The 115343-nt window shown below is 67.8% G+C and carries 104 protein-coding genes and 1 riboswitch (2 of these 105 only partly in view); of the genes, 67 read left to right on the top strand and 37 right to left on the bottom strand.

What is annotated here, in order from left to right; translation table 11 throughout:
- The 6 genes in view from DSM104443_RS18065 to DSM104443_RS18040 are tightly spaced (at most 23 nt apart) and all read right to left on the bottom strand, a layout consistent with a single transcriptional unit that may run on beyond the window.
- Positions 1-905, bottom strand: the 5' portion of a protein-coding gene (locus tag DSM104443_RS18065; protein WP_171094758.1) for a CobW family GTP-binding protein. Its footprint begins 118 nt before the window's first position; the window shows 905 of its 1023 coding nt (coding positions 1-905); the start codon lies at positions 903-905; its stop codon lies off the left edge, out of view.
- Positions 902-1804: a tyrosine recombinase XerC gene (xerC, locus tag DSM104443_RS18060; protein ID WP_171094756.1), complete on the bottom strand. Its 903-nt coding sequence runs from the start codon at positions 1802-1804 to the stop codon at positions 902-904. Before xerC ends, DSM104443_RS18065 begins: the two co-directional genes overlap by 4 nt.
- Entirely contained in the window at positions 1782-2465 is a 684-nt protein-coding gene (locus DSM104443_RS18055; protein ID WP_171094754.1) for a DUF484 family protein, read from the bottom strand. The genes xerC and DSM104443_RS18055 overlap by 23 nt, the downstream gene beginning before the upstream one ends.
- Before the next feature lie 23 nt (positions 2466-2488).
- The gene (dapF, locus tag DSM104443_RS18050) at positions 2489-3322 is read right to left on the bottom strand and encodes a diaminopimelate epimerase (protein ID WP_171094752.1); all 834 of its coding nucleotides are present in this window, start codon (positions 3320-3322) and stop codon (positions 2489-2491) included.
- On the bottom strand, positions 3319-4209 hold the full coding sequence (locus DSM104443_RS18045; protein ID WP_246232352.1) for an LpxL/LpxP family acyltransferase: 891 nt from the start codon (positions 4207-4209) through the stop codon (positions 3319-3321). The genes dapF and DSM104443_RS18045 overlap by 4 nt, the downstream gene beginning before the upstream one ends.
- Before the next feature lie 10 nt (positions 4210-4219).
- Positions 4220-5107 carry a lysophospholipid acyltransferase family protein gene (locus DSM104443_RS18040; protein WP_171094750.1) on the bottom strand — a complete coding sequence of 296 codons (888 nt, stop codon included), beginning with the start codon at positions 5105-5107 and terminating at the stop codon, positions 4220-4222.
- Positions 5108-5175: 68 nt separating this feature from the next.
- Between DSM104443_RS18040 and metK the strand changes: the two genes are divergently transcribed.
- Entirely contained in the window at positions 5176-6387 is a 1212-nt protein-coding gene (metK, locus tag DSM104443_RS18035; RefSeq protein ID WP_171094747.1) for a methionine adenosyltransferase, read from the top strand.
- Positions 6388-6390: 3 nt separating this feature from the next.
- On the opposite strand, the gene DSM104443_RS18030 is transcribed toward metK, so the two are convergent.
- Positions 6391-7020 (bottom strand): glutathione S-transferase family protein, encoded by a 630-nt coding sequence (locus DSM104443_RS18030; protein WP_171094745.1) that lies wholly within the window; start codon positions 7018-7020, stop codon positions 6391-6393.
- Between the two features lie 107 nt (positions 7021-7127).
- A riboswitch (S-adenosyl-L-homocysteine riboswitch) is annotated at positions 7128-7202 on the top strand.
- Positions 7203-7275: 73 nt separating this feature from the next.
- On the opposite strand from DSM104443_RS18030, the gene ahcY reads away from it, so the two are divergent.
- The 7 genes from ahcY (at position 7276) to DSM104443_RS17995 (ending at position 13649) form a co-directional block, all read left to right on the top strand.
- A complete protein-coding gene (gene ahcY / locus DSM104443_RS18025; protein ID WP_171094743.1) occupies positions 7276-8691 on the top strand; it encodes an adenosylhomocysteinase in 1416 nt (471 codons plus the stop codon).
- Entirely contained in the window at positions 8691-9557 is an 867-nt protein-coding gene (locus DSM104443_RS18020) for an alpha/beta hydrolase family protein (protein ID WP_171094741.1), read from the top strand. The genes ahcY and DSM104443_RS18020 overlap by 1 nt, the downstream gene beginning before the upstream one ends.
- The gene (gene metF, locus DSM104443_RS18015) at positions 9554-10405 is read left to right on the top strand and encodes a methylenetetrahydrofolate reductase [NAD(P)H] (protein ID WP_171094739.1); all 852 of its coding nucleotides are present in this window, start codon (positions 9554-9556) and stop codon (positions 10403-10405) included. Before DSM104443_RS18020 ends, metF begins: the two co-directional genes overlap by 4 nt.
- A 43-nt stretch (positions 10406-10448) precedes the next feature.
- A complete protein-coding gene (locus DSM104443_RS18010) occupies positions 10449-11678 on the top strand; it encodes a magnesium transporter (protein WP_171094737.1) in 1230 nt (409 codons plus the stop codon).
- A 26-nt stretch (positions 11679-11704) separates the two neighbouring features.
- Positions 11705-12268: an SH3 domain-containing protein gene (locus tag DSM104443_RS18005; RefSeq protein ID WP_171094735.1), complete on the top strand. Its 564-nt coding sequence runs from the start codon at positions 11705-11707 to the stop codon at positions 12266-12268.
- Positions 12265-13143 carry a M48 family metalloprotease gene (locus DSM104443_RS18000; protein ID WP_171094733.1) on the top strand — a complete coding sequence of 293 codons (879 nt, stop codon included), beginning with the start codon at positions 12265-12267 and terminating at the stop codon, positions 13141-13143. Before DSM104443_RS18005 ends, DSM104443_RS18000 begins: the two co-directional genes overlap by 4 nt.
- 137 nt (positions 13144-13280) lie before the next feature.
- Positions 13281-13649: a hypothetical protein gene (locus tag DSM104443_RS17995; protein WP_171094731.1), complete on the top strand. Its 369-nt coding sequence runs from the start codon at positions 13281-13283 to the stop codon at positions 13647-13649.
- A gap of 66 nt (positions 13650-13715) precedes the next feature.
- Here the strand turns inward: DSM104443_RS17995 and DSM104443_RS17990 are convergent, their stop codons facing one another.
- From DSM104443_RS17990 to DSM104443_RS17980, 3 genes are read right to left on the bottom strand one after another with little or no spacing between them, the layout of a single operon-like run.
- Positions 13716-14969 carry a pyridoxal-phosphate-dependent aminotransferase family protein gene (locus DSM104443_RS17990; RefSeq protein WP_171094729.1) on the bottom strand — a complete coding sequence of 418 codons (1254 nt, stop codon included), beginning with the start codon at positions 14967-14969 and terminating at the stop codon, positions 13716-13718.
- Complete coding sequence (gene ttcA, locus DSM104443_RS17985; RefSeq protein WP_171094727.1) at positions 14966-15826, bottom strand: tRNA 2-thiocytidine(32) synthetase TtcA; 861 nt, start codon at positions 15824-15826, stop codon at positions 14966-14968. The genes DSM104443_RS17990 and ttcA overlap by 4 nt, the downstream gene beginning before the upstream one ends.
- Positions 15827-15833: 7 nt before the next feature.
- Positions 15834-16595 (bottom strand): pteridine reductase, encoded by a 762-nt coding sequence (locus DSM104443_RS17980; RefSeq protein WP_171094726.1) that lies wholly within the window; start codon positions 16593-16595, stop codon positions 15834-15836.
- 54 nt (positions 16596-16649) lie between these two features.
- On the opposite strand from DSM104443_RS17980, the gene DSM104443_RS17975 reads away from it, so the two are divergent.
- Positions 16650-17822 (top strand): class I SAM-dependent methyltransferase, encoded by a 1173-nt coding sequence (locus DSM104443_RS17975; RefSeq protein ID WP_171094723.1) that lies wholly within the window; start codon positions 16650-16652, stop codon positions 17820-17822.
- A 24-nt stretch (positions 17823-17846) separates the two neighbouring features.
- Here the strand turns inward: DSM104443_RS17975 and pntB are convergent, their stop codons facing one another.
- Together pntB and DSM104443_RS17965 are read right to left on the bottom strand one after the other, a co-directional pair.
- Entirely contained in the window at positions 17847-19265 is a 1419-nt protein-coding gene (pntB, locus tag DSM104443_RS17970; RefSeq protein WP_171094721.1) for a Re/Si-specific NAD(P)(+) transhydrogenase subunit beta, read from the bottom strand.
- Between the two features lie 15 nt (positions 19266-19280).
- A complete protein-coding gene (locus DSM104443_RS17965; RefSeq protein ID WP_171094719.1) occupies positions 19281-20879 on the bottom strand; it encodes a Re/Si-specific NAD(P)(+) transhydrogenase subunit alpha in 1599 nt (532 codons plus the stop codon).
- Between the two features lie 259 nt (positions 20880-21138).
- On the opposite strand from DSM104443_RS17965, the gene DSM104443_RS17960 reads away from it, so the two are divergent.
- Positions 21139-22107, top strand: coding sequence for a TAXI family TRAP transporter solute-binding subunit (locus tag DSM104443_RS17960; RefSeq protein WP_171094717.1), 969 nt, complete (start codon positions 21139-21141; stop codon positions 22105-22107).
- A 507-nt stretch (positions 22108-22614) separates the two neighbouring features.
- Positions 22615-23166: a phasin family protein gene (locus DSM104443_RS17955; protein ID WP_171094715.1), complete on the top strand. Its 552-nt coding sequence runs from the start codon at positions 22615-22617 to the stop codon at positions 23164-23166.
- Positions 23167-23225: 59 nt separating this feature from the next.
- Here the strand turns inward: DSM104443_RS17955 and DSM104443_RS17950 are convergent, their stop codons facing one another.
- The 3 genes from DSM104443_RS17950 to DSM104443_RS17940 are packed head-to-tail and all read right to left on the bottom strand — an operon-like array spanning position 23226 to position 27264.
- Positions 23226-24332 carry a tRNA nucleotidyltransferase/poly(A) polymerase-related protein gene (locus DSM104443_RS17950; protein ID WP_171094713.1) on the bottom strand — a complete coding sequence of 369 codons (1107 nt, stop codon included), beginning with the start codon at positions 24330-24332 and terminating at the stop codon, positions 23226-23228.
- Between the two features lie 3 nt (positions 24333-24335).
- Complete coding sequence (locus DSM104443_RS17945; protein ID WP_212756780.1) at positions 24336-25286, bottom strand: complex I NDUFA9 subunit family protein; 951 nt, start codon at positions 25284-25286, stop codon at positions 24336-24338.
- A 10-nt stretch (positions 25287-25296) separates the two neighbouring features.
- Positions 25297-27264: a lytic transglycosylase domain-containing protein gene (locus DSM104443_RS17940; RefSeq protein ID WP_212756778.1), complete on the bottom strand. Its 1968-nt coding sequence runs from the start codon at positions 27262-27264 to the stop codon at positions 25297-25299.
- Positions 27265-27337: 73 nt separating this feature from the next.
- On the opposite strand from DSM104443_RS17940, the gene DSM104443_RS17935 reads away from it, so the two are divergent.
- From DSM104443_RS17935 to DSM104443_RS17915, 5 genes are all read left to right on the top strand, one after another.
- The gene (locus DSM104443_RS17935; protein WP_171094707.1) at positions 27338-28081 is read left to right on the top strand and encodes a TerC family protein; all 744 of its coding nucleotides are present in this window, start codon (positions 27338-27340) and stop codon (positions 28079-28081) included.
- A gap of 98 nt (positions 28082-28179) precedes the next feature.
- Positions 28180-29187 (top strand): Bug family tripartite tricarboxylate transporter substrate binding protein, encoded by a 1008-nt coding sequence (locus DSM104443_RS17930; RefSeq protein ID WP_171094705.1) that lies wholly within the window; start codon positions 28180-28182, stop codon positions 29185-29187.
- A 62-nt stretch (positions 29188-29249) separates the two neighbouring features.
- The gene (locus tag DSM104443_RS17925; RefSeq protein ID WP_171094703.1) at positions 29250-29774 is read left to right on the top strand and encodes a tripartite tricarboxylate transporter TctB family protein; all 525 of its coding nucleotides are present in this window, start codon (positions 29250-29252) and stop codon (positions 29772-29774) included.
- Between the two features lie 14 nt (positions 29775-29788).
- Positions 29789-31324 carry a tripartite tricarboxylate transporter permease gene (locus tag DSM104443_RS17920; RefSeq protein WP_171094701.1) on the top strand — a complete coding sequence of 512 codons (1536 nt, stop codon included), beginning with the start codon at positions 29789-29791 and terminating at the stop codon, positions 31322-31324.
- Between the two features lies 1 nt (position 31325).
- Positions 31326-32171 carry a cytidylate kinase family protein gene (locus DSM104443_RS17915; RefSeq protein ID WP_171094699.1) on the top strand — a complete coding sequence of 282 codons (846 nt, stop codon included), beginning with the start codon at positions 31326-31328 and terminating at the stop codon, positions 32169-32171.
- On the opposite strand, the gene DSM104443_RS17910 is transcribed toward DSM104443_RS17915, so the two are convergent.
- A complete protein-coding gene (locus DSM104443_RS17910; RefSeq protein ID WP_171094697.1) occupies positions 32172-32780 on the bottom strand; it encodes a Crp/Fnr family transcriptional regulator in 609 nt (202 codons plus the stop codon). It abuts the gene before it with no gap.
- A 147-nt stretch (positions 32781-32927) separates the two neighbouring features.
- On the opposite strand from DSM104443_RS17910, the gene oxc reads away from it, so the two are divergent.
- The 8 genes from oxc (at position 32928) to DSM104443_RS17870 (ending at position 42392) form a co-directional block, all read left to right on the top strand.
- Entirely contained in the window at positions 32928-34718 is a 1791-nt protein-coding gene (gene oxc / locus DSM104443_RS17905; RefSeq protein ID WP_171094695.1) for an oxalyl-CoA decarboxylase, read from the top strand.
- Positions 34719-34865: 147 nt separating this feature from the next.
- Positions 34866-36104: a formyl-CoA transferase gene (gene frc, locus DSM104443_RS17900; protein WP_212756776.1), complete on the top strand. Its 1239-nt coding sequence runs from the start codon at positions 34866-34868 to the stop codon at positions 36102-36104.
- Between the two features lie 78 nt (positions 36105-36182).
- Positions 36183-37259 (top strand): hypothetical protein, encoded by a 1077-nt coding sequence (locus DSM104443_RS17895; RefSeq protein ID WP_171094691.1) that lies wholly within the window; start codon positions 36183-36185, stop codon positions 37257-37259.
- The gene (locus DSM104443_RS17890) at positions 37256-39253 is read left to right on the top strand and encodes a hypothetical protein (RefSeq protein WP_171094689.1); all 1998 of its coding nucleotides are present in this window, start codon (positions 37256-37258) and stop codon (positions 39251-39253) included. The genes DSM104443_RS17895 and DSM104443_RS17890 overlap by 4 nt, the downstream gene beginning before the upstream one ends.
- Positions 39254-39328: 75 nt before the next feature.
- Positions 39329-40261, top strand: coding sequence for a methionyl-tRNA formyltransferase (locus tag DSM104443_RS17885; RefSeq protein WP_171094687.1), 933 nt, complete (start codon positions 39329-39331; stop codon positions 40259-40261).
- Between the two features lie 88 nt (positions 40262-40349).
- Positions 40350-41327: a quinone oxidoreductase family protein gene (locus DSM104443_RS17880; protein WP_171094685.1), complete on the top strand. Its 978-nt coding sequence runs from the start codon at positions 40350-40352 to the stop codon at positions 41325-41327.
- Positions 41324-41824 carry a DUF1499 domain-containing protein gene (locus DSM104443_RS17875; RefSeq protein ID WP_171094684.1) on the top strand — a complete coding sequence of 167 codons (501 nt, stop codon included), beginning with the start codon at positions 41324-41326 and terminating at the stop codon, positions 41822-41824. Before DSM104443_RS17880 ends, DSM104443_RS17875 begins: the two co-directional genes overlap by 4 nt.
- Before the next feature lie 55 nt (positions 41825-41879).
- Positions 41880-42392, top strand: a complete 513-nt coding sequence (locus DSM104443_RS17870) for a DUF1269 domain-containing protein (protein WP_171094682.1) — start codon at positions 41880-41882, stop codon at positions 42390-42392.
- 3 nt (positions 42393-42395) lie between these two features.
- Here the strand turns inward: DSM104443_RS17870 and DSM104443_RS17865 are convergent, their stop codons facing one another.
- Positions 42396-43790 carry a caspase family protein gene (locus DSM104443_RS17865; protein WP_171094680.1) on the bottom strand — a complete coding sequence of 465 codons (1395 nt, stop codon included), beginning with the start codon at positions 43788-43790 and terminating at the stop codon, positions 42396-42398.
- Positions 43791-43836: 46 nt separating this feature from the next.
- On the opposite strand from DSM104443_RS17865, the gene DSM104443_RS17860 reads away from it, so the two are divergent.
- The 3 genes from DSM104443_RS17860 (at position 43837) to DSM104443_RS17850 (ending at position 48030) form a co-directional block, all read left to right on the top strand.
- Positions 43837-44796, top strand: coding sequence for an ornithine cyclodeaminase family protein (locus DSM104443_RS17860; protein ID WP_171094678.1), 960 nt, complete (start codon positions 43837-43839; stop codon positions 44794-44796).
- An 81-nt stretch (positions 44797-44877) separates the two neighbouring features.
- Positions 44878-47493 (top strand): serine/threonine-protein kinase, encoded by a 2616-nt coding sequence (locus tag DSM104443_RS17855; protein WP_171094675.1) that lies wholly within the window; start codon positions 44878-44880, stop codon positions 47491-47493.
- Positions 47494-48030: a DUF2889 domain-containing protein gene (locus tag DSM104443_RS17850; protein WP_171094673.1), complete on the top strand. Its 537-nt coding sequence runs from the start codon at positions 47494-47496 to the stop codon at positions 48028-48030. It abuts the gene before it with no gap.
- Positions 48031-48033: 3 nt separating this feature from the next.
- Here the strand turns inward: DSM104443_RS17850 and DSM104443_RS17845 are convergent, their stop codons facing one another.
- On the bottom strand, positions 48034-49455 hold the full coding sequence (locus tag DSM104443_RS17845; protein WP_171094670.1) for an FAD-binding oxidoreductase: 1422 nt from the start codon (positions 49453-49455) through the stop codon (positions 48034-48036).
- A 74-nt stretch (positions 49456-49529) separates the two neighbouring features.
- Here DSM104443_RS17845 and DSM104443_RS17840 point away from each other — a divergent pair, with 74 nt between their 5' ends.
- The 12 genes from DSM104443_RS17840 to DSM104443_RS17785 all read left to right on the top strand — a co-directional run bounded on the left by DSM104443_RS17840 (position 49530) and on the right by DSM104443_RS17785 (position 63493).
- Positions 49530-50216 (top strand): winged helix-turn-helix transcriptional regulator, encoded by a 687-nt coding sequence (locus tag DSM104443_RS17840; protein WP_171094669.1) that lies wholly within the window; start codon positions 49530-49532, stop codon positions 50214-50216.
- A 114-nt stretch (positions 50217-50330) separates the two neighbouring features.
- Positions 50331-51497 (top strand): ADP-forming succinate--CoA ligase subunit beta, encoded by a 1167-nt coding sequence (gene sucC / locus DSM104443_RS17835; protein WP_171094667.1) that lies wholly within the window; start codon positions 50331-50333, stop codon positions 51495-51497.
- Between the two features lie 70 nt (positions 51498-51567).
- Positions 51568-52443, top strand: coding sequence for a succinate--CoA ligase subunit alpha (sucD, locus tag DSM104443_RS17830; protein ID WP_171094665.1), 876 nt, complete (start codon positions 51568-51570; stop codon positions 52441-52443).
- A 31-nt stretch (positions 52444-52474) separates the two neighbouring features.
- On the top strand, positions 52475-52816 hold the full coding sequence (locus tag DSM104443_RS17825; protein WP_171094663.1) for a hypothetical protein: 342 nt from the start codon (positions 52475-52477) through the stop codon (positions 52814-52816).
- Positions 52817-53971, top strand: a complete 1155-nt coding sequence (locus DSM104443_RS17820) for an FAD-dependent oxidoreductase (protein WP_171094662.1) — start codon at positions 52817-52819, stop codon at positions 53969-53971.
- A gap of 135 nt (positions 53972-54106) precedes the next feature.
- Positions 54107-55792: an NAD(P)H-dependent oxidoreductase subunit E gene (locus DSM104443_RS17815; RefSeq protein WP_171094659.1), complete on the top strand. Its 1686-nt coding sequence runs from the start codon at positions 54107-54109 to the stop codon at positions 55790-55792.
- A gap of 3 nt (positions 55793-55795) precedes the next feature.
- Entirely contained in the window at positions 55796-58606 is a 2811-nt protein-coding gene (gene fdhF, locus DSM104443_RS17810; protein ID WP_171094657.1) for a formate dehydrogenase subunit alpha, read from the top strand.
- 90 nt (positions 58607-58696) lie between these two features.
- On the top strand, positions 58697-59170 hold the full coding sequence (locus tag DSM104443_RS17805; protein WP_171094655.1) for a GNAT family N-acetyltransferase: 474 nt from the start codon (positions 58697-58699) through the stop codon (positions 59168-59170).
- A 21-nt stretch (positions 59171-59191) separates the two neighbouring features.
- The gene (locus DSM104443_RS17800; protein WP_171094653.1) at positions 59192-60160 is read left to right on the top strand and encodes a tripartite tricarboxylate transporter substrate binding protein; all 969 of its coding nucleotides are present in this window, start codon (positions 59192-59194) and stop codon (positions 60158-60160) included.
- Positions 60160-60639, top strand: coding sequence for a TIGR03067 domain-containing protein (locus DSM104443_RS17795; protein WP_171094651.1), 480 nt, complete (start codon positions 60160-60162; stop codon positions 60637-60639). Before DSM104443_RS17800 ends, DSM104443_RS17795 begins: the two co-directional genes overlap by 1 nt.
- Entirely contained in the window at positions 60636-61763 is a 1128-nt protein-coding gene (locus DSM104443_RS17790) for an alanine racemase (protein WP_246232349.1), read from the top strand. Before DSM104443_RS17795 ends, DSM104443_RS17790 begins: the two co-directional genes overlap by 4 nt.
- Positions 61757-63493, top strand: a complete 1737-nt coding sequence (locus DSM104443_RS17785; protein WP_171094649.1) for a M48 family metallopeptidase — start codon at positions 61757-61759, stop codon at positions 63491-63493. The genes DSM104443_RS17790 and DSM104443_RS17785 overlap by 7 nt, the downstream gene beginning before the upstream one ends.
- Here DSM104443_RS17785 and DSM104443_RS17780 read toward each other — a convergent pair.
- Entirely contained in the window at positions 63490-64290 is an 801-nt protein-coding gene (locus DSM104443_RS17780) for a hypothetical protein (protein ID WP_171094647.1), read from the bottom strand. The two genes, DSM104443_RS17785 and DSM104443_RS17780, sit on opposite strands and share 4 nt — an antisense overlap.
- Before the next feature lie 97 nt (positions 64291-64387).
- Here DSM104443_RS17780 and DSM104443_RS17775 point away from each other — a divergent pair, with 97 nt between their 5' ends.
- Genes DSM104443_RS17775 through DSM104443_RS17765 form a run of 3 tightly spaced genes read left to right on the top strand, consistent with a single transcriptional unit; the run spans position 64388 to position 65896 of the window.
- On the top strand, positions 64388-65269 hold the full coding sequence (locus DSM104443_RS17775; RefSeq protein ID WP_171094644.1) for an SPFH domain-containing protein: 882 nt from the start codon (positions 64388-64390) through the stop codon (positions 65267-65269).
- Positions 65270-65281: 12 nt separating this feature from the next.
- The gene (locus tag DSM104443_RS17770; RefSeq protein ID WP_171094642.1) at positions 65282-65461 is read left to right on the top strand and encodes a type II toxin-antitoxin system antitoxin; all 180 of its coding nucleotides are present in this window, start codon (positions 65282-65284) and stop codon (positions 65459-65461) included.
- Positions 65462-65479: 18 nt separating this feature from the next.
- Complete coding sequence (locus DSM104443_RS17765) at positions 65480-65896, top strand: DUF4019 domain-containing protein (RefSeq protein WP_171094640.1); 417 nt, start codon at positions 65480-65482, stop codon at positions 65894-65896.
- A 104-nt stretch (positions 65897-66000) separates the two neighbouring features.
- Here the strand turns inward: DSM104443_RS17765 and DSM104443_RS17760 are convergent, their stop codons facing one another.
- The 4 genes from DSM104443_RS17760 to DSM104443_RS17745 all read right to left on the bottom strand — a co-directional run bounded on the left by DSM104443_RS17760 (position 66001) and on the right by DSM104443_RS17745 (position 69247).
- On the bottom strand, positions 66001-67137 hold the full coding sequence (locus tag DSM104443_RS17760; RefSeq protein ID WP_171094638.1) for an MFS transporter: 1137 nt from the start codon (positions 67135-67137) through the stop codon (positions 66001-66003).
- Positions 67138-67211: 74 nt separating this feature from the next.
- Positions 67212-68228, bottom strand: a complete 1017-nt coding sequence (locus tag DSM104443_RS17755) for a S1C family serine protease (protein ID WP_171094636.1) — start codon at positions 68226-68228, stop codon at positions 67212-67214.
- Positions 68229-68261: 33 nt separating this feature from the next.
- Positions 68262-69035, bottom strand: a complete 774-nt coding sequence (locus tag DSM104443_RS17750) for a hydroxypyruvate isomerase family protein (protein ID WP_171094634.1) — start codon at positions 69033-69035, stop codon at positions 68262-68264.
- Between the two features lie 56 nt (positions 69036-69091).
- Positions 69092-69247 (bottom strand): hypothetical protein, encoded by a 156-nt coding sequence (locus DSM104443_RS17745; RefSeq protein ID WP_171094633.1) that lies wholly within the window; start codon positions 69245-69247, stop codon positions 69092-69094.
- A 152-nt stretch (positions 69248-69399) separates the two neighbouring features.
- On the opposite strand from DSM104443_RS17745, the gene DSM104443_RS17740 reads away from it, so the two are divergent.
- Positions 69400-69759, top strand: a complete 360-nt coding sequence (locus DSM104443_RS17740; RefSeq protein ID WP_171094631.1) for a cupin domain-containing protein — start codon at positions 69400-69402, stop codon at positions 69757-69759.
- Entirely contained in the window at positions 69756-71558 is a 1803-nt protein-coding gene (locus tag DSM104443_RS17735; RefSeq protein ID WP_171094629.1) for an ABCB family ABC transporter ATP-binding protein/permease, read from the top strand. Before DSM104443_RS17740 ends, DSM104443_RS17735 begins: the two co-directional genes overlap by 4 nt.
- Here DSM104443_RS17735 and DSM104443_RS17730 read toward each other — a convergent pair.
- The 3 genes from DSM104443_RS17730 to DSM104443_RS17720 are packed head-to-tail and all read right to left on the bottom strand — an operon-like array spanning position 71511 to position 74961.
- A complete protein-coding gene (locus tag DSM104443_RS17730) occupies positions 71511-72863 on the bottom strand; it encodes a tetratricopeptide repeat protein (RefSeq protein ID WP_171094628.1) in 1353 nt (450 codons plus the stop codon). The two genes, DSM104443_RS17735 and DSM104443_RS17730, sit on opposite strands and share 48 nt — an antisense overlap.
- Entirely contained in the window at positions 72860-73660 is an 801-nt protein-coding gene (locus tag DSM104443_RS17725) for an alpha/beta fold hydrolase (protein WP_171094627.1), read from the bottom strand. Before DSM104443_RS17725 ends, DSM104443_RS17730 begins: the two co-directional genes overlap by 4 nt.
- A gap of 2 nt (positions 73661-73662) precedes the next feature.
- The gene (locus DSM104443_RS17720) at positions 73663-74961 is read right to left on the bottom strand and encodes an O-acetylhomoserine aminocarboxypropyltransferase (protein WP_171094626.1); all 1299 of its coding nucleotides are present in this window, start codon (positions 74959-74961) and stop codon (positions 73663-73665) included.
- 103 nt (positions 74962-75064) lie between these two features.
- Between DSM104443_RS17720 and pbpG the strand changes: the two genes are divergently transcribed.
- Positions 75065-75967 carry a D-alanyl-D-alanine endopeptidase gene (gene pbpG / locus DSM104443_RS17715; protein WP_246232346.1) on the top strand — a complete coding sequence of 301 codons (903 nt, stop codon included), beginning with the start codon at positions 75065-75067 and terminating at the stop codon, positions 75965-75967.
- A gap of 632 nt (positions 75968-76599) precedes the next feature.
- Here the strand turns inward: pbpG and DSM104443_RS17710 are convergent.
- Together DSM104443_RS17710 and DSM104443_RS17705 are read right to left on the bottom strand one after the other, a co-directional pair.
- A complete protein-coding gene (locus tag DSM104443_RS17710; RefSeq protein ID WP_171094624.1) occupies positions 76600-78918 on the bottom strand; it encodes a cytochrome-c peroxidase in 2319 nt (772 codons plus the stop codon).
- Complete coding sequence (locus DSM104443_RS17705) at positions 78915-79943, bottom strand: methionine synthase (RefSeq protein ID WP_171094623.1); 1029 nt, start codon at positions 79941-79943, stop codon at positions 78915-78917. The genes DSM104443_RS17710 and DSM104443_RS17705 overlap by 4 nt, the downstream gene beginning before the upstream one ends.
- Before the next feature lie 61 nt (positions 79944-80004).
- Here DSM104443_RS17705 and DSM104443_RS17700 point away from each other — a divergent pair, with 61 nt between their 5' ends.
- The 10 genes from DSM104443_RS17700 (at position 80005) to DSM104443_RS17650 (ending at position 90921) form a co-directional block, all read left to right on the top strand.
- Positions 80005-80733 (top strand): (Fe-S)-binding protein, encoded by a 729-nt coding sequence (locus DSM104443_RS17700; RefSeq protein WP_171094620.1) that lies wholly within the window; start codon positions 80005-80007, stop codon positions 80731-80733.
- Positions 80733-82166, top strand: a complete 1434-nt coding sequence (locus DSM104443_RS17695) for a LutB/LldF family L-lactate oxidation iron-sulfur protein (protein WP_171094618.1) — start codon at positions 80733-80735, stop codon at positions 82164-82166. Before DSM104443_RS17700 ends, DSM104443_RS17695 begins: the two co-directional genes overlap by 1 nt.
- A gap of 90 nt (positions 82167-82256) precedes the next feature.
- Entirely contained in the window at positions 82257-82829 is a 573-nt protein-coding gene (locus DSM104443_RS17690; RefSeq protein ID WP_212756774.1) for a LutC/YkgG family protein, read from the top strand.
- On the top strand, positions 82826-84103 hold the full coding sequence (locus DSM104443_RS17685; RefSeq protein WP_171094614.1) for a citrate transporter: 1278 nt from the start codon (positions 82826-82828) through the stop codon (positions 84101-84103). The genes DSM104443_RS17690 and DSM104443_RS17685 overlap by 4 nt, the downstream gene beginning before the upstream one ends.
- A 302-nt stretch (positions 84104-84405) precedes the next feature.
- Positions 84406-85545, top strand: coding sequence for a TRAP transporter substrate-binding protein (locus DSM104443_RS17680; RefSeq protein WP_171094612.1), 1140 nt, complete (start codon positions 84406-84408; stop codon positions 85543-85545).
- A gap of 72 nt (positions 85546-85617) precedes the next feature.
- Complete coding sequence (locus tag DSM104443_RS17675; protein WP_171094610.1) at positions 85618-86352, top strand: TRAP transporter small permease subunit; 735 nt, start codon at positions 85618-85620, stop codon at positions 86350-86352.
- Positions 86349-88397, top strand: coding sequence for a TRAP transporter large permease (locus DSM104443_RS17670; protein WP_212756772.1), 2049 nt, complete (start codon positions 86349-86351; stop codon positions 88395-88397). The genes DSM104443_RS17675 and DSM104443_RS17670 overlap by 4 nt, the downstream gene beginning before the upstream one ends.
- A complete protein-coding gene (locus tag DSM104443_RS17660; protein ID WP_171094609.1) occupies positions 88394-89365 on the top strand; it encodes a 2-hydroxyacid dehydrogenase in 972 nt (323 codons plus the stop codon). Before DSM104443_RS17670 ends, DSM104443_RS17660 begins: the two co-directional genes overlap by 4 nt.
- 49 nt (positions 89366-89414) lie before the next feature.
- The gene (locus DSM104443_RS17655) at positions 89415-90278 is read left to right on the top strand and encodes an NAD(P)-dependent oxidoreductase (protein WP_171094607.1); all 864 of its coding nucleotides are present in this window, start codon (positions 89415-89417) and stop codon (positions 90276-90278) included.
- 10 nt (positions 90279-90288) lie between these two features.
- On the top strand, positions 90289-90921 hold the full coding sequence (locus tag DSM104443_RS17650) for a glutathione S-transferase family protein (protein WP_171094605.1): 633 nt from the start codon (positions 90289-90291) through the stop codon (positions 90919-90921).
- A 69-nt stretch (positions 90922-90990) separates the two neighbouring features.
- On the opposite strand, the gene DSM104443_RS17645 is transcribed toward DSM104443_RS17650, so the two are convergent.
- Positions 90991-91983, bottom strand: a complete 993-nt coding sequence (locus DSM104443_RS17645; protein ID WP_171094603.1) for a DUF3500 domain-containing protein — start codon at positions 91981-91983, stop codon at positions 90991-90993.
- 40 nt (positions 91984-92023) lie between these two features.
- Here DSM104443_RS17645 and DSM104443_RS17640 point away from each other — a divergent pair, with 40 nt between their 5' ends.
- The 9 genes from DSM104443_RS17640 (at position 92024) to DSM104443_RS17600 (ending at position 103804) form a co-directional block, all read left to right on the top strand.
- Entirely contained in the window at positions 92024-92659 is a 636-nt protein-coding gene (locus tag DSM104443_RS17640) for a VOC family protein (RefSeq protein ID WP_212756770.1), read from the top strand.
- Positions 92660-92692: 33 nt separating this feature from the next.
- Positions 92693-93055 carry a COG4315 family predicted lipoprotein gene (locus DSM104443_RS17635; RefSeq protein WP_171094599.1) on the top strand — a complete coding sequence of 121 codons (363 nt, stop codon included), beginning with the start codon at positions 92693-92695 and terminating at the stop codon, positions 93053-93055.
- Positions 93056-93068: 13 nt separating this feature from the next.
- Complete coding sequence (locus DSM104443_RS17630; RefSeq protein ID WP_171094597.1) at positions 93069-93695, top strand: LysE family transporter; 627 nt, start codon at positions 93069-93071, stop codon at positions 93693-93695.
- 53 nt (positions 93696-93748) lie between these two features.
- Positions 93749-94246: an RNA polymerase sigma factor gene (locus DSM104443_RS17625; RefSeq protein ID WP_171094594.1), complete on the top strand. Its 498-nt coding sequence runs from the start codon at positions 93749-93751 to the stop codon at positions 94244-94246.
- A complete protein-coding gene (locus tag DSM104443_RS17620; RefSeq protein WP_171094592.1) occupies positions 94243-94986 on the top strand; it encodes an anti-sigma factor family protein in 744 nt (247 codons plus the stop codon). Before DSM104443_RS17625 ends, DSM104443_RS17620 begins: the two co-directional genes overlap by 4 nt.
- Before the next feature lie 139 nt (positions 94987-95125).
- A complete protein-coding gene (locus DSM104443_RS17615; RefSeq protein ID WP_171094590.1) occupies positions 95126-96181 on the top strand; it encodes a PAS domain-containing protein in 1056 nt (351 codons plus the stop codon).
- 218 nt (positions 96182-96399) lie between these two features.
- Positions 96400-100275: an ATP-dependent RNA helicase HrpA gene (gene hrpA, locus DSM104443_RS17610; RefSeq protein ID WP_171094587.1), complete on the top strand. Its 3876-nt coding sequence runs from the start codon at positions 96400-96402 to the stop codon at positions 100273-100275.
- 36 nt (positions 100276-100311) lie between these two features.
- Positions 100312-100764: a DUF2214 family protein gene (locus tag DSM104443_RS17605; RefSeq protein WP_171094585.1), complete on the top strand. Its 453-nt coding sequence runs from the start codon at positions 100312-100314 to the stop codon at positions 100762-100764.
- 67 nt (positions 100765-100831) lie between these two features.
- On the top strand, positions 100832-103804 hold the full coding sequence (locus tag DSM104443_RS17600; protein WP_171094583.1) for a ligand-binding sensor domain-containing diguanylate cyclase: 2973 nt from the start codon (positions 100832-100834) through the stop codon (positions 103802-103804).
- On the opposite strand, the gene DSM104443_RS17595 is transcribed toward DSM104443_RS17600, so the two are convergent.
- Complete coding sequence (locus DSM104443_RS17595) at positions 103801-104361, bottom strand: M23 family metallopeptidase (protein ID WP_171094581.1); 561 nt, start codon at positions 104359-104361, stop codon at positions 103801-103803. The genes DSM104443_RS17600 and DSM104443_RS17595 overlap by 4 nt on opposite strands.
- Before the next feature lie 4 nt (positions 104362-104365).
- Positions 104366-105334, bottom strand: a complete 969-nt coding sequence (locus DSM104443_RS17590) for a L,D-transpeptidase family protein (protein ID WP_171094579.1) — start codon at positions 105332-105334, stop codon at positions 104366-104368.
- Between the two features lie 89 nt (positions 105335-105423).
- On the opposite strand from DSM104443_RS17590, the gene DSM104443_RS17585 reads away from it, so the two are divergent.
- The 3 genes from DSM104443_RS17585 to DSM104443_RS17575 all read left to right on the top strand — a co-directional run bounded on the left by DSM104443_RS17585 (position 105424) and on the right by DSM104443_RS17575 (position 110741).
- A complete protein-coding gene (locus tag DSM104443_RS17585; protein WP_171094577.1) occupies positions 105424-105936 on the top strand; it encodes a GNAT family N-acetyltransferase in 513 nt (170 codons plus the stop codon).
- A gap of 115 nt (positions 105937-106051) precedes the next feature.
- The gene (locus DSM104443_RS17580) at positions 106052-108301 is read left to right on the top strand and encodes a S8 family serine peptidase (protein ID WP_171094575.1); all 2250 of its coding nucleotides are present in this window, start codon (positions 106052-106054) and stop codon (positions 108299-108301) included.
- 4 nt (positions 108302-108305) lie between these two features.
- Positions 108306-110741 (top strand): putative bifunctional diguanylate cyclase/phosphodiesterase, encoded by a 2436-nt coding sequence (locus tag DSM104443_RS17575; protein ID WP_171094572.1) that lies wholly within the window; start codon positions 108306-108308, stop codon positions 110739-110741.
- Positions 110742-110803: 62 nt separating this feature from the next.
- Here DSM104443_RS17575 and DSM104443_RS17570 read toward each other — a convergent pair whose 3' ends face one another.
- The 6 genes in view from DSM104443_RS17570 to DSM104443_RS17545 are tightly spaced (at most 17 nt apart) and all read right to left on the bottom strand, a layout consistent with a single transcriptional unit that may run on beyond the window.
- Positions 110804-111829 (bottom strand): ABC transporter ATP-binding protein, encoded by a 1026-nt coding sequence (locus DSM104443_RS17570; protein ID WP_246232343.1) that lies wholly within the window; start codon positions 111827-111829, stop codon positions 110804-110806.
- Positions 111822-112811, bottom strand: a complete 990-nt coding sequence (locus DSM104443_RS17565; protein WP_171094568.1) for an ABC transporter ATP-binding protein — start codon at positions 112809-112811, stop codon at positions 111822-111824. Before DSM104443_RS17565 ends, DSM104443_RS17570 begins: the two co-directional genes overlap by 8 nt.
- Positions 112808-113221, bottom strand: coding sequence for a hypothetical protein (locus DSM104443_RS17560; protein ID WP_171094566.1), 414 nt, complete (start codon positions 113219-113221; stop codon positions 112808-112810). Before DSM104443_RS17560 ends, DSM104443_RS17565 begins: the two co-directional genes overlap by 4 nt.
- A complete protein-coding gene (locus tag DSM104443_RS17555) occupies positions 113218-113622 on the bottom strand; it encodes a hypothetical protein (protein ID WP_171094563.1) in 405 nt (134 codons plus the stop codon). The genes DSM104443_RS17560 and DSM104443_RS17555 overlap by 4 nt, the downstream gene beginning before the upstream one ends.
- Positions 113623-113639: 17 nt before the next feature.
- Complete coding sequence (locus DSM104443_RS17550; RefSeq protein WP_171094562.1) at positions 113640-114551, bottom strand: ABC transporter permease; 912 nt, start codon at positions 114549-114551, stop codon at positions 113640-113642.
- Between the two features lies 1 nt (position 114552).
- On the bottom strand, positions 114553-115343 hold the 3' portion of the coding sequence (locus DSM104443_RS17545) for an ABC transporter permease (RefSeq protein WP_171094560.1). 193 nt of this gene lie beyond the right edge of the window; 791 of the gene's 984 nt are visible here — the last part of the coding sequence; its start codon lies beyond the right edge, outside the window; its stop codon occupies positions 114553-114555.

The following is a 115343-nucleotide window of genomic DNA, read 5'->3' as shown; positions in this document are numbered from 1 at the left end:
AGTTTCGCCGGAGGGTAGAGCGTGTGTTGCACGGCATGCAGCACGAGGGGTCCTTTATCCCCCACGTTCACAAGGCCTTTCAGGCGCAGGATCCGGTCGCCCCGTAGTTCGAGCACGGTCTCCAGGGCGGCCTCCAGCGCGTCCCAGGAGACCGGTGCCTCCGCGGTCCAGGTGAACGAGCGGATGCGCTCGTCGTGCGGTCCGCGGCTCGAGGGCTGCGCGAACGAGCGCCATTCGTTCGCGCCCAGCCAGCCCGTCACGTCGGGGCGCGAGCCGTCGTGCCGATGCAGCCCGGTGTCGAAGAGCCACGACGCGTCCACGTCGCCCGAGCGGGCGCGGATGCGCGCGGCGGCCGGGTTCAGCGCGGCGAGCCTCGCTTCGAGCGCGTCGAGGGTCGCGTCGTCGGCGAGATCGGCCTTCGTGATGACGAGGCGATCGGCAACGGCGGCTTGTTTTACCGCCTCGGGATGCTGATCCAGCTCGCTCGCGCCGTGCATGCCATCCACCGTCGTCACCACGCCGGAGAGGGCGTAACGCGCGGCCACCACGGGCATCTCCACCAGCGTCGCGAGCAGCGGCGCCGGGTCGGCGAGGCCGGTCGTCTCGATCACCGCGCGCCGGAACGCGGGGATCTCATTGGCCGCGCGCTTGAAGTGCAGGTCGCGCAGGGCCTGCACGAGGTCGCCCGCCACGCGGCAACACACGCACCCGCCCGAGAGCACGACGACGTTCTCGCTCGCGCGGCGCACGAGGGCGTGGTCGATCGGGATGTCGCCGAACTCGTTCACGATCACGGCGGTGTCGGCGTAGCGCGTGTCGTGCAGCACGCGGTTCAGCAGCGTGCTCTTGCCACTGCCGAGGAAGCCGGTCAGCACCGTGACCGGCGTCAGCGTCGTGGCGCTCACTTCGCCTTCTTGCGCGCCCGCGGATGCGCGGCGTCGTAGACCTTGGCGAGGTGCTGGAAGTCGAGGTGGGTATAGACCTGCGTCGAAGCGATGCTCGCGTGCCCCAGCATCTCTTGCACCGCACGGAGGTCGCCGGAGGATTGCAGCACGTGCGAGGCGAACGAGTGGCGCAGCATGTGCGGGTGCACGTCCATGTCGAGGCCGGCCGCCGCGGCACGTGCCTTGATCAGCGTCTGCACCTGGCGCGGCGTGATGCGCTTGCCCTTCGCGTCGACGAACAACGCGGCCTCCCCGGGCGCGGCTCGCTTCGAGCGCTCCGGAAGCCAGCGCGCGAGGGCGTCGAGGGCGCCCTGGCCCACGGGCACGATGCGCGTCTTCGAGCCCTTGCCGAGCACCCGGACCTGCGCCTCGTCGAGGTCGATCGCATCGACGTCCGCGCCCGTGATCTCCGAGACCCGCAGGCCGCTCGAATAGATGAGCTCGAAGAGCGCGCGGTCGCGCACGGCGAACGGCGAATCCGGCTCGTCGTGCGTGACGAGGCGGATGGCATCCTCCGGGGAGAGCATTCCGGGCAGCGGCTTCGCCATCTTCGGCGATCGGACGCCGGCGCAGGGATTCGCTGCGACCGCCTTCTCGCGGATCCGCCACTCGTAGAAGCCGCGCCAGCTGGAAAGCGTCCTTCCGAGCGAGCGGGGCGCGAGGCCCTTCGAGTGCAGCGTCGCGATGAAGCGGCGGATGTCGGGCGGGGTGAGGCTGTCCAGGTCGCGTTCGCCGGCCAGCATCGCGAGCGATGCATTGTCGCGGGCGTACGCGGCGACGGTGTGCGCCGACAGCCGGCGCTCGTTCACGAGGTGCGCGAGGTAGCGCTCGAGGGCGCTAGCGGGTGGCTTCCGGCTCACGGACGGGTGTCACGAACCGCCACAGCGAATGGCTGAGGAGCTCGCCGATGCGCTGCAGGTAGAGCGTCCCCATCTCCGGGTAGAAGCGCTTCGGGTCCTCGGAGGCGAGCGCGATGGCGCCGAACGCCTGGTCGTCGCGCCTGAGCGCCACCATCGCGAAGGACTTGAGGTGCGGCGCAGCCTCGCCGAACCAGGCCTGGCTCTCGTACACCGCGTGGTGCCCGCAATAGGGCGCGGCCATCTGCGCCACGAACTGGCGCATCTCCGGCATCACCGGGCCGAACTCCTTGGTGTCCGGGTTCTCCTCGGCGACGTTCCAGAGGCGCACCGCGACGTGCGGCACGGCGAAGTGGTCGAGGAGATCCAGGTAGAGCGTATCCAGCGCCGCGTCGAGGCTCGCCGCCTCGATCAGGCGGCAGGCGAGCTTGTGCACCTTGCCGCCGACCGCGTCGTTCTCCTCGCCGAACTGGATCAGCTCGCGCAGCTTGTCTTCCAGCAGCCGCGACTTCTCGCGCACCGCGACGAGCTGGCGCTCGCCGATCGACACCGCGCGGCCGCCGTGCGGGTGCGGGACCTGCAGGTCCATCAGGATCTCGACGTGGTTCTCGAAGAATCCGGGGTTCTGCTTGAGGAATTCGGCGACTTCTTCGGCGGTGGGCAACGCGGTGTCCTTCACGTACGGGGTTACTGGATCTCGATCTCGCCGTCGAAAACGCGCACGGCATCGCCTGTCATCATAACGGGCGCGCCATCCCCGGGCCAGCGCACGATGAGCTCGCCCCCGCGCGTGGCCACGCGCACTTCGGCGTCGAGCAGCCCGCGGCGGATGCCGGAGACCACGGCCGCGCAGGCGCCCGTTCCGCAAGCCAGCGTCTCGCCGGCGCCGCGCTCCCACACGCGCAGGCGCACGCGGTTGCGCGAGACGACCTGCAGGTAGCCCGCATTCACGCGCTTCGGGAAGGCCGGGTGGTGTTCGATGAGGGGACCTTGCGTCGTCACCGGCGCGCGGTCGACATCGTCGACGATTTGAACGGCATGCGGGTTGCCCATCGAGACGACGCCGACGTCGATCCGTTCGCCCGCGACCTCGAGGGGATACGTGACGCGCTCCTCGCGGGCGTCGAACGGCACGTCGGCCGGCGCGAAGCGCGGCGCGCCCATGTCCACGGCGACCTGCCCCGAGGGCAGGATCTCCGGGACGATCACGCCCGAGGCGGTCTCGACGCGGATCGCGGACTTCGAGGTGAGGCCCTCGGCGCGCACGAAGATCGCGAAGCAGCGCGAGCCGTTGCCGCACTGCTCCACCTCGCCGCCATCCGCGTTCCAGATGCGGTAGCGGAAGTCGGTGTCCGGCGTGCGCGGCTTCTCCACCACGAGCAACTGGTCGCAGCCGACACCGAAGTGGCGGTCCGCGATATGGCGGACCTGCTCGGGCGTGAGGCGGATGTCCTGGCGCACGGCGTCCAGCACGACGAAGTCGTTGCCCTGGCCCTGCATCTTCGCGAAGCGGATCTTCATTTCTTCTTCTGGTAGGGGTTGGGCTCGCCGGGCGGGCGCGTCTTGAAGCGCTTGTGGGCCCAGAAGTATTGCTCGGGCATCTCCAGCACGCGCTCCTCGATGAAGGCGTTCATCCGCCGTACGTCGGCCTCGACGTCGTCGGTCGGATAGTTCTCCCACGGCGGGTAGACGATCACCTCGTATCCGTCCTCGAGCTGGCGCGTGATCACGGGCACGACGTGGGCGCGCGCAAGCTTCGCCAGCCGCGGAAGCGCCGTCACCGTCGCCGTGGGCACGCCGAAGAAGGGCGCGAAGATCGCGTCGCGCGGGCCGAAGTCCATGTCGGGCAGGAAATAGAACATGCGGCCCTCGCGGATCGTGCGCACGATCGCGAGCATGCCGTCCTGGCGCGAGAGCAGCCGCGGCGAGCCGAAGCGCACGCGGCCGCGATAGAGCAGGCGGTCGAGCACCGGGTTCTTCTGGCGGCTGTAGATCGAGGCCGACCCCGGCCACGTGTACGCGACCTTGGGCCCGCCGAGGTTCAGCCCGATGAAGTGCGGGGCGAAGACGATGACGGGCTGTCCGCGGAGGCGGTCGAAGTGCTCGCCGCCCGTCACCTTCACCATCGCCATGGCGCGCTCGATGGGCGCGAACCAGAAGATGCTCTGCTCGGCGAGCGCGCGCCCGAGCGAGCGGAAGTGCGCGCGCGCGAGCTTCTCGCGCTCCGCCTCGGGCATCTCGGGGAAGCACAGCGCGAGGTTGATGCGCGTGACGCGGCCGCGGCCGAACCGGTAGAGGACGGAGCCCAGCGCGCGGCCGACCGCGGCGATCGCGCGATTCGGCAGCAGGTGGAGGGACCAGAGGAAGGCGACACCGAGCCAGGAGCCCAGTCTTCGGAGCAGGTACACGGGGCCGATTCTAGCGGCTGCCCGCGGCGACGGGCGGCGGCGGGGCGCCCGAGGGCCGCTTGTAGCGGTTGTAGCCCCAGAGGTATTGCGTGGGGCATGCGCGCACCAGCTGCTCGACCATGGCGTTCACTCGCCGCGTCGCCGTGGGCTTGTCGCTGCCCAGCGGCTCCTCGAGCGCGGTGTAGTGGAGGATGTAGCCCTGGCCGCGCACGAGGCGCTCGGCATAGCAGAAGACGATCGCGGCTTCCGAAGCTTCCTGCAGGCGCCCCACGAGCGTCATCGTGAACGCGGGCCGGCCGAAGAACTCGCTCCATTCGCCTTCGCCCTCGCCGGGCACCTGGTCGGGCAGCACGACGGTGCAGCCGCCGCGGCGCAGGTGCTTCAGCAGCATGCGCACGCCCGCCAGCGTGGCCGGGGCGACGTTGGTGCCGTCGAAGGCGGCGCCGCGATTGCGCCCTTCGCGAACGAGATCGTCCAGCCACGCGATCTTGTGCGGGCGGTACATCGCGAGGATGGGCAGCCGCGACCAGAGATAGCGGCCCGCGATGTCGTAGCCGCCGAGATGGGGGGTCACGAAGATGATCGCCTTCCCGCCGGCGCGGAGCTTCTCGACCGCCTCCCAGCCATCCTCGTCCACGACGGTCGCCACGACGTCCTCCGGCGGCCGGAAGAGCGCCCAGGCGAGCTCGGTGACGCCCTTGCCCATTTCCGCGGCGTTTTCCCGCGCGAGGCGCTGCAGCTCGTCATCCGAGCGCGCGAGGCCGCTCGCGGCGAGGTTCTCGCGGGTGCGGCAGCGCCAACGGGGCGACAGGACAAACACCGCCCGGCCCAGGAAAGCGCCGAGCGCGTGGTTGGTGGCCAGGGAGAGCGAGGCGAGGAAGCGAAAAAGGAGTCTCAAGGCGGGGTGGTTACGAGGCCGACTTTGGTAGAATAACGGGCTCTTTGGCGTAACTCCCGGTGAGGTCCATGAAAAACGAGTTTCTCTTCACGTCGGAATCGGTCTCGGAAGGCCACCCCGACAAGGTCGCCGACCAGGTTTCGGATTCGATCCTCGACGCGATTCTAGGCCAGGACCCGCGCTCGCGCGTCGCCGCGGAGACGCTGTGCAACACCGGCCTCGTGGTGCTCGCCGGCGAGATCACGACCCGCGCCAACGTGGACTACATCGGCATCACGCGCGATGTGATCAAGCGCATCGGCTACGACAACACCGACTACGGCATCGACTACAAGGGCTGCGCGGTCATGGTCTGCTACGACAAGCAGAGCCCGGACATCGCGCAGGGCGTGGACAAGGCGCAGGACGACAACCTCGATCAAGGCGCCGGCGACCAGGGCCTCATGTTCGGCTACGCCTGCGACGAGACGCCCGTCCTCATGCCCGCGCCGATCTACTACGCCCACCGCCTCGTGGAGCGCCAGGCCATGCTGCGCAAGGACGGCCGAATGCCCTACCTGCGCCCGGACGCGAAGAGCCAGGTCACCTTCCGCTACGTCGACGGCAAGCCCGTCGAGATCGACACCGTGGTGGTCTCCTCGCAGCACGCGCCCGAGATGTCCGACGGCCCGAAGATGAAGAAGGAGTTCGTCGACGCGGTGATCGAGCAGATCATCAAGCCGGTGCTGCCGAAGGAATTCCTCAAGAACACGAAGTACCTCGTGAACCCCACCGGCCGCTTCGTCGTCGGCGGCCCGCAGGGCGACTGCGGCCTGACCGGCCGCAAGATCATCGTCGACACGTACGGCGGCGCCTGCGCCCACGGCGGCGGTGCCTTCTCCGGCAAGGATCCCTCGAAGGTCGACCGTTCGGCCGCGTACGCCGCGCGTTACGTCGCCAAGAACGTCGTGGCCGCGGGCCTCGCGAGCGAGTGCGAGATCCAGGTGAGCTACGCCATCGGTGTGGCGAAGCCGATCAACATCACGGTCTACACGCACGGCACCGGCAAGGTCTCCGACGACGTGATCGCGAAGCTGATCGCCGAGCATTTCGACCTGCGGCCGAAGGGCATCATCAAGATGCTGGATTTGCTACGGCCCATCTACGCCAAGACCGCGGCCTACGGCCACTTCGGCCGCGAGGAGCCGGAGTTCTCGTGGGAAGCCACGGACAAGGCCGCGCTGTTGCGCGACGCCGCCGGCCTCAAGGGCGAAGTGAAGAAGTTCGCGGCGGCTGATTAGTCGTTACTTGAAATCGCGGCGGAGGATCGCCGCGACCTCGGGTTTGGATTCGGCCGCTTCCGCGGCCGATTTCATTTTCGGCGCCTCCTCGGACCACCACTTCGCGCCAGGCCGCCAGTGGCTCATCGCCGCCAGGTAGAGATCGATCGCGCTGAAGCGCTTGCCGAGGAAGTGCGGAGCGCCGCAAGCGCCCTCGAGCTGCTTCAGCAGTTTCTTGCGATGCTCGTCGGTGCTCTCGCGCAGCGCCTTGCCCGCGGCCTCGTCGCCCTTCACCCACTTCTTGCCGTCGTCGCCATACGTCCAGGTCGGATACACGGCCGCGATCAGGAACACGGCCCAGCGGTAGAAGTCCGTGCGCGACGCATCTCCCGGCGGCGGGATCAGCGAGGCCGCGGGATTCTGGTCCTGGATCCAGTGCAGGATCGCGAGGGTCTCCGTCATCACCTTGCCGTCGGGCAGCACCAGCGAGGGCACTTGCCCGACGGGATTGACCTGCAGCAGGCGCGGGCGCGTCGGGCTGTCGTCGGAATAATCGACTTCCTCGTAGTCGTACGCGATGCCCGCGAGGTTGAAGCCGCACTCGACGATGATCGAGCCGCAACCGGCGCAGCCCAGCAGGAGGGGTTTCTTCATGACGCTTCCTTCGCGAAGTGAGGCGCCACGCTATCACGGCCGAAAGCCAGAAAATGCCCTCGTTTCCCCGGGCCCACGGCCCCGCCACTTCTTTGGTAAAATGGCGGTTCCTCGAGGAGCGTTGCAACGGACTCCCTGTCCGCCAGGCTCGAGGTTACCTACCGCAACCGCGCTCGTTAACCGTGACCGATCACGGCTGGCGAGTGGAAAACCCCCTCCCGCGTGACCGGCACCTTTGACGACAAAGGACCGACCATGAATGCTGTACTGAAGAACGCCGGCACCGACTACAAGGTCGCCGACATGAAGCTCGCCGACTGGGGCCGCAAGGAAATCCTCATCGCCGAGACCGAAATGCCCGGGCTGATGGCTATCCGCGACGAGTTCGCGAAGAAGCAGCCGCTGAAAGGCGCGCGCATCACGGGCTCGCTGCACATGACCATCCAGACCGCGGTGCTGATCGAGACGCTGAAGGCGCTCGGCGCCGACGTTCGCTGGGCGTCGTGCAACATCTTTTCGACGCAGGACCACGCCGCCGCCGCCATCGCCGCGGGCGGCACCGCCGTCTTCGCCGTGAAGGGCGAGAGCCTCGACGAATACTGGGACTACACGCACCGCATCTTCGAGTGGCCGGACAGCGGCTTCACGAACATGATCCTCGACGACGGCGGCGACGCCACGCTGCTGCTGCACCTGGGCGCGCGTGCCGAGAAGGACGCCTCGCTGATCTCGAAGCCCGGTTCCGAGGAAGAGACCTGCCTCTTCAACTCGATCAAGGCCAAGCTCGCGAAGGACCCGACGTGGTATTCGGTGCGCCTCGCGAAGGTGATGGGCGTGACCGAAGAGACCACCACGGGCGTCCATCGTCTCTACCAGATGGCGCAGGACGGCTCGCTCAAGTTCCCGGCGATCAACGTGAACGACTCGGTCACCAAGAGCAAGTTCGACAACCTCTACGGCTGCCGTGAATCGCTGGTGGACGGCATCAAGCGCGCGACGGACGTGATGGTCGCCGGCAAGGTGGCGCTCGTGGCCGGTTACGGCGACGTGGGCAAGGGCTCGGCCCAGGCCCTGCGCGCGCTGTCGGCGCAGGTGTGGGTGACGGAGATCGATCCGATCTGCGCCCTGCAAGCGGCGATGGAAGGCTACCGCGTGGTGACCATGGACTACGCCGCGGACAAGGCCGACATCTTCGTCACGGCCACCGGCAACTACCAGGTGATCACGCACGCCCACATGAAGGCGATGAAGAACAACGCCATCGTGTGCAACATCGGCCACTTCGACAACGAGATCGAGGTCGCGTCGCTGAAGCAGTACAAGTGGGAGAACATCAAGCCGCAGGTCGACCACGTGATCTTCCCGGACGGCAAGCGGATCATCCTGCTCGCCGAAGGCCGCCTGGTGAACCTGGGCTGCGGAACGGGACACCCGTCGTACGTGATGAGCAGCTCGTTCGCCAACCAGGTGATCGCGCAGATCGAGCTCTTCGCCAACATCAAGAAGTACCCGGTCGGCGTCTACGTGCTGCCCAAGCACCTGGACGAGAAGGTGGCGCGCCTTCAGCTCGCGAAGCTGAACGCGCAACTGACGGAGCTCTCGGACGAGCAGGCGAAGTACATCGGCGTGAAGAAGGACGGCCCGTACAAGGCCGATCACTACCGGTACTGATGCGCGCCCCCGAAGCCGCACGCGCCCTGGCGCTTGCGGCGTTTCTCCTCGCGGGTGTCGCCTTCGCGGCGCCCGCGCTGGCTCCCGACGAGACCGTCATCCGTGCGACGGTCCCGGCGGGGCCGGGTTTGTTCACGAGCGACAAACGCATCGATGTGACGATGTTCAAGCCGAAAGGCGAAGGGCCGTTCCCGATCGTGGTGATCTCGCACGGCAGCCCGCGCTCGGCCGCCGACCGCCGCCGCGGAGGGCGCATCCGCTTCGAACAGCAAAGCCGCGCCTTCATGGCGATGGGCTACGCGGTCGTGGTGCCCACGCGCCGCGGCTATGGCGATTCCGAGGGCGACTGGGCCGAGGGCTACGGCACGTGCAGCGCGCCGGACTATTACGCGGCAGGCCTGGAATCGGCCCGTGACATCCTCGCAGCCACCGATGCGGCGCGCGCCCTGCCGGGCCTCGACGGCAAGCGAATCGTGCTCGTCGGCCAATCGGCGGGCGCGTTCGGCTCGGTCGCGGCTGCGACGAAACCGGTGCCCGGTCTCGTGGCCGTCGTGAACTTCGCCGGCGGCCGCGGCTCGCAGGGTCCCCACGATGTGTGCGGCGAGGGTTACCTCGTCGACACCATGGCGCGCTACGGCAAGGGCTCGCAGGTGCCGCAGCTCTGGCTCTACAGCGAGAACGACCTGTTCTTCGGCCCCTCTCTCGCCCGGCGCATGCACGCGGCGTTCGTGGGCGCGGGCGGCAAGGCGCAGCTCGTCGAGACGCCCGCCTGGGGCACCGACGGCCACATGTACTTCCGCAACGTGTCCGATTGGACGCCGCGCGTGAAGGCCTTCCTCGATTCCCTGCCGAGCGCCCCCCGATGAGCGAGCCCGTGAACCGCCGCGACCAACGCCTGCTCAGCTTCGAGTATTTCCCCCCGAAGACGCCGGAAGGCATGGAGAAGCTGCGCGCGGCGACGCGCCAGCTGGCGCAGCTCAAGCCCGATTTCTTCTCCGTGACCTACGGGGCCGGCGGCTCCACGCGCGAAGGCACGCTGGCCGCCGTGCAGACGATCCGCGCGGAAGGCCACGAGGCGGCGCCGCACGTCTCGTGCATCGCTTCCACGCGCGAATCGATCCACGAAGTGATCGAGACCTATCGAGCCAACGGCATCCGCCGCGTCGTAGCGCTTCGCGGCGACCTTCCTTCGGGCATGGCGATGGCGGGCGACTTCCGCTACGCCTCCGAGTTGGTCGCGTTCATCCGCGAGAAGACGGGCGACGCGTTCCACATCGAGGTGGCGTGCTACCCCGAGTACCACCCGCAGGCGCGCAAGCCCCAGGCGGACCTCGCCGCGTTCAAGGCCAAGGTCGATGCGGGCGCGGACTCCGCGATCACCCAGTACTTCTTCAACCCGGACGCCTATTTCCATTTCGTCGAGCAGTGCCGCGCGATGGGCATCGGCATTCCGATCGTCCCGGGCATCATGCCGATCCAGAATTTCTCGCAGCTCGCGCGCTTCTCCGATGCGTGCGGCGCCGAGATCCCGCGCTGGATGCGCTTGAAGCTCGAGGGCTTCGGCGACGACAGCGCTTCGATCAAGGCCTTCGGCCTCGACGTGGTGACCGACCTCTGCGACCGCCTCCTCTCGCAGGGCGCGCCGGGCCTGCATTTCTACACGATGAACCAGGCCGGGCCGACTTCGACCATCTGGCAGCGATTGGGCCTCTAGGCGGACGGTAGAATCCGGGGCATCCACGACCCGGAGCTTCGCCTTGACCGCAACCGTTTCGACCCCCCACGACGCCAGCGCGCGCGCTGCGCTCATCGCGGAACTGAAGGCGAGCGCCCCGCACGAGGCCGCGCTTCGCCTCGGCGTCGAACCGCCGGCGCGCGCCGCCGAGGTGCTCGGCGAGATGAACCCGTCGATGGCGCAGGACATCCTCGATGCGCTGGACACCGAGGCCCGCTCGCGCATCGCGATGGCGGCTCCGCGCGATCTCGCGGAGCAGTGGGCGCGCAACACCACGTACCCCGAGGGCAGCATCGGGCGGCTGATGGATCCTCCGCACGCGACGTTCCGTCCCGAGACCACGGTGGGCCAGGCGATCGAGATGCTGCGCTCGCTCGTGCGGACCGCGCTCATCACCTACGGCTACGTCACCGATTCCGACGGCCGCCTGCTGGGGCTGGTCACGATGCGCGACCTCCTCTTCAACGACCGCGCGAACCGCCTCGGCGACGTGATGCTGAAAGACCCGTTCGCGCTCCATCCGACGCTCGACGTCTCCGACGCGATGCGCCTTACGCTGAACCGCCATTTCCCGGTCTATCCCGTGACGGACGAGGCGGGGCGGTTGGTCGGCTTGGTACGCGGCAGCGTGATCTTCGAGGAGGAAGCCTTCGAGATCGCCGCGCAGCCCGGCGCGATGGTCGGCGTGGAGAAAGAGGAACGCATCGCGACGCCCCTCTTCGGCAGCTTCAAGTTCCGCCATCCGTGGCTGCTCATCAACCTGGTGACGGCCTTCGCCGCGGGCGGTGTCGTGGCGATGTTCCAGGGCACGGTGGACAAGCTGGTGATCCTCGCCACGTTCCTGCCCGTGCTCGCGGGACAGTCCGGCAACACCGGCTGCCAGGCGCTGGCGGTCACCGTGCGCGGCATCACGCTCGGCGAGATCAAGCCCGGCGGGGCGATGAAGCTGGTCGCCAAGGAGTTCTTCCTCGGCATGGCCAACGGCGCCGTCACGGGGGTCCTCACGGGCATTGCCATGTACATCCTCGCCGAGTCCCAGGGGTCGCCCCATGCCGCCCTGCTGGGCGTGGTCGTGTGCTTCGCGATGATGGGAAGCTGCGCCATCAGCGGCATCTCCGGCGCCATCGTCCCCCTCACCCTGAAGCGCCTCGGGGCCGACCCGGCCACCGCCTCCAGCATCGTGGTGACCACGGCCACGGACGTCGCCAGCATGGGGCTGCTCCTGGGCCTGGCCAGCCTCGTCATCCGATGAAAGGCGCCCGGAGTATCATCCGCACCATGACGATCCGGCCCCTCCTTTACGCCTTCCTCCTTGCCGCCGCGTCGCTCCCGGGCCTCGCCCAGGCGCAGGCCCAGGAAACCGCCACCACCAACCGGTCCACCGACCTGAAGGACAAGCCGTCCTTTTTCGACGGCAAGGCCCTGGCCACGCTTCCCGAGAACACGCCGGTGAAGGTCCTGGCCCGCAACAGCGGCTGGACGCAGGTCGAGACGGCCGCGAACCAGAAGGGGTGGGTCCGCGTGTTCCACCTGCGCTTCGCCGCGACCGTGGAGCAGAGCTCGAGCGGGGGCTCCGGACTGGGCGGCCTCTCCTCGATGCTGGGCTTCGGCCGGCCGAAGCAGGAGAACGCGAAGATCGCCACGATCGGCATCCGCGGCCTGTCCGAGGAAGAGCTGAAGAATGCCAACCCGGACGTGGCCCAGCTCGCCAAGCTCATCAACTATCGCGTCGACAAGGGCACGGCGGAAGGCTTCGCCCGCGGCAACCCGGCGCTGAAGCCCCAGCAGGTCGCGTATGTCGACGAGGTGGCCGGAGCGCCCCCGCAGAAAGGCCGCCGATGAAACCCGCCGCCCTGATCGCCGTCCTCGCGCTCGCCGCGACCTCGGCCCATGCCCAGCTCGATTTCGGCCGCCTCCTCGATTCCGGCAAGAAGGTCCTGGACGCCACCCAGAAGGCGCAGGAAGCCTCCAAGTCCTTCACCGTCGAGCAGGAAGTGCAGCTCGGGGAAGGCATCGCTGCCGGACTCCTCGGCGCCATGCCCCTGGCGCAGGACGACAAGCTGCAGCGCTACGTGAACCGCGTCGGCCGCTGGGTCGCCCTGCAGAGCGAGCGCGCGGATCTCCCGTGGAGCTTCGGCGTCGTGCAGAACGAGAGCATCAACGCCTTCGCCATGCCCGGCGGCACCATCCTCATCACGAGCGGGCTCGTGAAGCGCCTCAACAGCGAAAGCGAGCTCGCGGGCGTGCTGGCCCACGAGATCGCGCACGTCGTGAAGAAGCACCAGCTGCAGGCCATCCAGTCCTCCGCCAACACCGAGCTGCTGGCCACGGTCGGCAAGGAAGTGGGCGGGGCCGCGATTGCCCGCCGCGGCGGCGACCAGTTCGGCCTCAAGTCGGCGGCCGCGAACATGGGCATCGACGTGATCAAGAACGGCGTCTTCCTGCGCCCGCTCGACCGGGGCATGGAGTACGAGGCGGACCGCGCCGGCATGGTCCTGGCGGCGCGTGCCGGCTACGACCCCTATGGGCTGGTCTCGGTGCTCCAGATGCTCCAGGCCAACCGCGGCGACGACGGCAGCTTCTCGATGTTCACGACCCATCCGGCCCCCGCGGACCGGATTTCCGAGCTGGAGAAGCTCTCGCCGGGCATGGAGAAGTTCGCCGGCCAGCCCCAGGCCGAAGGCCGCTTCCGGCAGAACGTCCCCGCCCCCAAGTAGCCCTCCGGGGGCCCGTCCAGGGACCCCTCCAAGTCATCCTGTAGGAGCCCGGCGCCCTCCGTGATAGAGTGCGCGCGCGGGAACGGCTCAAAGGGGAGAGCACGACCGCCTTTGTTCGACGTTCCCCGCATGAATCCATGGAGAAGACCAGTATGAAAGGCAACATCATGAAGAGCCTGCTCGCCACGACGATCGGCGCCGTTTTCGCGCTGTCGACGGGCGTTGCGATGGCCCAGGACAAGAAGGCCGACGAGAAGAAGGCCGAAGAGAAGAAAGCCGCCCCGGCGGCCGCCGCGGCCCCGAAGGCCGAAGCGAAGAAGGAAGAGCCGAAGAAGCCGGAAGCCAAGAAAGCCGACGACAAGAAGGCTGCCCCGGCTCCTGCCGCTGCGCCGGCCCCGGCGGCCCCGAAGGCCGACGCGAAGAAAGAAGAGCCGAAGAAGCCGGAGGCCAAGAAAGCCGCCGAGCCGAAAAAAGAAGAGCCGAAGAAGGAAGAGCCCAAGAAGTAAGGGCTCCGGCCTCGCGGCCGAAAAAAAGGGCGCCTCGCGGCGCCCTTTTTGTTTTCCGCGACGCTTCTAGGCGACCGCGACCTTCTTGCGGGCGTGCTGCGCGTCCGCCGCATGCAGCGTGGCATACGCCTGGTGCGCGGCCGCTTCGGCTTCGCCCACCTTGATCGCGAGCCCCAGGTCCATGAGCACGGAACCCAGCGCGGAGAGGCACAGCATCACGTTGTCCGGGCGGCACGAGTAGCCCATGAGGCCGAAGCGCCAGATCTTGCCCTTCAGCGGTCCCAGGCCGGCGCCGATCTCGATGCCGAATTCGTTCAGCAGGGATTTACGCACCAGCTCCTCGTCGACGCCGGTGGGACAGAGCACGGCGTTCATCTGCGGCAGCTGGTACTTCTCTTCCACGAAGAACTTGAGGCCCATCGCCTCGAGCCCGGCCTTCAACGCGAGGTGGTGGCGCTGGTGGCGCGCCCACGACTTGTCGAGGCCTTCCTCCTGGATCAGCAGCAAGGCCTCGTGCAGCGCGAAGAGCGAGTTGGTCGGCGCCGTGTGGTGGTACGTGCGGTTGGTGTTGCCCCAGTAGCTCGCGAGCAGCGTCATGTCCATGAACCAGCTGTGGACCTTCTCCGTGCGCGCCTTCACGAAATCGACGGCGCGCTGCGAGAACGACACGGGCGAGAGGCCCGGCGTGCAGGACAGGCATTTCTGGCTCGCGGAGTAGATGGCGTCGATGCCCCACTCGTCCACGCGCACCGGCGTGCCGCCGAGCGACGTGACGGCGTCGACGATGACCATCGCGCCGTGCTTGCGGGCGATGGCGGTGAGGGTCTTCGCATCCGACTGCGCGCCCGTGGAGGTTTCCGCGTGCACGAACGCGAGCAGCTTCGCATCCGGATTCGCCTTGAACGCGTCTTCCACTTTCTGCGGGTCGACGGGCTTGCCCCAGTCGTCGTCCACGATCACCGGCACGCCGCCGCAGCGCTCGACGTTCTCCAGCATGCGGCCGCCGAACACACCGTTGCGGCACACGATGACCTTCATGCCCGGCGTGACCAGGTTCACGAAGCAGTACTCCATGCCGACGGAGCCGGGGCCGGAGACGGGGAAGGTGAGCGCGTTGTCGGTCTGGTAGACGTAGCGGAGCAGCGCCTTCAGCTCCTCCATCATCTCCACGAAGACGGGGTCGAGGTAGCCGATGGCCGGCTGGCTCATCGTGGTGAGGACGCGCGGGTGGATCTCGGTCGGGCCCGGGCCCATCAACGTGCGCTGGGGCGGGTGGAACGAGGTGATCTTGCGGGTCGATGCGAGTTGCTTGAGGGTCATGGTGTCTTGGCCTGGAAGCGCACGATGCTGGCTTCCGGCATCTCCGGTTCGGTGGACAGGGCGTTGAAGTCGAACAGCGCGCGATCGAGCAGGTGGCTCGGCGTCACGCGCGTGAGGGCGTTGAAGATCGTGTCCACTCGGCCCGGGTGACGGCGCTCCCACTCTCGCAGCATCGCCTTCACCTGTTTTCGTTGCAGTTGCTCCTGCGATCCGCAAAGGTCGCAGGGAATGATCGGGAACTTGCGCAGCTCCGAGTACGCCTCGAGGTCGCTTTCCTCGACGTACGCGAGCGGGCGGATGACGACGTGCTTGCCGTCGTCGCTCCTCAGCTTCGGCGGCATGGACTTCAGCTGCCCGGCGAAGAAGAGGTTGAGGAAGAACGTCTCCAGCAGGTCGTCGCGGTGGTGGCCCAGCGCGATCTTCGTGGCGCCCAGCTCGCCCGCCACGCGGTAGAGCACGCCGCGGCGCAGCCGCGAGCACAGGCTGCACATCGTCTTGCCTTCGGGGATCACGCGCTTCACGGTGCTGTACGTGTCCTGCACTTCGATGCGGAACGGCACGCCGACCGACGCGAGGTATTCGGGGAGCACGTGCTCGGGGAAGCCGGGGTGGCGCTGGTCGAGGTTGACCGCGACCAGCTCGAACGGGATCGGCGCCTTCTCGCGCAGCCGCATCAGGAGATCCAGCATCGCGTAGCTGTCCTTGCCGCCCGAGAGGCACACCATCACCTTGTCGCCCGCCTCGATCATCGAGAAATCGGCGATCGCCTGCCCGGCCAGGCGCCGCAGGCGCTTGGCGAGCTTGTCGGATTCGAAATCGTCGCGGCGCGTGTCGCGCGCGGCGGTGCTGGCGTCCATGGGATCCCTAGAGGCTCAAGGAGCGCCCGCCGTCGACCGCCAGGATCTGGCCGGTCACGAAGGGCGCATCGAGCAGCAGGTATTTTACCGCGCCGGCCACGTCGGCCGGGTTCCCGATCCGTCCGAGCGGCGTTTGCGCCTCGATGCGCGCGCGCTCGGAACCGGAGAAGTGCTTGCCGTCTTCCGGCCAGAGGATGGCGCCGGGCGCGACACCGTTCACGCGCACCTCGGGCGCCAGCTCGACCGCGAGCGAGCGCGTGAGCGCCGCGAGCCCGCCCTTGGCCACCGTGTACACGGCGAAGTCGCGCAGCGGCCGTTCGGCGTGGATGTCGACGATGTTCACGATCGCGCCGCGTGCTTTCCGCAGATGCGGAGCCGCGGCCTGGGCGAGGAGCAGGGGTGCCCGCAGGTTGGTGCCCACGAGGTCGTCCCATTCGCGGGCGCCGATCGAGCCCATCGGCGTGGCGTGGAACGAGGAGGCGTTGTTCACGAGGCCGTCCAGGCGGCCGAACGTCGAGGCCGCGATCCCGATCATGTCCGGGAGCCCGGCGGCATCGAGGAGATCGGCGCTCACGACCGCGGCCGACGAGGCCCGCACCGCGTCGAGCTCGGCCGCGAGGGTCTCGGCTTCGTCGCACGAATGGTGGCAGTGGAGGATCACGCGCGCGCCCGCGGCGTGCAGGGTCATGGCGATCGCGCGCCCGATGCGCCGAGCGGCGCCGGTGACCAGGACGACCGGGGTTTCCCGGCGGAGCCCGCTGTCTTGCATGCTATAGTCCGCCGCTAGAAAAGCCGTTGAAAATCAGAGTGTAGCGGAACCTCCATGCCCCTCAGCGCCGACCCGATCCTCCCGCCTCCGCACCCGGACGCTGCCCAGCACTCGCACCGCCTGGCCGAGCACATTGCCGCGGCGATCGTGTCGGCGGGCGACTGGATCCCGTTCTCGAAATACATGGAGCTCGCGCTCTATGCGCCGGGCCTCGGCTACTACGCCGCGGGCGCGCGCAAGTTCGGCGCCGAGGGCGATTTCATCACCTCGCCCGAGATCTCGCCGCTCTTCGCGAAATGCCTCGCGATGCAGGCGCGCGGCGTGATCGCCCAGGTGGGTGGGGATGTCTTCGAGCTCGGCCCGGGGTCCGGCCTGCTGGCCGCAGACCTCTACGGCGAGATGAAGGCGATGGGCGCTCCACCTGATCGCTACGTGCTGCTGGAAGTGAGCCCGGATCTCAAGGAGCGCCAGCGCGCATTGATTGCTTCACGCCATCCCGAGGACCTCGACCGCTTCGTCTGGATCGACACGATGCCGGAGACGATCCGCGGGTTCGTCATCGCCAACGAAGTGCTGGACGTCGTGCCCTTCGCGCTCGTGTACCGCGACGCGGACGGCACGATCTTCGAGCGGGGCGTGGCGTTGAGCGAGGCGGGCTTCGCCTGGGAAGACCAGCCGCTGCCCGAGGGCGAGCTGCGCCGCCGCGCGCGCAACGTCATGCCGCCCGGCGACTACGAGTACCTCACGGAAGTGGGGATGCCCGCCGAAGGGCTCGTGCGCACGATCTCGGCCGCGCTCGAGGCCGGCGTCGCGCTCTTCATCGACTATGGATTCCCGCAGCGCGAGTACTACCATCCGCAGCGCTCGATGGGGACGCTACGCTGCCACTACCGGCACCGCTTCCACGGCGATCCGTTCTTCCTGCCGGGCTTGCAGGACATCACGGCGCACGTCGATTTCACCGCGATGGGAGCGGCCGCGGAGTCGGGCGGTTGCGAAGTGCTGGGGTTCACCACGCAGGCCTACTTCCTCATCTCGTGCGGCCTGGCGGTGCTGGTCTCCGGGGGCGATCCCAACATGACGCTCTCGCGGCTGAAGGCCACGAGCGCCGTTCACCGCTTGATCAGCCCTTCCGAGATGGGAGAGCTTTTCAAGGTCCTCGCGTTCGGCAGGGGAATCAACGGGCCGCTGCTGGGATTCCAGTCGGCCCGCCCGATGGCGCTGTAGCAGCGCCACCGAGCCGGGAAGGCGCTACGCCTTCAAGGCGGTCAGCACTTCGTCGAGCATCTTCTTCGCGTCGCCGAAGAGCATCCGGTTGTTCTCCTTGTAGAAGAGCGGGTTGTCCACGCCGGCGTAGCCCGAGGCCATGCTGCGCTTCATGACGATCGACGTGTGGGCCTTCCACACTTCCAGCACCGGCATGCCCGCGATCGGGCTCGTCGGGTCTTCCAGCGCGCTCGGGTTCACGATGTCGTTGGCGCCGATGACCATCGAGACATCCGTGTCCGGGAAGTCCGCGTTGATCTCGTCCATCTCCATCACGATGTCGTAGGGCACCTTCGCCTCGGCGAGCAGCACGTTCATGTGGCCCGGCATGCGGCCGGCCACCGGATGGATGGCGAAGCGCACGGTCTTGCCCAGCTCGCGCAGGCGCTTGGTGATCTCGTAGACGGTGTGCTGCGCCTGCGCGACCGCCATGCCGTAGCCCGGCACGATGACGACGGTCTTCGCTTCCTTCAGCAGGTCCGCGGTTTCCTGCGCGGAGACGGAGACGGTCTCGCCCACGGGTGCCGCCGCGTCCCCAGCCGCTTTCTTGGCCGGAGCGCCGCCGCCGAAGCCGCCGGCGATCACGCTGATGAAGTTGCGGTTCATCGCGCGGCACATGATGTACGAGAGGATCGCGCCGGAAGAGCCGACCAGCGCGCCCGTCACGATGAGCAGGTCGTTCGAGAGCATGAAGCCCGTGGCCGCCGCCGCCCATCCCGAGTAGCTGTTCAGCATCGACACCACGACCGGCATGTCGGCGCCTCCGATCGCCATCACCATGTGGATGCCGAAGAGCAGCGCGATCACCGTCATCACGATGAGCGGCGTCATTCCCACGTTGATGGAGGTCGCGCGCATGAAGGCGATGCCGAACCAGATCACGACCAGCAGGCCGATCAGGTTCAGCCAATGGCGTGCCGGGAGCAGGAGCGGCTTGCCGCCGATCCGCCCGGAGAGCTTGCCGAACGCGATCACCGAGCCGGAGAGCGTCACCGCGCCGATGAAGACGCCGACATACACCTCGGCGTGGTGGATCGCGATCTCGGCGCCGGTCATGCCTGCCGAAGCGGACGGGTCGATGTAGCTCGCGAAACCCACGAGCACCGCGACCAGGCCGACCAGGCTGTGCATGAAGGCCACGAGCTCGGGCATCTGCGTCATCTTCACGGTGCGGGCGAGATACATCCCGATGCCGCCGCCCACGACGAGGGCGATGGCGATCCAGCCGAGGCCGGCCGGCGTGACGCGGGGACCGAACACGGTGGCGAGCACCGCGATACCCATCCCGATCATTCCGTAGAGGTTGCCGCGACGCGAGGTCTCGGGATTGGAGAGGCCGCCCAGGCTCAGGATGAAGAGGATCGTGGCGGCGATATAGGAAACGGTAGCGAGGCTTGCGGACATGGTCTTCTCGCTCCCTTATTTCTGGAACATGGACAGCATGCGTTGCGTGACCGCAAAGCCGCCGAACATGTTGATGGCCGTGAGGGCAATGCCCGCGACCGCGAGCCACTTGATCAGCTCATCGGGCCTTGCCCCTTCGCCGGCAACCGCGGCGACGAGCGGCGGCGCGATCTGCACCAGCGCCCCGATGATGATGATGCTGCTGATGGCGTTGGTCACGCTCATCAGCGGCGTGTGCAGCGCAGGCGTCACGTTCCACACGACCTGGTAGCCGACGAAGCAGCCGAGCACGAACACGGTGAAGTGTCCGAGGAAGGCGGGCGGCGCGTAGGTGCCGATGAGCAGGAAGAGCACCGCCGCCACGGCGAACATCACCGTGAGCTTGCCCGCGGGCATCGGTGCCCCGCTGGCGCCATGGCCATGGCCTTTCTTCTCGGGAACGGCCACGGGCGCGGGCTTGGGCGCGGGTGCGGCCGAGACCTTCGGCGGCGGGGGCGGCCACGTGACCGCGCCTTCCTTGATCACGGTCAGGCCGCGGATGGCGTCGTCGTCCATGTTGACGTTGATGACGCCGTCCTTTGTCTTGCACAGTTCCTCGACGACGCGGAACAGGTTGGTGGAGTACAGCGTCGAGGACTGCTTGGCCAGGCGCGAGACGAGGTCGGTGTAGCCGATGATGGTGACGCCGTGCTTCACCACGGCCTGGCCCGGCTCGGTCAGCTCGCAGTTGCCGCCCTGCTCGCCCGCCATGTCGACGATCACGCTGCCCGGCTTCATCGAGCGCACCATTTCGGCGGTGATCAGCTTCGGCGCGGGCTTGCCCGGGATCAGCGCGGTGGTGATGATGATGTCCGCGTCCTTTGCCTGCTGCGCGTACATCTCGCGCTGCGCCTTCTGGAAGCCCTCGCTCATGACCTTGGCGTAGCCGCCGCCGCCCGAGCCTTCTTCCTGGTAGTCGACCTTGACGAACTCGCCGCCGAGCGACACGACTTGATCGGCCACCTCGGCGCGGGTGTCGTTGGCGCGCACGATGGCGCCCATGTTGGCGGCAGTGCCGACCGCGGCGAGGCCCGCCACGCCGGCGCCGGCGATGAACACCTTCGCCGGCGGCACCTTGCCCGCGGCGGTGATCTGGCCGTTGAAGAAGCGGCCGAACGCGTTGGCGGCCTCGATGACCGCGCGGTAGCCGCTCACGCCCGCCATCGAGGTGAGTGCGTCCATCTTCTGCGCGCGCGACAGGGTGCGCGGCAGCGAGTCGATGGCGAGCACCGTACCCTTGCGAGCGGCGAGGCTCTGCATCAGGTCCGGGTTCTGCGCCGGCCAGATGAAGGAGACCAGTGTCTGCCCTTCGCGGAGCAGGTTCGCCTCGTCCTTGCTCGGAGCGCGCACCTTCAAGATGATGTCGGCGCCCGACCAGACGCCCGCGGCGTCCGGGACCACCTTTGCGCCGGCCGCGACATACGCGTCGTCGGACACGTTCGCCGCATCGCCCGCACCCGACTGCACGATGACGCTGAAGCCGAGCTTGGCAAGCTTGGGAATGACGTCGGGGACGGTGGCGACGCGCTTCTCGCCCGGGAACGTCTCCTTGGGAACGCCAATGACTTGAGGCATGCGCATTTCCTTTCGGGGGATTTCGATTTTGTTGTAGGGCCGAAGCCGGCGTGCCGGGGCCGATTCTACTGGATCCGTTCTCCCCCTCCCTTGATTCCTTGACTCTGCCTCGGGGAGTCACCGATACTTTTTCATGTTAGACGATTCCGGACCCCACGTTTGGCGCAAGACCGGACGGGACGGATGCCGCGGCGAAGCGGATCGGGGAAAATCAAGGCGCTCGTATCGCGAAGCGCCTCCAACCTAGGAGCGAGAAGCAATGAAACGAATCGCCGTGGCCGCACTGGCCGCAATGGTTACTTTTGGCATCGCATCGTCCGTTCAGGCCCAGGACAAGCGCACGCGCATCTCCATCGGCACGGGCGGCACGGGTGGCGTCTACTACCCGCTGGGCGGCGGCATCGCCTCGGTGCTCTCGAAGCACGTGCCCGGCGTCGACGCCACGGCGGAAGTGACGGCCGGCTCGGTCGCGAACCTCCAGCTGCTGGGCAGCGGCAAGTCGGAGATGGGCTTCACCATGGCCGACTCGGCCTGGGACGCCTACAACGGCCTCGACAAGTTCAAGGACAAGGTGCCGCTTCGCACCCTCGTCGTCTTCTATCCGAACCGCATGCACGTGGTCACGGTGGAGGGCACGGGTGTCAACAAGATGACCGACCTCAAGGGCAAGCGTGTGTCCACGGGCGCGCCCGTGAGCGGCACCGAGGTGATGTCCAACCGTTTGCTGGAGGCCTTCGGCATCGACGCGGCCAAGGACATCACGCGCGAGCGCCTCTCGGTCGCCGAGAGCGTGAACGCCATCAAGGACGGCAAGATCGACGCCTTCACCTGGGTGGGCGGCGTGCCGACCCCGGCCATCACCGACCTCGCGGCCACGCCCGGCAAGAAGATCAAGCTGATCGACCACGGCGACGGCGCCGAAGGCATGCGCAAGAAGTACGGCCCGATCTACGTGAAGAACCGCGTGCTCGCCAACGCCTATCCGGGCGAAACGCGCGAGACCTCCAACGTCGACGTGTGGAACCTGCTGGTGGTGCCTGCCAACGCCGACGAGAAGCTGGTCTACGAGATCACCAAGACGCTCTTCGAGAAGAAGGACGAGCTGGTGAAGGTGCACAAGGACGCCATGTTCCTCGAGATGGGCAACCAGATGACGGGCGCCTCTCCGATCCCGTTCCATCCGGGCGCGCTCAAGTACTTCAAGGAGAAGGGCCTCACCGTCCAGTAGGCCTCCGCCCCTGTCACGAAAGCCCGCTTCGGCGGGCTTTTTTTGCGCCTTCGCATCTGCTTGTCGGCTGCGCCTCTACCCGCGGATGCCACCGTTGGAAAGCACAAAGCCCTCTGGCGAGGGCTTTCGCTACGACCCTGGAACCGCCGATCCCCGCCGATGAAACCCTTATGGGTCACACGTGGCGGCGAGACGATGAAGGATGAACCACCGCTCGCCAGTCGGGGATGACTCCAAGGTTTTATCGGCGGGGATCGGCGGTTCCATGCTTCACCCTGAAGGCGCCTCCGGGCGCCTTTCTTCAGGCCTCCAAGGGGTACATCCGCGGGTCGAGCGCAGCGAGAGGCAGGGAGGCGGCAGCCGTAAACCCCTGATTTTCCGGGCCATGCTGCGCTGCAACAAAATAGTCCCTAAACCCCTTGACTTAGGCGGGGAATGGCCTAAAATGGAGTTTGTGCAGTGCAGCAATTCACTGCAAACCCATTCACCGACCCGAGGAGCCACGCCATGTTCAAGATCGACCAAGTCACCGCCGCCAACGAAGCCGCGATCGACCAGTTCGCCTACTTCGCCAAGCTGTCCGTCGCCAACGCCGAGAAGCTCGCCGAGCTGGGCCTCACCAGCGCGCGCGAATCCGTCGAGTTCGCCACCAGCCACGCCCAGTCGCTCGCCGGTGCCCGCGACGTCCAGGAAATCTTCGCCATCAACTCGCAGGCCGTCGAGCCCGCGATGAAGCGCGCCTACGCCCTTTCGCGCAGCGCCTTCGAAGCCGCGTCCGAGACCGGCGACGAGTTCAAGCGCGCGTTCGAGAAGCAGGGCGCCGAGTACAACCAGGCCGCCGTCGCCGCGCTGGAAGAGGCGTTCAAGTACGCGCCCGCCGGCTCCGAGACCGTCATCGGCAACGTGAAGTCCGCCTTCGCCGCCGCGCAGAGCGCCTATGACAACGCCGTGTCGATGAACAAGACGTTCTACGACAACGTCGGCCGGGCCGTCGAGCAGAACGTCGCGACCGTCAAGAAAGCCACGACGAAGGCCACCGCCAAGTCGAAGCGCAAGTAATTCCTGAAGTTCCCCCGATGGAATGTTGCCCCTGGCCGTAGGCCGGGGGCTTTTTGTTTCTACTCGGCCGCGGCGATCGCGGCGAGGCGAGCGCGCCGGATGGCGCCGGGGATGTCGCCGGGATGCTCGCGGGAAACCGCGCCCGCATCCACCGTGCGCGCGGCCGCGAGCACGCGGTCCATCGCGATTCGCAATTGCTCGGCCATCTGGGGCTCGCGGGAATCCGCCGCGGCCACTTTCGCCAGCAGGCCCAGGCGTTCGGGCCGGCGGAAGGCATCCGCGCGCTCGAGCAACGCCAGCCACTGCTCGGCGACGACGTCGCCGGGATTCGAAAGGAAAGCGCGCTCGCGCGTGGCCAACACCGCGAGGTCGCGGCAATCGCCGGGGGCGTTCACGCGCGTCGAGACGGCGGCAGCGGATTCTGGCGTGAGGTCCAGGAGCAGCGCGGCATAGCGGGAAGCCAGCGGCGCCTCGTTCGCGGCGGCCCGGTCGAGCCGGGATGCGAGCTGCTCCAGGGCGCCGGGATTCGCCGACTCGGCACGCTCGAGCTCGGGCAGGACGCGTCCCAGGGCTCCGGATTCGAGCAGCACCGCGAGCATGCGCGATGGCGAGCGCTCCATCAGGCCGCGCGCGATCTCCTGCCACACCCGCTCGGGCACCAGCGCATCGGCTTCGCCCCGCGCGACCATCTCCCGCATCATCGCCATCGTCTCGGGCGCGACCGCGAAACCGAAGCGCGCCGCGAAGCGGGCGACGCGGAGGATCCGCACCGGATCCTCGCCGAAGGCAGGGCTCACATGACGAAGGACACCCGCGCGGAGATCGCGCTCGCCGCCATGCGGATCGACGAGCACGCCATCCTCGCCGCGCGCCATCGCGTTGATGGTGAGGTCGCGGCGCAGGAGGTCTTCCTCGAGCGTCACGTCGGGCGAAGCATGGAAGGTGAAGCCCTTGTAGCCCGGCGCGGTCTTGCGCTCGGTTCGCGCGAGCGCGTACTCCTCTTGTGTCTCGGGATGCAGGAAGACCGGGAAGTCGGCGCCGACCGGCCGGAAGCCGTTGCGCACCATTTCCTCGGGTGACGCGCCGACCACGACATGGTCGCGATCCTGCACCGGCATGCCGAGCAGCTCGTCGCGAACGGCGCCGCCCACCACGTAGGACTTCACGCGCTACCTCCCGGCCCGGAAGCGGTAGCGGTCGTAGCGGCCGCGCGGGCTCGCGTCGGCAAGGTACTGGGGCGCGACGGACTCGAGCGCGGAGGGCGCGAAGCCGAAGCGGTCGGGGAAAGGCCCGTCGCACACGTTCGGCACTTCCATCGAACGCAGGTTGTCGCGCGTGAGCAGCGGCCCCGGCAAGTGCTCGAGCACCGCGGCCTGCAGGCGCGCAGCCCAATCGGGCACGGCGATGACGCGCCGCGGGTGGCCGCTGTAGAGCGCCGCGAGCTCGACGATCTCGCGCAGCGCATAGGGCTTCGGTCCGCAGAGGTTGTACGACTTGCCCGCCGTGCCGCCGTCGTCCAGGGCGAGGGCGATCACGCGCGCGACGTCTTCCACCCAGATCGGCTGGAAGCGCGCCTCGGCCCCGGGCAGCGGAATCACCGGGAAGACCCTCGCCATCGCGGCGAAGCGGTTCACGAACGCGTCATGGCGGCCGAAGATCACGGAGGGGCGGACGATCGTGACGCCGATGCCGTCGCCGGCACCCTGGACGACCGCCTTCTCCCCGAGCGCCTTGCTGCGAAGGTATTCGCTCGGAGCGTTCTCCGCGGCGCCGAGCGCACTCATGTGCACCATGCGGCGCACGCCCGCGGCGCGGCATGCGTTGGCCAGGCGCCGCGGAAGATCCACGTGCACCGACTGGAAGGTCTGGCCGCCGCGCTCGTGGAGAATGCCCGCCAGGTTCACGACGGCGTCGACACCGTCGAAAGCGCGCGAAAGGAACTCGACATCGAGCGAGTTGCCCACGCGCACATCCATCATCGGGTAGATCAGCAGGCTCGAAGCATTGGTGAGCCGGCGCGTGAGCACGCGCAGCGCCTTGCCGCGCTCGGTGAGGCGCTCGCCCAGCGCTCGCCCGACGAAGCCGGTGCCGCCGACGAGTGCGATCGTGCGCGGTTGCACGGCGCGCTCCTCAGGGCACGGCCGCGGCCAGCGCCGCGTCCGCCGCATCGGTGGCGCCGCGCCCCGGCACCGTGCCCGCGAGGTTGACCATGCTCGTGGTCTTGCCGGTGAGCCGGCTCGTGTAGAACCAGGTATTGGCGAGCACCTTCTTCACGTAGTCGCGCGTCTCGGGAAAGGGGATCGTCTCCGCGTAGATCGCGCCTTCGAGCGGCTTCGCGTCGCGCCAGCGCTTCGCGCGCCCCGGCCCGGCGTTGTACGCGGCGGTCGCGAGCACCGGGTCGCCGCCCAGGTCGCCCATCACGCGCTTGAAGTAGTACGTACCCATCTGCACGTTGACCTCGGGCTTGCTCAGCATTGCGGGCGTGAACGACGGCATCGACATCTGCCGCGCGACCCAGCGCGCCGTCGAGGGCATGAGCTGCATGAGGCCGGTGGCGCCGACACGCGAGCGCGCTTCGGACACGAAGCGGCTTTCCTGGCGAATGATCCCGTACATCCACGCCTCGTCGACGCCGTTGACCTTCGAGGCGGCCGCGAGCGCGTCGCGATGCGGGACCGGATAGCGCTGGCCGAAATCGTGAACGGCCACGGTGCGGTCGGCCGCGTTGATCGCGCGGTCCGGCTCGCCCGCCTGGCGCGCCAGCTCCGCGGCCGCGAGGAGGTCGGGGTCGGAGAGCGACCGCACCGCGAAGAACCACTCCCGGAACGCCTCGGTGTCGAGGTCCAGCCGATAGAGCGTGAGCGCACGCTGGATGCCGGGCATGGCGCGAACGCGAGCGAGGTCGGCCTCCGTGGGCTTGTAGCCCTCCCAGGCCGGCGCGGCCGAAAGGCCCAGCTGGTCCGCCGCGAGCAATCCATAGAAGTTGGGCTCGCGCACGAGTGTCGTGAGCAGGGCTTGCGCGGCTTCGGGGCTCCCCAGCTCGCGGAGCGCCCGGGCGCGCCAGTAGCGCCACGCTCCGTCACGCGCCTCCTCGGGCGAGAGCGCCTGGATGGCCGCGAGGACGGTCTTCCATTCGCCGGCGCGCAGCGCCGCGCGCGCCTTCCACGCGAGCTGCGCGTCGGTGAGCGGCGCGTCCCCCGCTTCGGCGTACCAGGCGAGCGCGCGAGGGTGGTGGATCATCGCCGCCTGGAAAGCGAGCTGGCCCCACGCGTAACGGAGCTCGTCGGGACCCAGGCGGCCCGCCACGGCCACGAGGCGATCCGCGGCCTCCTCGGGCTTGCTCCGCGCGAGGCGCGCCACGGCGTAGATCACGAGCTCCTTCGTGGCGCGGTTGAAGATCGGCGACTTCTCGTGCGCGAGGAACTTCGCGGGGTCCGACCCCGCTCGGTCGAGCGTCTTGTCGTTGAACTGCTGGCCCGCGGGCAACAGCGCGTTGGTGCGCTTGGCGTCGCGCATGGCGTTGGCCGCGAGGAGCTTGCGCAGGCGCTCGAAGACTTCGGGCGGGCCGATGTGCTTGCCGTCGGCGAGCGCGGCGAAGACCGGATCGCAGCTGGCGCTCGCCTCGCGCCCCGCGAGGAAGAGCGAGCGCGCTTCCGTGAAGACCTCGGCATCGCCCGCCGCGAGGCGCGCCCGGTAGGCGTAGCACGTGATGTCGATGTCCTCGCCCACGAGGCGCGGATATTCCGCACGGAACGCGTCCCACGACCCGGTGGCGCCGAGCTGCTTCAGCCAGTCGCGGCGAAGCGCGTCGGCGAGCGGCGAGTCGGCATGGCGCGCGAGGAAGGTTTGCACCTGGGCGGGATCGGCGCGTTCGAGCGGCGCGTTCAGCAGCCAGTAAGTTGGGTAGGCTTCGAGCAGGTGTCCCGCAAGCTTCGCCTTCGCGGCCTCGAGCGCCCTCACGTTGCCGGTGCGCGAGGCTTCCTTCGCGGCGATCACGTCGGCATCGAGCGCATCCGCGAACGCAATGGACGCGCTGAGTGCAGTGCAGCATGCGAGCAGTCGCACGGCGGTCTTGATGCAAGTCAAGGTGAATCCCACGCTCGGTCACTACCTTTCGCCGTTAACGCGTAAAATTATAAGCCCCCGCTTTACTCGGAAGCACACAATCGCCATGGGCATTGAGACCGCTGAATTCTGGACCGCGCTGCTGAAGATCATCGGCGTGAACATCGTGCTCTCCGGCGACAACGCCGTGGTGATCGCGCTTGCCGCGCGTTCGCTGCCGCCACGCCAGCAGAAGCAGGCCATCATCTGGGGCTCGGGCGCCGCGATCATCATGCGGATCGTGCTCACGCTCTTCGCGGTGGCGCTGCTCGAGCTGCACTGGTTGAAGCTGATCGGCTCGGTCCTGCTGCTGTGGATCGGCGTGAAGCTGCTCCTGCCCGAGGACGGCGAGGAGCACATCGAATCGTCCAACAACCTCATGGTCGCGATCCGCGTCATCCTGATCGCCGACCTCGTGATGAGCCTGGACAACGTGATCGCCGTCGCGGCCGCCGCGGGCGGGCACTGGGGCCTGCTCATGATCGGCCTCGGCATCTCGATCCCCCTCGTCATCTTCGGCGCCACGCTGCTGCTGAAGGTGATGGAGCGCTGGCCGATCATCATCACCATCGGCGCCGGCCTGCTGGGCTTCGTCGCCGGCGAGATGGCCTGGGAAGATGGCGCCATCGCCGGATTCACGCAGCAATTCGCGCCCGCGACGAAGTACGCCGTGGCCGCCGCAGGAGCGATTTTCGTGGTCGGGCTGGGCCGGCTGCTGGCGGGACGCACGCTGAGAAACGCGGCCGCCAGGCATCTGGAGAGCCAGGGCGCGCATCCGGAGCCGGCGAAGTCGCCGGATTCGGCCCGCTAGGAGCAGGCGGGCACCCGCGCGGTCAACGCGACGCGCGAGGCAGACGTTCCAGGGCAACAGAGTTGTTCCTTCACTAAAAAATGCCGCGAGGAGATTTCATGAAACAGCGCTTCTTCAGCCTTACCCGCACGGCGGTAGCCCTGGGCGCCGCCCTCACGTTCCTCTCGCCGGCCTTCGCCGCGTGGGAGCCCACCAAGACGGTCGAATTCATCGTCCCCGCCGGCACCGGCGGCGGCGCCGACCAGATGGCCCGGCTGATCCAGTCGATCATCGCCAAGCACAACCTCATGAAGCAGCCCATGGTCGTCGTGAACAAGGGCGGCGGCGCCGGAGCCGAGGGCTTCCTCGACATGAAGGGCGCCAAGGGCGACCCGCACAAGATCGTCATCACCCTCTCCAACCTCTTCACGACGCCGCTCGCCACGGGCGTGCCCTTCAACTGGAAGGACCTCACCCCGGTGCGCATGATGGCGCTGGATGAATTCGTGCTGTGGGTCAACGCGGAAGCCCCCTACAAGTCGGCCAAGGAATACGTCGATGCTGTGAAAGCGGGAGGCCCCAACAAGTTCAAGATGGGCGGCACCGGCTCCAAGCAGGAAGACCAGATCCTCACCGCCGCCATCGAGAAGCAGTCGGGCGCCAAGTTCACCTACATCCCCTACAAGGGCGGCGGGGAAGTGGCCACCCAGCTGGTCGGCAAGCACGTCGACTCCACCGTGAACAACCCGATCGAGGCCGTCGCCCAATGGCGCGCGGGGGCGCTGCGTCCCCTGTGCGTGTTCGACACGGCGCGCATGCCTTACAAGGAAAAGGTCACGAAGGACATGGCCTGGGGCGACATCCCCACCTGCAAGGAAGCGGGCCTGGACGCCAACTACCTCATGCTGCGCGGCATCTTCATGGCCGGCGGCGCCACGCCCGACCAGATCGCCTACTTCGTCGGCGTGCTGGACAAGGTGAGCCAGACGCCGGAATGGAAGAAGTTCATCGAGGAAGGCGCCTTCAACACCACGGCGCTGAAGGGCAAGGAGTATTCGGACTGGGTCACCCAGAACGAGTCGCTGCACCAGAACCTCATGAAGGAGGCGGGCTTCCTCGCGAAGTAACCGCCGGTCCGGGCTCCGGGGTCCCCCGGAGCCCGTAACACCTCAGAACTAAGGAGCAGGGCATGGACGAGACGGGCCACGAGAAGGCCGTGGGATCGGTTCGCGTGTGGGAGGTCGTCGTGGCGTGTTTGTTCCTCGTCGCGGGCGCGCTCGTGGTCTACGACAGCCGCCGGCTCGGCTCCACCTGGGGTTCCGACGGGCCGCAGGCCGGCTACTTCCCGTTCTACATCGGCGTGATGATCATCATCGCCTCGGTGATCAACCTGGTCACCGCGATCGGCGCCAAGGCGAAGGACGCGGGCGACAAGGCCTTCGTCACCCGCGAGCAGCTGCGCATGGTGCTGATCGTCATGGTGCCGTACGCGATCTACGTGGTGCTGATCTCGAATCCCGTCTATTCCCTGGGCATCTACGAGGCGTCGGTGATCTTCATCGCCGCCTTCATGCGCTACCTCGGCAAGTACACGTGGCTCAAGATCGGCGTGGTCTCCGTGGCGACCATGGTCGCCTTCTTCCTCATGTTCGAGGTGTGGTTCAAGGTACCGCTGCCGAAGGGCCCCATAGAGGCCCTCCTCGGATTCCAGTGAGGGGATGACCCGACATGCAAGAACTCCAGAATCTCATCGGCGGCTTCCAGGTCGCGCTGTCATGGTTCAACCTGATGCTGATGTTCGCCGGGATCATCCTCGGCGTGATCATCGGCGTGCTCCCCGGGTTGGGCGGTGCCAACGGCGTGGCCATCCTGCTGCCCCTCACGTTCTCCATGGCCTCGCAGCCGGGCGGGACGACCTCCGCGATCATCCTGCTCTCGTGCATCTACTGGGGCGCGCTCTTCGGCGGCGCCATCACGTCGATCCTCTTCAACATCCCCGGTGAGCCCTGGTCGGTCGCGACGACCTTCGACGGCTATCCATTGGCGCAGAAGGGGCGAGCCGGCGCGGCGCTCACTTCCGCGTTCACCTCGTCCTTCGTGGGCGCGCTGGTGGCGGTGCTGCTCATCACGTTCATGGCGCCCCTGGTGGCCAAGTTCGCGCTGCGCTTCGGGCCGCCGGAGTTCTTCTCGGTCTACCTGCTGACGTTCTGCGCGTTCGTCGGCATGAGCAAGGGCTCGCCCTTCAAGACCATCGCGGCGATGATGCTGGGCTTCGCGCTCGCGGCCGTGGGCACCGACACGGTGACCGGGCAGCTTCGCCTCACCTACGGCTACATGGAGCTGCTGAAGGGCTTCGACTTCCTGATCGCGGTGATCGGCCTCTTCGGCATCGGCGAGATCCTCCTCACCATCGAGGAGGGCCTGGAGTTCAAGGGCGCCAAGGCCAAGCTCGACATGCGCGTCGTGATCGACACGTGGAAGGAGCTTCCGAAGTACTGGAAGACTTCCGTGCGCTCGTCGATGGTGGGCTGCCTGATGGGCATCGTCCCCGGCGGCGCCACGCCGGCGTCCTTCATGAGCTACGGCCTCGCGAAGAAGATGTCGCCCGACGGAGCGAAGTTCGGCACCGGCATGGTCGAAGGCGTCGTTGCTCCGGAAACCGCGGCGCACGCGGCCGGCACCTCGGCGCTGCTGCCGATGCTCACGCTCGGCGTGCCCGGGTCGCCCACCGCGGCCGTGCTGCTGGGCGGCCTGCTGATCTGGGGCCTGCAGCCGGGGCCGCTGCTCTTCGTCGAGAAGGCCGACTTCGTCTGGGGCCTCATCGCCTCGATGTACCTCGGCAACATCGTGGGCCTCATCGTCGTGCTCACGTGCGTGCCGCTCTTCGCGGCGATCCTGCGCGTGCCGTTCGCGATCATCGCGCCGGTGATCCTCGTGATCTGCGCGATCGGCGCGTACACGGTGCACAACTCGATGTTCGATGTCTGGCTCATGCTGATCTTCGGCGTGATGGGCTACGTCTTCAAGAAGCTCGACTACCCGCTGGCGCCGCTGGTGCTGGCCCTCGTGCTGGGCGACCGGGCGGAGGACTCCTTCCGCCAGGCGATGCTCGGCTCCCAGGGCGACCTCTCGGCGTTCTTCTCCAACGGCCTGGTCGGCACGATCACGACGCTCTCGCTGCTGCTGCTCTTCTGGCCGCTCATCAGCATGGCCATGGACGTCATCCGCGGGCGCAGCGCCAACAACGGCAACGGAGCGAACTGACATGGCCGTCATCGCGATGACCCAGGAAATGGCCACGCTCGGCAAGGACGTGGCGCTCGGCGTGTGCGAGGCCCTCGGGCTGCAGCAGGTCCGCCACGAGGTCGGCGACGTCGTGGCCGGCAAGATGCAGGTGAAGAAAAGCCTCATCCGCCGCATCCGCGAGGGCAAGGCCGGCACGATCGAGAAGTGGTCGGCCGACGAGAAGACCATCTCGATCTTCACCGCCGACGAGGTCTACGACCTCGCGCTCAAGGGCAACGTCCTCATCCGCGGCTGGGGCGCCACGCTCCTGCTGCATTCCGTGCCGCACATCCCGTGCGTCCAGGTGTGCGCCCCGATGGATCTTCGCGTGAAGCGGCTGATGGAGCGCCTGCAGACCGACGACGAGGCCCTCGCCCGCCAGGAGATCAAGACCGACGATGCGGCGCGCGCCGCGCGCATGGGCGAGATGTTCAAGATCGAATGGGGCGATCCCACGCTCTACGACCTCACGCTCAACACGGAGCGCGTCCCGATCGCCGATTGCGTCGACACGGTCGTGCGCATGGCGAAGAGCGCGGCTTTCCAGGAAACACCTGCCTCGCGCCAGAAGCTGGCCGACATGGCCCTCCAGGCGAGGGCGCGTGCGGCGCTGCGGGCGGACGATCGCACCTCGGATGTCGAGATCTCGATCGACGTGTCGGGCGGCCGGGTCGCGCTCCGCGGCATCGTGGCCAACGACAAGGAGCGCGAGCGCGTCCACGCGGTGATCGAGGGGCTGGCGGGCGTGGCCGGCATCGACGACGAGCTGCGGACGATGGCCGGCGGCCTTTACCGCTTCCCGTCGCAGCTGAAGGACAAGGGCTAGCTAGATCTTGCCGGCGTGCTTGAGGCGCGAGAGCGTCTCGGCCGAGAGGTTGAGGTAGGAGGCGAGCTCCTTCTTGGGCACGCGCTCGGCCAGCTCGGGGTGCTTCCGGGAGAAGCGGTGCACCCGCCCGGGGGCGTCCAGCAGGTGCAGCGTGATGGTATGGGCCATCACCTCGCTCATCAGGTGCATCACCTCGTACTCGAAATCGTCCTTGAGCTCGACATGCCGGTCCAGGAACGCCGCCCATTGGGGCAGGGGCATCTTCGCCACGCGGGCCTTGGTCACGGCGCGGATCGAATACGGCGCGGGCGTGCGCAGCTTCCAGGCCGCGTAGCTCGTGTCCATGTCGTCTTCCTTGGCGAAGCGCAGGATCATCTCCTTGCCCTCGGGGCTCGCCACCACGCGCTTCAGGACCCCGTCCAGGACGAAGTACTGCTCCATCTCGTGGGCGCCCTGGGAGAGCAGCACGTCGCCCTTGCGGTAATCGACGATCGCCAGGTCGGATTCGAGCTCGTCGAACGCCTTGGCGTCCAGGCGCCTGAGGACGATGTTCCGCAGCAGGAGGTCGCGGATTTCGCTCCGTTGGGGGTGATTGGCGAGAAGGGTCATCGGGGTCGTGCGGGGGGTCGAAACTTGACCCGTATCAAGGTGGCCAGCGAGTCCGTTTTCCTAAGATTGTAGCTTGATTCTTAGGTCCATTTTCCCTGCCTGGTCCGCGTATTTCGAGGCCCGAGGCACCCCCCGGAGGATTACAACATGGCAACCGTCACCCCGCCCGTCGCCGCTGCACCTGCCGCTGCGCCGGCCCACCCGGTGAGCAGCCAGAGCGCCGCCCCCGCCCCGTCGGAGACGATCGACGGCTTCCACCTGCTGATCGAGGCCCTGAAGCTGAACGGCATCGACACGATCTACGGCCTGCCGGGCATCCCGATCACGGATCTCACGCGCATGCTGCAGGCCGAGGGGCTTCGCATGCTGTCGTTCCGCCACGAGCAGAACGCGGGCTACGCCGCCTCCATCCACGGCTTCATCACGCAGTCGCCGGGCATCTGCCTCACGGTTTCGGCCCCGGGCTTCCTGAACGGCCTGAATTCCCTCGCGCACGCCACGACCAACTGCTTCCCGATGATCCTCATCTCGGGCTCCTCGGAGCGCGAGATCGTCGACCTCCAGCAGGGCGACTACGAGGAGATGGACCAGCTCGCCATCGCCAAGCCCGTCTGCAAGGCCGCCTATCGCGTCCTGCACGCCGAGGACATCGGCGTGGGCATCGCGCGGGCGATCCGTGCTGCCGTCTCCGGCCGTCCGGGCGGCGTGTACCTCGACCTGCCCGCCAAGCTCTTCGCGCAGACGATGGAAGCCGCCGCCGGCCGCTCGACGCTGATCAAGGTCGTCGATGCCGCACCGGCGCAGATCCCGGGCGCCGACGCCGTGGCCCGCGCGGTCGACATGCTCAAAGGCGCGAAGAAGCCCCTGATCCTCCTCGGCAAGGGTGCCGCCTACGCGCAATGCGACGCGCAGATCCGCAAGCTCGTCGAATCCACCGGCATCCCGTACCTCCCGATGTCGATGGCCAAGGGTTTGCTGCCGGATACGCACGAGCAATGTGCGTCCGCGGCCCGCTCCTTCGTCCTGCCGGAAGCCGACGTCGTGCTGCTGATCGGCGCGCGCCTGAATTGGCTGCTTTCGCATGGCAAGGGCAAGACCTGGGGCGGCAACGGCCACAAGGGCTGGGGCAAGCAGAAGTTCATCCAGGTCGACATCTCGCCGCAGGAAGCCGACAGCAACGTGAAGATCGATGCCCCGCTGGTGGGCGACATCGCCTCCTGCGTCGCGGAGCTGCAGAAGGCCGTCGACAAGAGCTGGGCCAAGCCGCCGAAGGAATGGACGGACGCGGTGTCCGCCAAGAAGAACGGCAACATCGCGAAGATGGCCGAGACGCTCGCCAAGAACCCCTCGCCGATGAATTTCCACAGCGCGCTGAACGTCGTGCGCGACATCATCAAGGCGAATCCCGATGCCATGCTCGTGAACGAGGGCGCCAACGCGCTCGACTTCACGCGCTCCATCGTGGACATGTACAAGCCCCGCAAGCGCATCGACGTCGGCACCTGGGGGATCATGGGCGTCGGCATGGGCTACTGCGTGGCCGCCGCGGCCGCCACGAAGCAGCAGGTGATCGCGATCGAGGGCGACAGCGCCTTCGGCTTCTCCGGCATGGAGGTCGAGACGATCTGCCGCTACGACATGCCCGTGTGCATCGTCATCATGAACAACAACGGCGTGTACAAGGGCACGGACGTCGATCCCACGGGCCGCGACCCGGCGCCCACGGTGTTCGTGAAGGGTGCACGCTACGACAAGATCATCGAGGCCTTCGGTGGCGTGGGCGTCCACGCCACCACGACAGCGGAGCTGCGCTCGGCGATGGAGCAGGCGATCAAGTCGCGCAAGCCCACGCTCATCAACGCAGTCATCGACGAAACAGCGGGAACGGAGAGCGGGCGCATCACCTCCCTCAACCCGAACGCTGCTAAAAAGAAATAAGGCAAAGGCTTCCTCCGCCGATAAACGCGGATAAACGCAGATACCCCACACAGCACATCGGCGTTTATCCGCGTTTATCTGCGGAGGACGCCCTAACAAGGAAAGCGAAGCGCTATGGAAGCTCTCAAAGGAGTTCGTATCCTCGACATGACCCACGTGCAGGCGGGTCCGACGTGCTCGCAGCTGCTCGCGTGGATGGGCGCGGATGTCATCAAATTCGAGCCGCCGCAGGGCGACGCCACGCGCGGGCAGCTGCGCGACGTGCCCAATGCGGATTCGCTCTACTTCACGATGCTGAACTGCAACAAGCGCTCGATCACCGTCAACATGAAGAGCGCCGAGGGCAAGGCGGTGTTCGTGGACCTGCTGAAGAAGTGCGACATCATGATGGAGAACTTCGGCCCCGGCGTGCTCGAGCGCCTCGGCTTCACGTGGGACAAGATCCACGAGATCAACCCGAAGATCGTCGTGGGATCCATCAAGGGCTTCGGCTCCTCCGGCCCGTACTCCGACTTCAAGGCCTACGAGAACGTCGCGCAGGCGATGGGCGGGGCCATGAGCACGACGGGTGTGCCCGATGGAGCCCCGTTCGTGACCGGCGCGCAGATCGGCGACTCGGGCACGGGCCTGCACCTGGCCATCGGCCTGCTGGCCGCGCTGCACCAGGCCACGCGCACCGGCCAGGGCCAGTACGTGGAGGTCGCGATGATGGACGGCGTGATGAACCTCTGCCGCGTGAAGTTCCGCGACCACCAGCGCCTCACGCGCCAGTCGCTCGCCGAATTCTCCGTGCCGACGTACCAGAACATGGGTGACGTGCCGCGCGCGGGCAACGATTCCGGCGGCGGCCAGCTCGGCAACGCCGTGCACTGCAAGCCGCACGGCGCCAACGACTATCTCTACGTGGTCGTCCAGGAAGCAGTGTGGACGGCACTGGCCAACCGCATCGGCCCGGATGTCGGCGTTCCCGACCTCGCCGCCGACCCGCGCGTGGCCACGATCGTCGAGCGCCGCAAGAACCAGCAGCTCGTGTGGACGCTGCTCAACAAGTTCGCCGAGAAGTACACCAAGCGCGAGCTGATGGCGATCCTGAATCCCCTCGACGTTCCGTGCGGGCCGATCATGTCCACGACGGACCTCGCGACCGACGAGCACGTGAAGGGCCGCGACATGTGGGTCGAGCTGGACCACCCGCAGCGCGGCAAGTGGTTCAACGTCGGCATGCCGATCAAGCTCTCGGCCTCCCCGGCGAAGATCGAGCGCAGCCCGCTCCTGGGCGAGCACACCGACGACGTGCTGAAGAACGTGCTCGGCTACGACGACGCGAAGGTGAACTCGCTGAAGGGCGCGGGTGCCTTCTCCGCGCCGCCGAAGAAGGCCGCATAGGAGCGTCCTCGCGTTTTTCCGTGGAACGGGGCCCTTCGGGGCCCCGTTCTTTTTCATCCGCACGCTAGACTTCGTCCCATGCTGAGCGAACTGCTGGGAGAGCTGATCGCGACGGGGATCGCGGTCGCGATCGTCGTCGTCATCGTCTTCGTGTGGCGCCTGCTGCGCAAAGCCCCGTTCGTCATGGCCGGGATCGGCGGCGGCCTGCTCGGGCTGGCCGCGGGCATCGCGTTGTCGCTGGGCGGCGTGAACTTCCGGACCGAAGGCTCGCCCGCGGGAACGATCCTGTTCGTCGTGCTGGGGAGCGTGGTGCTCGGCGCCGGGATCCTGGGGCTCGTCCTGGCGGGCCGGGGCATCGTGGATGCCGCGAACCGGGGCGCGATGCACCTCCTCGCCACGGTGTTCACGCTGCTCTTCGTGGCCGCGGGCGTGGGCAGCTACTTCGTCAAGCGCCCCGGCGCCGGCGGCGGCGGATACGGCGGCGCGGGCGACGTCGTCGACGCACCCATCCGCAAGTTTCCCCCCATGACCGAGCGCGGCGCGGCCCGCAGCGTGGAGCTTCGCGATGCCTATGCGCTCGCCTGGAAGGAGCGCGGTGCCGCGCCCGCGCTGAGGATGAGCATCCCGGCGGCCCAGTTCGCGTTCGAGGCGAAGCGGATCCCCGAGACGATCGACGGCCCGCGGCACGTCGATCTCCTCGTCCCCGAAACGCCCGTCGATTTCGCGCGGCTGCGCCTGTATCGCGACGACAGCGAGTTCGACGACCCGATGCAGGCGAACCTCTACGGGCGCATCCTCCGGCCCGCCGAATGGCAGGGCGCCCTTTGGGCCGACGAGGACAAGCGGTCGTGGCAGTTCGCGGGATTCGACTGCGCCTCGCCCGCCTTCGAGAAGCGCACCGAGGTCGTGGGCGATGCCGCGCCCGGCTGCTACGAAGCGCGGGGATTCTTCGCGCGCTGGCTCCCCTCGATCGCGGGCCCGAGCCGCCTTCGCCTCGTGGTGGGCCCGGCGCGAAACGCCTGCAGCATGACGTTCCTCTATCGCGGGCGGCCCGCCACGGTGACCACTGCGGCGCCGTGCACCGAGCGCGCGAGCTTCGCCGCCCTCGCATCCGCGATGCGCCTGATGGCGCGCCTCGAGACGCACGCGCGATGATCGAGATCCTGCTCGGCGCCGTGAACGAAGTGGGCCTCCTCGGCGGCGTCCTCATCGTCATCGTCGTGCTCACGGCGATCGCAAGGCTGCATCCGCTGCTCTCGCTCCTCATGGGCCTCGCGCTGCTCGCGGTGCCGCTGGTGCAGGTCGCGACGTTCGAGCGCCGCTTCTTCTATTCCGATGGCTCGGCCGCGGGGCTGGTGGTCTTCCTGTTCTACGCGGGCTTCGGCCTGTTCTGCGGCATGCTGGGCTTCGCCTTCGCGGCCGACGGCGTGCGGCGCTTCGCCAAGGGCGAGGGCAAGAGGACATTCACACGCCGCGGGATCGCCATTGCCGCCGGCGTCGTCGGGGTCGTGCTGCTGGGGGTCATGGCGTGGCGCTACCAGCCGCACGTCCTGCCGTCGGCGAAGACGGCGACGACGCGCGACGATCGCGACATCCGCAAGGTCAAGGTCACCACGCACTACGACCTCGCGTGGGACTCGCGAGGGGGCGCCTCGAAGCTGGCCTTGCGCATTCCCGCCGCCGACATCGAGCTTCCGCCCGGCGAGCGCGAGCCCATCGTCGGCGAGACCCGCGACGGCCCTGCCGTGCTCCGGCTCGCGTTGCCCGGCGCGGATGCTCCCTATGCATCGCTCACGCTCCACCGCGACGACTCGACCGTGGACAACGAGTTGCTCGAGCGCTTGCGCAAGATCCCCAAAGCCGTCGATCCAGCGCTCGTGGACTCGCTCTGGGTCGACACCTCGCAATCCGGATGGAAGCTGCTCGGGCTCAACTGCGGCCCGGAAACCGCGAAGAAGCATCCGGCCGTCACCTGCTACGCCCCGGAAGCTCCACTGGCGCGCCATTTTCCCGGGCTCTTCGGATTCGCGCGCGTGCGGCTGCTCACCGAAGGGGACCGTGGCAACCGGCGCTGCGACATGACCTTCACTTACCGCGACCGCATCGCGAGCGTGAGCGCGCGCGCCGAGTGCTTCACGGCGGGCAGCCTCTCCGCGCTCACGGCGGCCGCGTCGTTGCTCGATCGCCTCGGCCGCGACGCCGACTCGCCTCCGGACGCTGCCTCGCGCATCGCGCGCGCGACAAGCGCGGTCGCAAGCTGCGAGCAACGGGCGAAATCCTCGTGGGACGCCATGCAGAAGGGCGGCGGCGCCACCGCGGCCGACATGGAACGCGCCGCCGGAACGCGTTGCGACGCGGCGTTGCAACAAGCGGCGGCGGAACTCGAGGCCACGCCGGCCGCAGCCACGCCATTGATGCTGCGTGCGATGGAAGCCCACCGCGATGCCGGCGGCGCACGGTCGCAGCAGCACGTCCAGGCGATCCTGAAATCGCTCGAGGCGCGCGGCCAGGGCGAGAGCCCCGAGGCGCTCCGGGCGCACGCGCTCCGCGTCGCGCGCATTGGCGGCACCACGGACCCGAAGCTGCGCGCCGAGGCCAGGCCGTCGATCGATTTCCTGCTGGCCACCTCGCCGCGGGTCCTCGCCCCCGACGACCCGGTCTTCGAGAAGATCGGCGCCGCGCTGCCCTCCCTCTCGGACGATGCCGACTACCAGGCCCGCAAGCTCGGCTGGCTTCGCGCCTGGCAGGAAAAAGCGGCCGCCGCGGCGCCAGGCTCGGACGTGGCGCTGAAGGCGCTCTATCGCCTCTGCTTGCAGCGCCTGTACGCCAACCTCGAGCGCGAAGCGCTCGGCCTCTGCGCGTACAACCTCTTCGGCACCTGGCAGGAGCGCGCCGCCAAGGGCCTCGGCTTCGAGCCCTTCGGCTCCGAGATCGAGCTCGCGAACTCGGTCTCCACGATGCACTCCGTGTATGCCTACGTCTCGGAGGATTTCCGCGGCGGGCTGGTCGCGCTGCACCGCGTGCACGCCTTTGCCGCCCAGCGCTTCCCGGCGGGACCCGAGGACCTCTTCAACCAGTTCCGCCAGCGCGAGATCGAAGTGGCGACGAAGATCCAGAACGCGCCGCTGAAACTACCGCCGCGCCGTTGACCCGCGTCAAGGCCCAAAAGGTCAGGCGCTTCCTACCATGACAACCTCCGTTTCACCGACCCCGGAACACACGACATGAAAATCGCCCTCATCGGCCAGCAGGATTTCGGCAAGTCCGTCCTCGAAGCACTCCTCGCCCGCGGCGACACCGTGGCCGCCGTGTTCTGCGCCCCCGAGAAGGAAGGCGCCAAGGCCGACCCCATGCGCACCGCCGCGCAGGAGAAGGGCCTCAAGGTCTACCAGTTCCCCAACCTCAAGGGTCCGGAGGCCGTGCAGGCGATGAAGGATGCGGATGCCGACATCGGCATCATGGCGTTCGTGCTGCAGTTCGCGCCGCAGGAATTCGTGAACATCCCGAAGCACGGCACGATCCAGTACCACCCGTCGCTGCTGCCGAAGTACCGCGGCCCGTCGTCGATCAACTGGCCCATCAGCAAGGGCGAGACGAAGACCGGCCTCACGATCTTCCGGCCCACCGACGGCCTCGACGAGGGCGCGGTGATCCTGCAGAAGGAGACGCCGATCTCCGAGAACGACACGCTGGGCACGGTGTACTTCGACCGCCTGTTCCCGATGGGCGTGGCCGCGATGCTCGAAGCCGCGGACCTCGTCGTCGCCGGCAAGCACAAGGAAGTGGTGCAGGACGAAGCGCAGGCCACCTACGAGGGCTGGTTCCGCGCCAACGAGTCGAAGGTGAGCTGGAACAACCACGTCGACTTCATCCACAACACCATCCGCGGTTCGGATCCCGCGCCGGGAGCCTGGACCACGATCGGCGGCAAGAAGCTGCAGCTGTTCGGCTCGAAGAAGCACCTGGTGCGCACGTTCGGCGCTGTGAAGGGCAAGATCGGCGAGATCACGGAGATCACCGACACCGGCATGCGCATCACCGCGCAGGGCGGCCAGATCGAGGTTGCCAAGGTGAAAGGCGAGGAGACGAAGAAGATCTCCCCCGCGGAATGGGCGAAGGGCGCGAATGTCGCCGTGGGCACGATCCTCGGCACCTGAGCCTTCCGGGAACAACACTTGCGACGCCCCGCCCCGTGCGGGGCGTTGTCTTTGTTAGGTATGCTTGCCCTCTCAACGAGGAGACGACATGCCCCACGCGATCCGCATCCACAAGACCGGCGGCCCCGAAGTCCTGCAATGGGACGAAGTGGCCATCGGCGACCCCGGCCCGGGCGAAGTGCGCCTGGCCCACAAGGCCGTCGGCCTCAACTACATCGACACGTACCACCGCTCGGGCCTGTACCCCGTGCCCATGCCCTCCGGCATCGGCCTCGAGGGCGCCGGCGTCGTGGAGGCGGTCGGCACGGGCGTCACCGAATTCAAGGCCGGCGACCGCGTCGCCTATGCGAACGGCCCGCTGGGCTCGTATTCCGAGAAGAAGATCCACCCGGCCGAGCGCCTGGTGAAGGTGCCCGACGCGATCACGATGGAGCAGGCCGCGAGCATGATGCTGCAGGGCCTCACGGTGCAGTACCTGCTGCGCCGCCTGCTGGTGCAGCCGAAGAAGGGCGACACCATCCTGCTGCACGCCGCCGCCGGCGGCATCGGCCTCATCGCCTGCCAATGGGCCAAGGCACTGGGCGTGAACGTGATCGGCACCGTCGGCTCCGAGGAAAAAGCCAAGCTCGCGAAGGAGCACGGCTGCACGCACACGATCAACTACGTGACCGAGGATTTCCACGCGCGCGTGATGGAGATCACCGGCGGCAAGAAGGTCCCGATCGTGTACGACTCCATCGGCAAGGACACGTGGGTGAAGTCGCTCGACTGCCTGCAACCCAAGGGCCTGATGGTGACGTTCGGCAATGCGTCCGGTCCCGTCGACGGCGTGAACATGGGCATCCTCGCCGCGAAGGGCTCGCTCTACGTGCATCGCCCGACGCTGGTCAGCTACACGTCGAAGCGCGAAGATCTCGTCGCCTCGGCGAAGGAGCTCTTCGACCACGTGATCGCCGGCGACATCAAGGTCGGCCCGCGCCAGCAGTACGCGCTCAAGGACGCGGCGCAAGCCCACCGCGACCTCGAGGGGCGCAAGACCACGGGCTCGACCATCCTGGTGCCGTGACCGCGAAGCGAGCGTTGCGGATCGCGGCGATCGTCCTCGCCGCGGTCGCGCTGCTCGCCGCGGCGGGCGCCTACTTCGGAGCCACCATGGGACTGTTCACCGGCAAGCGCCCCACCGACCTCGGTTTCGGAAGCGACGGGCGCTTCCGGGCCGCCGAATCGTGGAAGCCCAACTGGGTGTCGTCCACCGTCGCGGCCGCCGACAAGCATTTCGTCGCGCCCTATGAAATCCGCGGCGACCGGGCCAAGGCCTGGTCCGCGCTGCACGCCGCCGTCGAAGCCACGGCCGGGGCTACCATCGCCCGGCGCGATCCGGGCTACCTGCAGGTCGAGTTCAAGACTCCGACGATGGGCTTCGTGGACGACGCGGAGTTCCAGATGGACGCGGACGGAAAGCGCATCCACGTGCGCAGCGCCGCTCGCCTCGGGATCCGCGACTTCGACGTCAACCGCAAGCGCGTGGAAAGCCTCCGGGCCGCCGTCGACAAGGCGAGTTGATTCCTCCTCCCGGGAGGCATACCGTGGGAATCCGGCTGCATCGATGGAGGCTCCCATGAGACTCAGGATGTACGTCACGCTTCCGGACACGAACAGCGCCCGGCGACTCGCCGACGACCTGCTGCTCGCCCGCATCGAGGATCGCCACATGCATTTCCTCGCGCGCCGCGGCACCGATCTCGGCGAATTGCACGAAGCGTCCTACCTGCACAAGACCGACGCGGTGCACGGCGCCGCGGTCGGCCTCGTCGTGGGCGGGGCGCTGGGCATCGTGCTCGGAATGATCCTCGTGTACTTCCCGCCCGGCGGCGCCACGCTGCAGTTGGTCACGGTGCTCATCACCGCGGTCGTCGGCGGCGGGCTCGGCGCATGGGTGGCGACGATGGTGGGGCTGCAGGTCCCGAACTCGCGGCTGCGGCACTTCGAGCACGACATGGAGGAGGGCAAGGTCCTCCTCATGCTCGACGTCCCGTCCACGCGCTACGACGAGGTGCGCAGGATCATCTCGCGCACGCACCCCGAGGCGATGGACCGCGGCAGCGAGCCCACCGTGCCCGCGTTCCCCTAGGGATCACTTCACGGCGTAGCTGACGAGCTCCTGGCGCTCGCGCATCAGGACCTTGCCGGCGGCGGTGACGTTCGACTGCTCGCCGGCGACGAAGCGCTTGACCGTGGAGCTGTACCAGTAGGTCCACGTGTTCACGCCGTCGTTCTTGTTGTTGCGCTGCTTCCAGTTCGCGACGCGGTCGATGCGGATCGCGCGGAACTTCCCGGCGGGCGTCTCGACGTCTTCCTCCTCGCCGATGCGCAGGTCGGTGACGAGGTCGTAGTGCCGCCCCGCGGTCTCCTGCGAGCTCTTGATCTGGAAGGTGCTGCCCGGCACGAGCGGGAACACGTAGGCCTGGGCCGAGGGCGTGTGGTTCTCCACGCGCTCGCCGCGCTGGACGCGCGTCGGGTTGCCCACGATGTCGCTCACGTTGCCGTTCGAGTACTCGACGCGGTCGCCCGCGATGGCGGTGACGCGCGTGGTGAACGTGCGCTCGGTGTTGTCGATCTTGTTCACGATGCGGTAGGTCCACGCATCGCCGACGGCGAAGTTGGGCGGGGCGCCGACGGCGGTGGGCAGCGTGCGCTTCGACGGATCGGCCCGCGGCCCCTTCACGGCGGCGGCGGTCTTCACCGGCGCGGGGGCGGCAGCGACGATCGGCGCGGGGCGGAAATAGAACGCGGTCTCCAGCGACGTGCTCTCCCACGGCACCTGCACGCTCTTCGATTCGGTGCGCACGCTCGCGCGCACGGCCTTGAACACGTCCTCGATGCCGGCGCCCGTGCGGTCCATCTGCTTCACGAGGTGCGTCGTGTAGAGGCCGTTGCGGCCAGCGCCGTCGCTCGCGGTGGATCCGGGCGCGGTGGCGAAGGCGATGAAGGAGCCGGGCGGCGCATCGACCTGCGCCAGGCCCTTCGCGGTGGGCGCGAGGCGCGTGCCGAAGGGATTGTTGCGGCACGCGTCGAGCACCACGATGTTCACCGGGTTCTTCGCCGAATCGAGCTTCTCCATCACGGCTCCGAGGTCCAGGGCCGCGAACGCGACCTCGTCCTCGCGCTGCACGTCGGCATCGACCGGAAGCAGGTAATTGCGCCCGCGCACCTGCAGCCCGTGCCCCGAGAAGTAGAACAGCCCCGTGGATTGGCGGCCGAGACGGTCGCCGAACTCGCGGATCGCCAGGTGCATCTCGCGCAGCGTCGCGTTGTCGCGGCGGATCACCGTGAAGCCGCTCGCCTTCAGCGCCTTCTCCATGTCGGCGGCGTCGTTGAGCGGATTGATGAGGGGCGCGTCCTTGTACGCGGCGTTTCCGATCACCAGGGCGAGGCGGTCGGGCTTGGCGGCGGGAGGCGCGGCCGGCGCCTGTGCGAACGCCGCGGCGCAAGTCACCAGGAGAATTGCGGCGATGGACACGGATTTCATGCGCGGATTGTATAGAATCGCGCCTTCCCCGCTTTCCCCCCGTCCCATGGCCCTCCTGCTGCGCGAGTCCGACGTCGAGAAGCTCCTCACCATGCCGATGGCCCTCGAGCTGGTCGAGCGCGTGCATCGCGAATACTCCACGGGCAACGCGACCGATGTTCCGCGCGAACGCACGCGACAGCCGAAATCGGCGCTGCACATCCTGCAGGGCGCGGTGCCCTCGGCCAACGTGCTCGGCTACAAGGCGTACACGTCGAGCAAAGAGGGCGTGCGCTTCCTCGTCTACGCGTTCGATGCGGAGCGCGGCAGCCTCTCGGGCATCGTCGAGGCGAACCTGCTGGGCATGACGCGCACGGGCGCCGCGGGCGGCGTCGCGGCCAAGTACCTCGCGCGGCCGGATGCGAAGGTCGTCGGCGTCTTCGGCTCGGGCTGGCAGGCCCAGGGCCAGATCGACGCGCTGGCGGCCGTCCGCAAGCTCGAGCGCGTGAAGGTGTTCTCGCGCAATGCGGAGAAGCTCAAGTCCTTCTGTGCGCGCATGACCGAACGGCTCTCGCTGCCCGTCGTGGCCGCGGCCACGGCGGAAGAAGCGGTCCGCGAAAGCGACATCGTCGTGACCATCACGACCGCGGCAACCCCCGTGTTCTCCGGCGACTGGCTCGCGCCCGGCACGCACGTCAATGCGGCGGGCTCCAATTCGCTGCTGCGCCAGGAGATCGACGAAACCACGGTGCGGAAGGCGTCCGTGGTCGTCGTGGATTCGCGCCCGACCGCCCTCAAGGAGGCCGGCGACCTGCTGCCGGCGCTCGAGAAAGGGCGCCTTCAGCCCGGCGGGCTCACGGAACTGGGCGAGGTCATCGCCGGCACGCGGCCGGGCCGGAAGACGGCCGAAGCCATCACGCTTTTCGAATCGCAGGGCATGGCCATCCAGGACCTGATCCTGGCGGCCGAGCTCATCAAGGCGGCGCGCACCCGGGGGATCGGCACCGAGGTCGATATCGGGTCCTAAAACGGCCCGGGATACAGACGGCGGCACCCCGGGAAGGGTAAGATTTACTGGGTAAAGCTTAGAAGGCTCAAGGGAGAGTCCATGAAAACCGCGTTCTGGAAGGCCGACTGGTTCTTCGGCCTCGTCATCGCCATCGTGCTCTTCGGCTTCGCGAAGATGTCGGGAGTCATCCCGAGTCTCGAGCGCTGGGCCTACGACCTCGGCGTGAAAATGACGTCCAAGCAGCCGAGCGACAAGGTCGCCGTGATCGCCATCGACGACGTCTCGATCCAGAACATCGGCCGCTGGCCGTGGCCGCGCGAAGTCCAGGCCAAGCTGATCGAGCAGCTCGCCGCCGCGAAGGCGAAAGTCATCGGCAACACCGTTTTCTTCTTCGAGCCGCAGCAGGATGCGGGCCTGGTCTACGTCCAGAAGATGCTCGCCATCTACGACAAGGCGTATCCCGGGGATGCGAACCAGGAAATCGTCCCCGGCGTCGGCGCCTTCGCCGCTGCCACCCCTGCCGCCACGGGCGGCCCCGGCGGCGCGATCGGCCAGATCGGCGCGATCCTCAAGGAAGCCTCCATCAACCTGAACGGCGACATCCGCCTCGCGCTGTCCGTGCGCAAGGCCGGCAACGTGCTGGTGCCGATGGCCTTCCAGGCGGTCGACTACGTCCCGCCCCAGGGCAAGCCCGACGCGGCGCTGCCCGAATACATCACGAAGAACACCATCGGCGGCTTCACCAACGCCGGCGGCAGCTTCACCTACGGCATGGATGCCCTCGTGCCCATCGAGCAGATCGGCGCGTACGTCGCGGGCGTCGGCTTCCTCAACTCCACGCTCGATGCCGACGGCGCCATCCGCTACGAGCCGCTGGTGATCGACTACTACGGCCAGCAGTACCCGTCGCTGGCGCTGTTGATCGCCGCGAAGAACCTCAACCTCACGTCCAAGGACGTGAAGGTGGCCATCGGCCAGAACGTCACCGTGGGCGGCAAGACGATCCGCACCGACGACGCCGGCCAGATGTACACGTACTTCTACAAGGACCGCGACAACCGCTCGGCCTTCCCCGTCGATTCGTTCTTCGACGTCTACACCGGCAAGATCCCGGCCTCGAAGTACGCGGACAAGATCGTGCTGATCGGCGCCACGGCGGCCGGCATCGGCGCCGCGCAGACCACGCCGATCTCGGCGAACATGAACCCGGTGCTCACGCTCGCGCACTCGGTGTCCTCGATCCTGCAGGAGCATTTCTTCGTGGCGCCGACGTGGGGCGTGTGGGCCACGCTGCTGGCCTACCTGCTGGTGGCGCTCTACATCATCCTGCTGCTGCCGCGCCTCAAGGCCGGCATGGGCTTCGCCATCACGGGCGCGCTGCTGATCGCGCTCTTCGGCGCGCACCTCGGCCTGATGACGGGCGCGGGCCTGTGGATCCAGCTGATGCTGCCGATCGTGCTGCTCGTGATCGGCCACGGCCTGCTCACCACCAAGCGCTTCCTCGTCACCGAGAAGGGCAAGGAGAAGGCCGACACGGAAGGCGCGGAATCCAACCGCATGCTGGGCATGGCGTTCCAGCAGCAGGGCCAACTGGACATGGCCTTCGACAAGTTCCGCAAGTGTCCCTTCGACGAGCAGCTCGGCGAGAACATGTACTCGCTCGCCCTCGACTTCGAGCGCCGCCGCCAGTTCAACAAGGCGGAGAGCGTGTTCGCGTTCATCTACAAGAACGACCCGAAGTTCAAGGACGTCGCCGACCGCATGGCGCGCAACAAGCAGCTGGGCGAGACCATCATCCTCGGCGGCGGGTCGCGCGGCGGGGCTGCCTCCACGATGATGCTGGCCGGCGGCACCGGCGGCGCGGGCGCCACGGTGGCCACCGCCAAGCCGCAGCTCGGCCGCTACGAGGTGGAGAAGGAGCTCGGCAAGGGCGCGATGGGTGTCGTCTACCTGGGCAAGGACCCGAAGATCAGCCGCGTCGTGGCCATCAAGACCATGATGCTGTCGAACGAGTTCGAGGGCGAGGAGCTGGTCGAGGCCAAGGAGCGCTTCTTCCGCGAGGCGGAGACCGCCGGGCGCCTCACGCACCCGAACATCGTCACCATCTACGACGCGGGCGAGGAGCACGACCTCGCGTTCATCGCGATGGAGTTCCTGAAGGGCAAGGACCTCGTGGACAACACGAAGCTGCCCAACCTGCTCCCGGTGCCGGTGGTGCTCTCGATCGTCGAGCGCGTCGCCGATGCGCTCGGGTACGCGCACTCGCTGGGCGTGGTCCACCGCGACATCAAGCCCGCCAACATCATGTACGAGCCGGTGGGCGACGTCCCGAAGGTCACGGACTTCGGCATCGCGCGCGTCACGGATTCCTCGAAGACCAAGACCGGCATGGTGCTGGGCACGCCGTCGTACATGTCGCCCGAGCAGCTCGCGGGCCGCAAGATCGACGGCCGCTCCGACCTCTTCTCGCTCGGCGTCACGCTCTACCAGATGCTGTGCGGCAAGCTGCCGTTCACGGGCGAGTCGATGACGCAGCTCATGTTCGCCATCGCCAACGCGCCGCACGTGAACATCAAGGAGATCAACTCGGGCCTGCCGGACTGGATCGTGGTGATCGTGGACAAGGCGCTCGCGAAGGACTTCGAGAAGCGCTACCAGACGGGCGCGGAATTCGCGCAGGCGATCCGCGAGGCCCGCAAGGCGAACAACCTGTAGATGCCCCTCCCGGAACCGACGGCGGCGAGATCACCGCTTCATCGCCGCACGATCGAGATCCGGGGCTGGAAGCGGGAGGACGGCCTCTACGACATCGAGGGCCACCTCCTCGATCGCAAGGACGTCGACTTCAACCTCTCCACGGGCGTTCGCACGGCAGGTGCGCCGATCCACTCGATGTGGCTGCGCATCACGGTCGATGCGAAGCTGCAGATCGTCGACGCGGCGGCCTCCACCGACGCGATGCCGTATCCGGATGAGTGCGACCGGATCACACCCGATTACACCAAGCTCATCGGCCTCGCGATCCGTCCCGGCTACAACCAGCGCGTGAAGGAGCTGCTGGGCGGCGTGCGCGGCTGCACGCACCTCACGGAGCTCGCGGGCACGCTCGCCACGGCGGCGTTCCAGACGCTCGCCGGGCAGGTGCCCCAGGACCCCGAGCGCAAGCCCTTCCAGCTGGACAAGTGCCACGCGCTCGCCACCGATGGAGCCTCGGTCGAACGCTACTACCCCCGCTGGCACAAGGGCGGGTAAGAGTCAGCCCGAGACGCGCTTGGTGTGGCGGAAAAGGTCGTCCGGATCGATCTGCGCCTTGAGCGCCGCCAGCCGCGCGAGGTTGCGCGCTCCGTAGGCCGCCTCGATGCGGTCGGGTCCTTCTTCCTCGGTGAGGAAGTTCACGTACGTCCCACCCGTCGAGCATTCGCGCGCCGCTTCGAAGCAGTCGCGCGCCCAGGCGATGTTCGCCGCATCGTCCTCGGGCTTCTCCCACGATCCGGCGATGTTCAGCACGTAGGCCGCGTCCCGGTTGCCCGCAGGCGAGTGTCCCGCCGGCAGGTCACCCAGGGCGCCACCGACCTGGAACATCAGGATCGCGGAGTGAGGCGAGCGGATGCGTCCCGCATGCTCGAGGGCGATCTCGATGGCGCGCGGGTCGATACGAGGCAGGTAGTGCGACTTCCAGTAGTAGCGCCGCCCCTTGGGTTGCGTTGCGTCGAGCAGGCTTTGCATCTGCACGTACGGCCGGCGCGTCACGATGTCCGCGACGGGCTTGCCGAGCTTGCGCAACGGCGCCAGGAACGCTTCGCCGTCCTCGACGCGCCCGGCGTAGCACACGAAGAGGGCGACGATGGTCTTGCCGTGCACCTCTTTCGGCAGCCAGGGCGCGGGCGGAGCGATCCGAAGCACGGCCACCGTCGTGAGCTCACGCGGGGCCGCGGCGCTGAACTTGGCGTAGGCACGCAACACTTCGCCCGCTTCTTCCGCGCGCCAGGCGATCGCGCCACCGAGGATCTCCGGGCCGACCGGGTGCAGCTGGTATTCGAACGACGTGACGATGCCGAAATTTCCGCCCCCACCGCGCAGCGCCCAGAAGAGGTCCGCGTTCTCGCTCGCTGAAGCGCGCACCAGCTCGCCCGCCGCCGTGACCACGTCCATGGACAGCACGGTGTCGCACGTCCAGCCATGCTTGCGCGTGAGATAGCCGAAGCCGCCGCCCACGGTGAGGCCGGCGATGCCGGTGTCCGAGACGAACCCGAGCACTGCGGCGAGCCCGTGCAGCTGCGTCTCGCGATCCACGTCGCCCAGCCTGCACCCGGCTTGCGCGCGCGCCGTGCGGGCCGCGGCATCGACCCACACGCCGCGCAGCAGCGACAGGTCGATCATCACGCCGCCCTCGCAGGCCGCCAGGCCCGCGATGTTGTGACCGCCGCCCCTCACCGAGGAGAGGAGGCGGTGCTGCCGCACGAGCTTGACCGCTTGCACCACGTCGGCCACGCCCGTGCAGCGCAGGATCAGCCCGGGCCGCCGGTCGATCATTGCGTTCCACAAGGCCCGCGTCGCTTCGTAATCGGGATCGGCCGGGCCGAGCACCGCGCCCTTGAAGGAAGTCCTGAAAGCCGCCAGGGCCTCCGCGGGGAGGTCCAGCGTGCCGCCGTCGAGCTGCTTGAGTTGGATGGTCATGGCCGAACTTTGCGCGTGACGCGCCGCAAGGGCCAGTTCAGAATCCGAAGCGTTTGGGGCTTTGGAGGGCGACCATGGAAAAGAGCGCGATCCAGTTCTGCACCGTCTCGCGCAGCGCCGAGGTGCTCTGCGAGCGGTGGACGCCGCTCGTCGTGCGCGAGCTGCTGTGCGGCAGCCGGCGTTTCAATGATTTGCACAGGGGCGTGCCGCGCATGTCCACGGGCCTGCTCGCGCAGCGCCTGCGCCGCCTCGAGGAATTCGGCATCGTCCGCCGCACGGTCTCCGGGAAGGTCTGGGAATACGGGCTGACCGAAGCCGGCGAGGACTTGCGGCCGATCGTGATGGCGCTCGGGCATTGGGGCGCGCGATGGATCGGCAGCCGCCTGCGCGACGACGAGCTCGACGCGGGACTGCTGATGTGGGACATGCGGCGCTTCGCGCGGGTCGAGGAGTTTCCGGCGAAGCCGGTCGTCATCCACTTCCAGCTTCGCGATGCGCGCGCCGGTGAGCGCACGTGGTGGCTCGTGGTGCAGGACGGCGTGGCCGACCTGTGCCGCGACGATCCGGGGCGCGAGCCCACGCTCGTGGTCGATGCGTCGGTGCGCGCCCTCACGGAAGTGTGGACCGGCGACCGCACGCCCCAGCAAGCATTGCGGTCGCATGACATCCGCGTCGAGGGCGGCCCGCGCGAGGCGAAGGCCTTGTGGCGCTGGCTCGGGACGAGCGCCTTCGCCCCGACACGCCGCGCCGTCGTCAAATGATCCCGGGCCCGCCGCGCCCCGCGCTTGCCCCAAGTCAAGGCGGGGCGATGCGCCCTCGCTGCTAGAATCGCCGCACATCGCAAGTCCGCAGACACCCCGCTCGCAGGAACCCCCATGAACATCCACGAATACCAGGGCAAGGAAATCTTCCGGAAATACGGCGTGCCCACGCCGCGCGGCATCGCCGCGTTCTCCGTCCCCGAGGCCGTGAAGGCCGCGAACGAGCTGGGCGGCAAGGTCTGGGTGGTGAAGGCCCAGATCCACGCCGGCGGCCGCGGCAAGGGCGGCGGCGTGAAGGTCGCGAAGTCCATCGCCGAAGTCGAGCAGTACGCGAAGCAGCTCCTCGGCATGACGCTCATCACGCACCAGACCGGTCCCGCGGGCAAGCTGGTGAAGCGCCTCTACATCGAGGAAGGCGCGGACATCAAGAAGGAGCTCTACGTCGCGATGGTCGTCGATCGCGTGACGCAGCGCGCAACGCTCATGGCCTCGTCCGAGGGCGGCATGGACATCGAGGAAGTCGCGCACAACACGCCGGAGAAGATCCACCGCGTGGCGATCGACCCGGGCACGGGCCTGAAGGACGCGGAGGCCGAGGGCATCGCTCGCAAGATCGGCGTGCCCGAGGGTTCGGTCGCGCAGGCCCGCGATCTCCTGAAGAACTTCTACAAGGTCTTCGACGAGGAGGATTGCTCGCTCGCCGAGATCAACCCGCTCATCGTGACCGGCGACGGCAAGGTGATCGCGCTCGACGCGAAGCTGAACTTCGATTCGAACGCGCTCTACCGCCACAAGGACGTCGTGGCCTACCGCGACCTCGATGAAGAGGACGCCGCCGAGATCGAGGCCTCGAAGTTCGATCTCACCTACATCTCCCTCGACGGCAACATCGGCTGCCTCGTGAACGGCGCCGGCCTCGCGATGGCGACGATGGACACGATCAAGCTCTACGGCGGCAGCCCCGCGAACTTCCTCGACGTCGGCGGAGGCGCCACGGCCGAGAAGGTGACCGAGGCCTTCAAGATCATGCTGAAGAACCCCGAGGTGAAGGCGATCCTCGTGAACATCTTCGGCGGCATCATGAAGTGCGACACCATCGCCAACGGCGTCGTGACGGCGGCCAAGCAGGTCGCGCTCAAGGTGCCGCTGGTCGTGCGCCTCGAGGGCACCAACGTGGAGCTCGGCAAGCAGATCCTCAAGGATTCGGGCCTGCCGATCATCTCCGCTTCCAACATGGGTGACGCGGCGGAAAAAGCCGTCGCCGCCGCCAAGGGAAAATAATCGTCGCCCCCGCGTAGGCGGGGGCCCAGGCTGGATTCCCGCCTACGCGGGAATGACAACAGGGAAAATCATGTCGATCCTGATCAACAAAGATTCCAAGGTCATCACCCAGGGCATCACCGGGAAGACCGGCCAGTTCCACACGAAGATGTGCCGCGAGTACGCGAACGGGAAGAACTGCTTCGTCGCGGGCGTCACGCCCGGCAAGGGCGGCCAGGACTTCGAGGGCATCCCGATCTACAACACGGTCGCCGACGCGAAGTCCGCCACCGGCGCCACCGTCTCCGTGATCTACGTGCCGCCGCCCTACGCGGCCGCCGCGATCGACGAGGCCGTCGAGGCGGGCATCGAGTTCGTGATCTGCATCACCGAGGGCATCCCGGTGCGCGACATGATCAAGACGCGCTACAAGATGCAGGGCAAGAAGACGCTCCTGCTCGGGCCCAACTGCCCGGGGCTCATCACGCCCGACGAGATCAAGATCGGCATCATGCCGGGCCACATCTGCCGCAAGGGCCGCATCGGCGTCGTGTCGCGCTCGGGCACGCTCACGTACGAAGCGGTGGGGCAGCTGACGGCGCTCGGCCTGGGCCAGTCGTCCGCGGTCGGCACGGGCGGCGACCCGGTGAATGGCTTGAAGCATATCGATGTCCTGAAGATGTTCAACGACGATCCGGAGACGGACGCCGTGATCATGATCGGCGAGATCGGCGGCAGCGACGAGGAGACGGCCGCGGAGTGGGTGAAGGCGAACATGAAGAAGCCCGTCGTGGGCTTCATCGCCGGCGTCACCGCGCCCCCGGGCAAGCGCATGGGCCATGCGGGCGCCATCATCTCCGGCGGCAAGGGCACGGCGCAGGAGAAGCTCGCGGTGATGGAAGCGTGCGGGATCAAGGTCACGAAGAACCCCGCGAAGATGGGCGAGCTGCTGAAAAGCGTACTCTAGGCGCGGGGCGCTTTCGCCCGAAGGAGCCGGGATGAACGCAGTGATCCGTCTTGCATGCGCGCTCGCCGTGGCGCTGGGCCTCGCCGGCTGCTACGTCTATCCGTATCCGGCGCCCGTCCCGGTCGATCCGATGGAGCAACCGTTCGCCGCGGCCACCGGTGCCTTGCAGGACGTGGGCCTCACCGTCGTGACGGCCGATCGCTCCACCGGGACGCTCCGCGGCACGCGCGGCAATGTCGAAGGGATCATCGAGGTGCGCATGCGGCCCGACGGCCGCGTGGGCGTCGAGATGAAGGCGCGCGATCCGGACAACAAGGCGCCCGGCCTTACCGATCGCATGGCCGAGGCCTACAACCGCCGCATGGGCCGGTAGGTGCCGCGCGCCGCGATCGTCGGCGCGGGCATCGCAGGACTTTCCGCAGCAATCCTCCTTCGCCGCTCCGGCTGGAGGGTGCGCGTGCTCGAGCGCGCGAGCGAGCCTTCGCCGATCGGCTCGGGCCTGCTGCTGCAACCCCCCGGCCTCGCGGTCCTGCGCCGCATGGGCCTGCTCGATCGCATGCTCGAGCGCGGAGCGCGCGTCACCGGCCTCGATGGCCGCACGCGCTCGGGCCGCAGCGTCCTCGCGCTCGACTACGCGAAGTGGGAACCGGGTTGCTTCGGCCTCGGCGTGCATCGCGGAGCGCTGTGGCACCTGCTGCAGGAGACCGCGCTCGCCGACGGTGTTGCGATCGAGGGCGGCGTCGAGGTGAAGGACGCGGAAGCGTTCCGCGATTGCGACCTGGGCCTCGTCACTTCCGGATCGCGCACGGCCCTGCGCAAGGCCCTGGGCTTCGACGACCGCACGCATTTCTACGAATGGGGCGCGTTGTGGGCCAACGTGCCGATGCCGGCCGGCTGGCGCGGCGATACGCTCGCGCAGCGCTTCGACGGCACGCGCCGGATGATGGGCATGATGCCGATCGGCCGCGATGCCGCCGGCAACGGCCCATACCTCACGATGTTCTGGAGCGAGAAGCTCGATCGCATCGAGGCCCTGAAGGCGCGCGGATGGACGGCGTGGCGTGACGATGTGCGGGGCCATTGGCCCGAGGCGCACGCGGCCACTGAATGCCTCGGCAATTTCGACGCGCTGTCGATCGGTGCGTACGCGGATGTTCGAGTGACGCCGTGGTCGAGAGGGCACATCGGGCTTGCGGGCGACGCGGCGCACGGCACCAGCCCGCAGCTGGGGCAGGGCGCCACGCTCGCTTTGATGGATGCCGAAGCGCTCTGCGCGGCCCTCGAAGCAGAGCCCGACGTGCCCCGGGCGCTCGCGACATATGCAAAATCCCGCCGGAACCATGTCGCCTACTACCAGTGGGCGAGCCGCATGCTGACCCCCTTCTTCCAGTCGGAAGGGCGCGTCCTGGGGCTGTTTCGTGACGGTTTCATGGGCTACGCGGCCGAATGGCCTTACGTGGGCTGGGAGACTCTCGCCACCCTCACGGGACACAAGACCGGCATCCTCGGGGGCCGGCTGCGGCCTTGACTCCGATCAAGCCCCCCGGGAAGGCCTTTTCGGTAACCTAATGACCTGATTTCCAAGCCATTGCGCCGAGGCGCAGGGTGAGGCTTCCGGACCCCCAGCTAAGGCGGTCCCGACTTTCCAGGAACCTGCCCCGAAATGAACGACCGCGTCGTCATACCCATCAACAAGATCCGCAAGGCCCGGTCCACGCCGAAGGGCCGGCCGGTCGATGCTGGTGCGCGCGACGAGATCGCGCAGCTGCTCCAGGGCGCGCCGCTGCAGCGCGAATACCTGATCGAGAACCTGCACCGCATCCAGGATCGCTACAACCAGCTCTCCGCACAGCACCTCGCCGCGCTCGCCGAAGCGATGAAGCTCTCGATGGCGGAGGTCTACGAGGTCGCGACGTTCTACCACCACTTCGACGTGGTGAAGGAGGGCGAGTCCAGCCCCGCGGCGCTCACCGTGCGCGTGTGCGAGACGCTGTCGTGCGCGATGGCCGGTGCGATGCCGATGATGGAAAAACTGAAGGCCACGCTCGGCCCGGACGTGCGCGTGATCGCGGCGCCGTGCATCGGGCGTTGCGCCGAGGCCCCCGCGGTGTGCGTGGGCCACAACGCGTTCGGCCACGCGACGGCGGAGAACGTGATGGCCGCGGTCAAGACGGGAACCGCGAAAGCGCCCGCCACCCCGCACATCGACTATGCGGCGTATCGCAAGGACGGCGGCTATCAGACCTGGCTCGATTGCCTCTCCGGCAAGCGCGAGCTCGAATCCGTATTGAAGACGATGGAAGACGCGGGTCTGCGCGGCCTCGGCGGCGCGGGCTTCCCCACCGGACGCAAGTGGCGCATCGTGCGCGGCGAGGCCGGCCCCCGCTACATGGCGATCAACATCGACGAAGGCGAGCCCGGCACGTTCAAGGACCGCCACTACCTCGAGCGCGATCCGCACCGCTTCCTCGAAGGCATGCTGGTCGCCGCGTGGGCCGTGGGCATCGAGTCGATCTGGATCTACCTGCGCGACGAATACCACGCGTGCCGCGAAACGCTCGAGCGTGAGATCGCCGCGTTGAAGGCCGATCCGCCCGCGCGTCCGCTGCCGCACATCCAGCTGCGCCGCGGCGCCGGCGCCTACATCTGCGGCGAAGAGTCCGCGATGATCGAATCGATCGAAGGCAAGAAGGGAATGCCGCGCCTGCGCCCGCCGTACGTGGCGCAAGTGGGCCTCTTCGGCCGCCCGACGCTCGAGCACAACATGGAGACGCTCCACTGGGTGCGAGACATCCTCGAGAAAGGCGCCGGTTGGTTCGCCTCGCACGGCCGTAACGGCCGCAAGGGGCTGCGCTCGTTCTCGGTCTCGGGCCGCGTCGCGAAGCCGGGCGTGCATCTCGCGCCGGCCGGCATCACGGTGAAGGAGCTCATCGCCGAATACTGCGGCGGCATGGCGCCGGGGCACGAGTTCTACGCGTACCTGCCGGGTGGAGCCTCGGGTGGCATCCTGCCCGAGTCGATGGGCGACATCCCCCTGGATTTCGACACACTCCAGCCCCATGGTTGCTTCATCGGCTCCGCGGCCGTGATCATCCTGTCGAAGCACGACAAGGCGCGAGACGCGGCCACGAACCTGATGCGCTTCTTCGAGCACGAGTCCTGCGGCCAATGCACGCCCTGCCGCGTGGGCACCTCGAAGGCCGCGCACCTGATGGAAGCGAAGAAGTGGGACAACGGTTTGCTGGAAGAGCTGTCACAGGCTATGGCGGATGCGTCGATCTGCGGCCTCGGCCAGGCGGCGCCCAATCCGATTCGATGCGTGGCGAAGCACTTCCCGCATGAGGTCTGAACCATGAAGATGAACGAGCTGGTCGGCGCGGAAACCATCGAGTTCAAGCTCAATGGCGAGACGATCTCGGCCTTCGCCGGCGAGACCATCATCCAGGCCGCCAAGCGTTACGGCACCGACATCCCCCACCTCTGCTACAAGGAGGGCTATCGCCCGGACGGCAACTGCCGCGCGTGCGTGGTGGAGATCAAGGGCGAGCGCGTACTGGCCCCGTCGTGCTGCCGCAATCCCGCCAAGGGCATGGAAGTGCAATCCACCTCGGCGCGCGCGGTGCACTCGCAGAAGCTCATCCTCGAGCTGCTGCAGGCCGACGCCCCGGGCGTGGACCTGAAGCCCGGCGCGAATGAATTGAGCGACTGGTCCGCGAAGCTGGGCGTGTCCAGATCGCGCTTTCCGGCGCGCGAGCAGCCGGTGTCGGATCCCTCGCACCCGGCGATGAGCGTGAACCTCGACGCCTGCATCCAGTGCACGCGCTGCGTGCGCGCCTGCCGCGAGGAACAGAACAACGACGTCATCGGCTATGCCTTCCGTGGGGCCGAGGCGAAGATCGTCTTCGATCTCGGCGATCCCATGGGGGATTCCACGTGTGTCGCCTGCGGCGAGTGCGTGCAGGCCTGCCCCACGGGCGCGCTCGCGCCGGCGAAGAACGCGTACGCGATCAAGGCCGACAAGACCGTCGATTCCGTCTGCCCGTACTGCGGCGTCGGCTGCCAGCTCACCTACCACGTGAAGGACAACACGATCGTGCGCGTCGAGGGCCGCGACGGCCCCGCGAACCACGAGCGCCTGTGCGTGAAGGGCCGCTTCGGCTTCGACTACGTGTCGAACCCCCAGCGCCTCACCAAGCCGCTCATCCGCCGCGCCGATGCGCCCAAGCACGCGGAGTTCAAGGTCGACCCGCTCAAGTGGGACGAGGTGTTCCGCGAAGCCACGTGGGAGGAAGCGCTCGACTACGCCGCCAACGGGCTGAAGAAGGTCCGCGATACGGTCGGCCCGTCCGCGCTCGCCGGCTTCGGCAGCGCGAAGGGCTCGAACGAGGAGGCGTATCTCTTCCAGAAGCTGGTGCGCACGGGCTTCGGCACCAACAACGTCGACCACTGCACGCGCCTCTGCCATGCGTCCTCGGTCGTGGCGCTGCTGGAAGGCGTGGGCTCCGGCGCGGTGTCGAACCAGGTCTCCGACGTCGAGTTCGCCGAGGTGATCTTCCTCATCGGCTCCAACCCCACGTCGAACCACCCGGTGGCCGCCACGTGGATCAAGAACGCCACGCGCCGCGGCGCCAAGCTGATCGTCGCCGATCCGCGCAAGACGGAGATCGCGCGCCACGCCTGGCGCAACCTCCAGTTCACGGCGGATACCGACGTCGCGCTGCTGAACGCGATGATCTACACCATCCTCGAGGAGAACCTCTGCGATCCGGAGTTCATCCGCACGCGCACGACGGGCTTCGAGGCGCTGAAGGAGAATTCCAAGGGCTTCAGCCCCGAGGTGATGGGGCCGATCTGCGGCATCCCCGCGGAGACGATCCGCGAGTGCGCCCGCGCCTACGCCACCTCGAAGGCCTCGATCATCCTCTGGGGCATGGGCATCTCGCAGCACGTGCACGGCACGGACAACGCGCGTTGCCTGATCGCGCTCACGCTGATGACCGGGCAGATCGGCAAGCCGGGCTCGGGGCTGCACCCGCTGCGCGGCCAGAACAACGTGCAGGGAGCCTCCGACGCGGGCCTGATCCCGATGATGTATCCGGACTACCAGCGCGTGGACAACCCGGATGCGATCGCGCGCTTCGAGAAGTTCTGGAACCGCACGTTGGACCACAAGCCCGGCCTCACGGTCGTGGAGATCATGGACGCCGCGTGCGAAGGCAAGATCCGCGGCATGTACGTGATGGGCGAGAACCCCGCGATGTCGGATCCGAACGCGCACCACGCGCGCGAGGGCCTCGCGAACCTCGACTGCCTCGTCGTGCAGGACATCTTCCTCACCGAGACCGCGTACCTCGCCGATGTCGTGCTGCCCGCTTCGGCGTGGCCCGAGAAGACCGGCACCGTCACCAACACCGACCGCATGGTGCAGATGGGCCGTCGCGCCCTCGACATGCCGGGCGATGCGCGCCAGGACCTGATCATCATCCAGCAGCTCGCCAACCGCCTGGGCTGCGGGTGGGACTACAAGGGTCCGGAAAGCGGCGTCGCCGAGGTCTACGACGAGATGCGCAGGGCGATGAACAACATCACCGGCATCACCTGGGATCGCGTGGAAGCGCAGTCGAGCGTCACGTATCCCTGCCGCACCGAAGACGATCCGGGTCAGTCCGTCGTGTTCGTCGATGCGTTCCCGACCAAGGACGGCAAGGCGCGCTTCGTGCCCGCCGACCTGATCCCGGCCAACGAGCGTCCCGACGCGGAGTATCCGTTCGTGCTGATCACCGGCCGGCAGCTCGAGCACTGGCACACGGGCTCGATGACCCGCAGGGCCTCGGTGCTCGATGCCCTGGAGCCGCAGGCCGTATGCTCGATCCATCCGCTGGACCTCGATGCGATCGGTGCCGTGGCCGGAGACACCATCACGGTCGCGTCGCGGCGCGGCGAGATCGCGCTGGTCGCCCGCGTGGACGACGGCACGCCGCGCCAGACCGTCTTCATCCCGTTCGCCTTCTACGAGGCGGCGGCCAACCAGCTCACCAACCCGGCGCTCGATCCGTTCGGCAAGATCGCCGAGGTCAAGTACTGCGCCGTGAAGGTGAGCAAGGGCGGAACGCGCACCGAGCTCGCCAGCTACGGCGGCGGCCAGTCCTTCGCCGCCGACTGAATAAAGGGTCCGAATAAAGGGGTCAGACCACTTCATTGCTTGCCGCAATGAAGTGGTCTGACCCCTTTATTCGTTGGTACAGTGCCGGCCATGGCAACGGTTTCCCTGATCCCCCTTACCCGCGAGAACTACCGCCCGTTCATGCGCCTCAAGGTCGCGCCGGAGCAGGAGACGTTCGTCGCGCTGAATTCGGTGTCGATGGCCCAGGCGCACTTCCATCCCGAGGCGACGATGTTCGGCATCGCGGCGGGCGAGGAGCCCGTGGGATTCGCGATGCTGGAAGACCACACCAAGGACCCGGCCAACGCGGACGACACGTACAAGGTCGAGCCCTATGTCGGCCTGTGGCGCTTCATGATTGCCGCCGATCACCAGGGCAAAGGCTACGGCGCGCAGGCGATCGAGCTCCTGATCGCCTATGCCCGCACGCGAGCCCCCGCCAAGGTGATGCTGCTCTCCTTCGTCCCCGAGAATGGCAACCCGCGTGGCTTCTACGCCCGCCACGGTTTCGTCGAAACCGGCGAGATGGCGGGCGAAGAGCGCGTCATGCGCCTGGCACTCTAGAATAGGGGCAGGAGGAACACCATGAAGAGATGCCTCGCGGCCCTGGCCGCGGCCTGCGCCGTCCTGCTTGCCCCCCACGCACACGCCCAGGCGTGGCCCTCGAAACCGGTGAAGGTGATCGCCGTCTTCCCGCCCGGCGGGTCGGTGGACCAGGTCGCCCGCATCCTCGCCCAGCAGCTCCAGGTGCAGACCGGCCAGCCCTTCGTGGTCGAGAACAAGGGCGGGGCCTCGGGTTCCATCGGTGCCGCGAACGTCGCGTCCTCGCCGCCCGATGGCTACACGATCGGCGTGGTGTTCGACACGCACGGCGTGAACCCCTCGCTCATCCCCAACATGCCGTTCGATACGCTGACCGACCTGGCACCCGTGACGCTCGTGGGCACGTCGCCCATGGCGATCGTCGCCCACTCGAGCCAGCCCTACGCGAGCTTCGCCGACGTGATCGCCGCGGCGAAGGCGAAGCCGGGCAGCATCTCGTACGGCTCCATCGGCTCGGGCAGCCTCGGCCACCTCGCGATGACGCAGATCGCGAACCAGCTCAAGGTCGAGATGACGCACATCCCCTACAAGGGCGGTGGGCCGTTGATGAACGACGCGGTTGGCGGGCAGGTGCCGCTCGCCATCGGCACCGTGTTCCTCGTGACGCCGCACGTGAAGGGCGGGCGCGTGAAGGCGCTCGGCGTCACGTCGCCTTCGCCCTCGCAGCAGCTCCCCGGCGTGAAGCCCGTGGCGGAGCAGGGCGTGCCGGGATTCTCGGCGCTCGCGTGGTGGGGCATCATTGTCCCGGCGAAGACGCCGCCGGCGATGGTCCAGCGCATCCACGAAGAGATCGCGAAGGCCCTCAAGGACCCCGGCGTCGCCGAGAAGCTCGGAGCGCAGGGCATGGACGTACTGGGCGGCGGCCCGGCGGATCTCGACCGGTTCCTGCGTGGCGAGATCGCGCGCTGGGCGAAGGTCGTCAAGGACAACAACATCAGGGCGGGGGATTGATGCGTATCGTTGCTTGCGGTTTGCTGCTGGCTCTTGTCGCGGGTTGTGCCACGGATTCGACCGCGCCGTCCTCCTCGGGTGCGTCGACATCGGCCACTGCGTCGGGCCCCGTCTCCACCGCTCCGGCCGACCCGGCGCTCAACGGCAACTGGACGCCGGTGCTCGCGGAGCTCGGCGGCAAGGAGTTCAAGTTCGGACAGGACTTCCGCCTCGAAGTGAAGGGCGACCGCTACGTCGTCTACGGGGCTCCGCAAGGCACGGACCGCGGCCGCCTCGTGTTCCTCGGCGGCGATCCGAAGTCCTTCGACGTCATCGGCGAGGAAGGCCCGAGCAAGGGCAAGCGCTATCCGGTGATCTACCGCATGATCGGCGAGAGCACGCTCGAGGCCTGCTACGACCTCGACGGCAAGTCGCGCCCCGCGGCGTTCATCACGTTCGAGGGCACGAACCTCTTCCGAGTGATCTACAAACGACGTTGAGCACGCTGCGCGACGTCGAGACACCCGCGCTCGTCGTCGACCGCATGAAGGTCGAGCGCAACTGCGCGCGCCTTCGCGATCGCCTCGCTACGATGGGCGTGGCCCTTCGTCCCCACGTGAAGACCGCGAAGTCGCACGAGGCCGCGCGCATCGCCCTGGGCGGCACGCCGGGGCCGATCACGGTCTCCACGCTCAAGGAAGCGGAGTGGTTCTTCGGCCACGGCTTCACCGACATCCTCTATGCCGTGGGCATCGCGCCCAACAAGCTCGCGAGGGCGGCTGCGTTGCGACGCGCGGGCTGCGAGCTCGGCGTGATCCTCGACAGTGCCCAGGCCGCGCGCAGCCTCGATGCCTTCTGCCGTGCGGAGGGCCTCGCGCTGCCGGCGTTGGTGGAGATCGACACCGATGGCCATCGCGCCGGCGTGAAGCCCGATGCGGCGGAGCTGATCGAGATCGGCGATGTGCTCCGCGAGAACCTGTGCGGCGTGATGACGCATGCGGGCAACTCGTACGGCTCGCGTTCCCTGGATGAGATCCGCGCATGGGCGAAGCGTGAACGGGAGGGCGTCGTCACGGCGGCCTCGCGGCTTCGAGCCGCGGGGCACGCGTGTCCCGTCGTGAGCGTGGGCTCGACGCCCACCGCGATGTTCGGCGACTCCTTCGAAGGCGTCACCGAGGTGCGCGCCGGGGTCTACATGTTCATGGATCTCGTGATGGCCGGGCTCGGCGTGTGCCGTGTCGAAGACCTCGCGCTCTCGGTGCTCGCCACCGTGATCGGCCATCAAGCGGAAAAGGGGTGGGTCATCACCGACGCCGGATGGATGGCCCTCTCGCGCGACCGCGGCACCGCGAACCAGGCCGTGGATCAAGGCTATGGGCTGGTGGCGGATGCGAACGGACGCGCGTTCGGCGACCTCGTCGTGGTGGAGACGAACCAGGAGCACGGCATCATCGCGCGGCGCGGTGGCGGGGCGGCGGACATCTCGAGGTTCCCCGTCGGAACGCAGCTGCGGATTTTCCCGAACCACGCCTGTGCCACCGGAGCGCAGCACGCGCGCTACGAAGTGGTGAACGGCGGCGGCGCCGAAGTCGAGGCCCGCTGGGACCGATTCAACGGATGGTGACGCGCACGGAAGCGCGGCCGGGTCCCGCGAAGCGCGAAAGCGCCGTGGGCCTCGCGGTTCTCGCGCTGGCCGGCGATGCGGCGCTGACCGCCTCGCAGGTCTTCCCGATCGCGCTGCCGATGCTGATCGGCATGCTGTGGATGAACAACGTCTTCATCTACTACGCCGGAGCCGCCGGGATCGTGCTCATCGCGTGGATCCTGCGGCCGTCTTTCCGGATCGACGGCCGCGTGCTCGATGCCACCGAGGCCCCGGCCCTGCATGCGGCGCTCGACGACCTGCGGAAGAAGATCGGCGTGCCCGGCCGCATGGTCGTGCACGTGGATGGCGACTTCAACGCGAGCGTCGTGGAGACCCGGGGCTTCTTCGGACTGTTCGGCACGCGCTGCGTCATGACGATCGGCGTTCCGCTGCTGGCCGCGATGAGCCGCGCGCAGGTCCTGGCCGTGATGGCGCACGAGCTGGGCCACTTCTCCCGGCGTCACGGGCGCTTCGGCCACTGGATCTACCGCGCTCGCTCGGGCTGGCTCGAGCATGCGGCGTACCTCCAGGACTCCGACAACGCGCTGGACCAGGCGGCCGTGTGGTTCGCGAAGCGCTTCGTGCCCCTCTTCAGCCGGCGCAGCTTCGAGTACTCGAGGCGCTGTGAATACGAGGCGGACGCGGATGCGGCACGCGCCGTCGGCGGCCCCGCGTTTGCATCCGCGCTCTCGTGGATCGCCATCGCTTCCGTGTTCGAATCGCGGCGGTTCGACCCCGAGCTGGCGGATTGGCAAGCCCGCGAGGCCGTTCCGCCGCGCGACTATCACGAGCGCTTCGCGCGCGGTGCTTGCGAGTGCCCGGCAACGGACCTGCGGGCATGGCTCGACGAATCCCTGGCCCGGCCCTCGAGCCTCGTCGATACGCACCCCAGCCTGCACGAGCGCCTGGCCGCGATCGGCGAGCCGGCCGTCATCGACGTGCCCTCGGACTCGGCCGGCGAAGCGCTGGTCGGTGCGGCATGGCCCGCGCTGCTGGCCGAGTTCAACGAGCGATGGGTGCGCGAGATGGGCGGCGGATGGCGCCTCGAGCACCTGCGATTGCGGCACCTCGGACGACGCCACGGAGTTGACGACCTCCGCCGGCTGCACGAGGCGAATCCCGCCGACCGCCGCATCGCGTGCGATCTTGGCGCCGCGCTGCTCGGCGCCGGCGATGCGGCCGGCCTGGAAATCCTCGAGACGCTGGCACGGGAGGCCCCCGCGTTCCGGGTCGCGGCGTTCGGCTGCGTGGCGGCTTACTACGACCGCATCGGCGACGAGCGGGAAGCGCGGCGCCGCCGCACCTGGATCGACAACATCGGGAGCGAGTTCGATCGCGCCGTCGCCACGGGACAGCGCCGCGCGGACGACGGCGAGGGACGGGCATCGTCGTTGCCCGCGGACGTGCACGCCCTTTTCGCGGAGGCGCTGGCCGGCGAGCCGTGCGTGGGCGCCGCCTACCTGCTCGAATGCGAGGGGCAGGCGATCTTCTCCGTGGACAAGCCGCCGGTCACGATCGTGACCCAGACGCTCGCGATCGCGCTCGACCCAGCGAAGCTCGAGCAGCACGGCGAAGACGAGACGGAAATCCTGCGGCGCTACCGGGCCCTCTTCCACTCGGTGGTGCCGCTCGACCAGATGGCGGTCGTGCGCAAGAACTTCACGACCGAGGACTTGCCCGCGGGCGTGCTCGCGCACCCGCTCCGCTAGGCAAGACCCAGCAACCGGGCAACAGCCTCGCGCGCGGCCATCCCTTCCTCGAGTCCGAGCCGGTTCGCGATCCCGTTGACCCGCGAGAGCACGCCCGTCTCGTAGGTCGAGCGTCCGTCGCCGATGCGGGCCGTGTTGGCCGAGACCGTGGCGCCCGCGATGCCGCGCTCGTCGAGCACCGGCAGCCGCGACATTCCCGCGTCGTCCTTGCCGCCGCCGGCGTCGTTGAAGAAGGCGGCGAAGAGATCGACCTTCACCACGTCGTCGTTGCGGCCGCCGAAGAGGCCGCCGTGGCTGCCGGTCATGACGATCGCGCGCCGGTCGTCGGGCTGCACGAGCGCGATGGAGTCCAGCGCCCACACGTCGCGATGTCCCGAGGCCGGGATCTTCGCGCGGCCTTCCCCGAGCGTGGGCACTTCGCCGGCGTAGGCATGCGCCCGGTGCAGGTGCTGCGTCGCTTCCGTGCAGGGCATTCCGGCCTTGCAGCCGAGCGCGGCCGCCACGGTGTTCGCATGCGAAAGGCGTCCGTTCGCGAGCATGTCGGCCGCATCGCCGATGCGGGCGCTGGCGTGATCGACCGCGCACGCCGCGATGCCGAGCTTCTCCAGCCACAGCAGGCCGCCGAGGCCGGCGCCGTCCTTGCCGATGCCGGCATCGTTGAGCAGCGCCGCGCGCACGCGGGCCCGCGCCAGGAGCCAGGCCGGGTAGAGGCCGCCGTGTGAACCGCATACCACGACGCGTCCGGCGGCATTGGCCGCGGCGCGGGTGGCCGTATCGAGGGTGAGGGGGGTATCCATGCCCCGATTCTAGGCCCGCTTGACAGCCGGCCCCGGTTGGTAGCAAAGTGATATCACATCAATAGCAGGGCCACACCCCCTGCCCGGGAGCCATCACATGTCCGACTACCGCAAGTCCGGCAACTTCGAGAAACCCGCCAGCACCGCCAACGGCATTTTCATGCTGCTGCTCGCGATCGGGCTCGGTGTCCTCCTCGTCTTCCTCATCACCCTGGTGCGACAGCCCGTCTTCATCGTGGCTTGCGGCCTCGCCATCGGCTTCATCGCGGGCGGCTTCTTCATGCTTCAGCCCAACCAGGCCGGCGTCCTCACGCTCTTCGGCAGCTACCTCGGCACCGAGCGCGAGTCGGGCCTGCGCTGGACGCTCCCCTGGAACATCCGCAAGCGAGTGAGCGTCCGCGCGCGCAACCAGAACATCGAGACCCTCAAGGTGAACGACAAGCGCGGCAACCCGGTCGAGATCGGCGCCGTGGTGGTGTGGCGCGTCGAGGACACGGCGCAGGCCCTGTTCGACGTCGAGGACTTCGAGAACTTCGTGCGTGTGCAGAGCGAGTCGGCGCTGCGCCACGTCGCCACCGGCTACAACTACGACGAGGGCGAGGGCGATCACGGCAGCGAGGTCACGCTGCGCGGCGGCGCGGACGTCGTGGCCGACGCGCTGCGCAACGAATTGCAGGCGCGCGTGCAGCAGGCGGGCGTCTCGGTCCAGGAAGCCAAGCTCACGCACCTCGCCTATGCGCCCGAAATCGCCGGGGCGATGCTGCGCCGGCAGCAGGCCGAAGCCGTGATCTCCGCGCGCACCAAGATCGTGACCGGCGCGGTGACGATGGTCGAGATGGCGCTGAAGCAGCTCTCGGAGAAGAATGTCGTGGAGCTGGACGACGAACGCCGCGCCGCGATGGTGTCCAACCTGATGGTGGTGCTGTGCTCGGATCGCGACGCGCAGCCCGTGGTCAACACCGGCACGCTCTACCAATAAGGCGCGGTATCGATGGCCGATCGCAAGGCGTTCCTGCTTCGAATCGACCCCGAGCTGTGGGCCGGGATCGAGCGCCTTGCGCAGGCCGAGCTTCGCAGCGTGAACGGGCAGATCGAATATCTCCTGCGCGACGCGCTGGCCCGCCGCGGGCTGCCGGCGCCGGCGGCCACCCGCAAACCCCGCAAGGACTGACGAAGGAAGGGAGACTCCATGCGATTCATCCACTTCATCCTGGCGATCGCCATCGCGGTCGCCGTTTCCTCCGGCCGCGCCGAGGACGAGACCGATACGCTCCCGGCGCAGGAAGCGGCGCGCGCCTGGCTCGTCTCCGTCGATGCGGGCGCGTACGGCAAGAGCTGGGACATCTCCTCGGAGATCTTCCAGAAGGCCATCAAGCGCGACGACTGGGAGAAAGCCCTCGTCGCCGCGCGCGGCCCGATGGGCACTGCCGGGGCTCGCAAGACCCGGCTTGTCCAGTACACGAAGAACCTCCCCAACGTGCCGGAGGGCGAGTACGTCGTGATCCAGTACGAGACGTCCTTCGAGAACCGTGCCGCCATCGAGACCGTGACCCCCGTGAAGGAAAAGGACGGCACCTGGCGCGTCGCCGGCTACTTCATCAAGTAAGGTGAAGAGGCAGGGTCAGAGTGACGAGGGGGTTGGCGAAACGATGTCTGGACACCGGCTGGTTCCAGAAGGTTTCGCCAACCCCCTCGTCACTCTGACCCTGCCTATTCCATTTCTTCCGGGGCCTTGAGGCGCCGGAATTCGCGCCACAGCAGGAAGTCGTAGGAGAGCTTCGCCACGCCCGCGGCGACCAGCGGCACCCCGATGCCGAAGCGCTGCATCATCACGCCCGCGAGCATTGGCGCCAGCGCCCAGCCGCAGGAGCGCACGAGGTTGGTGATGCCGGAGACGGCGAGCCGTTCGTGGGGCTGCACCACCGCCATCACGTACGACTGGCGCGTGGGCACATCCATCTCGTTCAGCGCCTCGCGCAGCAGGAAGAAGAACGCGGCCCAGGCGAACGAATCCGTCGCGACGATCGTGAAGAGCAGGAACGACGTGGGCGCGTGCGTGAACACCATCGTGTTCACGAGCCCGATCCTCTTCGCGAGCCAGGCCGCGGCCAGGTGCGAGAACGCCGAGAGCACGCGCCCCGCGCTGAAGAGGATCGCGATCGTGGCCGCGCTGGCCCCGTACTTCTCCGCGAAGAAGTACGCGAAGAGCGCGGTGCCGATGAATCCGCCGCCGAAGGCATCCAGCAGGAAGAGCAGCGAGATCTTGGTCACGATCGGCCGGCTCTCGGGCGAGAGCTCCGAGATCCCGACGGGCTTCACGTCGTCGGCGATCGCGGGCAGCCGCATGTAGAGCACGGCCGCGGCGAAATAGAGCACGCAGAAAGCGGCGAGCGCCAGGCGCAGCGCCTCCAGCGGCGCCATGCCGAACGACGATTCGAGCAGCGTCGGCACCGCGGCGAAGAGCCCGCCCACCGCATAACCGCTGTCCAGCAGCACGTTGTACCAGGCGAACACGCGCGTGCGGTCCGCATCGGTCGTGGTGGCGGGGAAGAGCGCCTGCTCGAGGATCGGGATCGCGCCCCGGTCGCGCCCGTGGATGTTGAGCATGCCGACGAACGCGGCCACGAGCACGATCGGGAATGCATCGGTCGAGATGAGCACGGCCCCGCCCAGCATCGGAAGCCCCGTCAATGCGACCAGCATCGCGCGCTCCGGCAGGCGCGGGCCGATCACGAGCGTGATGAAGGCGGCGAGGGCCGCGCCCCACAGCGCCGCGGAGAGCACGCCGCCGATCTGCGTGGCCGAGAAGCCGAGGCGCGCGCAGTAGAGGCCGACCAGCACCGCCATCAGGCCGATGGCGAGCGCCCGCAGGAAGGCCGCCGCGTAGAGGATCCGGCGCAGCCGGTGCTGGGGTGAGGCGCTCAGATCGTGGGCTTCTTCCGCGCGTACTCGAAGCGGTCGATGGTGCGCAGCTTCACGTCGCGCACCTCGCCGGCCTGGCGCACCTTGAGCGTCACTTCCACACCGGGTGCGCCCGTCGCCCAGAGATGCCGGTAGAAGTCCGCGAGCTTCTCGACCTTCTGTCCCGAGACTGAGAGGATCACGTCGCCGGGGCGGATGCCGGCGCGGTCGGCCGGCCCTTCGCTGGAGACGCGGAGCACCTTGATGGCGCCGTCGTCCTCGAGCGAGGAGAGCCCGAGCCAGGGCCGCACGCCGCCCTTCTGCCGCCCCGTGGCGATCATCTCGTCCAGGATCGGCTTCAGCAGGTCGACAGGAACGAACATGTTGCCCGGCAGGCGCTGGCCGGGCGTGGCCGCATCCATCACGAGCAGCGAGCCGATGCCCACCAGCTCGCCCTCCTTGTTGATGAGCGCGGCGCCGCTGTGGTCGAGGCGCGGCGGGGACGTGAAGATCGCGTCGTCGATGAGGTATTCCCAGTAGCCGGCGAAGCGGCGCTTCGAGACCACGGTCGCGACCGAGACCGCTTCGCCCGTGGCCGTGGCGATCATCAGGCGGTCCAGCGCCTCGACGCTCGCGGACTTGCCCATGCGGATCGGCTTCACATCGACGGGCACGATGGGACGCAGCAGGCCGAAGCCGGTGGCGTGGTCGTACGCGACGACGGTGGCGGGAACGGTGCGGCCGTTGCTCGCCGTGATCTCGACGTTGTCCGCCTCGAGGATGAGGTAGCCGATGGTGAGCACGAGGCCGCTGGGGGCGATGAGGATGCCGCTGCCGCTGCGCTCGGTGCCGAGCGTGTCGGCCGAGCGCGCGTCGGAGAGTGCGCGCGTGCGCACGGCGACAACGGAGCCGGCCGCGGCGACGAGATGGTGGTAACCCTCGTCTTCCTTGCCGGGCTTGTCCGTGGGCTTGCCCACGGCGGCGGAGGCGCAGGTGCTAGCGAGGGCGATGCAGGCGAGGAAAGTGCGCAGGATCATGGCGACTCCGAAGCGTGGCGGCGCAAATCCACTCTAGCACCAACGCATCCAGTCCAAAGTATCTTCCGTCCTTCGCGACGGTCTGTATTCGGCCGCGGTCCAGCCCGTGTAACCGCTGCGGTCGATCTGCGCGAAGAGCGCCTGCAGCGGCACCTTTCCGGTGCCCGGCTCGCCCCGCCCCGGCACGTCCGCGAACTGCACGTGGCCGATGATCGGCCGCAGGTCCTCGAAGACCGCGGCGGGATCGTCGCCCATCATCGCCACGTGATACAGGTCGCATTGCAGCGCGAAGTTGGGCGCTCCGACTTCCTCGATCAGCGCGCGGGCGGGTGGATTGCGCGGGAAGAAGTAGCCGGGATTGTCGACGTTGTTGATCGGCTCCATCAGCATCTGCAGGCCGGCCGCGGCAAGCTCGCGCGCGGCGTGGCGCAGGTTCGAGACGAACGCCGCATGCAGCTCCCTCGGGTCTTCACCGGCCTTGATGAGGCCGGCGATCACGTTCACGCGCGGCGTCTTCAGGACGCGGGCGTACTCGATGGCCGTGGCCACGCCCTCGCGGAACTCGTGCACGCGCTCGGGCCGGCACGCGAGGCCGAAGTCGCCCTTCGCCTTGTTGCCCGAAGGCGTGTTGAAGAGGATGCACTCGAGCGAATGCTCGCGAAGCTGCTCGGCGATCGCGGCGGCGGGATGGTCGTAGGGAACCGCGAACTCCACGGCCTTGAAGCCGGCGCGCGCGGCGGCGCCGAAGCGTTCGAGGAAGGGATGCTCGGGGAAGAGCCAACCAAGGTTGGCGGCATAGCGGGGCATCGGCGGAAATCCATGGCGCGCGGCGGGCCTCAACTATAACCGCGCGCCACGGGCGCCTACTTGCCCTGCGAATCGTCCTGCATGTGCGAGACGATGTCCGGGCGGTCGCCGCCGTTGCCGTTGCCCTCGACGTCGAGGGAGGCACATCCGCTGGCGATCGAGGCGAGCAGCAGCGCGGTGGCGAGGAAGAGATGCTTCGTGCGGTCATTCATGGATGTCTCCTTGGGCTGGGGTGAACGAACACTGCCCGCACAGGCTCGCGCATCCCGGGCGCCGCGGTCGCCGCACATTGCCGCGCGGCGCACGTGAAAAAATGCCGCGCGCCCCGCTGCTACCATAGCCCCTGCATTGCGGAGGATTACGCATGGAAAAGGTCAACATTGCCGAGAAGCTCTCGAAGTTCGCGACGCACTGGGATCCGAAGGTGGTCGGCGAGCTGAACGGGCAGATGGTGAAGCTGGTGAAGTTCCTCGGGCCCTTCACCTGGCACAGCCACGCGAACGAGGACGAGATGTTCTACGTGGTGAAGGGCGAGTTCGACATGGAGTTCCGCGACCGCACGGTGCACCTCGGCACGGGCGAGTTCATCGTCGTGCCGCGCGGCGTCGAGCACCGCCCGAACGCGCAGGCCGAAGTGCACGTCATGCTCTTCGAGCCCGCGGCCACGCTCAACACCGGCAACGTGGTGAACGAGCTCACGAAGGCGACGCTGCAGCGAATTTGAGCACCGCCTCGGAATTCTCCGTCCTTCGCAAGCTCGTCCCCTACCTGCTGGAGTACCGCGGGCGCGTGCTGCTGGCGCTCGCCTTCCTGATCTCCGCCAAGCTCGCCAACATCTCGGTGCCGATCCTCATGAAGGGGATCGTCGACGGGCTCACCGGGCCAGGTGCCATCGCCGCGGTGCCGGTGGCTCTTCTCGCGGCCTACGGGGCGCTGCGCCTGTCCTCCACGCTCTTCAACGAGCTTCGCGACATCGTGTTCGTGAAGGTCGCGCAGAGCGCCATGCGGCGGATCGCGCTCGAGATCTTCCACCACCTGCATGCGCTGTCGCTGCGCTTCCACCTCGAGCGCCAGACGGGTGGCCTCACGCGCGACATCGAGCGCGGCACGCGCGGCATCTCGACGCTGCTCTCCTTCATGGTCTTCAGCGTGCTGCCCACGCTGCTGGAGATCGCGATGGTGACGGGCTTCCTCATCTACAAGTTCGACATCTGGTTCGGCGTGATCACGGTGGGAGCACTGCTGCTCTACATCGCGAGCACCTTCGCGATCTCCGAATGGCGCACGGCCCACCGCAGGACCATGAACGAGATGGATTCGAAGGCCAACACGCGCGCCATCGACTCGCTGCTCAACTACGAGACGGTGAAGTACTTCGGCAACGAGGGCTGGGAGGCGAAGCGCTACGACGAGAACCTCTCGCGCTACGAGAACGCGGTCGTGACCTCCGAGACATCGCTCGGCCTGCTGAACTCCGTGCAGGCGATGATCATCGCGCTCGCCGTGTCGCTGCTCATGTGGCGCGCGGCCGACGGCATCGTGAACGGGGCGCTCACGCTCGGCGACCTGGTGATGGTGAACGCGCTGCTGATCCAGCTCTACATCCCGCTCAACTTCCTCGGCGTGATGTACCGCGAGATGAAGCAGGCCTTCACCGACATGGAGAAGATGTTCAAGCTCCTCGGCGAGAACCGCGAGGTCGCGGACAAGCCCGGCGCCACGGAGCTCCAGGTGAATGGAGCCGCCGTGCGCTTCGAGAACGTGGACTTCGGCTACGACGCCCGCCGCGCGATCCTGAAGGACGTGAGCTTCGAGATTCCCGCGGGCCACCGCGTGGCGGTCGTGGGCGCGAGCGGCTCCGGGAAGTCCACGCTGGCGCGCCTGCTCTTCCGCTTCTACGACGTGAACCGCGGCCGCATCACCATCGACGGGCAGGACTTGCGCGACGTCACGCAATCGAGCGTCCGCTCGGCCATCGGGATCGTTCCCCAGGACACGGTGCTCTTCAACGACACGATCCTCTACAACATCGCCTATGGCCGCCCCGGTGCCCCGCGCGAGGAAGTGATCGCGGCCGCCGACGTGGCGCACATCCGCGGCTTCATCGAGGGGCTGCCGGATGCCTGGGAGACCACGGTGGGCGAACGCGGGCTCAAGCTCTCGGGCGGAGAGAAGCAGCGCGTGTCGATCGCGCGCACGGTGCTGAAGGATCCGCCGATCCTCGTGTTCGACGAGGCCACCTCCGCGCTCGACTCGAAGACCGAGAAGTCCATCCAGGCGGAGCTGCGGCAGATCTCCGAGAACCGCACGACGCTGGTGATCGCGCACCGCCTCTCGACGATCGTCGACGCGGACCAGATCCTCGTGATGCAGGAGGGCGAGATCGTCGAGCGCGGCACCTTCCGCGAGCTGATGGCCCTGGGCGGGCGCTTCGCCGAGATGTGGCGCCTGCAGCAGGAAGAGGACCGCGCCCGCTCAACCGCCGCCCGCGACGAACCCCCGCAGCTCGCCACGAACCCCTGACACGACGGCGTCCCAGTCGCCCTCCGAGCGGAACAGGCGGGCGGTCGGGTACCACGCGGTGCGTTCGCCCGAGCGCAGCCAGCGCCAGTCGGGGCGCGTGCCGAGGAGGATCCACACGGGACGTCCCATCGCGCCCGCGAGGTGCGCGAGCGACGTGTCGACGGTGATCACGAGGTCCAGCGCCGCGATGAGGCCCGCGGTGTCGGCGAGGCCGTCCGTGGTTTCGCCCACGCGATCGGGGGCTCCACGCTCCGCGAGCACGGCGACATCGTCCCCGGTCGGATTCAACTGCAAGCTCACGAGCCGCGAGCCCTCGACATCGAAGAGCGGCCGCAGCCGCGCGAGCGCCATCGAGCGGTAGCGGTCGTCGGGATGCGTCGGATTGCCGCGCCATGCAAGTCCCACGTGCTTCAGGCGGTCGTCTTGCAAGCGCGATCGCCACTCGAGGACGCGCTCGGCGGGCGGAGTCACATAGGCGCTCGCGACGGCGATCGACGTGGCATCGGCGCCGAGCCGCGCGGGAAGGGCGTGGAGCGGGGCGTGCACGTCGGTCGCCGGGAGCGTGTCCCCCATTTCGATCACTTCGATCGGCTTGTCCGTGGCCAGCGTGCGTGCGAGCGGGCCCAGCCCGCGCTGGACTTCGAGCACCGTGCGCGCCGCCTGCCGTGCGACCGCCGCGACGAATCGCAGGCCCTGCAGCGTGTCGCCGAGGCCCTCGTCGCCATGCAGCAGGATCGATCGGCCCTCGAGCGATTCGCCGCGCCAGGCGGGCCGGCCCATCTCGCGGCGCGACACGTTACGCCCGAAGGTGCCGGGCCACGCCGCGTCGTAGCGTTCGAAGCCCTCCTTCCAGCGCCCTTCACGCAGGTCGAGGAGGGCCAGGTTCCAGCTCGCGAGCCGGTGTGCGGGATCGAGTGCCAGCGCGGATTCAAATTTCGCGCGCGCTTCGTCGGGATGGCCCAACGCCTGTTCGGCCAGCCCCAGGTTCGTGAGCGCGTCCGGCGTCGCGGCACGCGCGACCTCCGCGACGAGGCCCGCACGTGCGGCTTCGGGGCGCCCAAGCTCGAGGAGCATCGCGAGCCGGTTCTGCGCGGCCGCCTCGTGAGCCGGCATGAGGGCGAGCGCCGTCTCGAACGCCTGCAGGGCCTCGACATTGCGGCGAAGCTCGCGCAACGCCACGCCGCGGTTGTAGTGCGCATCGACGAGCCCGGGTGCGGTGCGGATGACGGCGTCGAAGGCGGCGACGGCCGAGCCATGGTCCTTCGCGGTGAGCAGCGCGAGCGCGCGCTGCAGCTCCGCGCTCATCGCGCCGCCGGCAGCCAGTGCGACCGCAGTGCGGCCACGACCTCCCGCGGCGCCTCGCTCATCATCGAGTGGCCCGCGTCGAGCGCCAGGAAGCGTGCGCCGGGAATCTCCTTCGCGAGCGCTTCGGTCGCCGTCACCGGCGTCATCTGGTCGCGCTTGCCGCCGAGGACCAGCACCGGCAGCGCGAGCTTGCGCAGCGCCCCTGGGTCGGCACGATATCCGTGGCAGGCGGCGAGATCCGCGGCGAGCACGCCTTGCGCGGCGCGCGCGTTCAAGCGCCGGCTGGCGCCCAGCAGCGTGACGCCCGGTACCGCGCTCGTCGCGAGTTGCGCATGGCGGCTGTGGCCCCACACCGCTTCCATGTCGAGCGCGGCGTCGGCACCGTCGCGCGCGGCCGCGAGGAACGGCTCGCCCACGGCCATCGGCATCGCGCTGCCGACGAGCGCCAGCGATGCGAGCTGCGCCGGATAGGCGAGCGCGGTCTCCAGCGCGATGAGCGAGCCCATGCTGTGGCCGGCGAGATGGACGGGGCCGGAGCCCGAGGCTTCGATGAACGCGGAGAGCCACTGGGCCAGCTCCTCGATCGAGCGGCGCACGTTACCGGGGCTGCGCCCGTGCGCGGGCAGGTCGACCGCGAGCACCGACAGGCCGTGGTTCGCGAAGTAGCGCGACTGCCATTGCCAGACGCTGTGGTCGAACGCCGCGCCGTGCACGAAAACCGCGGTGGGGCGTTGAGGATCGTGGGGCTTCCCGCCGGTATAGGCGTAGGCGGGATAGCCCTCCACGATGAACCGCATGCCTACTTCCGCGTCGCGCGCAGCGCGCGGGCAAGGTCCTCGATCAGGTCTTCCGGATGCTCCAGCCCCATCGAAAGCCGCACCGTCCCCGGCGTGATGCCCGCCGCGGCGAGCGCGGCGTCGTCCATGCGGAAGTGCGTCGTGCTCGCGGGATGGATCACCAGGGACTTCGCATCCCCGATGTTCGCCAGGTGCGAGAAGAGCGTCAGCCGCTCGATGAACCGCTGGCCCGCCTCGCGCCCACCCTTCAGCTCGAAGGAAAGGATGGCGCTGCACCCCTGCGGGTAGAGGCGCTTCGCGAGCGCGTGGTCCGGATGCTCCGGCTGGTCCGGGTGGTGCACGGCTTCCACCGCCTCGTGCGTGGCGAGGAAATCGACGATGCGGGCCGTCGTCTGCACGTGCCGAGGCATGCGCAGGTGCAGCGTCTCGATGCCTTGAAGGATCTGGAAGGCCGTCATCGGCGCCATGCAGGCGCCGAAGTCGCGCAGGCCTTCGCGCCGGGCGCGCAGCAGGAAGGCCGTGGCCGGCGATTCCTCGGTGAACACCATGCCGTGGAAGCCGGCGTAGGGCTCGGAAAGCGTCGGAAAGCGCCCGCCCGCGTCCCAATCGAAGCGCCCGCCGTCCACGAGCACGCCGCCGATCACCACGCCGTGGCCGGAAAGGAATTTGGTCGCGGAGTGCACGACGAGGTGCGCCCCCATGTCGAGGGCGCGGCCGAGGTACGGCGTGGTGACGGTGGCATCCACCAGCAGCGGCAGGCCCTGGGCGCGGGCCAGCTCGCCGAGGGCGGGGATGTCGAGCACGTCCACCGACGGGTTGCCCACCGATTCGCCGAACAGCAGCCGTGTTTCCGGCCGGATCGCGCGCCGCCAGTCGGCCGGGTCCCGGGAAGAGACGAAGGTGGTCGAGATCCCGAAGCGGGGCAGGGTGTAGGTGAGCAGGTTGTGGGAGCCGCCATAGAGGCTGGCCGAGGCGACGATGTGCCCGCCCTGGCCCATCAGGGTGGCGATGGCCAGGTGCAGCGCCGCCTGCCCGCTCGAGGTGGCGATCGCCCCGACCCCCCCTTCCAGGGCGGCGATCCGCTCCTCGAAGGCCGAAACGGTCGGATTGGAGAGCCGGGAATAGACGTGCCCGGGCTGTTCCATGTTGAAAAGGGCGGCCGCGGTGTCGGCGTCCGGGAACACAAAAGAGGCCGTCTGGTAGATCGGAACGGCGCGCGCGCCCGTCGCCGGATCCGGGGATTGGCCGGCGTGGACCGCGAGGGTGTCGGGATGGGGCGTTTTTGGTCCGAAATGGGCCATAAATTCAGGAACTTGGAAGTCACACTTGCAACGGTTATTATCTTGTCATGATGCCCTTGCCTGCGCTATGGTGTCGTCTCTCTTGGTAGAAGCGCTTACTAACGTGACCAGACTCATCGCCTTGCTCACCGCGGCCCTCGTTTCCCTGGGCGCCGCCGCTGCCGCCGACAAGCCGGCCGTCGCGAAGACGCGCGCCGTGAAGGCCAGCGCCCTCAAGGCCGAGCTCACGGCCGAAGGCGAGCCGAACCTCGCATCCTCCGCCGTCATGGTGTTCGATCCGCAGACCGGCCGCACCCTCTATTCGAAGAACGCCGACGAAGCCCATCCCATCGCCTCGATCACGAAGCTGATGACGGCGATGATCGTGCTGGATTCCAAGCTCGACCTCGAAGAGCCCATCGCGCTCTCGAACGACGACATCGACACGCTGAAGGGCACGAAGTCGAAGCTGCCCCTGGGCACGCACTTCCGCCGCGACGACCTCCTGCGCATCGCGCTGGTCGCCTCCGACAACCGCGCCGCCTCCGCGCTCGGCCGCTCCTATCCCGGCGGGCTGCCCGCGTTCGTCGATGCGATGAATGCCAAGGCCAAGGCGCTAGGCCTCGGCAACACCACGTTCGTCGATTCGTCGGGCTTGAATCCCGGCAACGTCTCCAGCCCGCAGGATCTCGCCAAGCTGGTCTCGGCCGCCTCGTCGTACCCGCTGATCCGCGAGTACTCCACGACGCCGGCGCTCGACGTCACGCTGCCCAACTCGAAGCGCAAGATCGGCTTCGTGAACACCAACGCCCTCGTGCGCGCCTCCGACTGGCAGATCGGCCTGTCGAAGACGGGCTACATCAACGAGGCCGGCAAGTGCCTCGTCATGCACGCGATGATCGCGAACCAGCCGATCGTCATCGTGCTGCTCGACTCGTGGGGCAAGCTCACGCGGATCGGGGATGCGAACCGCATTCGCAAGTGGCTCGAGAAGAACCCGGGCAAGCTGGCCCTCTCGCCGGGTTGATTCCTCCGGCTGCGGACACGCGGCCGAAATTCCCCAAGTAGATCGCGCCCTGGAGGACACGGGGTCGGTAGGTCCTTTTTCGTCGGCTCCAGGACATGGCGGTTCGTGGACTTCGGGACGCTTCATTGCGTTGACGTCACTTGCGACGGTTGAAGGCGGGGCATCGACCGTTGCTGGATTCGGCCGCACTCCGACTCGAACGGTTCATTCCGCCAGTCCTTCCGCCGAGAAAAAGAACCTACGCGACCCCGTGTCCTCCTGACACTGCGATCCTTTCGGCTCGCAGGCGCGCGTCCGGCACGGAGATCGTCATCCCGTCGGACGGCGTGGCAGGTCCGGATCCGTTCTCTCGCATCAATCCCGATTCCCGCAATCCATCACGGTGCGATCGGCTTTCTGTGTGTCCGGCGCTGTGAGGGTAGGGGGTGGGTGGCTCTTTTTTTTCGGCGGCGGACTGGCGGAATGAACCGGTCGAGTCGGAGTGCGGCCGAATGTAACAACCCCGAATGCCCCACCCGCACCCGTCGCAAGTGACATCGACACAAGCCTGCATCACGCAGTCCCGTGTCCGCCAAGTCCAGAGCCGACAAAAAAAGAGCCACCACCCCCTCACCCTCAAGGTGTTCGGAGGTTTAGAAGGGTCGCCCCGAAGAATCGGTCGCATTGAGCTGCAGACCATCCGGCGCCTCGTCCGGCCGCGGAATCCACTTCCCGTAGCAGGACCGATCCTTGAGGCACGGATCGGTCAACGTCCTCAGAAACGCGGAAAGGTCTCCAATCGCGCTCGAACCGAAGCGCGTCGGATCGAGGACCGGCATCGAAGTCGCTGCATTGGCCGCCTGGTCGGCCCGCAGCTTCGCGATCGCCGCCTGCGAGTTGGCCGTGACGCTCGCCTGAGTCGCATTGCAGCCTGGATCCGAATCGAACGGTGCGATCCGGCACCACGTACGCCCATTCACGACCGCCTGCGAGGAGGCATCCGGCGTGAAGTAGTGCGCGACGGCTTCCTCGATCGTCGCGTAAGAACCGGCATGGCCGTACGGCGCGGTCACCTCCACGTTGAGCAGCGAGGGCGTGCGATAGCGATAGCGGTCGTCCGCGAGATTCGTCTGCCGCCCGCGGCCGAAATCATCGACGGCGTTCGCGCCATCGCCCATGCCCGGCCCAACCTGCGGGAAGCCGAGCGCGTGATGCTGCTCGTTGGTCATGAAGTCGCCGCGATGGCATTGCACGCAGTTGGCACCGCCCGAAGCGACGGGCCGGTAGAACAGCAGCGCGCCCTGCTTGGCCTGCTCGGTCATCGCGCCGTTGTCGCCGCGAACGTAGCGCGCGAAGGCGGACTCCACGAACGTGGCCGATCGCTCGTACTCCGCGATGGCATTCATGATCTGGTCGAAGGTGATGAGCTGCTCGGCCGAGCCCGACGGGCTGCCAAGCGCCGTGCGGAAGCGCGCGAGCCAGGTGCTCGCGGGGAGCTGGCCCGCGCCGGTTCCGTAGCTGCCGATGCGCGCCGCGAGATGGTTGCGGATCGCCGCATCGCTGGTGATGCCGGGGAATCCGTTGCCGAGCATCTCGGCCGCGCCCACGACCGGGAAGCGCGATTGCGCGGCGGGAAGGTTCGGGCCGGCAGCCGGATCCGCGACGCTCAGCGGCGAATCGGGCGTGCGGATGCCGCTGCCCGAGCCGTTGCGTCCGGAGATCTTCGACAGGCTCTCGATCCGCGAGTCCCAGAACAGGCCCGCGTCGAACAAGCCGGAATTGAAGAAGGAGTTTGCGTTACGCCCGACGCGCGCCGGTCCCGCGAGCCGCCGCCCCGGGCCGAGCACGTCCGCCGAGACGGCGCCCGATCCGATGGAGACCGCGAGCGCATCGCTGCCGCCGAGCGCGGGGTGATGGCATGAGGCGCACGCCGTGTCGCGCGCGCTGCTCAGCGCCTTGCTGAAGAAGAGCAGCTTGCCGAGCTGCGGCAGCGGATCGTCGATCGAGGGGAGCGTCCGGCCCGCACGCGCGTTCCCGGTGAGCCCGTTCTGCGTGAGCAGGAAGCGAAGCGCGGTGTCGGTGGCCGAGGGTCCGGTGCTGTCGGTGCACGCGATGCCGTTCAACGGCCCCACGAGGCGCGTCATGCCGACCGTGAGCGGCTGCGTTCCCGTGTACGTGAAGCGCAGGTTGCCGCAGTCCTGGAACTCGAGCGTGATCGAGCCGGAGGGCGCGGTCGTCACGTCCGTCGCCCGGAACGCAGAGCCGAAGCGCGCGCCGGAACCGGTGATGAGCGGGATCACGACGCTGCGCGCACCGGTCGCGAACAACGCGTTGCCCACCAGCCACGACGGCCTGCCGTCGGCGGTATAAGTGAAGTAGGCGAGGAACACCGAGCTCGACGCGGCCGTCGACTCGAACATCACGAATTGGCCCTCGCCGTTGCGCCCGGCGTTGAACCAGCCGCCCGAGAGCTGTCCCGCGAACGCGGTCACGGCGCCGGTGGGTGCGGCCGCGCCACACGCCGCGCCGACCAGCGGGCCCACGAGGCGTGTGAGTTGCAGCGTCACATCCGGCATCGCCGAATGCCGCATGCGCATCTGCGTGCACGAGACGAACTCGAGCGTCGCGGTGCCGGCCGGCGAGGTGCGGAAATCCCCCGAGTTGTAGCCGGAGCCGAAGCGCGGGCCTTCACCGGTGATCAGCGGAATCGAGAGACTTGTTGCCCCCGGCGTGTAGTCGACGTTGCCGAAGTGCCAGGTGGCCCTTCCGTCCGCCGTGTAGGTGAAGAACGCGAGGGTGGCGACGTTGCGCGTTCCGAGCGTCTCGAAGGTGATGAGCTGGCCCTCGCCACTGCGCGAAGCGTCCCACCACGTGCCGGACATGGCGCCGGTGAAGGTCTGGCCGAAGGCCGGCAGCCACGCGCCCAGCGCGATCGCGAACGCCGCGAGGGCGCGCGACACCACGGCGGTCACTTCCCGCCGAGCTCGGCGCGGACGAGCGCTGCGCCGGCGGCCAGCGCCGCGAGCTTGCCGGCGGCGACGTCGCGCGCCAGCGGGACCATGCCGCAGTTGGTGCAGGGGAAGATGCGATCGGCGGGCACGTGCTTCATGGCCGCGCGGATCACCTTGGCCACGTCCTCGGCCGATTCGATCGTGTTCGAGGCGACGTCGATGGAACCCACCAGGACATCCTTGCCCTGCAGCATGCCGATCAGCTCGAGGGGCACGTGCGAATTCGCGCACTCCAGCGAGACCTGGTCGATCGTGGACTTGGCGAGCAGCGGGAAGGTGTTCTCGTACTGGCGCCACTCGTGGCCCAGCGTCTCCTTCCACTTGTTGTTGGCCTCGATGCCGTAGCCGTAGCAGATGTGGACCGCGCACTTCGTCGGCACGTCCTTGCGGGCGCGCTCGAGGGCCGCAACACCCCACTCGCGCACCTCGTCGAAGTAGACGTTGAAGGCGGGCTCGTCGAACTGCACGTAGTCGGCGCCCGCGGCCGCAAGCTCCTTCGCCTCCTGGTTCAGGATCTCGGCGAAGGCCATCGCGAGCTTCTCGCGGCTGCCGTAGTACTCGTCGAAGAGCGTGTCGACCATCGTCATCGGGCCGGGCAGCGTGAACTTGATCTTCTTCTTCGTGCTGGCGCGCAGGAACTTCACGTCTTCGGTGTGGACCGGGCGCTTGCGCGTCACCGGGCCGATCACCCGCGGGACGTTGGCGTCGTAGCGGTTGCGGATGCGCACCGTCTTCAAATTGTCGAAGTCGATGCCGTCCAGGTGCTCCATGTAGCCGTTCACGAAGTGCCGGCGCGTCTGCTCGCCGTCCGTGACGATGTCGATCCCGGCGTCCTCCTGCAGCTTGAGGACCAGGCGCACGGCATCGTGCTTGCCGACGACGAGGCGCTCGCCCTCGAGGTTCCAGGGGGCCCAGAGCTTCAGCGGCTCGGCGAGCCAGTTGGGCTTGGGCAGGCTGCCGGCGATGGTGGTCGGGAATAGGAGCATGGTCGAAATAGTAATGGATTAACTCCAATGGAGTCTGACCCCATTCATTCATAATGAGGACATGAAAGTTGGACTATTCGTCACATGTCTTGTCGATCTCGTGCGGCCCCGGATCGGCTTCGCGACGTTGAAGCTCCTGCGCGACGCGGGCTGCGAGGTAGTCGTCCCCGAAGCGCAGACCTGCTGCGGCCAGCCGGGATACAACTCGGGCGCGCGCGAAGCGTCCATCGACCTCGCGAGGAAGGTCCTCGCCGAATTCCGCGACTGCGACTACATCGTGGCGCCCTCCGGCTCGTGCTCGGGACAGGTGAAGGTCCACTACGTGCAGGACCTCTTCCGCGACTCGCCCGAGAGAGCCGAGTTCGAGAGACTCGCCGCCAAGTGGTACGAGCTCTCCGATTTCCTCATCAACGTGCTCAAGGTCGCGGATGTGCCGGGCCGCTACGGCGAAACGGTGACCTACCACGACAGCTGCGCGGGGTTGCGCGAGCTGGACGTGAAGATGCAGCCGCGCTACCTGCTGCAGATGGCCGGGGCGAGCGTGGCCGAGATGCCCGATTGCGAGAAATGCTGCGGCTTCGGCGGCACGTTCTCCGTGAAGCTGGGCGACATCTCCACGCGCATGGCCGAGAACAAGTGCGCGAGCGTGCGCGCCAGCGGAGCGAAGACGCTGGTGGGCGGCGACCTCGGATGCCTGCTCAACCTCGAGGGGCGCCTGCGCCGCGAGGGCGACCTGACGACCCGCGTGATGCACTTCGCGGAAGTCCTGGCCGGCGAGGGGACCTCCTGATGCAAGTGAAGTCGATGTTCTTCAAGCAGTCGGCGTCGATGAAGCTCCAGGACCCGGTGCTGCAGGAGAGCCTGCGCAAGTTCAAGGGCAAGTTCGTCGAGGCGCGAGCCCGTGCCGTGGCCGAGGTGGACGCGTGGGAAGCCGTTCGCGCGCACGCCGCACAGCTGCGCGACCGCACGATCGCCAACCTCGATGCGTACCTCGTGGAGTTCGAGCGCAACGCGACCCGCCGTGGCGCCCAGGTCCACTGGGCCGAGACCGCGGAGGAAGCGTGCGCAATCGTGGCGGAGATCGCTCGCGCCAACAACGTGAAGAAAGTGACGAAGTCGAAGTCGATGGTCTCGGAAGAGGTGAACCTCAACGACAAGCTCGAGGCCGCGGGCATCCAGGTGATCGAGACCGACCTCGGCGAATACATCCTGCAGCTCGCGCACGAGCCGCCCTCGCACATCGTGGCCCCGGCCGTGCACAAGTCGAAGGAGGAGGTGGCCGACCTCTTCCACGCCGCGCACCACAAGCCGCGCCTGACCGACATCGCCGCGATGACGCGCGAGGCGCGCGAGGCGCTGCGCGAGCACTTCCTCACCGCCGACATGGGCGTCTCGGGGTCGAACTTCGTCATCGCCGAGACCGGGACCACGCTCACCGTCACCAACGAGGGCAACGCCGACCTCGTCACCACCGTGCCGCGGATCCACTGCGTGATCACCGGCATCGAGAAGGTGATCCCGACGCTCGAGGATTTCGCGACGCTGATCCGCCTGCTGCCGCGCTCGGCCACCGGGCAGGCGATCGCCAACTACCTCACGCTCACTACGGGTGTGCGTGCGCCCGGCGAGACCGACGGCCCCGAGCAGATGCACATCGTGCTCGTCGACGCCGGCCGCTCGAAGTTCCTCGGCGGCGAGATGCAGGAGATGCTGCGCTGCATCCGCTGCGGCGCTTGCATGAACCATTGCCCCGTCTACCAGAACGTCGGCGGCCACGCGTACGGCTGGGTCTATCCGGGGCCGATGGGCTCGGTGCTCACGCCGACGTACGTGGGCATCGAGAACGCGGGCGACCTGCCGAATGCCGCGACCTTCTGCGGCGAATGCGCGGTCGTGTGCCCGGTGAAGATCCCGTTGCCGGACCTGATGCGGAAGCTCCGCGAGAAGCAGTTCGACATGAAGCTCCGGCCCTGGAGCGAACGCGCGGGCATCACGCTGTGGAGCTATGCGGCGAGGCGGCCGAAGCTCTACGCGGCGCTCACGAAGATGGCGGCGCGCGTTGCCTCCTGGATGGGAGGACGCGAGAAGCTGATCCATCGCCTGCCCGGCCTCGATGGCTGGACGAGCGGGCGCGACATGCCGGCGCCGGAGGGGAAGACTTTCCGCGAGATGTACGGCGAAAGTCAAAGGCGAGAAGCGTTGTCCACGGATAAACACGGATAAACACGGATGGGATCGAGGGAAAACATACTCGCGAGGATTCGGAAGGCCCAGGGTCGTGCCGGAGGCGAGCCGACCGAAGCGGAATTCGAGATGATCCGCACGGCGATGCGCGAGCACGAGATCGGCCCGCTGCCGGGCATCGCGCTGCCGCCCGACCAGCTCGCGCAGTTCCGGTCGGAGTGCGCGCGCCAGGGCTCGACGTACACGGAGGTGGCGGGCTACGACGACGTGCCGCGCGAAGTCGTCGCGTACCTCGACCGCAATGCGCTCGACAAGCGCGTGGTGCTCTGGGCGGAGCTTGCGAATCTCGATTGGGCGGGCGCGGGCGTGACCATCGACAATCGGACGGCGCAGGGCGATGACCGCGTCGGCGTCACGGGCTGCTTCTGCGCCATCGCGGAGACCGGGACGGTGCTGCTGCTGTCCTCGCCCTCCCAGCCGAAAGCCACGGCCCTGCTCCCGGAGACCCATGTATGCATCGTTCGCCGCTCGCGCCTGGTCGACACGATGGAAGAGGCGTTCGCGATGCTGCGCAATGAACGCGGCGAGCCGCCGCGCGCCACCTTCTTCGTCTCGGGCCCGTCGCGCACCGCCGACATCGAGCAGACCATCGTGATCGGCGCCCATGGGCCGTATCGCGTCCATGTGATACTCGTGCCATGACGCCGGTCGCCGGGGACGGGCCCTCGATCCTCGGCATTCCCGTTGTCCTTGTCCTGTTCGCGCTCACGCTGCTCGGCGTCGCGACGTTCCACCGCCACACGCTGCGGGTCGGCCTGGCGGGCCTGTTCATCATCGTCGTCTACAAGCTGGTGTTCACCGGCTTCAAGACCGGCGCGGGATTCGCGGGCCTTGGCGCCCATCTCGCGCACGAGTGGGTGACGCTCGCCAACCTCTTCCTGCTGCTGCTGGGCTTCGCGTTGCTCTCGCGCCACTTCGAGGAGAGCCATGTTCCGCTGGAGCTGCCGCGGATCCTCCCCGACGACTGGAAAGGCGCCTTCGTCCTGCTGGCCGTGGTGTTCGTCCTCTCCTCGTTCCTCGACAACATCGCGGCGGCGATCATCGGCGGCACCATGGCGCGCGCGGTGTTCCAGGGCAAGGTCCACATCGGCTACCTCGCGGCGATCGTCGCGGCCTCGAACGCGGGCGGCTCCGGCAGCGTGGTCGGCGACACGACGACGACGATGATGTGGATCGACGGCGTGAGCCCGCTCGCGGTGCTCGATGCGTACGTCGCCGCCGTGGTGGCGCTCGCCATCTTCGGCTGGTTCGCGGCGCGCCAGCAGCACGCCTACTCCCCGATCCTGAAGGACACGCCGGCGGGCACCAAGGTGGACTGGGCACGCGTGGGCATCGTCGCGTTCATCCTCGCGGCCGCGATCGTCAGCAACGTGATGGCGAACCTCCACTTCAAGTGGGCGCTCGACACATTCCCGGTGATCGGCGTGGCGGTCTGGGTCGCCATCCTCGTCGCGGCGCCGCTGCGGCGCCCGGACTGGTCGGTGATGCCGGAGACGATCAAGGGCACGGTGTTCCTGCTCTCGCTCGTCACCATTGCCTCGATGATGCCGGTCGAGAAGCTTCCCTCGCCCACGTGGCAGACGACATTCGGCCTCGGCTTCGTCTCCGCGGTGTTCGACAACATCCCCCTCACCGCGCTTGCACTGAAACAGGGCGGCTATGACTGGGGAATGCTCGCGTATGCCGTGGGCTTCGGCGGCTCGATGATCTGGTTCGGCTCGAGCGCGGGCGTGGCGCTCTCCAACAGCTTCCCCGAGGCTCGCAGCGTGGGCCTGTGGCTGCGGCACGGATGGCACGTCGCGCTGGCCTACGTGATCGGCTTCGTGGTGTTCCTCGTTGTCGTCGGCTGGCATCCCACGGACAAGCGCGGCGGCTCCCTCGGCGCGCCTCCGCCAGCCTCCCAACCGCAACGCTGAGCGCCGCGGAGGGCGTATCCGTCCCTTATACCGGGGTGCGGGTATCGCGCGCGCATGCCACATTGCTGCTATGCAATAGCGTTCGCATCCTCACGCGCGCGCAACGAATGCTGCGACGCAGCAAGGATCGGTGCCCGCCCGTCCTCCCCGAAATACCTGCACGTGTCTATTGCCTCCGCGCCGCAGCAACGTTTACGATTTCCCGGTTATCCGGCGACATCTCGAAGAAGGGCTCCCCAGGGGCCGCAACAGCCGGCAAAGCGTTGGTATTCCACAAGCGCAACCCATACCGAGGAGAACACATGAGCGACAAGAAACCCGTCAACCGGCGCAAGTTCCTGGCGGGTGCTGCGGCAGCCGCAGGCACGGCGAGCCTCGCATTCCCGATGGTCTCGAAGGCGCAGGCCGGCCCGATCACGATGCGCTGGCAGTCCACCTGGCCGGCGAAAGACATCTTCCACGAGTACGCCCTCGACTTCGCCAAGAAGATCAACGACATGACCGGCGGCGATCTCAAGATCGAAGTGCTGCCCGCGGGCGCGGTCGTTCCCGCCTTCGGCCTGCTCGAAGCCGTGTCGAAGGGCACGCTCGACGGCGGCCACGGCGTGTTGGTCTATCACTACGGCAAGCAGAACGCGCTCGCCCTGTGGGGATCCGGCCCGGCCTTCGGCATGGATGCCAACGAGCTCCTCTCCTGGCACCGTTACGGCGGCGGCAAGGAGCTGCTGAACAAGCTCTATGCCTCCATCGGCGCCAACGTCGTGTCGTTCCCGTACGGCCCGATGCCGACGCAGCCCCTCGGCTGGTTCAAGAAGCCGATCACCAAGGTCGACGACTTCAAGGGCCTCAAGTACCGCACGGTCGGCATCTCGATCGACGTGTTCACCGGCATGGGCGCCGCGGTCAACGCGCTGCCCGGCGGCGAGATCGTCCCGGCGATGGACCGTGGCCTGCTCGACGCGGCGGAATTCAACAATGCCTCGTCGGATCGCCTGCTCGGCTTCCCGGATGTGTCGAAGGTCTGCATGCTCCAGTCGTTCCACCAGAACGCCGAGCAGTTCGAGATCATGTTCAACAAGGCCAAGTACGACGCGCTGCCGGAAAAGATGCGCGCCATCATCGCCAACGGCGTCGACGCAGCCTCGGCCGACATGTCGTGGAAGGCCCATGACCGCTACTCCAAGGACTACGTGGAGATGCAGAAGGGCGGCGTGAAGTTCTACAAGACGCCGGATTCCATCCTGCAGTCGCAGCTCACCGCGTACGACGCCGCCGCGGCCAAGAAGGCCACGGACAACCCCCTCTTCAAGGAAATCATGGACTCGCAGAAGGCCTTCGCCGAGCGCGTCGTGAAGTGGGAGCTGGACACCGTCGTGCAACGCCGCATGGCATACAACCATTACTTCGCCAAGGCAGCAGCGGCGCCCGCGAAGAAAGCTTGACCGTAACCTGAAGGACCGAAGCACCAACCGGGCAGTCCCGGCTGGTGCTTCGTTTTTTGTAGGGCTCCACAAATGACAGATTCCAGAAACTTCGACGTGCAGCGCGCTCTCTTCTTCGTCGACCGGATCAGCACCTGGACCGGCAAGGCCTTCGCGTGGCTCATCCTCGGGCTGATGCTCGTGGTGTGCGTCGAGGTCTTCAAGCGCTACATCCTCAACGCCCCCACGGCGTTCATCTTCGACGTCAACAACTTCTTCTACGGCGCGGCCTTCATGCTGTGCGGCGCCTATACGCTCGCGCAGGACGGCCACGTCCGCGGCGACTTCCTCTACGGCAACTTCAAGCCGCGCATGCAGGCTTGGTTCGACGTGATCCTCTACTTCCTCTTCTTCCTGCCCGGCGTGCTGGCCCTGCTCTACGCGGGCTGGGACTACGCGGGCCTGTCCTGGAAGATCAACGAGCATTCCAACGTGACCGCCAACGGCCCGCCCATCTACCACTTCAAGACCGTGATCCCGATCGCCGGGGCTCTGATCCTCATCCAGGGCTTCGCCGAGATCGTGCGCTGCATCGTCTGCATCAAGACGGGGCACTGGCCCGAGCGGCTGAAGGACGTGGAGGAGATCGACGTCGTCGGCGAGCAGCTGGCCGAGAGCCAGTACGTGGACGAGGAGTCGCGCAAGATGGCCATGGAGCAGGCCTCGCACATCCAGGAGATGGCGACCAAGCGCGGCGTGAGCGAAGAGCACGAGGTCCTGCACGAAGGCAACGTGGACGCGAAAAACGACAAGAAGGGGCAGCCATGAGCGATCCGGCACTCGGCCTCACGATGCTGGGGCTCATCGTGGTGGCGATCATGATGGGCTTCCCCACCGCATTCACGCTGATGGGCCTGGGCATGCTGTTCGGGTACGTCGCGTTCTACGACCCGGCGCACCAGTTCCTCGGCAACAAGGTGTTCGATCTCCTCGTGCAGCGAACCTACGGGGTGATGACGAACGACCAGCTGCTCTCGATCCCGCTGTTCGTCTTGATGGGATACATCATCGAGCGGGCGGCATTGGTGGACAAGATGTTCTACAGCGTGCAGCTCGCGTTCCGGCGCATGCCGGCCTCGCTCGCGGTGACCACGCTGCTGGTGTGCGCTTTCTGGGGCATCGCCTCGGGCATCGTCGGCGCGGTCGTCGTGCTGATGGGCGTGATCGCCATGCGCCCGATGCTCGCGGCCGGCTACGACACGCGGCTCGCCGCAGGTGTCATCACCGCCGGCGGCACGCTGGGCATCCTGATCCCGCCCTCGGTGATGATCATCGTGTACGCGAACGTGGCGGGCCAGTCGGTGGTGAAGCTCTACGCCGCGGCCATGGTGCCGGGCTTCTTCCTCACGTTCCTGTATCTCGTCTACATCATCGGCTGGGCCATGATCAATCCGAAGATCGCGCCCAAGCTGCCCGCGGACCAGTTCCGCCTGAAGGTGCCCGACTGGCTGCAGAAGCTGGAGAAGGGGCCCTCCAAGCGCATCGCTCCCCGCCTGCTCCTCGCGGCCGTCTCGCCCGGGCGCCTGCGCGGCTCGCTGGATGAGCACGGCAAGCAGGTGACGTACGGCAACGTGGTGAAGCACCTGGTGGCGTTCTTCGTTCCGCTGCTGCTGGTGCTCGGCACGTTCCTCGCGGTGTGGTGGTACGTGACGATCTACAGCGCACCCAAGACCGATCCGGACGCGCCCGCGCCGATGGCGATGTCGGCCACGGCCATGCTGCCCTCGAAGGCCGAGGCACCCGTGTCCGGCGGCGTCGAGGAGCCCCCGAAGGACGAGGCCCCGCAGGCCCTGGGCGGCGAATCGACGGAAATCGAGAAGGCGGCGAAGGACGAGCCGCTGGAGCAGATGGGCGACCAGGTGGCCAACAAGGTCGAGACGGGGAAAGTGCCGGAGGCGTTCTACACGTGGTTCTGGGGCCTCTTCGGGCTGTCGCTGCTCGTGACCTTCATCTACTACTGGCGCATGGACGGCGAGGGGATCGAGATTCTCAAGATGCTCGAGGAGAGCATCGTGCCGCTGGGCGTGCTCACGTTCGTGGTGCTCGCGGTGATCCTGCTCGGCATCACGACGGCCACGGAGTCGGCCGCCGTCGGTGCTCTGGGAGCGATGTATCTCGCAGGCATGTCGCGCTACATGAAGGCCACGCTGTGGTGGAGCCTCGTGGGCGCGATCATCGGCTTCGCCCTGGCGTCGCTGCGCAACGATCCGGCCACCTACGTCGTGTCGGCCACGCTGGGCGCGCTGTTCCTCGGCACGGCGGTGCCCTGGATCACCGACCTGTTCACGAAGAAGAAGCTCCTGCAGAACATCAAGGAGTCCGTGTTCCTCACGGCCAAGACCACCGCGATGGTGTGCTGGCTGTTCGTGGGCGCGGGGATCTTCTCGGCGGTGTTCGCGCTGCACGGCGGCCAGGCGATCATCGAGCACTGGGTGCTCGGGATGAACCTCACGCCGCTGCAGTTCATGCTGCTCGCGCAGGCGATCATCTTCTTCCTCGGCTGGCCGCTGGAGTGGACCGAGATCATCGTGATCTTCGTGCCGATCTTCATCCCGATGCTCGCGCACTTCAACATCGACCCGCTGCTGTTCGGGACGATGGTGGCGGTCAACCTGCAGGCGGCGTTCCTTTCGCCTCCGGTCGCGATGTCGGCCTTCTATCTGAAGGGGGTCGCTCCAGCGCACGTGACGTTGAACCAGATCTTCGCGGGGATGATGCCGTACATGCTCATCGTCATCCTGTGCCTGATCCTCATGTACATCTGGCCGGGCATGACGCTGTGGCTGCCGAACTTCATCTACGGAACCGGGTGAGCAGGGTCCTCGTTACACGGCGGGTCTTTCCGGAAGTGATCGAGGCGCTCTCGCAGCGCTTCGAGGTGGTCACGAACCCGGACGACACGCCTTGGTCCCCTGACCAGATCGCCGGGCACCTCGCGGGGTGCTCGGCGGCCATGTCCACGGTGATGTGCAAGTTCGACGCGTCGGTGTTCGAGCGCAGCCCGCAGCTCAAGGTCGTCTCGAACATCGCGGTCGGCTACAACAACATCGATGTCGCCGCGGCCACGAAGGGCGGCGTTCGCGTCACCAACACGCCCGGCGTGCTGGACGACACCACGGCGGATCTCACCTGGGCCTTGCTGATGGCCGCCGCCCGGCGCATTCCGGAGGGCGATGCTTATGTACGCCGGGGCGACTGGAAGGTCGCTTTCGCAATGCAGTCCTTCCTCGGCATGGACGTGCACCACGCGACACTCGGCATCATCGGCATGGGCCGGATCGGGCAGGCCATCGCCCGGCGCGCTTCCGGCTTCGACATGGCGGTGCTCTACAACAACCGCACGCGTCTTTCGGAGGCCGACGAGAAGCGCGCCAATGCGACGGTGGTCGAGCGTGACGAGCTGCTGGCGCGCTCGGATTTCGTGGTGGTCATGGCGCCGTACTCGCCGGCCACGCACCACCTCATCGGCGCGGCCGAGATCGCGAAGATGAAGCGCACCGCCATCCTCGTGAACACGGCGCGCGGCGGCGTCGTGGACGATGCAGCGCTGGTCGCTGCGTTGAAGGAGGGGCGCATCGCCGGCGCCGGCATCGACGTCTTCGAGGGCGAGCCGAAGCTGCACGCGGATTACCTCGCGCTGCCCAATGTGTCGCTCACGCCGCATATCGGCAGCGCCACGCGTGCCACGCGCATGCGCATGTGCGAGACCGCCGTCGCCAACCTCACGGCGGTGCTCGAAGGCCGGGTTCCCCCGAACCTGGTCAACAAGGATGTAATCTGACGTCTGTCCCGGCGCCCGCCGGGTTAACAAATTTTCCCCGGAGAGACGTATGGCAACGAAAGTCGCATTCTTGGGCCTGGGCGTGATGGGCTTCCCGATGGCCGGCCACCTGAAGGCCAAGGGCTACGACGTGATCGTCTACAACCGCTCGGCCGAGAAGGCGAAGCAGTGGGTGGAGAAGCACGGCGGGCAATCCGCGGCCACGCCCGCGGCTGCCGCGAAGGACTGCGACTTCGTGATGATGTGCGTCGGCAACGACAAGGACCTCCTCGAGGTCGCGGGCGGCAAGGACGGAGCGCTCTCGGGCATGAAGAAGGGCGCCATCCTCGTCGACCACACGACGGCCTCCGCGGATGCCGCGCGCAAGATCTACGCGGACGCGAAGTCGAAGGGCATCTCCTTCATCGACGCCCCGGTGTCGGGCGGCCAGGCCGGCGCCGAGAACGGCAAGCTCACCGTGATGTGCGGCGGCGACGCGGAGGCCTTCGAGAAAGCCAAGCCGGTGATGGATTCGTACGGCAAGGCGGTCACGCTGATGGGCGCTTCCGGCGCGGGCCAGCTCACGAAGATGGTGAACCAGATCTGCATCGCCGGCCTCGTGCAGGCGCTCTCCGAGGGCATCGCGTTCGCGGAGAAGGCCAAGCTCGACCCCAGCCTCGTGCTCGACGTCATCAGCAAGGGCGCGGCGCAGTCGTGGCAGATGGAGAACCGCGGCAAGACGATGGTCGAGCGCAAGTTCAACTTCGGCTTCGCGGTCGACTGGATGCGCAAGGACCTCGGCATCTGCCTCGAGGAGGCGAAGAGGAACGGCGCGAAACTCCCCGTGACCGAGGTTGTCGACCAGTTCTACGCCGACGTGCAGAAGGCCGGCGGCAACCGCTTCGATACGTCCTCGCTCATCACGCGGCTCTAGGGAGGCTTCCATGGAACTCAAGCTCTACTACTCGCCGGGCGCCTGCTCGCTCGCCTCGCACATCGTGCTGGAGGAGCTGGGCTTTCCGTACACGGCCCAGAAGCTGAACCTGCTGGAAGGCGAGCAGCGCAAGGCCGAGTACCTGAAGCTGAATCCCATGGGCCGTGTCCCGACGCTGGTGGTGGACGGCAAGCCGCTCACCGAGAACCCCGCGATCCTCACCTTCCTCGGCGGTGCATTCCCGAAGAAGGGCCTGTGGCCGAAGGAGACCTGGGAGCAAGCGATGCTGCTGTCTGCGCTCTCGTGGTGCTCCAACACGATCCATCCCGCCTACGCGCACGTGATCCGCGCCGGGCGCTACACCGATGATTCCTCGGCACAGGAATCGGTGAAGGCCAAGGGCAAGGAGATGTTCGGCGAGTACCTGAAGATGGTCGACGGCTGGCTCGCCAAGACGCCCAAGTGGATGATGGGCGAGCAGTACACGGTGGGCGATCCGTACCTGCTGGTCTTCTACCGCTGGGGCAACCGCAACGGCTTCCCCGTGAAGTCGCTCGCCAACTACACGCGCCACGCGAACCTGCTGCTGGGGCGGCCCGCCGTCCGCAAGGTCATGGCCGACGAGGGCATCACCCTCGACTGAAGCAATAAAGGGGTCAGACCACTTTATTCGGAACGGCAGCGAATAAAGTGGTCTGACCCCTTTATTGCTTCAGTGATGCATCGTGTAGTGGTCGCGAAGCAGGTCACGGCCGAAGTCGCCGTCGTAGTCGCGCCACACCGTGTGCACGTGGTTGCCGTCGTCCTGCGAAGCGTCGTACTCGATGAGGAAGCGAGGCCCCTGGATGCGGTAGTAGTGAGGGCCGCTGCCGCGCGCGGTGGTGCCGGCCCAGGCGAAGCGCACGTTCTCGAAGCCTTCCTCCACGCGCGCCAGTCGCGCGGTGCGCAGCGCCGGCTCGAAGTTTCCCGCGTACACCTCGACCAGCTTGCGCAGCTGCGCGCGCTGCGCCGGGTTCATCGCCTTCACCTCGAGGCCGCGGTTGTCGATCGGCGAGACGCGGTCCTTGTTGGTCGTGACGATGTCGCCGTAGCTGCGCGCGTCGATCACCACCGTGCGCTTCTGTCCCTCGTCCAGCAGGGCGAAGAGCTTGCGTGCTTCGTCTTCTTCCGCCGAGAGCACGCGCAGCCCCTTGCGTGGGCCGGCGCGGACTTCCGAGGGATTGGCGCCGAAGAAGCTCGGCGTCGAAGCAATTCGGTCGCCGCGCAGCGTGAAGCTGAGCGAGAGATGATGGCCTTCGAAGCGCCAGCCCCACGGCTTCACCGCATCGGGCGTGCCGAAGATCACGATGGCGTATTTTTCCGGATCGCGCAGGAAGGAGAGGCCGAATTGCGTCTCGCGCAGCACCAGCTCCAGCTCGACGATGTTCACGACCTTCCGGTGGCCGATCTCCGAGAGCGCGGTCTTCAGGAGGCGGTGCACGGCTTCCCGCTGCTTCGCATCCATGTCGGCGAAGGCGAGGCCGGGGCGCGAGCGGGGCGTGTAGTGCCAGTCGGTGCGCTGCGCGTCGTCGAACGGCAGCACCAGCTTCGAGCGCTTTGCCGAATCCACGCTCGCGACGAGCGCTTCGGCGGCCGCGCGCATCTGGGCCTGGGCGCAGCCCGTGGCGAGGCAAAGTACGACGAGCGCGAAACGAAATGCGTGCATGGCTTGTCGAACCAACGAGAACGTACCGCATCATAACGCCGTGACCCTCGTCATCGATCACCTGGTCGTCGCCGCGCGCAGCCTCGAGGAAGGCTCGTCGTGGATCGAATCGCGCCTCGGCGTCGCGCCCTCCGGCGGGGGCAAGCACGCGCTCATGGGCACGCACAACCGCCTGCTGTCGCTCGGTAACGCGTACCTCGAAGTGATCGCCATCGATCCGCAGGCGCCGCCGCCCGGCCGCGCGCGCTGGTACGCGCTCGATGCGCCCGCCATGCACGCGCGCCTGGATCGCGGGCCGGCACTCATCCACTGGGTCGCGGGCACGACGGACATCGCCGCCGCAGTGGCCGGTGCAGCGGTGCCGCTTGGGGACATCGTCGATGTCACGCGGGGCGACCTCCGTTGGCGCATCACGGTGCCGCGTGATGGCACGCTCCCCGCCGAGGGCGTGTATCCCTCGATGATCCAGTGGCGCGGCCGCGACGCGGGCTCGATGCTGCCCGAGTCGGGATGCGAGCTCGAGGCGCTGGATCTCGCGCACGAGCGCGGCGCCGGCTTCTACGAGTCGCTGCGCGCGCTGGGCCTGCGCTCCGGGGAACCCGTGACGTTCGCCGATGCCGAACGGGGTATCGTGGCGCGCATTCGCACGGCGGGAGGCATCGCCGTCCTCGCGTAGGCGCCCGCGGACACAACCGCGAAAGGAACGCCCATGCCTCGCCGAATGCTCGTTGCCCTGATGTGCCTCGCTCCCGCGCTGGCGCTCGCCCAGCAGCCGCCCACCAAGATCACCGACGGCTACCTCGTCGATCCGACCGGCATGGCCCTCTACACCTTCGATCTCGACGGCAACACGAAGAGCCAGTGCAACGCCGATTGCGCCCGCGCCTGGCCGCCGCTCACGGCCGAGGCGAACGCGAAGCCGTGGGCCGACTACGCGCCCTTCGCGCGCGCCGACGGTTCCTACCAATGGGCCTACAAGGGGAAGCCCCTGTATCGGTATGCGCGCGACCAGAGCGCGGCCGACCGCACCGGCGACGGCGCGGGCAACCAATGGCGCCTCGCGAGGCCGTGATAGCCTTCCGGGCATGGAAGCGCTCCATCTCGCTGAAATCGGCGGCGTGCTCGCCGTCTGGTTCCTGGCGGTCGCCAGCCCCGGTCCCTCGTTCCTGATCGTGAGCCAGCTCGCGGCCGGGCGCTCGCGCGCCGCGGCCGTCGGCGCGGCGCTCGGCATCGCCCTGGGCGCGATGCTCTTCGCGGTGCTCACCCTGTGGGGCCTCGCCGTCGTCGTGACGCAGATCGCCTGGCTGGGCACGGCGCTGCGCGTCGCGGGCGCGCTCTATCTCGTCTACCTGGGACTCTCGCTCTTCCACGCGGCATCCGGCGAGACCGCGTCTGACCCCGTCCCGGTGCCGCGCGGTGCTGACTTCACCGTGGGCCTTCGCATCGGAGCGCTCACGTCGATCACGAATCCCAAGGCGATCGCGTTCTTCTTGAGCCTCTTCGCCGTGGCGCTGCCCCCCGCGCTGCCGCTCGCCGGCAAGCTCACGCTGCTCGCCGCGGGCTTCGGGATCGAGATCGGCTGGTACGTCCTGGTGGCGCTCGTGCTCTCCACCGGCCACCTGCGCGCCCTGTATGCGCGCGCCCGCAAGGGGCTGGAGCGCGTGCTCGGCGCGGCGCTCGTGCTGCTCGGCGTTCGCCTCGGCAGCACCTGATCGTCCATAAGCCGCAGGGAATATTCCCCCGTCCTGCCTGTTTGCCTCCCTGAATGGATTACGAGCTCATCCTGCCGTACATCCCCAACCTGCGGCGCTACGCGCGCGCGCTGGTGGGCGACCGCCATGCGGCCGACGACCTGGTGCAGGACACGCTCGAACGCGCGGTGCGCAAATTCCATCTCTGGAAGCCCGGAGACCTCCGCGCATGGCTTTTCTCGATCATGCACAACGTATTCGTGAACCAATTGAAGGCACGCAAGATCCGCCCCGAAGTCGAAGCCGACGAGACCCTCGCCGAACGTGTCCCCACGGCCGGGCGCACGGACATCCTCGACCTCGAGCGGGCCCTCACCTTCCTCGCTCCCGAGCAGCGCGAGGTCGTGCTGCTGGTCGGCCTGGAGGAGATGACGTACGCGGAAGTGAGCAAGGCACTCGGCATTCCCGTCGGTACCGTGATGTCGCGCCTGTCGCGCGGGCGGGAGAAGCTGCGCAAGCTCGTCGACGGCGGCCCCAGCCGCACCAACCCCAACCTGCGGGTGGTCCAGTGAGCGCCGAGCTGAATCGCCTCCACGCCTACGTCGACGGCTCGCTCTCGCCCGCCGAGCGTGAGAGCTACGAGGCCTTCCTCAAGGAGAACCCCGAGGAAGCCGCGCTCGCGCACCGCTACGCCGAGCATCGCAGCCAGCTCCAGCATCACTACGACGGCGTGCTCTCGGAGCCCGTGCCCGCCCGCATGTACCTCAAGCGGCCGCGCTGGATGGACCTCGCCCGCGCCGCGATCCTCGTCGCCGTCGGCATCGGCATCGGGCTGGCCCTGCCGCTGCTGCGCAACGAGCAACCGGCACCTGTGGCCGGCGCTGCGCCGCTGCCCCAGCGCGCCGCCCGGGCCCACCTCGTCTACGCCTCCGAGGTTCGCCACCCGGTGGAAGTGGAGGCCAAGGAGCAGGAGCACCTCGTGCGCTGGCTTTCGAAGCGCCTGGGCACGGAGCTCAAGGTCCCCGTGCTCTCGCCGGAGGGCTTCGAGCTCCTGGGCGGCCGCCTGCTGCCCGGCCCGGATGGCCCCGTCGCGCAGTTCATGTACCAGGACGCGTCGGGCAAGCGCCTCACGCTCTACGTGAACGCGCGCTCGAAGAGCGAAGGGCCCACCGCCTTCCGCTTCGCGCGCGAAGGCACTGTGTCGGTCTTCTACTGGATCGACGGGCAGTGGGGCTATGCGCTCTCCGGCGACATCGACAAGCCGGCTCTCAGCCGCGTCGCGAACGCCGTGTACCGCCAGCTGAATCCGTAGTCAAGCTTCGATTACGTGTGTAGTTGACGGAATTACAGCAGTAATTCCGATAGCCGCGCGGCTGTGACATCGCTCACACTTTCTGGACAGGTGCAGGCGCACGCTGGCGTTCGGCGCATCAGGTTTTCGAGTGACGACGATGGCGCACATACAACAGAAAGCGGACCCCGCAGTCCGCGCATTGCAGGTCGACGAGGTGTTCCGTTTCGCGGACACGGCGGCCGGCTTTTCCTTTTTGGGCGCACTGCTCACGCTGGGCGTCCTCGCCGACACGGGCGACATCGGCCGCGGGTCGGTGTGGTTCGTCTTCGCTTGCGGTGTCACCCTGGTGCGGATCATCGCGGTCGTCGGCTACCAGCGGCGTGACCCCCGCCAGAGCGTCGAGCCCTGGGCGCGGCTCATCATCGTGGCCAACCTGCTGGCCGGCATCCAATGGGGACTCCTCGGGACCGTCCTCTTCCCGCAAGAGCATGGCTATCGCGAGCTCTTCACCATCATGGTGATCACCTGCTTCGTCGGTGGCTCGCTCACGGCCTACTCGTCCATTCCCTGGGCTCACCCGGCACTCTCGATCCCGGCCACGATCCCGACGGCGATCTACCTCTTCTTCGTCCAGGATGGCTCGCACTTCTACGCGGGTGCCACGGCCATCCTCTTCTGCATCGCGATCTACTATTACTCGGTGAAGCTCACCGCCCACATGGAAGACCGCTTCACGCTCCAGGTCGCCCACGAGGACCTGCTGCGCGTGACGGGCGGCGCGAACGAGCGCCTGGAGCTCGAGAACCGCGAGCTCTCGCACCGCGCGGCGGTGCGTGGGGCCTCGATGGAGAGCGCGCGCGAGCAGGCCGAGCGGCTCTTCGCCCAGTTCCTGCGCTCGCCGCTGCCGATGCTCGAATGCGATTCCGGGGGCAAGGTGATCTCCTGCAATCCCGCCGCCGAGCGGTTGCTGGGCGAGCGCGAGCGCGAGATGCAGGGCCGTCCGCTCTCCGAGCACCTCGTTTCCACCGGGCACACCAAGGTCGAGAACGGAGCGCAGGGCTACTTCGGATCGAGCGACGCGTCGACGCATGAGGTGGAGATCCTCGCGCACGGCGTGCGGATCGGGCGGTGCCTCGCCACCTTCACGCGCTTCCCCGCGCACGAGGGGATGCAGCCCGGCTTCGGCGTCATCTTCGCGGCCCCGCCGCGTTAAGGCGAAAGGCGTCCTCCGCAGATAAACACAGATAAACGCAGATACCCCTTGAGGTCAGGCACTAGCAAAACTCGACGGCCATCGAGTGACGCGATTGCCACTCTGAGTTGCCTTGGCTTTTATCTGCGTTTATCTGTGTTTATCTGCGGAGGACGCCTTTCGCCGTAACTCGCGCAGCGACAAAGTAAAATAGCGTCAGCGGCTCAGCCGCCGACGCCATGAACGACCTCCCCGCAGACCTATTCGACGGCACCCTCGCCGCCGACCAGCCGAAGATCGCCGCGCTCGCCGCGCAGTTGCACGAGCGCGAGCGCCGTGGCGGGCCGGTCGGGCGCGAGCGCGCGCTGCTGGGCGAGCTGCTCGACCGCTCGCGCAAGCGCCATGCGGTGCGCCTCGCGGCGCTGCCGCGCCCCACGTTCCCCGAGGACCTGCCGATCGCCCAGCGCCGCGACGACATCGCCGAGCTGATCGCGAAGCATCCCGTGGTGATCGTGTGCGGCGAGACCGGCTCGGGCAAGACCACGCAGATCCCGAAGATCTGCCTCGCGTTGAAGCGCGGCGCCGCGGGCCTCATCGGCTGCACGCAGCCGCGCCGGATCGCCGCCCGCAGCCTCTCCAAGCGCCTCGCCGTCGAACTGCCCGGAACGCCCAAGGGCTTCGTCGGCCACAAGATCCGCTTCCAGGACGAGACGCGGCCCGAGTCGGTGCTGAAGGTGATGACCGACGGCATCCTGCTCGCCGAGATCCACTCCGACCGGGAGCTGCGCGCCTACGACACGATCATCGTCGACGAGGCGCACGAGCGCAGCCTCAACATCGATTTCCTCCTCGGGTATCTCAAGCGCCTCTCCGCGATCCGCCCCGACCTGAAGATCATCGTCACCTCGGCCACCATCGATACGGAGCGCTTCTCGCAGTTCTTCGGCGGTGCGCCGGTGATCGAGGTGAGCGGCCGCACGTATCCCGTCGAGGTGCGCTACCGGCCCGAGTTCTTCGAGGTGGAGGAGGAGGACGACGAGCCCGTGGATTTGAACGAGGCGCTCGTGAAGGCCGTCGACGAGGTGCACCGCACCAGCCGCACGGGCGACGTCCTCGTCTTCCTGCCCGGGGAGCGCGAGATCCGCGAAGCGGCCGAGGAGCTTCGCAAGCACGGGCCGAAGGGCCTCGAGATCCTGCCGCTCTTCTCGCGCCTTTCCGCCGAGGAGCAGGACCGCGTGTTCGAGCCCACGGGTCAGCGGCGCGTCGTCCTCTCGACCAACGTCGCCGAGACGTCGCTCACGGTGCCCGGCATCCACTACGTCGTGGACACGGGGCTCGCGCGCGTGAAGCGCTACTCGCCGCGGCAGAAGATCGACCAGCTGCGCATCGAGCCCATCTCGCAGGCGGCGGCAAGGCAGCGCGCGGGCCGTTGCGGACGCATCGCGAGCGGCATCGCGATCCGCCTCTATGCCGAGCAGGATTTCAACGAGCGGCCCGAGTTCACCACGCCGGAGATCCTGCGCACGTCGCTCGCCTCCGCGATCCTGCGCATGGCGGCCCTGGATCTCGGCGAAATCGCGCAATTCCCCTTCGTCGACCCCCCCACGCCTCGCCAGATCCAGGACGGCTACCAGGTGCTCTTCGAGCTGGGCGCCATCGACGAGAAGCGCCAGCTGACGCCGATCGGCCGCGAGCTCTCGCGCCTGCCGGTGGACCCGAAGATCGGCCGCATGCTGATCGCCGCGCGCGATTTCCACTGCCTCTCGGAGATGGTGATCCTGGCCGCGGCTCTTTCGATCCAGGACCCGCGTGACCGCCCGCAGGACAAGCGCCAGGAATCCGACCGCGCCCACGAGGAGTTCCGCGACGACGCCTCGGACTTCGTGCAGCTCATCAACCTGTGGAAGTTCTTCGACGAAGCCTTCGCCCACAAGAAATCCAACCGCAAGCTCTTCGAGACGTGCCGCGAGCACTTCCTCTCGTACATCCGCATGCGCGAATGGCGCGACCTCGCGGGGCAGCTGCGCGAGATGGCGGGCGATCTCAAGATCCGCGACAACACGGCGCCGGCCACCTACGAGCAGATGCATCGCGCGCTGCTCACGGGCCTCGTCACCAACGTGGGCCTGAAGGCGCTGGACGGCGACCATTACAACGCCCCGCGCGGCATCCCGTTCGCGATCTGGCCGGGCTCGGGCCTGAAGAAGAACCGGCCGCGCTGGATCATGGCGGGCGAGCTGCAGGAGACGACGCGCATCTATGCTCGCAACGTCGCGCGCATCGAACCCGAGTGGATCGAGGCCGCCGCGTCCCACCTTGTCACGAAGGTCCACGCCGAGCCGCACTGGGACAAGCAACGCGGGGAGGTGATGGCCTACGAGTCCGTGTCGCTCTACGGCCTCACCATCGTCGCGCGGCGCAAGGTCGCCTTCGGCAAGCTCGATCCTTTCAAGGCGCGCGAGGTCTTCATCGCCGGCGCGCTCGTCGCGGGCGAGCTGGATACGAAGCTCGCGTTCTTCGCGGCCAACCGTGCGCTGATCCGCGAGGTCGAGGAGCTGGAGCACCGCGCCCGGCGCCCCGACGTGCTCGTCGACGACACGGTGGTGCAGGCCTGGTACCACGCACGCATTCCCGAAGACGTGCGCGATGCGCGCACCTTCGAGACCTGGTACCGCGAGGCGTCGAAGGTCACGCCGAACCTGCTGTTCCTCACGCGCGAGGAGCTCATGCGCCACGGCGCGGAGTCCGTCACCGAGAACCTCTTCCCGCGCGAGATGCAGATCGGCGATGCCACGTTCCCGCTCGCCTATCGCTTCGAGCCGAGCCATGCCCTCGATGGCGTGACGATGAACGTGCCGCTGGCACTCCTCAACCAAGTGGAAGACGCTCCGGTCGATTGGCTCGTGCCCGGACTCATCCGCGACAAGGTGGCCTGGCTGATGAAGGCGCTGCCGAAGCGCATCCGCACGCAGCTTGTTCCCGTTCCCGAGCATGTGACCGCGTTCCTCCTGCAGGAGAAGCCCGGTGTTCGCACGTTGAAGGAAGGCGTGCTCGCGTACGCAGGCCGCCGCGTGGGCGAGCGCCTCGACGACGCGATCTGGTCCAAGGACGACCTGCCGCCGCACCTCGCGATGAACATCCGCGTCATCGACGATTCGAAGCGCGAGCTGGCGATGGACCGCGACCTGGGTGCGCTGAAGAAGCAGCTGGGCGAAGCCGCGAGCCTCACGCTCGCGAAAGCCAAGCCCGGCATGGAGCGCGAAGGGATCAAGGCCTGGGACTTCGGCGACCTGCCCGCCGAGGTGAGCTTCCGTCGCGGCAACCAGACGCTCACGGGCTATCCCGCGCTGGTGGACGAGGAAGAGAGTGTCGCGATCCGGCTCTTCGACTCGAAGGACAAGTCCGCCGAGGCGCACCGCGCGGGCGTGAAGCGGCTGTTGTCCTTCGAGCTGCGCGAGCAGCTGAAGAACCTCGAGCGCAGCATCGGCAACCAGAACGCGCTGTCGCTTCGCTACGTGCCGCTCATCGCCGCGGACAAGTTCAAGGCCGACCTCGTCGCCGCCATCACGGACCGCGCGTTCTTCGGCGAGGACGAACCGCCGCGCACGCCCAAGGGCTTCGAGGAGCAGAAGAAGCGCGCCAAAGCGCGTCTCCCCGCCGTAGCCGACGCCGTGATCCGCCACGCCGGCTCCGTCGCCGATGCTTACCAGGAAGCCACGAAGACCATCGCGCAGTCGGGAGCGCTGGGCCGCATCACGCAGGACGTGCGCTCGCAGCTCGATCGCCTCGTCGGCCCCGGGTTCCTCGCGCGCACGCCCTGGGAGCGCCTCGAACACCTGCCGCGCTACATCCGCGGCTACGCGCTGCGCCTGCAGAAGTACCGCGCCAACGCCGAGCGCGACAACAAGCACAACGGCACGGTCGCGGGCCTGTGGAACTGGTACGAGGAGCGCGCCAAGGCCGACCGCGACGCCGGGCGCCACGACGCGAAGCTCGAGGAATTCCGCTGGATGATCGAGGAGCTGCGCATCTCCCTCTTTGCCCAGGAGCTGCGCACGCCCATGCCCATCTCCGCCAAGCGGCTGCTGAAATTCCGCGACGAGCATTTGCGATAATGGCGCGATCGACGCCCCGAACCGGATCTCCTGACCATGTGGACTGACGCGCTGCTCGCCTACCTGCACTTCACCGCGATCTTCTTCCTCGTCGGCTTCCTCGCCGTGGAGTTCGCGATGATCCGCGGCCCGCTCGACGTCTCGTCCGTCCGGCGCCTCACGAAGATCGACGTGGCCTACTTCGTCTCCGCGATGGCGGTTCTCGTGACCGGCGGCATGCGCCTGGTGTGGGGCGCCAAGGGCCCGGACTTCTACTTCAACCACTGGCCGTTCTACGTGAAGTTCGGCCTCTTCCTCGCGGTCGGCGTGATCTCGATCCAGCCCACGCTCACCTTCATCCGCTGGAAACGCAGTTTCGAGCACGACACGGGATGGAGCGTGCCGGACGCGGAGCGCGCCCGCGTGCGCCGGCTCATGCTGGCCCAGGTGCATCTCGCCGCGATGATTCCGGTTTTCGCGGTCGTCATGTCGCGCGGACTCGGAAGCTAGAGCCCAGGTTACGACTGCAGCAGAGCGGTCCATCGGAGGGCGCGGCCACGTAAACTGGACGCCTTTCGTGCAACACCAGAACCAGACGTTGAAGTCCTACAACGCGAAGTATCTCCACTCTTGCGCACGCACGGCCTCGATCTTCATCGGGCTGGTGCTGGCTTTCGCCTCGCCGCTCCGCGCGCAGACGCTGAGCCCGGTCGACATCGCGCAGATGGCCGTCACGCAATACAAGATCGACGGCTGGCAGACCGAGCAGGGCCTCCCGCAGAACACCGTGCAGTCCATGTACCAGACCCGCGACGGCTACCTTTGGGTCGGAACCGGCGCGGGCCTCGCACGCTTCGACGGCATCCGCTTCGCGACCTTCGAATCCGCGCCCATCCCGGAGCTGGTGGCGCGCCCGATCTTCGGTTTCATGGAAGACGCCGACGGCACGCTCTGGATCGGCCACAGCCGCGGTGCCTCGCGCTATCGCAACGGACGCTTCGAGCGCGCCTTCGGCGACGAGCTGATGGAGGGCCGGCGTGCCTGGGCCTTCGCGCAGGACAAGGACGGCGTCGTCTGGTCGGCCACCGAGAACGGCCTCGTGCGCTGGGAGAAGGGCGCCGCCAAGCTCTACACCGAAGCCGATGGCCTGCCGAGCCGGCGCCTGCGCACGCTCGCCTTCGACCGCGACGGCACGCTCTGGATCGGCACCACGGGCGGCGGCCTCGTCGCATTCACCGCCGGCAAGTTCAAGGTCTTCGATCCGAAGAACGGATTTCCGCACCTGGAGGTGAGGCACGTCCTCGCGGATCCGGCCGGCGGCATCTGGGCGGCGACGGCGGGCGCGGGCCTCGTGCGCGTGGACCGCGGGCAGATCCGCTCGTACACCGTGGCCGATGGCCTGCCCACCGACCAGCTCACGTACCTCGCGCGGGACACGGCAGGCGCGTTGTGGATCGGCACATGGGGATCGGGCGTGAGCCGCATGAGCGGCGGCCGCTTCTCCTCGATCTCGGCCACGGGCGGCTTGTCCGGCGACCAGATCTGGTCCGTGCACGTCGACCGCGAGGGCAGCCTCTGGGCCGGCACGTGGCACGGCGGGCTGAATCGCCTCAGCAACCGCGCCTTCGTCGTGTTCGGCAAGCCCGAAGGTCTGTCGGGCGACAACGTGCGATCGGTGATCCATGCGCGCAACGGTGCTACGTGGGTGGCCACGGCCGGCGGCGGCGTGAATCGCATCGAGGGCGGCAAGGTCACCGCGATCACCAGGAAGGACGGCCTCGCGTCGGACGAGGCTTCGACACTCCTCGAGGATCGCGACGGCGCGATCTGGATGGGCACCTATACCGGTGGCGTGTCGCGCTGGAAGGACGGCCGCATCGAGACGTTCGGGCTGCGCCAGGGCATTCCGAACGTGGACGTGCGCGCGATGTATCGCGATCGCGGCGGCATCCTCTGGGCCGGCACCGCGAGCGGCCTCGCACGCTTCGACGGCAAGCGCTTCGTCGCGGTCGTCGAGCCGGGCGCTCCTCGCGAGGGCGTGACGACGATGCTCGAGGACGCCAAGGGCACGCTCTGGATCGGCACGCCGGGCGACGGCCTCGTGCGATATCGCAACGGCGTCTTCGATGCCCTCACGCGCAAGGACGGCCTCGCGTCGAACTGGATCGTGTCGCTGTACGAGGACGCGAAGGGCACGATGTGGATCGGCACCAACGGCGAGGGCATCAACCGCATCCGCGACGGGCGCATCCACAGCATCCGCGTGGCCGACGGCCTCTGGGACGGCCTCGCGCAGGTGATCCTCGAGGACAAGTCGGGCGACTTCTGGATGACCGCGAATCGCGGCTTCCACCGCGTGTCGCGCTCGGAGCTGGACGCTTTCGTCGAGGGCCGCGTGGGGAAGGTGAAGTCCACGGGGTTCGGTCCCGGCGACGCGCTTCGCACCACGACCTTCGCTGGCGGCCTCCAGTCCGCGGGCGCCATCGATGCCCAGGGGCACTTGTGGCTGCCTTCGCTCAAGGGCCTCGTCATCGTCGATCCCATGCGCCTTCCCGGCACGGGCAACCCGCCGGCCGTCGTCGTCGAGGAGGTGACGGTGAACGGCGCGGCGTTGCTGCCGGGTGCGGACATCGTCCTGCCGCCGGGGCCCGCCGCGCTCTCGATCCACTATGGCGCGGGCACGCTGCTCAACGCCGACCGCGTTCGATTCCGCTACCGCATGGAAGGCATCACGCCGGAGTGGGTGGAAGCCGGCAAGAACCGCGAGGCCACGTTCGCCGCGCTGCCGCACGGGAAGTACCGCTTCCTCGTCGCAGCCACCACCGACGGCAAGCGTTGGCAGGAAGCCGCCGCGCCGTTGCCCATCACGGTGAGCCCGCAGTTCTATCAATCGTGGTGGTTCGGGGCGCTGGCCGTGCTCGGATTCCTGGCCGCGGCGCTGGGACTCTTCCGGCTGCGCACGCACCAGCTCCGCCGCCGCCACTCGGAGATGGAGCGCCTCGTCGCGACCAAGACCGAGGAGCTGCGCATCGCGAACGAGCATCTCTCGCGTCTCTCGTTCGCCGATGCGCTGACCGGCCTCGCCAACCGCAGGCACCTCGACGAGGTGCTCGAGCGCGAATGGCGACGCGCATTGCGCCTGCAGGCGCCGCTCGCGATCGTGGTCGCCGACATCGATGCCTTCAAGGCGTACAACGATGCGCTGGGCCATCCGGAAGGCGACAAGTCGCTCATCGCGGTGGCCGAGGTGATCCGCAAGGCGACCAGCCGCGCGGGGGATTTCGCCGCGCGCTATGGCGGCGAGGAATTCGTGATCCTGATCCCCGGCGCGGACCACGCACAGGCCATGACCTTCGCCGAGGGCCTGCGCGCTGCAATCGAGACGCGTGCGATCCCGCACCCGGCATCGTCCGTTGCGCCGGTGGTGACCTTCAGCATTGGCGTGGCCGCGCACGTTCCCACCGGTGGCGGTACGGCCTCGGGCCTCTTCGCCGAAGCGGATGCGGCCCTCTATCGCGCGAAGCAGGACGGACGCAACCGCGTCCGCTAGCGCTCCGGCGTCTTCGCGGCGACCACGAGATACGGGTACGGGTCGATCGCCTCGCCCTTCCACCATTGGCGCAGCACGCCGAGGCGGAAGATCGCGAAGTGCAGGTGGGGCGCATTCGGCGCGGCGTTGCCCGTGCTGCCGACATAGCCGATGACGTCGCCGCGCTTCACGAGCGCTCCGTCCGCCAGGCCGTCCGCATAGCGGTCGAGGTGGGCGTAGTAGTACGTGTACGTATCGGTCGCATCGAACTGGTAGATCGTCTTGCCGCCCGGCACGCTGGTGAAGAGCTTCGCGATGCGCCCGTTGTCGACGGCGCGCACCGGCGTCCCGCGTGGCGCCATGATGTCCACCGCCTCGTGCTTGTGCCCGCCGCGGCCCTCGCTGAACGAGTCGCGCAGGCCCTTGGACTGCACGAGCGGCAGGGGGAACAGCAAGGATTTCTCGGCGAGCTCCTTGTCGATCGGAGCGGCGGGTACCGCGGCGAACGCGAGCGTGAGTGCGACTGCGCTCCCGGCGGCAAGCGCCACCGCGACGCGCACGCCGTGCTGCTTCGTCACGCGCTTACTCCCTCACATCCACCGGCAAGCCGGCGGAGGCGATCGCCGAGAGCCGCTTCGCATCCCAGTTGGTGAGGTGCACGCAGCCGTTGGTCTCGCTGTGGCCGACGCGCGACGGCTCGGGCGTGCCGTGGATGCCGTAGTGCTTCTTGTCGAGGCCCATCCAGAGCACGCCGACCGGATTGTTGGGGCCGGGCTTCATCGAGACCTTGGTGTGGTTCGGGTTCTTGTCGCTGAGGAGCACCGGGTCGTAGTCGAACTCCGGGTTCGCCACTTCGTTCACGATCTTCAGCGTGCCCACGGGCAGCTCGAACTCCGGTACGCCGAGACTGACGGGGAAGAACGCGGCGGGGCGTCCGTCGCGCGTCATCGCGACCAGCGTGCGCTCCTTCTTGTTCAGCACGATCATCGAGGCCTTTGCGGGCGCGGCGGCGGCGGACTCGACGCCGGGCACCCGGATCTCGGTCCCGGCCTCGATCTTCTTGCCGCGGTTCAGGTCTCGCAGCAGCTTCGGGCTCGCGTGGAAGCGCTCGCCGAGGGCTTCGGTCAAGTCTTCGTAGTCGAGGCGCGGCAGCTTCGCGCGCTCCATCGGATCCTTCGGCACCTTCGCAAACGGGCCGGCGGCATCCTTCGCCGTGATCGAGTACGTCGCGAGGTACTCGGCGTCGCGGCCGCCCAGCTCCTGCCACGTGGCGCTGTCGATTCGTCCGGTCCGCTTCAGTCCATGCGCTTCCTGGAACGCGGAGACCGCACGGCGCATGTTCTCGCCGAAGCCGCCGTCGATCTCGCCGGGCGAGAACCAGGCGCGGTCGAGCAGCACCTGGGCACGGACGACCGAAGGCCCGTGGGCGCCCCTGGAAAGCGCGGACTCGTTCGAGGCCTTGTTCGCCGGCGCCTTGTCTGCGGCGTGGGACAGCGGAACGGCCCCCAGGAGGGACGCGGCGAGGAAGACGGAAAGGGCGGAATTTTGCATTCCGCATCTTGGCGTTGGGTGGGGTCCGCCGATGTCACTGGCCGCCCCATCCGGACGTAGGACAGCACGCGCGATATGCTTCCGCCGGCATGGTGACCCTCCGTCCTTCGACCGCGGCCGACCTCCCGTTCGTGACCGGGCTCGAACGCCGCGACGACCACGTGGCCGCGATCGGCCAGTGGACCGACCTCGAGCACCTGGCCGCGATCCAGAGCCCGAAGCGGGAGCACTGGATCATCGAGTTCGACGGCTTCCCGGCCGGCTACCTGATCGCCTTCGACGCCCGGGCCGAGGGCGCCGGCGTCTACGTGAAGCGCCTGCTGGTGTCGGAAAAAGACAAGGGAATCGGGACCTTGGCGCTGGCCAGGTACCTGGACCATGCCTTCGGCGACCTCGGCGCCCGGTTCACCTGGCTCACCGTCCGGGAGGGGAATTCCCGGGCCCAGGCGGTCTACCGGAGGCTGGGTTTCCACCGCCTGGACGCCGCTCCGGAGCTCGACCGGCGCCTGTCCACGGCCGCCGAAGCCCCCGCCGCGGGGGCTTTTCGCATGCTCCTCAAGGCCTCGGACTGGGACCTCCCGGGCGCTTCCTTACAGCCGTAATCCTGAGACCTACGGGTGTAATCCCAGTTGTGCGAAATCGCACACGGCTCCTTTAAGGCGGGGACTAATCTCGGCTCGAAGTGTGCTGTACCTCACAGCGCATCGGAGCACGAAGATGGCCAGCCTCAAACGTTTCCAGGGATGGGTGAACGGTTTGGGCAAGACGCGGTGGTTCTCCATCGCGGGCTTGCTCATCGCCATCCTCCTCCAGTCCGTCCCCGCATCCGCGCAGTGGACGTCGTCCTATTCCGAGGCGCGCCGCAAGCTCTCCCCGGACCTCCAGCAGGCCCTCGTCGCCAGCAGCATGGCGGGGGTGACCTGGTCGAAGGAGTCCTATAACGGACGCCTCGTGAAGGTCCTGGTGATGGGTGTCGCGACGACCGACCCCGACCTCGTGGCGCTCCGCCAGGCGATCACCGCCGCGGGCGGGTCCGTCTACTACCGTTATATCTCCGTGACCGGCGTGGCCGCGATGCTGCCGGCCTCGAAGGTGATCGACATCGCCCGCCGCTCGGATGTGGAGAGCATCTCCCCGAACCGCATGACGGCGCGCACCAAGAGCCTGCTCGAGAAGGCCACGGGCGCTTCCGAGACGCGTGGCAGCGGCTCCAGCTCCGGCTACGACGGCAGCGGCGTGGGCATCGCCTTCCTCGACTCCGGCATCATGTCGTCGCACAAGGCTTTCGGCGGCGGCTCCTACGGCTCGACCCGCGTGAAGAAGGCGGTCGACCTCCTCAAGATCAACGAAGGCGCGCTGCTCGGCACGCTCGACTGGAAGGGCGGCTACGACTTCAGCCGCGACATCCGTCCCGGCAGCAGCACGCTGAACCAGCTCGAGTCGATCATCAACTCGCTGGGCGCCACGTTCCCCGACCGCCAGGGCCACGGCACGATGGTCGCCTCGGTGGCCGCGGGCAAGTCGTTCTCCTCGTCGATCGACAGCACGGGCATCGCCCCGGGCGCATCCCTCATCGACGTGCGGGTCCTCGACGAGAACGGCGTCGGCGACATGGCCGATGCGCTCTCCGGCATCGACTGGGTCCTGCTGCACCAGAAGGACTACAACATCCGCGTGCTGAACATCAGCCTCGCCGCGGATTCGACCGAGTCGTATCGCACCGATCCGCTGTGCCGCGCCGTTCGCAACGCCGTGGCCGCGGGCATCACCGTGGTCGTGGCCGCCGGCAACTACGGCCTGATCGACGGCCAGGAGGTGTACGGCTCGATCAGCTCGCCGGGCAACGAGCCCATGGCGATCACCGTCGGCTCCGACAACCACCACGACAGCGGCACGCGCGGCGACGACACCGTCAACTTCTACAGCTCGCGCGGCCCGACGCGCGGCGCCTGGGTCGACGCCAACGACGTCCGCCGTCCCGACAACGTCCTGAAGCCCGAGCTCGTCGCTCCGGGCAACCGCGTCACGGCCGCACTCGCCACCGACATCCTCGGCCTCGGGCAGTCGTCGCTCGCCCGGGACAATCCGGCGCTCGTCGTGCAGCGCGGCCTCGGCACGGGCTTGATGACGGTGAGCGGCACATCGTTCTCGGCGCCGGTCGTCTCCGGCACCGTGGCGCTGATGCTGCAGGCCAACCCCAGCCTCACGCCCCCGATCATCAAGGCCATCCTCCAGTACACCGCCGAGCCGCTGCCCGGCGCCAACCTGCTCCAGCAGGGTTCGGGCCTGGTGAACGTTCCGGGCGCGATCGCGTTGTCGAAGGCGATCACGAGCAACCTCAACACGCGCATCGCCAATGGGTCGCTGCGTGCCGGCGACTCGATCCTGGCCCCGGGCCAGTCGATGCCCGCGCCGGTCTCGATGATCGAAGGCCGCCCGGTCAACTGGAGCCGCTTCGTATATCTCGGCGGCCGCCACATCGTCGCGGGCGAGGACCTGTTCCGGAAATACCAGCCGGTCTACGATCCGCAGCTCTCCTGGGTCGCCGATCGCGTGCGTTACGCGGACATCGAGCGCTTCAGCTACAACGGCCCGATCTCCGGCTTCGAGGAAGAAGCGCCGCGAAACATGGTGCTCGTCTCGGGCGGCGTGCGCGTGCTCTCCTCGCTGCTCGGCGTGAGCAGCCCGCGCCTGGGCACCGGCCTCTTCATGTTCACCAAGGATGTCTCGGACGCCGTCGTGCGCGGCCTGGGCATCATCGTGTCCGAAGGCATCATCATCTCCGAGGGCATCATCGTCTCCGAGGGACTCATCGTCTCGGAAGGCCTGATCGTGTCCGAGGGCCTCATCGTTTCCGAGGGCCTGATCATCTCGGAAGGCGTCATCGTCTCGGAGGGAGTGATCGTGAGCGAGTCCGGCGCACGCCGGGTTGGCAACACGACGTTGATCATCTATGGAGAACCTTGAACCCATGGGCTCCCGGCCCCTGATCGACATGCAGGACTACAGCCCGGCGGCCCGGGCTTACTGGTGGATCGTCGCGGGCCTGGGCACGGTCGCCATTGCCTACTCGCTCGCGACGCTCGCGCGCCTGGACAACAGCTCGCTGATCCAGGCCCTCGTCCTCGCGGCGATCGCGGCCGTGGTCGGCCTCTTCCCGGTTCGCATCCCCGGCGCCAAGACCTCGCTCGGCGGCGCCGAGATCTTCATCTTCCTGGCGCTCCTGCTCTACGGCCCCGCGGCCGCGGTGCTGGCCGCCGCGCTCGAAGGTGCCGTCGGCGCCTGGCGCACTTCGAAGCGCGCCACGAGCCGCATCGTCACGCCGTCGCTCGCCGCGATCGCGATGCTGATCTGCGCCAAGGCATTCGAGATGTCGCGCGACCAGCTCATGGCCGCCGGCTTCAACAGCGGCGCCCTGATGGGTGCACTGCTGGTGTTCTCGCTGGTGCTCTTCGCGGCGAACACCGTCCTCACCTCGATGCTCTTCGCGCTGAAGAAGCGCGAGGCGGTCACGCCCTTCCAGTGGGTCGTGGAATTCCGCTGGATCGCGCTCGCCTACATCTCGGGCGCCTCGATCGCGGGCCTGCTCTACGTGAGCTTCCAGCACTTCGGCCTCGCCGTGCTGCTGGTGTCGGTCCCGGTGATCGCGATGTTCCTCACCACGCTGCACTCGTACTTCCAGCGCATGGAAGACGACGAGCGCCACATGTCGGAGCTGAAGGAGAGCGAGAGCCGCTTCCACAGCGCGTTCACGCACGCCGCCATCGGCATGGGCCTCGTGTCCGCCGAGGACGGCCGCTTCATCCAGGCGAACAAGGCTTTCTGCGAGATGCTGGGCCGGCCCGCCAACGACCTGCTGGCCGCCAACCTGCACAGCCTCGTGCACCCCGACGACCGCCGCATCCTCAACACCGCCGTGACGGAGCTGCGCTCCGGGGCGGTGGCGACCGTGCATCCCGAGGTGCGCGGCCTGCACCGCGAGGGCCACGGCGTGTGGATGTCGCTCAACATCTCGCTCGCCCGCGACTGGCAGTTCCGCACGCACAACCTCATCGTGCAGGCGCAGGACATCAGCGCCCGCCGCCGTGCCGAGGCGGAGCTGTATCACAACGCCTATCACGACAGCCTGACGCAGCTCGCCAACCGCACGCACTTCGACGAGCAGCTGAACCGCGCGATCGCGCGCGTGAAGCGCCACGCCGAGCAGCGCTTCGCGGTCATGTACCTCGACTTCGACCGCTTCAAGATGGTGAACGACTCGCTGGGCCACAAGGCCGGCGACGAGCTGCTGGTGCACCTCGCCAAGCGCCTGAAGGCGATCCTGCGTCCGACCGACGTGCTGGCCCGCCTGGGCGGCGACGAGTTCGCGCTGCTGCTGGAAGACGTGCACAAGGAACGCGACGCGGCCGATCTCGCCGAGCGCATCCAGCGCGAGCTGCAGAAGCCTTTCCGCCTCGGCGCCATGGATGTTTCGATCAGCGCCTCGATCGGCATCACCTTCAGCACCATCGGTTACGAGAGCTCCGACCAGATCATCCGCGACGCCGACATCGCGATGTACAAGGCCAAGTCGAAGGGCAAGGCGCAGTACGCCATGTTCGATGCGAGCCTGCACCAGCACGTGGCCGAGCAGCTGCTGCTGGAATCCGAATTGCGCCGCGCCCTGGGCGCCGGCGAGATCTACCTCGACTACCAGCCCATCTACACGCTGAAGGACAAGCGCCTGAATGGCTTCGAGGCGCTGGCCCGCTGGCGCCATCCCGAGCGCGGCATCATGGAGCCGGCCACGTTCATCCCGCTCGCCGAGGAAACCGGGCTCATCGTGCCGCTCGGCAACTGGGTGCTGCGCGAAGCCTGCCGCCAGATGCGCGAGTGGAGCAAGGGCGGCGATGGCCTGCGCATGAGCGTCAACGTTTCGAGCCTCCAGCTGAACGACCACGAGTTCGTGGGCCAGGTGCAGCGCGCGATCGCGGAAGCCGGCATCCTGCCCACGCAACTCACGCTCGAAGTGACCGAGAGCATCCTGATGAACGGCGCGCCCGAGACACTGGCGGCCCTCACGTCGCTCCGCGACATGGGTGTCACGCTCAGCATCGACGACTTCGGCACCGGCTACTCGTCGCTTTCGTACCTCGCCAAGCTCCCCATCGATCAACTGAAGGTCGACCGCTCGTTCATCGAGAAGATGGGCGAGGAGGGCGACAACGGCGAGATCGTGCGCGCCATCTTCACGCTCGGCCAGGCGCTCTCGAAGCAGGTGTTTGCCGAGGGCATCGAGACGGCGAAGCAGCTTTCGCTGCTGCAGGAGCTGGGCTGCGAGTTCGGCCAGGGCTTCCTGCTCTCCCACCCGGTCAACGCCGAGCGCGCCGGCGGCATCCTCGCCGAACACGCCCTCGTCACCGCGTAAGCAATAAAGGGGTCAGACCACTTTATTCGGAGCGATCTGAATAAAGTGGTCTGACCCCTTTATTACTTGGCGACGGGAATGCGGCCTTCTTCGACGCCATGGCACGCGGCGAGGGTGCCGCTGTAGTCCTTCAGCTCCGGGCGCTCGACCTTGCAGCGCTCGTTGGCGAAGGGGCAGCGCGGATGGAACGCGCAGCCGGTCGGAGGATTCAACGGATTCGGCACCTCGCCCGCGACGGGCGTGCGTGACTTGCCGGACATCTTGATATCGGGAATCGCGCTCTGCAGCATCTGCGTGTACGGATGCAGCGGGCGGTTGAAGAGCGTCTTGGTCTCGGCGATCTCGACGATGCGCCCGAGATACATCACCCCCACGCGGTTCGAGATGTGCGAGACCACGGCGAGGTTGTGCGAGATAAAGAGGTAGGTGAGCCCGTGGGCGCGCTGCAGGTCCTTCATGAGGTTCAGGATCTGCGCCTGCACCGAAACATCGAGCGCGCTCGTGGGCTCGTCGCAGATGAGGAACTCCGGGTTCGACGACAGCGCGCGCGCGATCGAGATGCGCTGCCGCTGGCCGCCCGAGAACTCGTGCGGGTACTTGGTCATGTCGAGCGGCGAGAGGCCCACCTGCAGCAGCAGCTCGCCCACGCGGGCCTTGATCGCGTCATCGTCCTTCAGCAGGTCGTGCGAGCGGATCGGCTCGGCAATGATCCTGCCCACGCGCCAGCGGGGATTCAGGCTCGCGAACGGGTCCTGGAAGATCATCTGGAACCGCCGGCGCATCGCCAGCATGGTGTTGCGGTCCGTGATCGTGGCCAGGTCCACGCCGTCGAAATTCACCGAGCCGCGGCTGGGCGGATAGAGCCCGCAGATCACGCGCGCCACGGTGGACTTGCCGCAGCCCGATTCCCCCACCAGTGAGAGCGTCTCGCCGCGGTTGATGGTGAACGACACGCCGTCCACGGCCTTCAGGATCAGCCGCGGCTGGCCTTCCAGCACGCGGTTCAGCCACGGGCGCGAGACGTCGAAGTCCTTCGCGAGGTCGCGGACGTCGAGGAGCGGCTTCACCTGGATCGCGGTGTCAGGCACGGACGACGTCCTTCGCATGCAGCCAGCACGCCGCCCGCGTGGCACCGGGGGTCGGCATCAGGTCCGGCCGTTCCACGCGGCAGCGATCGAACGCATGCGGGCAGCGCGGGTTGAACGCACAGCCCGGGGGAATGGCGGTGAGGCGCGGCATGGAGCCTTCGATCTGCGGCAGGCGCTCCACGTCCTGGCCGATCGACGGGATCGAGCCCATCAGGCCCACGGTGTACGGGTGCTGCGGGTCGTGGATGACGGATTGCACCGGCCCGATCTCCGCCAGGCGCCCCGCGTACATCACGGCCACGCGATCGGCGGTCTCCGCGATCACGCCCATGTCGTGCGTGACCAGCATCACGGCCGTGCCGTGGTCGCGGCCCAGGCGCTTCAGCAGCTGGATGATCTGCGCCTGGATCGACACGTCGAGCGCCGTGGTGGGCTCGTCGGCGACGATGAGGCGGGGATTCGCACACAACGCGAGCGCGATCACCACGCGCTGGCGCATGCCGCCCGAAAACTGGTGCGGGTAATGATCGATGCGGCGCTCGGCGGCCGGGATGCCGACCTCCTTCATCAAATCGATCGCGCGCGTGCGGGCCTGCGACTCGTTCATCGGCAGGTGCGTGCGGATCGTCTCGATGATCTGCCGGCCGACCGTATAGAGCGGGTTCAGCGACGTGAGCGGGTCCTGGAAGATCGCGCCGATGCGACGGCCGCGGATCTTGCGCATCTGCTCCTGCGGCAGGTTGTCGATGCGCTCGCCTTCCAGCAGGATCTCGCCGCCCGCGATGCGCCCGGGCGGCTCCAGCAGGCCGATGATGGCGTTGCCGGTGATCGACTTGCCCGCGCCCGACTCGCCCACCACCCCCAGCACTTCGCCGGGGGCGATGTCGAAGCTCACGTCGTCGACGGCGACGAGCGTCCCGCGCCGCGTGTTGAATTCCACGCGGAGGTTGCGGACGGACAGCAGCGGCGCGGTGGAGCTCACTTCTTCGGCTCGTCCTTCTTCTTGAACTTGCCCACGCACTCGCCGATGGGCTCGCTGTACACGTGCGGCTTCCACTCGGTGATGGGCTTGGACGGGTACTTGGCCACGATGCGGTAGCGCGTGCAGCCTTCGAGATCCATCTCCAGCTCGCGGAAGTTGTCGGTGATGACGCCCTTCGCGGAATCGAAGTGCACGGTGATCACATGCTTGCCCGGCGCGAGCGGGTCGCTCTTGCGCGGGTTGCGGGTGGTCTTGCCGTCCACCTTGGAGATCGCGAGTGGCGACTCGTTGCGGACGTCGGACGGATCGCCTCGCTCCACCAGCGCCCAGGGCTGCGAATACGGGTTCTGCGCGAAAGCGGCGGCGGAAACGAACGCGGGTACGGCGAGCAGCAGGTAACGGACTTTCATGTCTTGCCTCCTTTCAGGAATCGGGCGGAACACTCCTTGATCTCTTCTTCGTACTTCACGGCGGGCGTCCAGTCCTGCGTGACCTGGTTCTCGAGCTTCGCGACGACGAAGTAGCGCGTGCAGGGCTTGGTCTCGAGGTCGAAGATCTTCTGCGTGCCGAGGCTGAAGCCCTTGCGCGGCGGAAGGTCCACGACGACCGAATGCTTGCCGGGGCCGACCACGGACTCGTTGTTGCGCGAGTTCACGTCGTCCACGCGGTTCACCGTCACCTTGCGCTCGAGGGGATCGGCCGCGAGCTTGTACTCGGTGGCGATGATCGAGTAGGGCTGGTCGTACTGTCCCGCGAAGGCGGAGGCCGCGAGGAGCGCGGCCGGGAGGGCGATGAGGAGCTGGTGTTTCATGGGGCACCTCGCTTTCGTCAACGGAGCTTCGGGTTGAGGGCGTCGCGCAGCCAGTCGCCCAGCACGTTGATCGACAGCACCAGCGTGACCAGGGCCGCGCCCGGGAACACCGTGATCCACCACTCGCCCGAGAACAGGAAGTCGTTCCCGATGCGGATCAGCGTCCCCAGCGACGGTTGCGTCGGCGGAACTCCCACGCCCAGGAACGACAGCGTCGCCTCGGTGATGATGGCCTCGCCGATGTGGAGGGTCACCAGCACCAGGACGGGTCCCAGGGCATTGGGCAACACATGGGTGAACATGATGGCGAGCGGATGCCTTCCGATCACGCGGGCCGCCTGCACATATTCCTTGTTGCGCTCCACGAGGGTGGAGCCGCGCACGGTGCGGGCGTAGCGCACCCAGCCGGAGGCGGCGATGGCGAGCACCAGCACGTAGAGGGCCAACTGGTCGTGCATCTCGCGGGGCAGCGCCACGCGGGCGAGGCCGTCGACCAGCAGTGCGATCAGGATGGCCGGGAACGAGAGCTGGATGTCGGCCACCCGCATGATGAAGGCGTCGACCTTGCCCCCTGCGTATCCGGCGAGGAGCCCCAGGGAGACGCCCAGCACCATCGCGAGCAGCGTGGCCAGCAGGCCCACCAGCAGCGACATGCGCGAGCCGAAGATGATCGTCGAGAGGACGTCGCGGCCCTGGTCGTCCGTGCCCAGCAGGTACGTGGGGTTGCCGCGCGCGGTCCACGACGGCGGCGTGAAGGCGTCCAGCAGGTTCAGCGTCTTCAGGTCGAACGGGTTGTGCGGCGCGACCCAGGGCGCCAGCACCGCGGCGAGGATGCACGTCGTCATGAGGGCGAAGGCGATCATGACCGCGGGGGAGTGCTTGAAGCTGAAGAACACGTCCCCGTCGAAGAAGCGGCGCAAGGCGTCCATGTCAGTGCCCCGCCGTGCTTCGGTCGATGCGCAGGCGCGGGTCGACGACGTAGTAGAGGATGTCCACGACCAGGTTGATCACCACGAAGATGAAGCCGATCAGGCACAGGTAGGCGGCCATCACCGGGATGTCGGCGAATTGCACCGCCTGGATGAAGAGCAGCCCCATGCCCGGCCATTGGAACACGGTCTCCGTGATGATGGCGAAGGCGATGATGCCGCCCAGCTGCAGGCCGGTGATGGTGATCACCGGGACCAGCGTGTTCTTGAGCGCGTGGCCGAAGTTGATGGCGCGCGTCGTCAGGCCCCGGGCCTTCGCGAACTTGATGTAGTCGGTGCGCAGCACCTCCATCATCTCCGAGCGCACCAGCCGCATGATGAGCGTCACCGGGAAGAAGCCCAGTGTGATCGACGGGAGGATGAGGGCTTTCAGGCCGCTCGTGGTGAGCAGGCCCGTGGACCATGCGCCGATCTTCACCGTATCGCCGCGCCCGAACGACGGCAGCCACCCCAGCCACACCGCGAAGGTGAGGATGAGGAAGATGCCGATCAGGAAGTTGGGCAGCGACACGCCGATGAGCGAGGTGGTGAGCATCGCCTGCGAGATCCAGCTGTTGCGCTTCAACGCCGTGTAGACGCCCACGGGAATGCCCACGAACAGGCCGATCAGCGCGGCGGCGATCGCGAGCTCGAGCGTGGCGGGCAGGCGTTCGACCAGCAGCGTCGAGACCGGCCGGCCCAGGCGCAGCGAGATCCCGAAGTTGCCCTGCACCGCATTGGTGAGGAACGTGC

Origin of the sequence: Usitatibacter rugosus (assembly GCF_013003965.1) — a bacterium.
Taxonomy (GTDB): Bacteria; Pseudomonadota; Gammaproteobacteria; order Burkholderiales; family Usitatibacteraceae; genus Usitatibacter; species Usitatibacter rugosus.
The sequence above is the reverse complement of the archived record's forward strand: the minus strand, read 5'-3'. Positions and strand labels throughout refer to the sequence as shown.

Coding starts and splice junctions, on each gene's coding strand:
- dapF (WP_171094752.1), bottom strand. CDS start 3,322: ATGAAGATCCGCTTCGCGAAGATGCAGGGCCAGGGCAACGACTTCGTC.
- metK (WP_171094747.1), top strand. CDS start 5,176: ATGAAAAACGAGTTTCTCTTCACGTCGGAATCGGTCTCGGAAGGCCAC.
- DSM104443_RS18030 (WP_171094745.1), bottom strand. CDS start 7,020: ATGAAGAAACCCCTCCTGCTGGGCTGCGCCGGTTGCGGCTCGATCATC.
- ahcY (WP_171094743.1), top strand. CDS start 7,276: ATGAATGCTGTACTGAAGAACGCCGGCACCGACTACAAGGTCGCCGAC.
- DSM104443_RS18020 (WP_171094741.1), top strand. CDS start 8,691: ATGCGCGCCCCCGAAGCCGCACGCGCCCTGGCGCTTGCGGCGTTTCTC.
- metF (WP_171094739.1), top strand. CDS start 9,554: ATGAGCGAGCCCGTGAACCGCCGCGACCAACGCCTGCTCAGCTTCGAG.
- DSM104443_RS18005 (WP_171094735.1), top strand. CDS start 11,705: ATGACGATCCGGCCCCTCCTTTACGCCTTCCTCCTTGCCGCCGCGTCG.
- DSM104443_RS18000 (WP_171094733.1), top strand. CDS start 12,265: ATGAAACCCGCCGCCCTGATCGCCGTCCTCGCGCTCGCCGCGACCTCG.
- DSM104443_RS17995 (WP_171094731.1), top strand. CDS start 13,281: ATGGAGAAGACCAGTATGAAAGGCAACATCATGAAGAGCCTGCTCGCC.
- DSM104443_RS17990 (WP_171094729.1), bottom strand. CDS start 14,969: ATGACCCTCAAGCAACTCGCATCGACCCGCAAGATCACCTCGTTCCAC.
- ttcA (WP_171094727.1), bottom strand. CDS start 15,826: ATGGACGCCAGCACCGCCGCGCGCGACACGCGCCGCGACGATTTCGAA.
- DSM104443_RS17980 (WP_171094726.1), bottom strand. CDS start 16,595: ATGCAAGACAGCGGGCTCCGCCGGGAAACCCCGGTCGTCCTGGTCACC.
- DSM104443_RS17975 (WP_171094723.1), top strand. CDS start 16,650: ATGCCCCTCAGCGCCGACCCGATCCTCCCGCCTCCGCACCCGGACGCT.
- pntB (WP_171094721.1), bottom strand. CDS start 19,265: ATGTCCGCAAGCCTCGCTACCGTTTCCTATATCGCCGCCACGATCCTC.
- DSM104443_RS17965 (WP_171094719.1), bottom strand. CDS start 20,879: ATGCCTCAAGTCATTGGCGTTCCCAAGGAGACGTTCCCGGGCGAGAAG.
- DSM104443_RS17960 (WP_171094717.1), top strand. CDS start 21,139: ATGAAACGAATCGCCGTGGCCGCACTGGCCGCAATGGTTACTTTTGGC.
- DSM104443_RS17955 (WP_171094715.1), top strand. CDS start 22,615: ATGTTCAAGATCGACCAAGTCACCGCCGCCAACGAAGCCGCGATCGAC.
- DSM104443_RS17935 (WP_171094707.1), top strand. CDS start 27,338: ATGGGCATTGAGACCGCTGAATTCTGGACCGCGCTGCTGAAGATCATC.
- DSM104443_RS17930 (WP_171094705.1), top strand. CDS start 28,180: ATGAAACAGCGCTTCTTCAGCCTTACCCGCACGGCGGTAGCCCTGGGC.
- DSM104443_RS17925 (WP_171094703.1), top strand. CDS start 29,250: ATGGACGAGACGGGCCACGAGAAGGCCGTGGGATCGGTTCGCGTGTGG.
- DSM104443_RS17920 (WP_171094701.1), top strand. CDS start 29,789: ATGCAAGAACTCCAGAATCTCATCGGCGGCTTCCAGGTCGCGCTGTCA.
- DSM104443_RS17915 (WP_171094699.1), top strand. CDS start 31,326: ATGGCCGTCATCGCGATGACCCAGGAAATGGCCACGCTCGGCAAGGAC.
- DSM104443_RS17910 (WP_171094697.1), bottom strand. CDS start 32,780: ATGACCCTTCTCGCCAATCACCCCCAACGGAGCGAAATCCGCGACCTC.
- oxc (WP_171094695.1), top strand. CDS start 32,928: ATGGCAACCGTCACCCCGCCCGTCGCCGCTGCACCTGCCGCTGCGCCG.
- frc (WP_212756776.1), top strand. CDS start 34,866: ATGACCCACGTGCAGGCGGGTCCGACGTGCTCGCAGCTGCTCGCGTGG.
- DSM104443_RS17895 (WP_171094691.1), top strand. CDS start 36,183: ATGCTGAGCGAACTGCTGGGAGAGCTGATCGCGACGGGGATCGCGGTC.
- DSM104443_RS17890 (WP_171094689.1), top strand. CDS start 37,256: ATGATCGAGATCCTGCTCGGCGCCGTGAACGAAGTGGGCCTCCTCGGC.
- DSM104443_RS17885 (WP_171094687.1), top strand. CDS start 39,329: ATGAAAATCGCCCTCATCGGCCAGCAGGATTTCGGCAAGTCCGTCCTC.
- DSM104443_RS17880 (WP_171094685.1), top strand. CDS start 40,350: ATGCCCCACGCGATCCGCATCCACAAGACCGGCGGCCCCGAAGTCCTG.
- DSM104443_RS17870 (WP_171094682.1), top strand. CDS start 41,880: ATGAGACTCAGGATGTACGTCACGCTTCCGGACACGAACAGCGCCCGG.
- DSM104443_RS17865 (WP_171094680.1), bottom strand. CDS start 43,790: ATGAAATCCGTGTCCATCGCCGCAATTCTCCTGGTGACTTGCGCCGCG.
- DSM104443_RS17860 (WP_171094678.1), top strand. CDS start 43,837: ATGGCCCTCCTGCTGCGCGAGTCCGACGTCGAGAAGCTCCTCACCATG.
- DSM104443_RS17855 (WP_171094675.1), top strand. CDS start 44,878: ATGAAAACCGCGTTCTGGAAGGCCGACTGGTTCTTCGGCCTCGTCATC.
- DSM104443_RS17850 (WP_171094673.1), top strand. CDS start 47,494: ATGCCCCTCCCGGAACCGACGGCGGCGAGATCACCGCTTCATCGCCGC.
- DSM104443_RS17845 (WP_171094670.1), bottom strand. CDS start 49,455: ATGACCATCCAACTCAAGCAGCTCGACGGCGGCACGCTGGACCTCCCC.
- DSM104443_RS17840 (WP_171094669.1), top strand. CDS start 49,530: ATGGAAAAGAGCGCGATCCAGTTCTGCACCGTCTCGCGCAGCGCCGAG.
- sucC (WP_171094667.1), top strand. CDS start 50,331: ATGAACATCCACGAATACCAGGGCAAGGAAATCTTCCGGAAATACGGC.
- sucD (WP_171094665.1), top strand. CDS start 51,568: ATGTCGATCCTGATCAACAAAGATTCCAAGGTCATCACCCAGGGCATC.
- DSM104443_RS17825 (WP_171094663.1), top strand. CDS start 52,475: ATGAACGCAGTGATCCGTCTTGCATGCGCGCTCGCCGTGGCGCTGGGC.
- DSM104443_RS17815 (WP_171094659.1), top strand. CDS start 54,107: ATGAACGACCGCGTCGTCATACCCATCAACAAGATCCGCAAGGCCCGG.
- fdhF (WP_171094657.1), top strand. CDS start 55,796: ATGAAGATGAACGAGCTGGTCGGCGCGGAAACCATCGAGTTCAAGCTC.
- DSM104443_RS17805 (WP_171094655.1), top strand. CDS start 58,697: ATGGCAACGGTTTCCCTGATCCCCCTTACCCGCGAGAACTACCGCCCG.
- DSM104443_RS17800 (WP_171094653.1), top strand. CDS start 59,192: ATGAAGAGATGCCTCGCGGCCCTGGCCGCGGCCTGCGCCGTCCTGCTT.
- DSM104443_RS17795 (WP_171094651.1), top strand. CDS start 60,160: ATGCGTATCGTTGCTTGCGGTTTGCTGCTGGCTCTTGTCGCGGGTTGT.
- DSM104443_RS17785 (WP_171094649.1), top strand. CDS start 61,757: ATGGTGACGCGCACGGAAGCGCGGCCGGGTCCCGCGAAGCGCGAAAGC.
- DSM104443_RS17780 (WP_171094647.1), bottom strand. CDS start 64,290: ATGGATACCCCCCTCACCCTCGATACGGCCACCCGCGCCGCGGCCAAT.
- DSM104443_RS17775 (WP_171094644.1), top strand. CDS start 64,388: ATGTCCGACTACCGCAAGTCCGGCAACTTCGAGAAACCCGCCAGCACC.
- DSM104443_RS17770 (WP_171094642.1), top strand. CDS start 65,282: ATGGCCGATCGCAAGGCGTTCCTGCTTCGAATCGACCCCGAGCTGTGG.
- DSM104443_RS17765 (WP_171094640.1), top strand. CDS start 65,480: ATGCGATTCATCCACTTCATCCTGGCGATCGCCATCGCGGTCGCCGTT.
- DSM104443_RS17760 (WP_171094638.1), bottom strand. CDS start 67,137: ATGGCGGTGCTGGTCGGCCTCTACTGCGCGCGCCTCGGCTTCTCGGCC.
- DSM104443_RS17755 (WP_171094636.1), bottom strand. CDS start 68,228: ATGATCCTGCGCACTTTCCTCGCCTGCATCGCCCTCGCTAGCACCTGC.
- DSM104443_RS17750 (WP_171094634.1), bottom strand. CDS start 69,035: ATGCCCCGCTATGCCGCCAACCTTGGTTGGCTCTTCCCCGAGCATCCC.
- DSM104443_RS17745 (WP_171094633.1), bottom strand. CDS start 69,247: ATGAATGACCGCACGAAGCATCTCTTCCTCGCCACCGCGCTGCTGCTC.
- DSM104443_RS17740 (WP_171094631.1), top strand. CDS start 69,400: ATGGAAAAGGTCAACATTGCCGAGAAGCTCTCGAAGTTCGCGACGCAC.
- DSM104443_RS17730 (WP_171094628.1), bottom strand. CDS start 72,863: ATGAGCGCGGAGCTGCAGCGCGCGCTCGCGCTGCTCACCGCGAAGGAC.
- DSM104443_RS17725 (WP_171094627.1), bottom strand. CDS start 73,660: ATGCGGTTCATCGTGGAGGGCTATCCCGCCTACGCCTATACCGGCGGG.
- DSM104443_RS17720 (WP_171094626.1), bottom strand. CDS start 74,961: ATGGCCCATTTCGGACCAAAAACGCCCCATCCCGACACCCTCGCGGTC.
- DSM104443_RS17705 (WP_171094623.1), bottom strand. CDS start 79,943: ATGCTCCTATTCCCGACCACCATCGCCGGCAGCCTGCCCAAGCCCAAC.
- DSM104443_RS17700 (WP_171094620.1), top strand. CDS start 80,005: ATGAAAGTTGGACTATTCGTCACATGTCTTGTCGATCTCGTGCGGCCC.
- DSM104443_RS17695 (WP_171094618.1), top strand. CDS start 80,733: ATGCAAGTGAAGTCGATGTTCTTCAAGCAGTCGGCGTCGATGAAGCTC.
- DSM104443_RS17690 (WP_212756774.1), top strand. CDS start 82,257: ATGATCCGCACGGCGATGCGCGAGCACGAGATCGGCCCGCTGCCGGGC.
- DSM104443_RS17685 (WP_171094614.1), top strand. CDS start 82,826: ATGACGCCGGTCGCCGGGGACGGGCCCTCGATCCTCGGCATTCCCGTT.
- DSM104443_RS17680 (WP_171094612.1), top strand. CDS start 84,406: ATGAGCGACAAGAAACCCGTCAACCGGCGCAAGTTCCTGGCGGGTGCT.
- DSM104443_RS17675 (WP_171094610.1), top strand. CDS start 85,618: ATGACAGATTCCAGAAACTTCGACGTGCAGCGCGCTCTCTTCTTCGTC.
- DSM104443_RS17670 (WP_212756772.1), top strand. CDS start 86,349: ATGAGCGATCCGGCACTCGGCCTCACGATGCTGGGGCTCATCGTGGTG.
- DSM104443_RS17655 (WP_171094607.1), top strand. CDS start 89,415: ATGGCAACGAAAGTCGCATTCTTGGGCCTGGGCGTGATGGGCTTCCCG.
- DSM104443_RS17650 (WP_171094605.1), top strand. CDS start 90,289: ATGGAACTCAAGCTCTACTACTCGCCGGGCGCCTGCTCGCTCGCCTCG.
- DSM104443_RS17645 (WP_171094603.1), bottom strand. CDS start 91,983: ATGCACGCATTTCGTTTCGCGCTCGTCGTACTTTGCCTCGCCACGGGC.
- DSM104443_RS17635 (WP_171094599.1), top strand. CDS start 92,693: ATGCCTCGCCGAATGCTCGTTGCCCTGATGTGCCTCGCTCCCGCGCTG.
- DSM104443_RS17630 (WP_171094597.1), top strand. CDS start 93,069: ATGGAAGCGCTCCATCTCGCTGAAATCGGCGGCGTGCTCGCCGTCTGG.
- DSM104443_RS17625 (WP_171094594.1), top strand. CDS start 93,749: ATGGATTACGAGCTCATCCTGCCGTACATCCCCAACCTGCGGCGCTAC.
- DSM104443_RS17615 (WP_171094590.1), top strand. CDS start 95,126: ATGGCGCACATACAACAGAAAGCGGACCCCGCAGTCCGCGCATTGCAG.
- hrpA (WP_171094587.1), top strand. CDS start 96,400: ATGAACGACCTCCCCGCAGACCTATTCGACGGCACCCTCGCCGCCGAC.
- DSM104443_RS17605 (WP_171094585.1), top strand. CDS start 100,312: ATGTGGACTGACGCGCTGCTCGCCTACCTGCACTTCACCGCGATCTTC.
- DSM104443_RS17590 (WP_171094579.1), bottom strand. CDS start 105,334: ATGCAAAATTCCGCCCTTTCCGTCTTCCTCGCCGCGTCCCTCCTGGGG.
- DSM104443_RS17585 (WP_171094577.1), top strand. CDS start 105,424: ATGGTGACCCTCCGTCCTTCGACCGCGGCCGACCTCCCGTTCGTGACC.
- DSM104443_RS17580 (WP_171094575.1), top strand. CDS start 106,052: ATGGCCAGCCTCAAACGTTTCCAGGGATGGGTGAACGGTTTGGGCAAG.
- DSM104443_RS17575 (WP_171094572.1), top strand. CDS start 108,306: ATGGGCTCCCGGCCCCTGATCGACATGCAGGACTACAGCCCGGCGGCC.
- DSM104443_RS17560 (WP_171094566.1), bottom strand. CDS start 113,221: ATGAAAGTCCGTTACCTGCTGCTCGCCGTACCCGCGTTCGTTTCCGCC.
- DSM104443_RS17555 (WP_171094563.1), bottom strand. CDS start 113,622: ATGAAACACCAGCTCCTCATCGCCCTCCCGGCCGCGCTCCTCGCGGCC.
- DSM104443_RS17550 (WP_171094562.1), bottom strand. CDS start 114,551: ATGGACGCCTTGCGCCGCTTCTTCGACGGGGACGTGTTCTTCAGCTTC.